The organism is Natrialba chahannaoensis JCM 10990 (assembly GCF_000337135.1).
GTDB lineage: Archaea > Halobacteriota > Halobacteria > Halobacteriales > Natrialbaceae > Natrialba > Natrialba chahannaoensis.
This window is the reverse complement of record NZ_AOIN01000078.1, coordinates 1-86,262: the sequence shown is the minus strand read 5'-3', so window position 1 is coordinate 86,262 and position 86,262 is coordinate 1. Positions and strand designations below refer to the sequence as shown.

78 protein-coding genes and 4 pseudogenes are annotated in these 86,262 nt (G+C 60.5%); 50 read left to right on the top strand and 32 right to left on the bottom strand.

Annotation, left to right across the window (positions count from 1 at the left end; all coding sequences use genetic code 11):
• A pseudogene (locus C482_RS14295) lies at positions 1-1,145 on the bottom strand (hypothetical protein); the annotation flags it as partial.
• A gap of 402 nt (positions 1,146-1,547) precedes the next feature.
• A pseudogene (locus C482_RS14285) lies at positions 1,548-2,043 on the bottom strand (hypothetical protein).
• Between the two features lie 88 nt (positions 2,044-2,131).
• Between C482_RS14285 and C482_RS14280 the strand changes: the two are divergent.
• Complete coding sequence (locus C482_RS14280; protein WP_006168416.1) at positions 2,132-2,317, top strand: hypothetical protein; 186 nt, start codon at positions 2,132-2,134, stop codon at positions 2,315-2,317.
• Between the two features lie 9 nt (positions 2,318-2,326).
• Here C482_RS14280 and C482_RS14275 read toward each other — a convergent pair whose 3' ends face one another.
• From C482_RS14275 to C482_RS14265, 3 genes are all read right to left on the bottom strand, one after another.
• The gene (locus tag C482_RS14275) at positions 2,327-2,929 is read right to left on the bottom strand and encodes a hypothetical protein (protein ID WP_006168415.1); all 603 of its coding nucleotides are present in this window, start codon (positions 2,927-2,929) and stop codon (positions 2,327-2,329) included.
• Positions 2,930-2,931: 2 nt separating this feature from the next.
• On the bottom strand, positions 2,932-3,276 hold the full coding sequence (locus C482_RS14270) for a hypothetical protein (RefSeq protein WP_006168414.1): 345 nt from the start codon (positions 3,274-3,276) through the stop codon (positions 2,932-2,934).
• 70 nt (positions 3,277-3,346) lie between these two features.
• Entirely contained in the window at positions 3,347-3,607 is a 261-nt protein-coding gene (locus tag C482_RS14265) for a phenylalanine--tRNA ligase subunit alpha (protein ID WP_006168413.1), read from the bottom strand.
• Positions 3,608-4,280: 673 nt separating this feature from the next.
• On the opposite strand from C482_RS14265, the gene C482_RS14260 reads away from it, so the two are divergent.
• The 7 genes and pseudogenes from C482_RS14260 (at position 4,281) to C482_RS14235 (ending at position 12,376) form a co-directional block, all read left to right on the top strand.
• The gene (locus C482_RS14260) at positions 4,281-5,324 is read left to right on the top strand and encodes a tyrosine-type recombinase/integrase (protein ID WP_006168412.1); all 1,044 of its coding nucleotides are present in this window, start codon (positions 4,281-4,283) and stop codon (positions 5,322-5,324) included.
• 556 nt (positions 5,325-5,880) lie between these two features.
• A complete protein-coding gene (locus C482_RS14255) occupies positions 5,881-6,228 on the top strand; it encodes an SHOCT domain-containing protein (protein WP_006168411.1) in 348 nt (115 codons plus the stop codon).
• A 98-nt stretch (positions 6,229-6,326) separates the two neighbouring features.
• Positions 6,327-8,444 (top strand): heavy metal translocating P-type ATPase, encoded by a 2,118-nt coding sequence (locus C482_RS14250; RefSeq protein WP_006168410.1) that lies wholly within the window; start codon positions 6,327-6,329, stop codon positions 8,442-8,444.
• A 27-nt stretch (positions 8,445-8,471) separates the two neighbouring features.
• Positions 8,472-8,660 (top strand): annotated as a pseudogene (locus C482_RS20555) (IS1595 family transposase); the annotation flags it as partial.
• 687 nt (positions 8,661-9,347) lie between these two features.
• The gene (locus C482_RS14245; RefSeq protein ID WP_006168409.1) at positions 9,348-10,154 is read left to right on the top strand and encodes an FAD-binding protein; all 807 of its coding nucleotides are present in this window, start codon (positions 9,348-9,350) and stop codon (positions 10,152-10,154) included.
• A gap of 157 nt (positions 10,155-10,311) precedes the next feature.
• Complete coding sequence (locus C482_RS14240; RefSeq protein WP_006168408.1) at positions 10,312-11,046, top strand: P-loop NTPase family protein; 735 nt, start codon at positions 10,312-10,314, stop codon at positions 11,044-11,046.
• Positions 11,047-11,122: 76 nt separating this feature from the next.
• On the top strand, positions 11,123-12,376 hold the full coding sequence (locus tag C482_RS14235; RefSeq protein ID WP_049896765.1) for an FAD/NAD(P)-binding protein: 1,254 nt from the start codon (positions 11,123-11,125) through the stop codon (positions 12,374-12,376).
• Between the two features lie 187 nt (positions 12,377-12,563).
• On the opposite strand, the gene C482_RS14230 is transcribed toward C482_RS14235, so the two are convergent.
• The gene (locus C482_RS14230; RefSeq protein WP_006168405.1) at positions 12,564-13,832 is read right to left on the bottom strand and encodes an FAD/NAD(P)-binding protein; all 1,269 of its coding nucleotides are present in this window, start codon (positions 13,830-13,832) and stop codon (positions 12,564-12,566) included.
• Positions 13,833-13,936: 104 nt separating this feature from the next.
• Here C482_RS14230 and C482_RS14225 point away from each other — a divergent pair, with 104 nt between their 5' ends.
• From C482_RS14225 to C482_RS14195, 8 genes are all read left to right on the top strand, one after another.
• Positions 13,937-15,244 (top strand): GTP-binding protein, encoded by a 1,308-nt coding sequence (locus C482_RS14225; protein ID WP_006168404.1) that lies wholly within the window; start codon positions 13,937-13,939, stop codon positions 15,242-15,244.
• Positions 15,213-15,452, top strand: coding sequence for a DUF7511 domain-containing protein (locus C482_RS14220; RefSeq protein ID WP_049896764.1), 240 nt, complete (start codon positions 15,213-15,215; stop codon positions 15,450-15,452). The genes C482_RS14225 and C482_RS14220 overlap by 32 nt, the downstream gene beginning before the upstream one ends.
• A gap of 32 nt (positions 15,453-15,484) precedes the next feature.
• Positions 15,485-15,742 (top strand): hypothetical protein, encoded by a 258-nt coding sequence (locus C482_RS14215; RefSeq protein ID WP_006168402.1) that lies wholly within the window; start codon positions 15,485-15,487, stop codon positions 15,740-15,742.
• Positions 15,739-15,936 (top strand): 30S ribosomal protein S14, encoded by a 198-nt coding sequence (locus tag C482_RS14210; protein WP_006168401.1) that lies wholly within the window; start codon positions 15,739-15,741, stop codon positions 15,934-15,936. The genes C482_RS14215 and C482_RS14210 overlap by 4 nt, the downstream gene beginning before the upstream one ends.
• Positions 15,937-16,155: 219 nt before the next feature.
• A complete protein-coding gene (locus C482_RS21850) occupies positions 16,156-16,308 on the top strand; it encodes a C2H2-type zinc finger protein (protein ID WP_006168400.1) in 153 nt (50 codons plus the stop codon).
• 633 nt (positions 16,309-16,941) lie between these two features.
• Positions 16,942-17,892: an ABC transporter ATP-binding protein gene (locus C482_RS14205; RefSeq protein WP_049896761.1), complete on the top strand. Its 951-nt coding sequence runs from the start codon at positions 16,942-16,944 to the stop codon at positions 17,890-17,892.
• Positions 17,889-18,797, top strand: coding sequence for an ABC transporter permease (locus C482_RS14200; protein ID WP_006168398.1), 909 nt, complete (start codon positions 17,889-17,891; stop codon positions 18,795-18,797). The genes C482_RS14205 and C482_RS14200 overlap by 4 nt, the downstream gene beginning before the upstream one ends.
• Before the next feature lie 741 nt (positions 18,798-19,538).
• Positions 19,539-19,856 (top strand): hypothetical protein, encoded by a 318-nt coding sequence (locus tag C482_RS14195; protein WP_006168397.1) that lies wholly within the window; start codon positions 19,539-19,541, stop codon positions 19,854-19,856.
• Positions 19,857-20,276: 420 nt separating this feature from the next.
• Here the strand turns inward: C482_RS14195 and C482_RS14190 are convergent, their stop codons facing one another.
• Positions 20,277-20,825: a hypothetical protein gene (locus C482_RS14190; RefSeq protein WP_006168396.1), complete on the bottom strand. Its 549-nt coding sequence runs from the start codon at positions 20,823-20,825 to the stop codon at positions 20,277-20,279.
• A 50-nt stretch (positions 20,826-20,875) separates the two neighbouring features.
• Positions 20,876-21,556: pseudogene (locus C482_RS20550) on the bottom strand (IS6 family transposase).
• Between the two features lie 158 nt (positions 21,557-21,714).
• Here C482_RS20550 and C482_RS14180 point away from each other — a divergent pair.
• Together C482_RS14180 and C482_RS14175 are read left to right on the top strand one after the other, a co-directional pair.
• The gene (locus tag C482_RS14180) at positions 21,715-22,617 is read left to right on the top strand and encodes an HNH endonuclease (protein WP_006168394.1); all 903 of its coding nucleotides are present in this window, start codon (positions 21,715-21,717) and stop codon (positions 22,615-22,617) included.
• A 656-nt stretch (positions 22,618-23,273) separates the two neighbouring features.
• Entirely contained in the window at positions 23,274-23,861 is a 588-nt protein-coding gene (locus C482_RS14175; RefSeq protein ID WP_006168393.1) for a putative glycolipid-binding domain-containing protein, read from the top strand.
• A 43-nt stretch (positions 23,862-23,904) separates the two neighbouring features.
• Here C482_RS14175 and C482_RS14170 read toward each other — a convergent pair whose 3' ends face one another.
• Entirely contained in the window at positions 23,905-25,491 is a 1,587-nt protein-coding gene (locus C482_RS14170; RefSeq protein ID WP_006168392.1) for a uracil-xanthine permease family protein, read from the bottom strand.
• An 88-nt stretch (positions 25,492-25,579) separates the two neighbouring features.
• A complete protein-coding gene (locus tag C482_RS14165) occupies positions 25,580-25,819 on the bottom strand; it encodes a hypothetical protein (protein WP_006168391.1) in 240 nt (79 codons plus the stop codon).
• A 786-nt stretch (positions 25,820-26,605) separates the two neighbouring features.
• Here C482_RS14165 and C482_RS14155 point away from each other — a divergent pair.
• From C482_RS14155 to C482_RS14100, 12 genes are all read left to right on the top strand, one after another.
• Positions 26,606-27,976 (top strand): cobyrinic acid a,c-diamide synthase, encoded by a 1,371-nt coding sequence (locus C482_RS14155; protein ID WP_006168389.1) that lies wholly within the window; start codon positions 26,606-26,608, stop codon positions 27,974-27,976.
• A gap of 149 nt (positions 27,977-28,125) precedes the next feature.
• On the top strand, positions 28,126-29,319 hold the full coding sequence (locus C482_RS14150) for a hypothetical protein (RefSeq protein ID WP_049896758.1): 1,194 nt from the start codon (positions 28,126-28,128) through the stop codon (positions 29,317-29,319).
• On the top strand, positions 29,316-29,918 hold the full coding sequence (locus tag C482_RS14145; protein WP_006168387.1) for a hypothetical protein: 603 nt from the start codon (positions 29,316-29,318) through the stop codon (positions 29,916-29,918). Before C482_RS14150 ends, C482_RS14145 begins: the two co-directional genes overlap by 4 nt.
• Before the next feature lie 53 nt (positions 29,919-29,971).
• Entirely contained in the window at positions 29,972-30,853 is an 882-nt protein-coding gene (locus tag C482_RS14140; RefSeq protein WP_006168386.1) for a hypothetical protein, read from the top strand.
• A gap of 96 nt (positions 30,854-30,949) precedes the next feature.
• Positions 30,950-31,909: a hypothetical protein gene (locus C482_RS14135; protein WP_006168385.1), complete on the top strand. Its 960-nt coding sequence runs from the start codon at positions 30,950-30,952 to the stop codon at positions 31,907-31,909.
• Positions 31,910-32,114: 205 nt separating this feature from the next.
• Complete coding sequence (locus tag C482_RS14130) at positions 32,115-32,570, top strand: universal stress protein (RefSeq protein WP_006168384.1); 456 nt, start codon at positions 32,115-32,117, stop codon at positions 32,568-32,570.
• A 117-nt stretch (positions 32,571-32,687) separates the two neighbouring features.
• Entirely contained in the window at positions 32,688-34,676 is a 1,989-nt protein-coding gene (gene acs, locus C482_RS14125) for an acetate--CoA ligase (RefSeq protein WP_006168383.1), read from the top strand.
• A 125-nt stretch (positions 34,677-34,801) separates the two neighbouring features.
• Complete coding sequence (locus C482_RS14120) at positions 34,802-37,090, top strand: bacterio-opsin activator domain-containing protein (protein ID WP_006168382.1); 2,289 nt, start codon at positions 34,802-34,804, stop codon at positions 37,088-37,090.
• Between the two features lie 277 nt (positions 37,091-37,367).
• Positions 37,368-39,344, top strand: coding sequence for an acetate--CoA ligase (gene acs / locus C482_RS14115; RefSeq protein WP_006168381.1), 1,977 nt, complete (start codon positions 37,368-37,370; stop codon positions 39,342-39,344).
• 98 nt (positions 39,345-39,442) lie between these two features.
• Positions 39,443-39,883 carry a DUF4212 domain-containing protein gene (locus tag C482_RS14110; protein ID WP_049896756.1) on the top strand — a complete coding sequence of 147 codons (441 nt, stop codon included), beginning with the start codon at positions 39,443-39,445 and terminating at the stop codon, positions 39,881-39,883.
• Positions 39,880-41,541 (top strand): sodium:solute symporter family transporter, encoded by a 1,662-nt coding sequence (locus tag C482_RS14105; RefSeq protein WP_006168378.1) that lies wholly within the window; start codon positions 39,880-39,882, stop codon positions 41,539-41,541. The genes C482_RS14110 and C482_RS14105 overlap by 4 nt, the downstream gene beginning before the upstream one ends.
• Before the next feature lie 31 nt (positions 41,542-41,572).
• Positions 41,573-42,055 carry a universal stress protein gene (locus tag C482_RS14100; RefSeq protein ID WP_006168376.1) on the top strand — a complete coding sequence of 161 codons (483 nt, stop codon included), beginning with the start codon at positions 41,573-41,575 and terminating at the stop codon, positions 42,053-42,055.
• A 59-nt stretch (positions 42,056-42,114) separates the two neighbouring features.
• On the opposite strand, the gene C482_RS14095 is transcribed toward C482_RS14100, so the two are convergent.
• Together C482_RS14095 and C482_RS14090 are read right to left on the bottom strand one after the other, a co-directional pair.
• The gene (locus tag C482_RS14095; protein ID WP_006168375.1) at positions 42,115-42,333 is read right to left on the bottom strand and encodes a hypothetical protein; all 219 of its coding nucleotides are present in this window, start codon (positions 42,331-42,333) and stop codon (positions 42,115-42,117) included.
• An 89-nt stretch (positions 42,334-42,422) separates the two neighbouring features.
• Positions 42,423-42,899: a cupin domain-containing protein gene (locus tag C482_RS14090; RefSeq protein WP_006168374.1), complete on the bottom strand. Its 477-nt coding sequence runs from the start codon at positions 42,897-42,899 to the stop codon at positions 42,423-42,425.
• 537 nt (positions 42,900-43,436) lie between these two features.
• Between C482_RS14090 and C482_RS14080 the strand changes: the two genes are divergently transcribed.
• From C482_RS14080 to C482_RS14070, 3 genes are all read left to right on the top strand, one after another.
• Positions 43,437-45,296, top strand: a complete 1,860-nt coding sequence (locus C482_RS14080; protein ID WP_049896778.1) for an alpha,alpha-trehalose-phosphate synthase (UDP-forming) — start codon at positions 43,437-43,439, stop codon at positions 45,294-45,296.
• Positions 45,297-45,410: 114 nt separating this feature from the next.
• On the top strand, positions 45,411-46,394 hold the full coding sequence (otsB, locus tag C482_RS14075; RefSeq protein ID WP_049896777.1) for a trehalose-phosphatase: 984 nt from the start codon (positions 45,411-45,413) through the stop codon (positions 46,392-46,394).
• Between the two features lie 216 nt (positions 46,395-46,610).
• A complete protein-coding gene (locus tag C482_RS14070) occupies positions 46,611-46,988 on the top strand; it encodes a winged helix-turn-helix domain-containing protein (RefSeq protein WP_006168366.1) in 378 nt (125 codons plus the stop codon).
• 111 nt (positions 46,989-47,099) lie between these two features.
• Here the strand turns inward: C482_RS14070 and C482_RS14065 are convergent, their stop codons facing one another.
• From C482_RS14065 to C482_RS14055, 3 genes are all read right to left on the bottom strand, one after another.
• Positions 47,100-47,360 (bottom strand): hypothetical protein, encoded by a 261-nt coding sequence (locus tag C482_RS14065; RefSeq protein WP_006168364.1) that lies wholly within the window; start codon positions 47,358-47,360, stop codon positions 47,100-47,102.
• Between the two features lie 380 nt (positions 47,361-47,740).
• A complete protein-coding gene (locus C482_RS14060) occupies positions 47,741-50,017 on the bottom strand; it encodes a bacterio-opsin activator domain-containing protein (RefSeq protein ID WP_006168362.1) in 2,277 nt (758 codons plus the stop codon).
• A gap of 274 nt (positions 50,018-50,291) precedes the next feature.
• The gene (locus tag C482_RS14055) at positions 50,292-50,543 is read right to left on the bottom strand and encodes an MTH865 family protein (protein ID WP_006168359.1); all 252 of its coding nucleotides are present in this window, start codon (positions 50,541-50,543) and stop codon (positions 50,292-50,294) included.
• Between the two features lie 209 nt (positions 50,544-50,752).
• Here C482_RS14055 and C482_RS14050 point away from each other — a divergent pair, with 209 nt between their 5' ends.
• The gene (locus C482_RS14050) at positions 50,753-51,148 is read left to right on the top strand and encodes a ribbon-helix-helix domain-containing protein (RefSeq protein ID WP_006168358.1); all 396 of its coding nucleotides are present in this window, start codon (positions 50,753-50,755) and stop codon (positions 51,146-51,148) included.
• Positions 51,149-51,191: 43 nt separating this feature from the next.
• On the opposite strand, the gene C482_RS14045 is transcribed toward C482_RS14050, so the two are convergent.
• Positions 51,192-52,850 carry a cobyric acid synthase gene (locus tag C482_RS14045; protein ID WP_006168357.1) on the bottom strand — a complete coding sequence of 553 codons (1,659 nt, stop codon included), beginning with the start codon at positions 52,848-52,850 and terminating at the stop codon, positions 51,192-51,194.
• Positions 52,851-52,909: 59 nt separating this feature from the next.
• Positions 52,910-53,167, bottom strand: a complete 258-nt coding sequence (locus C482_RS14040; RefSeq protein ID WP_049896775.1) for a hypothetical protein — start codon at positions 53,165-53,167, stop codon at positions 52,910-52,912.
• 184 nt (positions 53,168-53,351) lie between these two features.
• On the opposite strand from C482_RS14040, the gene C482_RS14035 reads away from it, so the two are divergent.
• Positions 53,352-55,307 (top strand): CARDB domain-containing protein, encoded by a 1,956-nt coding sequence (locus tag C482_RS14035; RefSeq protein ID WP_152422018.1) that lies wholly within the window; start codon positions 53,352-53,354, stop codon positions 55,305-55,307.
• A gap of 9 nt (positions 55,308-55,316) precedes the next feature.
• Here the strand turns inward: C482_RS14035 and C482_RS14030 are convergent, their stop codons facing one another.
• Positions 55,317-56,879, bottom strand: coding sequence for a hypothetical protein (locus C482_RS14030; RefSeq protein ID WP_006168354.1), 1,563 nt, complete (start codon positions 56,877-56,879; stop codon positions 55,317-55,319).
• On the bottom strand, positions 56,876-57,634 hold the full coding sequence (locus C482_RS14025) for an ABC transporter ATP-binding protein (protein ID WP_006168353.1): 759 nt from the start codon (positions 57,632-57,634) through the stop codon (positions 56,876-56,878). Before C482_RS14025 ends, C482_RS14030 begins: the two co-directional genes overlap by 4 nt.
• Before the next feature lie 167 nt (positions 57,635-57,801).
• Between C482_RS14025 and C482_RS14020 the strand changes: the two genes are divergently transcribed.
• The gene (locus C482_RS14020) at positions 57,802-58,545 is read left to right on the top strand and encodes a hypothetical protein (protein WP_006168352.1); all 744 of its coding nucleotides are present in this window, start codon (positions 57,802-57,804) and stop codon (positions 58,543-58,545) included.
• 20 nt (positions 58,546-58,565) lie between these two features.
• Here the strand turns inward: C482_RS14020 and C482_RS14015 are convergent, their stop codons facing one another.
• The 6 genes from C482_RS14015 to C482_RS13990 all read right to left on the bottom strand — a co-directional run bounded on the left by C482_RS14015 (position 58,566) and on the right by C482_RS13990 (position 63,882).
• Positions 58,566-59,285, bottom strand: a complete 720-nt coding sequence (locus C482_RS14015; protein WP_006168351.1) for a cob(I)yrinic acid a,c-diamide adenosyltransferase — start codon at positions 59,283-59,285, stop codon at positions 58,566-58,568.
• 330 nt (positions 59,286-59,615) lie between these two features.
• Complete coding sequence (locus C482_RS14010) at positions 59,616-60,836, bottom strand: FAD-dependent oxidoreductase (RefSeq protein ID WP_006168350.1); 1,221 nt, start codon at positions 60,834-60,836, stop codon at positions 59,616-59,618.
• Between the two features lie 183 nt (positions 60,837-61,019).
• Positions 61,020-61,553: a peptide-methionine (S)-S-oxide reductase MsrA gene (gene msrA / locus C482_RS14005; protein ID WP_006168349.1), complete on the bottom strand. Its 534-nt coding sequence runs from the start codon at positions 61,551-61,553 to the stop codon at positions 61,020-61,022.
• A 445-nt stretch (positions 61,554-61,998) separates the two neighbouring features.
• Complete coding sequence (locus tag C482_RS14000) at positions 61,999-62,655, bottom strand: 2,5-diamino-6-(ribosylamino)-4(3H)-pyrimidinone 5'-phosphate reductase (protein WP_006168348.1); 657 nt, start codon at positions 62,653-62,655, stop codon at positions 61,999-62,001.
• A 56-nt stretch (positions 62,656-62,711) separates the two neighbouring features.
• Positions 62,712-63,293 (bottom strand): hypothetical protein, encoded by a 582-nt coding sequence (locus C482_RS13995; protein ID WP_241431932.1) that lies wholly within the window; start codon positions 63,291-63,293, stop codon positions 62,712-62,714.
• A gap of 88 nt (positions 63,294-63,381) precedes the next feature.
• A complete protein-coding gene (locus tag C482_RS13990) occupies positions 63,382-63,882 on the bottom strand; it encodes an Lrp/AsnC family transcriptional regulator (protein WP_006168346.1) in 501 nt (166 codons plus the stop codon).
• Positions 63,883-64,147: 265 nt separating this feature from the next.
• On the opposite strand from C482_RS13990, the gene C482_RS13985 reads away from it, so the two are divergent.
• The 9 genes from C482_RS13985 (at position 64,148) to C482_RS13945 (ending at position 74,254) form a co-directional block, all read left to right on the top strand.
• Positions 64,148-65,137 (top strand): alanine dehydrogenase, encoded by a 990-nt coding sequence (locus tag C482_RS13985; RefSeq protein ID WP_006168345.1) that lies wholly within the window; start codon positions 64,148-64,150, stop codon positions 65,135-65,137.
• Positions 65,138-65,293: 156 nt separating this feature from the next.
• Positions 65,294-66,610 carry a Single-stranded DNA binding protein gene (locus C482_RS13980; RefSeq protein ID WP_006168344.1) on the top strand — a complete coding sequence of 439 codons (1,317 nt, stop codon included), beginning with the start codon at positions 65,294-65,296 and terminating at the stop codon, positions 66,608-66,610.
• Positions 66,607-68,385 (top strand): hypothetical protein, encoded by a 1,779-nt coding sequence (locus C482_RS13975; RefSeq protein ID WP_006168343.1) that lies wholly within the window; start codon positions 66,607-66,609, stop codon positions 68,383-68,385. The genes C482_RS13980 and C482_RS13975 overlap by 4 nt, the downstream gene beginning before the upstream one ends.
• A gap of 9 nt (positions 68,386-68,394) precedes the next feature.
• The gene (locus tag C482_RS13970; RefSeq protein ID WP_049896751.1) at positions 68,395-69,354 is read left to right on the top strand and encodes a metallophosphoesterase; all 960 of its coding nucleotides are present in this window, start codon (positions 68,395-68,397) and stop codon (positions 69,352-69,354) included.
• 78 nt (positions 69,355-69,432) lie between these two features.
• Positions 69,433-69,744 (top strand): hypothetical protein, encoded by a 312-nt coding sequence (locus C482_RS13965; RefSeq protein WP_006168337.1) that lies wholly within the window; start codon positions 69,433-69,435, stop codon positions 69,742-69,744.
• A gap of 280 nt (positions 69,745-70,024) precedes the next feature.
• The gene (locus C482_RS13960) at positions 70,025-71,137 is read left to right on the top strand and encodes a branched-chain amino acid ABC transporter permease (protein ID WP_049896750.1); all 1,113 of its coding nucleotides are present in this window, start codon (positions 70,025-70,027) and stop codon (positions 71,135-71,137) included.
• Entirely contained in the window at positions 71,134-72,660 is a 1,527-nt protein-coding gene (locus C482_RS13955; protein WP_006168335.1) for a branched-chain amino acid ABC transporter permease, read from the top strand. Before C482_RS13960 ends, C482_RS13955 begins: the two co-directional genes overlap by 4 nt.
• Complete coding sequence (locus C482_RS13950; RefSeq protein ID WP_006168334.1) at positions 72,657-73,550, top strand: ABC transporter ATP-binding protein; 894 nt, start codon at positions 72,657-72,659, stop codon at positions 73,548-73,550. Before C482_RS13955 ends, C482_RS13950 begins: the two co-directional genes overlap by 4 nt.
• Positions 73,550-74,254 carry an ABC transporter ATP-binding protein gene (locus C482_RS13945; RefSeq protein WP_006168333.1) on the top strand — a complete coding sequence of 235 codons (705 nt, stop codon included), beginning with the start codon at positions 73,550-73,552 and terminating at the stop codon, positions 74,252-74,254. Before C482_RS13950 ends, C482_RS13945 begins: the two co-directional genes overlap by 1 nt.
• 220 nt (positions 74,255-74,474) lie before the next feature.
• Here C482_RS13945 and C482_RS13940 read toward each other — a convergent pair whose 3' ends face one another.
• Positions 74,475-75,752: an ABC transporter substrate-binding protein gene (locus tag C482_RS13940; protein ID WP_006168332.1), complete on the bottom strand. Its 1,278-nt coding sequence runs from the start codon at positions 75,750-75,752 to the stop codon at positions 74,475-74,477.
• Positions 75,753-75,925: 173 nt separating this feature from the next.
• The gene (locus C482_RS13935) at positions 75,926-77,299 is read right to left on the bottom strand and encodes a sodium-dependent transporter (RefSeq protein ID WP_006168330.1); all 1,374 of its coding nucleotides are present in this window, start codon (positions 77,297-77,299) and stop codon (positions 75,926-75,928) included.
• A gap of 157 nt (positions 77,300-77,456) precedes the next feature.
• Between C482_RS13935 and C482_RS13930 the strand changes: the two genes are divergently transcribed.
• From C482_RS13930 to C482_RS13920, 3 genes are all read left to right on the top strand, one after another.
• On the top strand, positions 77,457-79,001 hold the full coding sequence (locus tag C482_RS13930; RefSeq protein WP_006168329.1) for an acyl-CoA carboxylase subunit beta: 1,545 nt from the start codon (positions 77,457-77,459) through the stop codon (positions 78,999-79,001).
• 1 nt (position 79,002) lies between these two features.
• The gene (locus C482_RS13925) at positions 79,003-79,368 is read left to right on the top strand and encodes a hypothetical protein (protein WP_006168328.1); all 366 of its coding nucleotides are present in this window, start codon (positions 79,003-79,005) and stop codon (positions 79,366-79,368) included.
• A gap of 109 nt (positions 79,369-79,477) precedes the next feature.
• Positions 79,478-81,313: an acetyl-CoA carboxylase biotin carboxylase subunit gene (locus C482_RS13920; protein WP_006168327.1), complete on the top strand. Its 1,836-nt coding sequence runs from the start codon at positions 79,478-79,480 to the stop codon at positions 81,311-81,313.
• Between the two features lie 18 nt (positions 81,314-81,331).
• Here the strand turns inward: C482_RS13920 and C482_RS13915 are convergent, their stop codons facing one another.
• From C482_RS13915 to C482_RS13895, 5 genes are all read right to left on the bottom strand, one after another.
• On the bottom strand, positions 81,332-81,793 hold the full coding sequence (locus C482_RS13915) for a hypothetical protein (protein ID WP_006168325.1): 462 nt from the start codon (positions 81,791-81,793) through the stop codon (positions 81,332-81,334).
• A gap of 137 nt (positions 81,794-81,930) precedes the next feature.
• Positions 81,931-82,554 carry a universal stress protein gene (locus C482_RS13910; protein WP_006168324.1) on the bottom strand — a complete coding sequence of 208 codons (624 nt, stop codon included), beginning with the start codon at positions 82,552-82,554 and terminating at the stop codon, positions 81,931-81,933.
• A gap of 56 nt (positions 82,555-82,610) precedes the next feature.
• Positions 82,611-83,348, bottom strand: a complete 738-nt coding sequence (locus C482_RS13905; RefSeq protein WP_006168323.1) for a class I SAM-dependent methyltransferase — start codon at positions 83,346-83,348, stop codon at positions 82,611-82,613.
• 208 nt (positions 83,349-83,556) lie between these two features.
• On the bottom strand, positions 83,557-83,928 hold the full coding sequence (locus C482_RS13900; protein ID WP_006168321.1) for a hypothetical protein: 372 nt from the start codon (positions 83,926-83,928) through the stop codon (positions 83,557-83,559).
• Positions 83,929-84,101: 173 nt separating this feature from the next.
• The gene (locus tag C482_RS13895) at positions 84,102-84,587 is read right to left on the bottom strand and encodes a dCTP deaminase/dUTPase family protein (RefSeq protein WP_006168320.1); all 486 of its coding nucleotides are present in this window, start codon (positions 84,585-84,587) and stop codon (positions 84,102-84,104) included.
• Between the two features lie 437 nt (positions 84,588-85,024).
• Here C482_RS13895 and C482_RS21235 point away from each other — a divergent pair, with 437 nt between their 5' ends.
• Both C482_RS21235 and C482_RS21550 read left to right on the top strand, forming a co-directional pair.
• Positions 85,025-85,252, top strand: coding sequence for a hypothetical protein (locus C482_RS21235; RefSeq protein WP_152422016.1), 228 nt, complete (start codon positions 85,025-85,027; stop codon positions 85,250-85,252).
• Positions 85,253-85,267: 15 nt separating this feature from the next.
• The gene (locus C482_RS21550) at positions 85,268-85,816 is read left to right on the top strand and encodes a hypothetical protein (RefSeq protein ID WP_161605605.1); all 549 of its coding nucleotides are present in this window, start codon (positions 85,268-85,270) and stop codon (positions 85,814-85,816) included.
• Positions 85,817-86,262: the final 446 nt, after the last annotated feature.

The window sequence follows — 86,262 nt, the reverse complement described above, 5'->3', positions numbered from 1 at the left end:
TCGCCAGACTCATAATCGACAATGGCAAGACCGTCGTCGCGATCACTTACCAGAAGTGGGAGGCCGGTTGCGTACGTCTCACCAGCGTTCATGCCGCCTTCAGGCGTCTCGCGGACGAACGGCAGTCCTGCGTAGGTTTCTGCTTCAGCCCACGAGTCGTAATCCGGGTGTGCGTAACCGTCGTCATCCCGGACAGTGTCAGTGTAACCCGTGTATTCGACTTCGAACGACGCAACCTCAGAGAGATCGGGTTGTTCTAAGTCTAACTGGTGTAGCAGCGCCATCCGGTAGCTGTCCGACGCAGCGTCATCAGTGCCGCTCAGGAAGCGTGACATTCCCGCCGCGCCACGGACATCGGACGGGTCCAGTCGACCGTCATCCATCGCCTCGTACATGTCGCTGACGAGGTCGATATCGAAGTTCCCGACGACGTAGTTGCTCTGGCTCTCAACCTCGTTCCAGAGTTCCATGAAGTCCGAGAGTCGGAGCACGGTGCGGGTCGGGAGTCCACCTTCGCCGGAATCGCCGACGTTTGGAATCCCGATGTTGCCGCGGATCGTTACGTCCGAGTCGTCAAACTCGAACACCTCCGCGTCAGCGTCGTAAGCGTCGATGAACTCCTGGTCGAACGGACGGGCGAACGTGCCGCCGTCATGTTCGACCTCGATGATCGGAACCTGCAGCTCGAACTCGTCGCCGTCGAGCTTGTCAAGCAGTTCGTCGCCGCGCTCATCATCTTCTTCGAGGAAGTGTTCAACGTCACCCTCAATCGAGATCGAGGCCGTTTCGCGTTCGGGGCTGATCCAGTTGCTTTGTACGTCGCCGTCGAGTTCCTCGATACCGACAGAGACCCAGTTATCTGCGATGTCTGGGTCCTCTGCAGCAGTGTTGTTGATGTGGGAGAACTGGACGAGCGCCTTCACGAGCGTCGACCACGTCTGCATTTTCTGCAATCCGTAATAGCCACGGACGCGGTTGAGCAGTGTGTTGAACGCTTCCGACTCGTTTTCGGAGTCCTCATACCCCTGAGCGATAGCGTGTCGGCCTTCGAGAGCAGCAATCGAGACGGTGTCGGTCAGGTGGTTCGAGGCAGTGATGTACGCGGCGTCGTAGCTCGCCTTCTCAGACGTTGCCGACTGATGCATGATCGTCTCNAGCAGCAATCGAGACGGTGTCGGTCAGGTGGTTCGAGGCAGTGATGTACGCGGCGTCGTAGCTCGCCTTCTCAGACGTTGCCGACTGATGCATGATCGTCTCATCAGGCGTCACACTGTCGTTTGTGTCTGAATCCGGATCAGCGTGCGCGCAACTGATCGGGAACGCATAGGCGAACAGCGAGTCACACGTTCCTTCGAAACTGAAGTTGTCGGCGGCGACGCTCCCGATCGCGCCACCTCCGAACCCAACTGTTGCCGCTGTTCCTGCTGCCCCTGCCACCTGAAGCATTCGCCGGCGACTCATCGTACACCCGGCCGTGGGCTGTGGGCTGTCTGTACTCCGGGTTTCGTCCGTGGAAATATCGTCAGTCATTGGTCTCTGAACCTCGATTACTTGTAGGCGATCAGGTAGAACGCGGCACCGTTGAGGAACACCGTGAACCAGCCAACGTACCACATCGTCTCCAGCGTGTGCGAGACGGCCGGCACGAGTGCCCCGAGCACGTTCAGAATCACCGCCAGGAGCATCACGACAGTCTCCACGTCGGTGTAGTCCTCTGGCGTGGTCTCGTTGGTCAGCCAGCCGATCACGAGCACACCCACGGAGATGATGAACGCGTACGTGATCTCCGTGCCGTGGGCCGCATACAGTGCGTCCGTCAGCGCGAAGTTCAGCGGCTCGCTGAACTCGAGTGTCCCGACCGCGCCGATCGAGAACGACGCCAGGACGAAGATCGGTGCGAGAATGCTGTCTGTGAGGTCGATACCGTCTNATCGAGAACGACGCCAGGACGAAGATCGGTGCGAGAATGCTGTCTGTGAGGTCGATACCGTCTTCCCGTCGAATTGAGTTAGGAACGTACTTCTGCGGGAGGCTAAGTGCCATACGCAGGACCGGTTGCTCCCTCGTATCTAATAAGTCAGGAAAATATGACTTCCATAGTTATTTAGTATATTGGGTTGCCGCCCGATACATGGCGCTGAACAAACTTCGACAGATTGGACAGTACTCTGCCGGTGTGACGATGCCGAAAGGTGATCTCCGATATGAGGGGCTCCTTGACCAAAACGGGGAATTAGACGGTGATCACTACGTGAAAATCAATCACGAGGGAGACGGGAAGTGGACAATAGAACTCGTCGAGGAGATTCAACCGTAATCGAGGCAATTAGTCAAGGTCGAGTATCGATGCCAGCGTATCCGATCCTTGTAAACTAATTCTCTGAGCTTCGTTGCTACGATCTTCTGCAGTGTACCAGAGATTCTCAGCTCGGTCAAACTCCTCGTCTTGGGCTCTCCTAGCAGACCGCCTCAAAAACCCAGCAGATTGATAATAGAGTCTTGCTCGTTCTTCCGCATCCTCACATACTTCACGAGCGTCTGAATTGTCGATTTCGTATGTGAGGCTGACTGCATTAGAAAAATATTCTTCCGCTTGCTCATAGTCCGCTCGTGCGTCCTCTGCCTCTATTTCTGTATCAATATGATTTCCATTCCCCCCGCTATCAATGGCGTCGTTCAAATTCCTAGTTCCCTCATTTAATTTACCAATCCCGTCCTCATACCAATCCAAAATCTGTTCCTTGTCCTCTGTATTGTCACTCCCTTCCGAATCATCTGAATCTCCTTCTTCACTTGTACTGGATTCCTCTTCAGGCTCTTGTGAACGTGTATTGTCTTGACTCTGATCTTGTTGCAATTCATCGAGGCAACCTGCAATACCGGACACGGAGGCAGTTGCAGCAGCAAGAAGAATATTACGCCGTTGCATTGTTAGGCAGCCTCCGCTTCAGCTCTATACCGTTCTGCCCCGTTGGGGATATTCACCGAGATCGACTCGCGACGGTTTTCCCCCTCGCCCATCGAAATGACGTGGGTTTCGCGCCCAACGACGGTCCCACTACCATCTTCGAAAACGAGTTCTATCTCTACATCACCTGACTGCCCATCATTGACAAGTGCAACCTGAATCTCCCCAGACCCCGTTAGTGCGTCCGAAAACGACTGGCCCGCAGCGCTATCGGTAACCCTGGGATCGGGACCAACTAATCCACCACACCCTGCAAATGGGATAATTGCAACTGCCACACCAGTGAGATACTTTCGTCGCTGCATCATGTCTTCAACGCAACTGGATAATTATCTAATTACCTACTGCTATCAGACCTGATAATGGAGTTAAACAGAGTTATTCAGCGTCTATATCCTCAAGATCATCTGCGTCAAGGTTACCTTCAAGATAGGAACGCCCAAGGTCGGTGATTTGGTAAAAACCAGCATCTTCGTCGTGATATTCAACAAGACCTCTCTCAAGTAGTTCACCCATCCTCTGCCGCACGTACCCTGAATTAAAGTCAATATTCTCGGCAATTACACGCGGTGTGGCGACAATTTCTCGATTCCCCTCGTTTAGAAGAAACTCAAGAATATGATCGTCTGCGTTCGTCATCCACGACACTCGTGGTCGTCGCATCTTGCGACCTGTGCCGCCTGAAACGTCAAAGTTCGACCGATCGCAATCTCCTAACAAACTATTCTGGTTTCTATAGACAACAGTACTGTTAGTTAAATATAAGTGAATAGGGTGTTTGGGTGACCTCAACGGAAGTCAGACGGACCCGCCGGTATCCGGTCGGGTTCTCGTCAGAAACGCGGACCCGATGCTTGGGACATCGGCCCGCCTGGCCTCCGTATCCAATCTACGGAAGCATGCAATCGCTCGACGCAACGGGGGATAAAGCCCCCGATGGACAGTATCGATTAGATTCCAGCCCACAGCCCACGGCCCGGTCAATCCGGGACCGAGCGACTATCGGAAACGGAATCGGAAATTATCGGAAATCGCCAGACGTACGCGAGAGGCTTCAGAAGTGCCGAATTTCACGAAACCTTGATTTATCGGAAGAATCGGAAACGGCCCTGCAACGGCTAAGTATCAGCGGTCCTTTCGATCAGATCTACCGACGGACAGCGACCGCACGCGCCCCCAGGTACCAACCAACGGCGCGCACGGTGAGTCCGCGGTCCCACAGACGTGAGACCATGACAAACCAGACACCCGATCACGGTAAGCGTATCGCATTTTCAGATCACCGCTGCAGCTGCACGCTCGAGGTGCATCGATGAGCGGTGACGGCCTCGAGCCGATCAGTCCCTCCGGTGCCGTTGACTTGCACCTGGACGCGATGAAAGACGGGTCTGCCGAGTGGACCCAGACCAGCCACAAGAGCGATCTCCGAGCGTTCGTCGAGTGGTGTCGCGAAGAGGGCGGCATCGACAACATGAACGAACTGAACGGGCGGCACCTCTACGAATTCCGCGTCTGGCGGCGTGAGGGCGGCTATTCGAACGGGAAAGACGGCGAACTCGCCAAGAAGACACTGCATTCGAACCTCACTACGATACGTGCGTTCCTTCGCTTCTGTGGCGATATAGAGGCCGTTCACGAAGACCTGTATCTGAAAGTTCCGCTGCCAGACCTTTCGATCGGTGACGAGGTCAGTGACAGCAAGATCGTCCCCGAGCGAGTGCCGCCCATCCTCGAGTACCTCTCGCGATACGAGTATGCGAGCAGGGATCACGTCATCTGGACACTGATCTGGGAAACCGGCGCTCGACTCGGTGGTATTCGTGCGATCGACATTCAGGACTGTGAACTCGAGGGACGACAGCCTGGGATCGACTTCGTTCATCGGCCAGAGAGTGAGACGCCGCTGAAGAACGACGAGTCCGGTGAGCGGTACAACCGCATCACCGAACAGACCGCCAGGATGCTGCAGGACTGGATTGATGGGCCGAGATCGAACGTCACCGACGACCACGGTCGAGATCCGCTCATCACCACAGCACAGGGACGAGTCAGTCGGAGCTGTGTCCGCGATGCGTTCTATCGCTGGACACGACCGTGCACGCGCGGGGAGTGCCCGCACGATCGTGACCCAGAGACGTGCGAAGCGATCGATCACTCCTCAATGAGCAAGTGTCCCTCGAGCCGGTCGCCCCACGACGTTCGGAAAGCGAGGGTGACGAAATACCGGAACGACGGGGTGCCGCGGGGAGTCGTCTCCGACCGCCTCGACGCCTCAGAGGAAATTCTCGACAAGCATTACGACCGCGCCAGCCGGCGCGAGCGAGCATCGCGACGCTGGAAAATCATCAACGGATAATGACCATGAAAACTGCACGCAAGAAGGTAGCAACGACCGGGCCGGCCAAGGCCTGTAGCGCCCANGACGCTGGAAAATCATCAACGGATAATGACCATGAAAACTGCACGCAAGAAGGTAGCAACGACCGGGCCGGCCAAGGCCTGTAGCGCCCATGTTTCTTCGGCTTGGTGGGAATCCAACTGACGGCGTAGCGGCGTTTATGCCTCCTCTCAGCTACATGACCATCGAGTTGAACCAAGTTTGTATTCCAAATCGCTCTCGTCTGCTGGTTTGCAGGTGCCAACACGGTCAGTTGGCGTATAACTCTATGCTGTACTGATCTATAAATTGTTGTGTGAGTGACCATTCCAAGAATCGACTTTCGAATAGATCCGCCATCTCTTCGACGAACGTCTGGTAGTGAACGCGATCACCGGGTTGCGGAGCCGGTGGTTCGGTCACTCACTTCGTTTGTTTCTTTCCGAATCTGGTGAACTACCCGCTCACTACACGTACGCATCGTCTCTCAGGATTCTGCACGTCGCTTTATATACACCTCAATCAAACTGACACCATGGCCTCAAATGATGGATTCCTTCGGCTAATCCTGATCATCATTGTTGCGATTTTCATCGTCTCATTTCTCATGATGCTGTTCATGATCCCGCTCATGGGTTTCGGACATATGTGGTCCTGGAATGGCGCGCGTGGGTCCATTTGGCCGTTGCTCGTGTTTGGACTCATCTGTCTCATCGTTATTTTCGGTATCATCTATCTCCTCTCCAGAGCGATCCTCGGACTACAGCGCGATCGGTCGGATGTTGCACTAGAAGAACTCCGCCAGGCATACGCGCGAGGCGACCTTACTGACGAGGAGTTTGAAGAACGACGAGACCGATTGCAACGTGAGGGTGAATCGTGACAAAGCACAATTCGACGGATCAGTCTCACTCGCATGATACTCACGAAGAGCAGGCACAAGAAGAGAAGCCAACCGATCGTGAGTGCCCATGTTGCCGGATGTGTGGGCTGAGCGCGTCGGAATCCGAACGTGATGAAAAATCAGAATCAGTAGATCAGCCATCGGAGCACGAACCCGACGAACACAGCCACGAAGACCACGACCACTCCGGCCACGAAGAACTGTTCAAACAGCGGTTTTTTGCCTGTCTCGTCCTCTCGCTTCCAGTACTCTACTACAGCGAGATGCTTCAGGAGTGGTTCGGTTACGCTGCAATAACCTTCCCTGGGAGCGAGTTTGTCGCGCCGATTCTCGGGGCTGTCGTCTTCATCTACGGTGGTGTCCCGTTCCTGCGGATGGGTGCCGTCGAAGCCCGCAACCGTGAACCCGGAATGATGCTGCTGATCTCGCTCGCTATTACTGTTGCCTTCGTGTACAGCATCGTGGCGGTTGCGTTTGGAATCGGTGAGCCACTGTTCTGGGAACTCGTCACGTTGATCGTCATCTTTCTGCTCGGTCACTGGATCGAAATGCGGAGCGTCCGGCGCGCATCCGGTGCACTGGACGAACTCGCCGAGTTGATGCCGGATACCGCCGAGCGTATTACCGAGTCCGGTGATGTTGAAGAAGTCCGCGTTGACCAACTCACGGAAGACGACCTTGTGCTCGTCCGTCCGGGAGCGAACATCCCAGCGGACGGCGTTGTCGAAGAGGGCGAGTCCAACGTCAACGAGGCGATGATCACCGGTGAGTCACGCCCGGTCAAGAAAGAACCTGGTGACGAGGCCATTGGTGGAACGACTAATAGAGATGGCAGCCTTCGCGTCCGGGTTACAGCAACCGGCGAGGAAACAACGCTCTCGGGGATCATGCGGCTGGTCGAAGAAGCTCAAGAGAGCCGGTCTCGTACCCAGATTCTCGCGGACCGAGCCGCCGGCTGGTTGTTCTATGCGGCGATCGCAGTCGCAGCCGTCACCGCCGTCGCGTGGACCGTCGCCGTCGGTTTCGGGTTGCCGGTCATCGAACGCGTCGTCACCGTACTGGTAATCGCCTGTCCACACGCGCTGGGACTTGCCGTGCCGCTGGTTGTGGCGATCAATACGACGATGGCAGCGCGCAACGGGATGCTCATCCGCGATCGCATCGCCATGGAAGAGGCTCGTGATCTCGATACAATCGTTTTTGACAAAACGGGGACGCTCACGAAAGGCGAGCAGGGCGTTGTCGAGGTTGCTACAACGGAGGACTGGGACGAAGATGAAGCGCTGGCTCTGATGGCCGCCGCCGAAAGCGACTCCGAACACATGATCGCGGAGGCGGTTCGTGCCGAAGCCCGTGAACGCGAGCTGTCCGTTCCCAGCGTTCGTGAGTTCGAAGCCCTCAAAGGACGGGGCGTCCGAGCGACTCTCGAAGTGGAAACTGCAGCGGCTCCCGGTATAGGTGAGTCTGGCATGCAGGATGAAGAAACGATCCACGTCGGCGGACCGAACTTGCTCCGGTATCTCGATGTCGAACCGGACGACCGACTCACATCATTCGCCGACGAGGCCGGCGAACGCGGCCAAGGCGTCGTGTACCTCATACAAGACGAGCAGGCGATCGGCGCAGTGGCGCTGGCCGACGTTATTCGTGAGGAGAGTTACGAGGCGATCGAGGCACTCCACGACATGGATGTCGAGATTGCAATGCTGACTGGGGATTCGAAGGACGTTGCACGTGCAGTCTCCGAAGAACTGGATATCGATACCTACTTCGCGGAAGTACTTCCGGAAGATAAGGACAAGAAGATCATCGAACTGCAGGAACAGAACAAACTCGTGGCGATGGTCGGTGATGGGGTCAACGACGCACCAGCGTTGACGCGTTCGGATGTCGGGATCGCCATCGGATCAGGAACTGACGTGGCTGTAGAATCTGCGGAAGTTGTGCTCGTGGAAAACGACCCGCGAGATGTTGCTCATCTCGTCCGGTTGAGCCGGAAGAGCTACCGAAAGATGCAGGAGAACATCGTGTGGGCTGCTGGATACAACGTGTTTGCGTTGCCACTCGCAGCGGGGATCCTGGCACCGATCGGGATTCTGCTTTCGCCGGCCGTCGGTGCAGTCCTGATGTCGGCGAGTACCGTCATCGTGGCGATTAACGCCCAGCTCCTGCGACGGGCAGAATTTAAAGTCTAACCGTATATTGAGGCTAACCTTCTAAATTTTGACCTCTCCCACGTCGTCCATGGCGACGGCGAATACGCTGACGAAGACGTTCACGTCAACACCTGCGAGAGCCACGGATCGCTGCTGCGACCGTGGCTCTCGCCTCATCGAGGCATCTCAAAAGACAAGCTCACACAGTATCTCCGAGCGTTTCAACTTCGACGCAAACTACTGCGGAAACCTTGAAGAGAAGCGCTCAAACACGCTATCAAAGCCACACTATGAGATCAACAAAGTGCTACACAAGAGCGTCGTGAGCGATAGATAGTAGATCGAGACAGATTTGAAGGAGAGAACACCGAGCGAAGCGAGGTGTTCGCGTGGTTCAGTTCCTGTAGCGCTTATCCTTGCGCATGAGGACTCTATTTGAGAATATGACGACAGAAACTATTCACACACTGGTCGCACAGTTCACCACGACGTAGTTTAGAGATATGTCGTCAGTCACGTTCCGGTACGATGTGGGAACTGGCGCAAGTGATCACCGTGACCAGAGGGGTTCACCCCGATTGAAGGACAGTTGGGTCGTGTGACGGACAGCGTCCGATTACTGTTGAGAACGCTTCTCGAAGTGGGTACGGACCACTCAGGCAGGTGCATCCCATACATCGGTAGGAACGAAGGCCACTGATAGGTATCCTCGATTGAGAGTGTCGAGTCGCCCGAATCGGCACACGAACGGACGAGTCACTGGATGGGATATTCTTAAAACACAATAGTTTATTGGTGTCACGAGGGATGATGTATGAGCCATGATGGAACTCGAACGAAGCCGTACGGTGTCTGGCCGTCGCCAAACGACGGCGACATGGTCGCGAGCGACGCTCGACGTATCACGTACCGATACCCGGACGCACACCACGAATGCCTCCAATGAATCCAACTGAACCGACCAGTACCGACACACGACCGACGGGCGAGACAAACTGTACCGCACCAGAAGCGACGGACGAGCCTGCGATCGATTATCCGGACGACGAGGGGTACCACGTCGTCGTGGTCGGCGGCGGACCTGCAGGGTGTGCGGCGAGCCTATTCTGTGCTCGGGCTGGCCTCCGAACGCTGCAACTCGAGGACGGTCGCTCGACGCTCCAGAAGTGTGCCTTCGTCGAGAACTACCTCGGCTTTCCACTGGGAATCGAACCGCGGGACCTCCTCGAGATCATGCGGGCCCACGTCGCACAAACGGCGTGTACTGTCCGCGAGTCGACCGTGGAGACGATCCAGAGAACCGAGGGTGGGTTCAATGTAGTCACCGACGCGGAGACGATCCGTACGCGCACGGTTCTTGCCGCTTCCTGGTCCAAGAGCGACTACCTCCAGGAGTTGGGCGTCGAAACCGAGCAGGAGGAAGACGGACCAGTTTACGAGATCGACACCGACCAGCAGGGTCGAACGAACGTTGAGGGACTCTATGCGGCCGGTCGGATTACTGGGACTCCCCACCAGGCTCTCGTGAGCGCTGGCGACGGGGCACGAGTTGCTTTGCACCTTGTCTCGGAGCTGATTCCAGAGTTCTACAACGATTGGGTTGCACCAGCGGGGTACTACGAGGGGTACGGAAAGGAAATTCCAGTCGGTGTCGAAGAGGTTTCACACGAGGAACGACGATTGCGCGCCGAGCGCGGTCGAGCGTGGATGCGAGAGTGGTTCGACGAGGAGTCCTCTAGTACTAACTAAAACTGTTTGCACACCGACTGTACTGTCTACGGTTTTCACTCGACGTACCCGATTTGGGTGGTGCTTGACTGGCTAGGTGTCCCGTGGCAGGAAGTATTAAAAGAGTTTTACCCAGTAACAACTTTTATTATTTTGTCTACTTTAGTTAGTAACAACTGTGTTGACGAAACCAACGGGGATCGGAGCAATCAATGACGAGTTCGAGCCCGAGACGTGTCGTATTGCGTTTGTCGGCGAGGCAGGCGTCGGTAAGACGACGATCGCCGCGCTCGTTGCGGCTCGGTTGACCGAACGAACCCGAGTGAACATTGCCGGCGAGGCGGCGAAGTTGGTGGACGACTGCGACGCTGACACCGGCGACGGACTCGATATGGAGTGGGTGGTTGCGGACTGCCCACCAGGCGTGGATGCGATCGACGCCCGACCCGAGCGGCTGGATGCGGTGTTCGTCGTCGCGACGGTCGAGTCACTCGAACGCGTCGAGACATACGAACGTCGCGCTACCCGGTACGATGTCGACTGTTTCCTCGTGCTCAACCGGTTCCGCGAGTCGGCACGGGATCGGCTGCAAACGTTCGACGGCCCGGTGCTTGCGGAGTACGTTTACGACAATGAGGCGATTCCGTCGGCGATCGACGAGGACCGCGTCCCGGACCTTCCGGAGTGGACAGTCGAGGCGATACTCATCGAGGCCCTCCAGCCCGAACGCCAGGACGCCGAGTGCGCACTTGAGACACTCAAACGCGGCCACCGATCGATTGTCAACGTCGAAGTCGAGGAGCGAACTGACGCCGATCCGCTCGTCGACTCGTTCGAATCGGCCGGATTCAGCGCGGCTTATTTCGAGTGCAACTGTCGATGTCACGACGGACACGTGCTCGCACGCCGATAGCTGGAGGAATGGCAGCTACCGCTTACGTTGGCACGAGTCGAGTTCAGCGCTATCATCGCTGGAGTACAGGACGACGATGAGGGAAACCGACACAGATACTGATTCCCTCGTCACGATCGTCGGCGGCGGGGTCCACGGGGTTCATCTGGCGGTTCGGCTGTTGCAAGCGGACCTGGTTGAGCCGTGTGAACTGTGTATCGTCGACCCGTCCGGTCTTCTCGAGTCGTTTCGTCGAACATGCCGTCAGTGTGGAATGGCCGAGTTCAGATCGCCGTTCGTCCATAACGTCGCTCCCGATTCGTTCTCTCTCAGGGATTTCGCACGGGAACACGGGCGACAGGATGAACTTTGTCCGACGACGGTCGGTGCAGAGCGACCCACAGTGTCACTGTTCTTCGACCACGCGGAGTGGATCTGCGACCGATACGACCTCGAATCGATCCGGATGGACGCTCGGGTCACTACCATCACCGATACCGGGCGTAACGTCGAGGTTGACACTACTCGAGACTGTATCACCACCCGATGGTGTCTTCTCGCTGTTGGACACGGCCGCTCTTTTACCTATCCGGAGTGGGCGACTAACCTGCTCTCGTCGAACCCGGTGACGCACGTCTGGGATCCGACGTTCGATCCCGACGCAATCGGTGAGACGGCGTCCGTCGGCATCGTCGGCGGCGGTATCACGGCCACACAGCTCGCGACGACGGTCGCCCAGCTACCGGGCCGGGACGTGGTTCTGTTCGCCCGAAGCCCGTTTCGTGTGGAAACGCTCGAGGCGAACACCGACTGGATGCACTTCTCGGGCGTTACTGAGAAACTCCATGCACACCCGCCGGCCTCACGTGCTCGCGAGGAACTGGTGACCGAGGTTCGGTACGACGGAACGATACCTCCGTACGTGTTTCGCCGACTCCAGCGAGCGCTCGAGCAGGGCCGGATCGAACTCGAACGGTCGGAGATTGCGGTCGCGACCGAGGCTGGCGGAACGGTCGTCACTACTTGTCAGGACGGCAGTGCGTACTGTTTCGACGACCTGATCTGTGCAACAGGGTTTGGATCGCCATACGACGGTGAATTGTTCCGCCACCTGCGCCAGCAGTCAACGCTCCAGACGGGCTACCGCGGCGCACCCGTCCTGGACGACGATACGCTCCGATGGATGCGTCAGAACGGAACTCCCTCGCGTATTGCAGTTTCGGGCGTCGCTGCACAGCAGGTTCTCGGTCCGTTCGCTCGCAACGTGATTGGTGCCAAGCGAGCAGGAACGCTGATCACCGGATTCCTCGAGTCCGAACTCGACGCCGAGAAACAGGAAGTTGAGCTGTGAAGGACCTCCAAGTCACGTCCCGTTACATTCATCGTATCTGCCTGTGGAACACTCACAATTCTACTGGGACATGCGTTCGACCGCGAAACCGGGACGTTTTCCACGGCAAAACTGGTCGTGTCGTAGACTGGTACTATCTCACCTGTAGAACGGGAAGCCTCGCCTGTTTACGTCGCGGCGGAGAGACTCAATCAGACACTTCTGTCTCGTGCATTACTCCGCTCGTGCCGTCCGCCTCGGAACGGCGAAGTCGCCCTGTGATGGCAGCTGTAATCCGATCGGCGGCCCGCCTCGCTCCCGGAATATTGGGCGCGTACGGGCCAACCGTCCCGAGGGCAAGCGCCCCGGAGACGTACAGCGGAACGAACCGTCCGTCCTCGCACTGCCAGACGAGCGTCTCGTCGTCGAGAACCGGCATCCCTCGATAGCCTCGACCCAGGTCGAGCTCGTTCGTGATTCGGTCGACAAACGGGTGATCGAAGACCGATTCAAATCCGGTTGCGAGGACCACGCGGTCGCCGAGTAGCTGCAACCCGTGGTCCAAAGAGAGCCGAACCGACTCGCCTTCGTCCGTTGCCGCGTCGACAGCCCCCTGTGCGAGCGTGAGCGCACCGCCGTCGATTCGGTTCTTGAGTTCGGTGTAGAGAGACGGCGGCACAGTCGCAGTGTGGCGGGCGTCTGAAATCACTTCGAACCGTTCACTCGAGCCCGGCGGATGAACGTGGAGGTTCTGTTCGACGTGCGACCAGTTGATCCACGGCGGATCAGCCTCCGAGACCTCCCACTCGAGTGGGTGCCGTGAGAGGAGAGCGACCGACTGCGTTTCGCTCAATTCACACGCGAGTTGTGCGGCCGTAATTCCGCCGCCGACGACGATGGTTCGATCCACCGACCTGTCGGGATCGAACCCTTCCCAGACGTGTTCGGCGTCGTCGAGAGTGTTCGCCCAGTCGGGCCATCGGTACTGACCGCCGTGGCCGATCGCCAGAACGCAGTGGTCGGTGTCGATGGGTCCGGCCGTCGTCTCGAGTCGAAGTCCCGTTCCGTCGGGGTGTTCGTGAATCCCGTTGACGGTAGTCTGTCGATGCAGCGAATCGAGTTCCTTCTGTTCGATTACGTGCTCCGAATAGTCCAGAAAAAGATCGAGCGACGGGCGCGGGGGGTAGTCAACTGTCGGAACGAGTTCGTTCTCCCGATCGGTCGCTTCGGCGAAGCGCTCGAGACCGAACGGTTCGGTCCCAACGTGGTGAACGAACGTCGATCGGAGGGCCTCCATGCCACAGGCTGTCGCCTTTTCGCGGAACGAGTCCAGTAGCCGGGCGTGGGGTTCGAGGATACAAACAGCTGCCCTGTCGAACGGGGCGTCTTCGAGGAGACGCTGGGCGAGGTAGGTGCCGTGGATTCCTCCACCGACGATGGTACAGCCGAAGTGTTGGGTTGAGTTGCGTGTCGTCATACGGGATACGTGATGTCGGTATCCAGGCACAGTCCCCGCATGTTAATAAGAACTTTGGAGATAGTAATAACATATATTACTGAAGGAGCTCGTGTTGGTAATGTATGGAAGAGCAGACGATCCCCGTGACGGTGCTTTCCGGGACACTCGGTGCCGGCAAGACGACGACGCTCAATCATGTCCTGCGCGAGAGTGGCGACCGCGACCTCGCCGTGCTCGTCAACGACATGGGCGACGTGAACGTCGACGCGGACCTCGTCGCCGAATCCTCCGACATTTCGGCTGACGAAGCGGAGCTGGTCGAGCTCTCGAACGGCTGTATCTGCTGTGAACTGCGTGGCGACCTGCTCGATGCGATCAGCGGACTCACACGCGAACGGGAGTTCGATGCGATCGTGATCGAGTCGACGGGTGTCGCCGAACCGCTCCCTGTCGCGCAGACGCTGACACTCGGGTTCGATCAGTCGGACCTCGACCCCACCGAGTTTTACGAGGAAACCGGTATCGAGCCGCTCGAGAACTGTCATCTCGATACGACGGTGACGGTCGTCGACGCGCACCAGTTCACCGAGGCAATGCGATCGGACGAAATTCTCGACGACGACGGCACGGCGAAACACCTCGGCGACCTGCTCGTCGAACAGGTCGAGTTCTGTGACATCCTCCTGTTGAACAAGTGTGATCTCGTCGATGAGATGAGCCTCGACAAAATCGAAGCGATACTCGAGACGTTACAGCCCCGAGCCGAGATCGTTCGGACAACCCATGGCCGAATTGCTGTCGACGAGGTGATCGACACTGGTCGGTTCGACTTCGAGGAAGCGAGCCGATCGGCAGGCTGGATGCAAGAACTGCAAGAGCCCCACGAATCCGCCGAGGAAGAACACGGCGTGACCTCGTTCGTCTTCGAGGCGCGGCGTCCATTCCACCCCGAGCGATTCACCGATCTCCTTAACGCGTTCCCGGAGGACGTCGTCCGATCGAAGGGCCACTTCTGGCTCGCTGGCCGCGAGGAGATGGCGCTTCTGGTAAACGTCGCCGGACAGTCGATCCGAGTCGCACCCGCTGGGGGCTGGATTGCAACCCTCCCACCCGAAGCACGCGACGAGCAGTTGGACGCGTCCCCCGAACTCGAAGCGGCGTGGGACGACGAGTGGGGGGATCGCGGGACGCGACTTGTCGTCATCGGGACCGAAATGGACCACGAATCGGTCCGGAACCACTTCGAACTCTGTCTACTCACCGACGAGGAGATGGACGCCGACTGGGACACGTTCGATGATCAGTTCCCAACGTTCGAAGAGCCTGAAGCGGTCGAGGACGGTGAATCGGAGCGTCCCAAAGTAGCCGAGGACGATACACCGGAGAGCTCCACCGACGATGTCCAGAAAGAAATCGGAATCGCAGATTGACCCGCAGCACTCGAACGATCACGTGACCGAACACCCATCGCCGCCGTCCGTCGAGCACCCATCACTAGCGTGTTGTGCGATCGTCGAACCGACCGATTCGGGGTCGGACCTGTGTACGATCTACTCGATCGCGTCCGAGGACTCGCTCGTGACGGCGTGGATTTCGGCCCGAGAAGAGTCGTACTGTTCGCTCGAGGACGCACGATAACTACCACTACCACCACCAAACCCTATTGAACAATGTCTACGGCATTCCAAACAGCAGTCACGAAGAACGTATCACGCACGCAACGCTACGAAGCGATCGATTCGCTCGCTCGAGAGAACGAGACGACGAACCTCGGAGTTCTCGTCCAGATGGGCGGCCTCAGCGGAGAGTTTCGCCGGCATGCACTCAACGCACTCGCCGACTGTAACGCGACGACGGTGCTCGAAGAACTCGCAGAAGACACGACGGTTGCCCCCTCGTTGCGACGGAGAGCGGAGGAGTTGGCATGACCGACGGCGAGACACACAACGTGACGAACGACTCAAACGACGATGCTGACACAGCGAATGGACGAACAGGGAATCAACGTGTTTGCAGAGATACCGGTCGAGAACAGGGCCTGATCGGCGCGTACGACATCTGGCTGTGTCGACAGTCGTTTCGAGAGATGGCTCGAGATATCGGCTTCCGAAAGTACGACTGACTGAGAGACGGCGTTTCGACGGAAGTGAAACGAGGTCTGGCCAGAGGTGTTCCGCTGAGCAAATTCTGCAGAGCGTCCGTCACTGACGACGGTCACAAGGCAGTGAAGGAACTCGGCAGGTGTACGATTCTCACCGGTATTCTTATTAAAATGTGTGTTCCAACCGTGTCTCTTTCCTAGTAAGCATTTTATTGGTGGGACGACTCAAGGAGTATCGCAATGGCTTACTCCTGTTCCAGTTGTGACGCTGAGTTCCAGTCCGCCGCCGGTGTCACCCAGCACGTCGCGCTCCACCACAACACCTGTGCGGAGTGTAACGACCAGTTCGATGAAGCAGACGAACTTCGGGACCACATCCACCAACATCATTAACGGACGTCCAGAGAGCTGTCACCGCGACTCGACAGATTTGGGGCCTGAAGCCGGTAGCACGAGCGTTCGACCGGCCGCTGTTGGCCGATTCGAACTGAAGCGAAAACTGGAAGCGACTGGCTGGACGGTCGGTCGTCCTCAAGACAACTGATCTCAGAGCCCTACCGGAGTATTTGTCTCCATGCGAGCGAGCCAGAAATCGCGACTGGCTCGAATCGGTAATCCACGTCACGCCCATGATTTTGCGACGAGCAGACGTGACGCGCAGCTCCTGTCACGTCGCGCCCTTCGATACTCAATGTCGTTGTACTCGAGTACCCACCGACATCCAGCGAGGCAGTCGACTCTGGTGGTGGTACTCAGAGGGTGATGGGATGCGGTCCGGCAAGGTGCTACTGGTCGGTGGATACCCGAAGGATGAGACTGTCTCAAGCGGTAAGTACAGATTCATATTGACCGCTGAGGATGTTGTCAGTCAACCCATACTTTGGTATAGAACGTTCGTACCTTGCACATCCTCCAAATTAGAGTAACTGAATCGTTCCGTTTCATTGAAAACGCTCGATCCTTAATATATCATAAGGATTATTATTCTCCACTTTGAGCAGCATTCAGGGCGTGCTCAGAACTGACATGACTGCTATTACCACAACTGGGATGACGAAAGAATATGGAGAGGTGACCGCGATCGATAATCTGAATCTTGACATTGAAGAGGGTGAGGTATTTGGCTTTCTCGGCCCGAATGGTGCCGGAAAGTCTACGACGATCAATATTCTTCTCGACTTCGTGACCCCAACCTCCGGATCGGCAACTGTCTTAGGTAGTGACCCGCAGAAGGCGACGAGAGAACTCCACCGGAGGATCGGAGTTCTCCCCGAAGGATACGAATTATACGATCGGCTTTCCGGTCGCAAACACCTCGCATTTGCCGCTGAAACCAAGGGGGCTGATGACGATCCCTCGGAGCTGCTCGAACGCGTCGGGCTTGATCCTGATGAGGGTGACCGGAAGGTCGGAGGGTACTCAAAAGGGATGAAACAACGGTTGGCTCTCGCGGCGGCATTAGTAGGGGATCCGGACCTGCTTATTCTTGACGAACCATCTGCTGGGCTCGACCCCACAGGTATCCAGCGAATGCAGGAACTCGTTCGAGCAGAGGCAGAGCGCGGAACAGCCGTATTCTTCTCCTCGCACATTCTCGGTCAAGTCGAAGCAGTCTGTGATCGCGTCGGAGTATTGAACGACGGAGAACTCGTCGCGGTCGATTCGATTGAAGGATTACGCGACGCGTTCGGTAGTGGTACGACACTAACAATCGAACTGGATACGATCCCCGACGACGCGCTCCCGACACTACCCGAGATCGAAGGAGTCGCAGGATACGAGATAAACGGTACCAGCTTGGCCGTCCAGTGTACTACTCCACGTGCGAAGGGAGAGGCGATCAGCCATGTCCAAACTGCTGGAGCAACTGCACTGGACATCCATATTGAAGAAGCCGGTCTCGATGTGCTGTTCAACAAGCTAACAGCGACCGATGAGCAGCGGTCAGACGAGTCAGTCGAGGAGGTGGTCGCATGACCACAGTGCTCTCCGTTGCGAAGAAGGATTTCAGCGATGCTGCTCGGGCGTTTTCGCTGTGGGTTGCAACACTCCTCTTAGTTGGGGCGGTCTGTGCCGTCTACTTCTTTATTTGGGGCGCATCGGACATTCCTGAACCGCGTCTCGACCACGGGATTATGGCGATCATGTATCCCATCCAGTTTTTGATCGGGCTGATTGCACTCTTGATCGGATTCGGTGCGATCGTCGGTGAGCGAACGACCGGTTCGATCAAGTTTCTGCTCGGACTTCCACCAACCAGGGGCGACATGTTCTTTGGGAAATTCATCGGTCGATTTCTCGTACTCGCCGTGGCTATCATAGTGACGTTCATAGCGGTCTCGGGACTCAGTGCGGCTACGTACGGGGAGATCCCACTCTCAGAATTTGGACCGTTACTGCTGTTTTCTCTCCTGTTGGGCGCTGTCTGGACCAGTATCGTTGTTACCCTCTCAGCGCTATCTGCGTCCCGAACCCGGGTTATTGCCGCATGTATCTCGATCTGGCTCCTCTTCGTCGTACTATGGGAGATCCTCCTGTCAATCATACACCTTCTCATTGAAGGTGCCTTTCCTGAAGCGATGGGTCCAGACCTAGTGGCTGAACCGACGTGGATGCTGGTCCTCCAGCGGCTTAATCCAGTGGAAGCGTTCGCAATTGTGAGTTCCGAGTACGTCGGTCCAACAATTCTCCCCGCGTTATTTACGTTTATTACTGGGGCTCAGCGAGGTGAGTACACAATAACGGAACGGTACCACGGGCAGGAAGGCGCGACCGAAGTTCCATTTTTCTTAGAAGGAGAGATTGCTCTAATCATTCTCTTGGCATGGGTCCTGATTCCATTGGCCATCGGCTATCTTCGATTTCGGTCGGTTGATCTTTGAAACACACGAGCAAAAATCATCGACCCTTTCCAAATTCAACGGATATCTCGTAATACGGTCGCACACCTACTGAACAGCTGGTTCAGTCCAGGCCATACGTGATCGCGTTGATTCATCAGCTCTATCTCGCATGCCAATTCTGGTATGAATCTGGCAGATAACTGTTCGCGCCGGTTATGCACACGAAATAGAGCAAGTCGTGTACACAAACTGTATTAAATAGCATGAGAAATTGCACTACCTTCCTGTTGACCGACAGAACTGCCAATTTGAGAAGGTTACAAGCTGTCCAGTAATATCTAAGACTAGCATTTCGGGGTTTGTGTGTGCGAAAATTCGGATTCGACTGCTATTGTCAGAATGCAACTAAAGATGCAACGAGGAGTACCTATTAGAAGCGAGTGGCAGACTTCTCGTACCCAAACCATACGTCTATTCTTGCTCTTCTTCCCACCGTCCAGCGGTAGATATAAGTCACTACCAGTTAATAATTAGAACGGAAGCCGCGACGTTGGGGTATGGAAATGCCCCGGGTGCGCCAACACCCAAGGCGTGGCTTCTAGCGGACTTCACTGAAGCCATGTTTGCGTACATTCTCACGGGATATAAACATCCCGCACGATTGACGCGTCGCCGCGTCCGCCCAGTAGCGTCGCTCTCCTCCGAATTTAGCGATGGAATTACCGAGGGAATCACCAGAGCACTCGTCGGCAACCCCACCGACGTTCCGAGGTGGTCCCAATGGACCTGAGTGATGATGACGAACCTTGTATCCCCGATGGTCAGGATACCGACCAAGGCGGCCAAGACAGCCAAGACGATCAAAACCACAACCACACCACCGAACACACAGACACCGACGACCAGACGAACACCAACCACGAACCCAGACCGTGCCCGCGATGCAACACCCCCATCCGCCGCACGACAATAATCGGACCCACCGACGCCGTCGCCGGCCCCTGTGGCTGTCGTATCGCCCCGCCGATCCCCGACCAGAAAACCCACACCAATCGGACCACGAACGTCACCTCCCCCGATCGAGCTGACGGCTCCTAACTCGAGTCCCCTCTGGCTCCACCCCCGTACCTCGCCCCGTTCTCTCGTTCCCTCGGGGACGAAACAGGGCTACTGCACGCAGTCGGATCACGGCGGGATATCGAGTGTCGGGCGGTGTGCGTGATGGGTGGGATTCACCGGAATCCAAGTCGGAATCACCACCAAAACTACCACAACCACAAAACCACCACCGACCACACCATCACAACCGAGCGCACCGCGTGGCACTCGAGTCGAAACCGCGATTCGTCCTGCGGTCGCAGGGTATTGTAGTGAGTCTCACGGACTCCACGAGGGAATTCGTCCAGAAAGAACACTGCGACCGATTTTCGCGATCCGACTCACATATCAGTCGGTGGGTAAGCGGACAATTGCAGCACTGTTCCGCCCCCGACCGACAGTCGAGCTATCGACGGCCGCTCACCGCCCAACCGTTCGGGTCGCGGGTTCCGACGTGGCGTGTGCCGAACTCACCGTTCGCGAGAGCGTTTCGGCGAACTCGAGATAGTCCTCATCGAGTCGGGCCTGCCAGGCGACCTCGCCGGTATCGGTCTGTAGCTGCACGTGCACCGTATCCTCGGGTGTGTTGAACGCTTCCGCGAACAGGACGAGACTCAGAACCCCGACGCCGAGGCCGACGAGCAGGAGGACTGCCGCAGGTTCCTCCGCGTCGATCGTGCCGAAGAGGGCAAGCGAGATGAGTGCGACGACCAGTGAGACGATGGCGGAGAGCAGCTTGTCCTGGTGGAAGTCAGGAGTCGTGTTGTGTTCGATCGAGATACCGCCAAGCTGGTCGAGGTACGTTGTGTCGACCACCGTCGTGGTGTTCTCTCGGCCACGTACTTCGAGGCTGAGCAGTTGGCGGTCGGTGAGGACACCGATTTCGTGGCTGGTGGAGTAGCCATCGATCGTCGTCTCGCCCTCGTCGATAAACGGCTTGAGTCTGTTGAGAGATTCCTGTGATACCATCAATGGCTAAATACCTCAGTGGAATGAATTTATTCTTTCGCTGGCACTGTCTAGTTTAGCACCTCCTCAGCTGGTGTTCGTCCATCGAGCGATTGATGCGGTCTCTGACGGTTGTAGTAATGCACGAATTGTTCAATCCACTTGCGAGCGCCCCGCCGACTGCCCACCCATGAGTTATGGAAACGGTCGACGCGCATTTTGAAGGTATAAAACCACTTTTCGATGAGGTATCGGTCGGTGTAGTCAACCCGACCGTTCAATCCTAATCGAGCAATGGCAGTCCGATACCCAAACTGATCAACGAGAAACACCACTTCTGAGAGATCGTGTTTCTCGCGGAGTCCATGCAGGAACGCAGCGGCCGGATCGGTGCCGTGGCGACCGAACAGCTGGGCGTCGAGAATCAACTTTGTATCGAGGTCTATTGCAGCGTACAGCCAAGACCATTCGCCGTTAATTTTGACAGCGGTCTCGTCAACCGCGACCCGCGAGGGCTTCGCCCTCGGCGGGTCAGGGACGCTGTCAGCCAGCCGATGTACCCAGTTTCAAACCGCTCCATGAGAGCGTTCAACGCCTAATTCGGCAAGAATCGTTGTTGTCTCCCGAAGCGAACAACCGGTGGCGTGGAGGCGGACGGCAAACGCCCTGACGGGCGTTGCCGTCCGTTCGTTCTCCCAAGTTTCTTCTAAATCCGCGTCGTAGCTCTCGCTGAGCAGGTCTGCGAGCTTCATTCCAAATTAACTCAACGACCTGCTCACTTCTCAAACTAACTCAACTAGACAGTGCCCTTTCGCTAGAATTGATGTCTGAGACCAAGACAAAATCGACGGGGGACAGACTGATGCCAGCAGCTTTAGGGTTCCCCTGACGAAGACAGTCAATTCAGACAATGGGTTGCCCAGGGGAGTTTGAACTCGAGTTGAACCAGACAGTCACACAGGCGGAACTGGAGGACGTATTCAGCACGAACTTCGGCTATCAGATCAAGGGAATCAATCTCCGCCGGGCGGGCGACCAGCGATACATAATCTTGCTGTCGAACGAGGGCGAGATCTACGACGACCGCATCGGGAATGGCGACCGGTTTCGCTACATTGGCGAGGGGGTCCCTGAGAAGGGCGACCAGCCGGAGACGGCCGCCAATCGTGCGTTGAAGGAGGCAACCCGCGACCTCATTCCGATCTACTTTTTCACCAGCGTAGAGGGCGTGGATGCGTACGAGTACGAGGGACTCGTCGATGTCATGAATCACACGTACGTGAACGACGGCGAACGGATGGTCTACCGGTTCGAGATGCAAACGCTTGGGAGTGCGGGCTGGGACGAGTACACTGACGCCCGGGCGACAATCATGACGGCTGCAGACGAGGATCCATCGCTCACAGAAACGACGGCGCGCGAACAAACGACACGACTCGCACGGTCATCGGCGTTCGCCAAGCAGGTCAAACGTGCCTACGGGGACACGTGTGCGGCGTGCGGCGCAGCGCGGCGATCACCGGACGGGAACCCAGAGGTCGAAGCGGCCCATATCTTTCCGAAAGCCGACGGCGGCATAGACAGGGTCCACAACGGACTCGCACTGTGCCGACTCCATCACTGGGCGTTCGACACAGGCTGGTTCACAGTGACCGATGACTTCGAGATCATCCTGAACGACCGAACTGACGAGACGGTCCCCAAAGAAATTCGGGCACTCGAGGGAGCACAGCTTACTGTTCCCGAAAAGCCAACGAAACAGCCGTCCCCGGACGCGTTGCAGGCACATCGAGAACTGCACGGGATGGAGTGAATCAGGTGGAAGATGGGGGCACCACATCACCCTGTCGTCACACCCTCCAAAATGGAACGAGGGTATTTTCTCGATGAGAATACGCTAGTAGCGTTTTACACTCCCAGAGTCGAATGCTAGCGCCAAAGAGGGGACAGGATGGAAGAAGCGACACAAGAAGACGTCAAGGAAGCCATTCGAGAGTGCGAACAGGAAGAGTCTGAAGAGATTATTATTGCGGATGAGTAGTCGGCTTGGCGCTGCAGTATTCGTTCTACGTACACCTCAGACGTAGCGAATCGGCTCTGATACCTCTCGGCCACAGACCAATCGGCCAGTGCCACTCGTGAAACAACATTCCCCTTCGTACTGCGCACCCACTCGGAACTCACGGCCTCCGATTCAGATGGTCCTTACTCGAGTACCGTTTCCGTCACAATCTCCCACATCACCTTTGCACACCTCCACATGCCCACATGAGGCCCCCGATGCAGACTGAAGTTTGACCGAGGATCTGGGCTGGGGTGTACTCGAGTCGAATTGGACTCGAGTACGGTCTGAGCACAGCACCAAGTACGAACACGTCGGGAGGAAGTGGACCGACAGCTGGCAAGCAACACAGTGCAAAGACCGGGCAGGGGCAGTAGCGTTATCTACTATTGAATTGATGTTGTGACATGAATCGAGACGTCTTTTGGATTCCGGCGGACGGGGTTGGTATCGAATCGCTTCATCTCCGTGAAGATTCGACTGCTGTCAATGCAGAGAGCGTTGTCGTTGGGGTGGCCGACGGTGAGTCGTTTCGTGTCCAATATGAGATCGACTGCGACCACCACTATCGCGTTCAGCGGGTGGGGATCACCACCCTCAGCCGAGAATCCGAATCACTCTCGCTCCAAGCCGATGGGGAAGGTACCTGGACAGACGCTCGAGGAGAGGCGGTAGCGAAACTAGATGGCTGCACCGACATCGACATCTCGGTGACGCCGTTTACGAACACGGTACCGATTCGACGACTGGAACTCGGACGGAACGAATCGGCTGAGATCGAGACAGTCTATATTGCCGTGCCTGAACTTCGTGTCGAGACTGCCACGCAACGGTACATGTGTCTCGACCCACTCGATGAGAACGGCGGACGGTATCGCTACGAGAGCCTCTCAAGTGGCTTCACGGCTGAGTTACCGGTTGATTCCGATGGACTCGTTACGACGTATCCGGAGCTCTTCAAGCAAGTTTCGCCGACCGAACGCAGCGGGCCCTGAAGACACGAATAGCGAACGACCTACCGTAAAATAGTGAACCCGACTACTGCCCGCGCTCGCCGTCTGAACTGACCCAGCGGTCCCAGAACGATTCGAACTCTTCGTCGTCCTCGGTGAGCTGATGCAGTTCGGTAAGCCCACGCTCCTCGCGGGTGCCCGGAATCGTGTTGTCGAGCAGCAGTGCGGCGAGTCCGCCGATGGCCATCCCGGTCGAGCCGATGATGAACACCGTGTCGACGACGACGGTGGCGGCAGCTTCGATTCCTGCACCGAGTCCGATCGCGGTGATGACATCTGCAGTGACGAGCGGTGCGATCGTCGCCTCGATGCCGACGGCGTCGCGGAATGCGAGCGTCGTCTCGAAGTTGGCCATGTACTCCGGAATCGCGAGGCCGATGAACAGCGCGAAGCCGATGACGAATACGTTGCGCGAGGAGTCGAGATCAACGTGGCGAAGGTTCCCGATCCCGACGGCGACGATCTGGGCGAACATGGCGATGAACAGGCCGCCGATGATCGGATCGGGAATCGTCGCGATGAGCTGGCCGAAGTAGCCGATGAAGCCGACGACCAGCATGACGAGCGCCCCGATCTGGACGACGTAGCGAGAGGCGACGCCAGTGAGTCCGATCGCACCGACGTTCTCGGAGTAGGACGTCGAGCCGCCGGTGCCCATGATCCCCGAGAAGATGTTCATCAGTCCCTCCATCCCGATACCGTGGTTGATTCGCTTCTCGCTGGGTGCGGCGGCACCGGTCAGGTTTGCGACGGCGTAGTAGTCGCCGATACTCTCGACGATCGAGGCGAGGACGCCGGCGAACATGCCCACCACGAACGCCGTCGTGAATTCTGGCATCCCCCACTGGAACGGTGCAATCGGTAGGATGAGCGAGGTGTCGGTGACGTCCCCGAGTGGAACGTGGCCGGGGTGGTCGATTCCGATCACACCGGCCGCCGACAGTGCTGCGGCGGCAATCCACGAAATTGCGATCGCTAAAATCACCGGGTACAGCCGAAACGCCTTGTGCTTGAGGTCCAGGTACTGCGAAAACAACAGGATGAGTCCCAGCGTGAGCGCGAGCAGCCACCAGCTCTGATCCGGCGACGTGATCTGTCCTGCATCGAACAGCGCCAGTCCGATCAGTGCGATCGTCGGCGCGATGACGACCGGCGAGAGAAACCGCTGCAGTTTCCCGACCAGGCCGAAGTATCCCATCGCGACCTGGACAATCGCCGCGATGATGATCGCCCCCTGTAACTGCAAGAGCGCGGCCTGCCAGTCGGGCTGTCCCGCCACTCCGCCCGCCGTGACGACCGCGATAATCGCGAGCGCCGGCGCGAGCATCGAGAACGGTGCGCCCTGCACGATCGGGTACCGGTTCCCGAACGTCGTCTGGGCCAGGGTCGCGATCCCCGACACCACGAAGAAGGTCCCGATGAACTGCGGCCACAGTTCCGTCGGCATTCCCATCGCCTCGGCCAGAATTAGTGGCACGGCGATGTTCGCTCCAACCATCGTCAGATAGTGCTGGATCCCGAGCACTGCCGACTCACCAAGCGGTGGTCTGTCACCGACCCCATACTCGATATCGTCGGTGCGCGTCTCAGCCCCAGCGTCATCCCCCGTCATCGTAGACTCACCGGATAACGCGTGAGGGGGCTCAAAGACGTGTTGATCCTGAGTCGCAACGCGGCCGAATCGTCACCGCAGAGACACGCTACCCGTCCTGCTCGGGATTCCCGTCTGTCTCGTGTTCCCGAAGCACGGTCGTGATCGTGCGGGCGACCTCCTCGAGTGCGACCGTGTGCGTCTTCCGCAGTTCGCCGGTGTCGCGCGCAGCGTCGAGGTGGCGAAGGGCTTCGCGAAGGTGGGCTTCGGGGCTGCCGTCAGCCGCTGTGGAGTCGTTTGCGGGCGTCTCGTCGGGCGGTGTCTCGTTTGCTGGCTGGTCGTCTGTCATGGATGATCTGGATCCTCTGGTAACCGATTGGTGCCGTTAAGTTCGTCGCCGATCCGACGTGCGCCGTGTGGCGTTCAGTGGGTGGCAAAAAACGCAGACCATGGCGCTGGTTCGAGAATTGTGACTGCATGGGACCCTTCTCTGTGATGGTATTCAGGGCTTCGAGTCGAGAGTGTGGCCCTGGTCTTGATCCTCATCTCGATCGTAGAGTATCCGTCCCAACCAGTCGTTGTACCGCATAAACAGTGGGAGCAACAGGATACAGAGCAGAATGCCAGCCATTCACCCGTGTAGATCACCGGATAGATCAGCCATCGTTTGCGAAATTGACATCATTTCTACGACTTCCCCGACGGGGGCACCCAGAAGGAGAAAGAACATCGACTGAAGCAGAGCGTTGCCGACGACTAGGACGACAGCCACCGTCCCGAAAAGAACGAGAAGTCCGATGGCTGCAAGCGGGATGTGAAGCAACCGAGACCTGACAGCTCTGCGTGTCGCCATTGGTTAGTGTTCGTACTAATGGCGGTTGAAAGTGCTGAAGCGTACCTACGTGGCTCCAACCGCTTGCCTCTACCTGAGTCCGACAGCTCGATTTCTCTTCCAAATCTGCAGCACCAACTCGAGTTGGTCGCTATAAATTTGCTCTCCGCCCACCCGTCCCACCGACGAGTTCAAGTACAGTTGTGCGAAGACAAGTACAATGGCAATCCGCAGGCCGCCGTCGACCGGAACCGGACGAGAAACCCGAGCGCGAAGACCCGACAGTAGGCGGGGGCAAATCCAATGAAGGGGTTCGTCCTCGGTGGCGTCAGCTCCGGCGTCGGCAAGACCGTCGCGACGCTCGCGACGATGCAGGCGCTCTCCGACGCGGGGCAAACTGTCCAGCCCGCGAAGGCCGGCCCGGACTTCATCGACCCAAGCCATCACGAGGCCATCGCCGGTCGACCGTCCAGAACGCTCGACCTGTGGCTCTCCGGCGAGGATGGGCTCCGGCGGAACTGCGCTCGCGCAGCGGACACCGACGCCGACGAGCCCGACATCTGCCTCGTCGAGGGCGTCATGGGCCTCTACGACGGCGACGCCTCGAGTACCGCCATGGTCGCCGCCGCACTCGAACTCCCCGTTGTCCTCGTTGTCGACGCCAAAGCGGGCATGGAGAGCGTCGCTGCGACAGCGTACGGCTTCCGCGAGTACGCCGCCGAAATCGGCCGCGACATCGACGTTGCGGGCATCATCGCCCAGCGCGCACACGGCGGCCGACACGAGCAAGGAATCAGGGACGCACTCCCGGACGAACTCGAGTACTTCGGTCGGATCCCGCCGAACGACGACCTCGAAATCCCCGACCGCCATCTCGGACTCGAGATGGGGGCAGAAGCCGCACTGCCGCGATCGGCGCTCAGAGAGGCCGCGGAGACTATCGACACCGACCGACTCCTCGCGGCCGCCTGCGAACCCGCCGCACCCGAGACGCCGGCCGAACCCGCCGACCGGGTCGACGCGACGGTCGCCGTCGCCAGCGACGCGGCGTTCTGTTTCCGGTATCCCGCGACGATCGAGCGCCTTCGTGAGCGCGCCGACCTCGTCACATTTTCGCCCGTCGCCGGCGATCCCGTTCCGGACTGCGACGGCGTCTACCTCCCCGGTGGCTACCCCGAACTGCACGCGGCCGCACTCGAGTCCGCCGGCACGCTCACGCAACTCGGCGACCGGGCGAGTGAGGGATTACCGGTGTTCGGCGAGTGCGGTGGGTTGATGGCGATGAGTCGATCGTTGACGACCACTGGAGGAGGCGACGCCGGCACCGATACCGATACCGACACCAACACCGACGCCGAACCCACAACCCACGACATGGCCGGCATTCTCCCCGCTGACGTCACCATGCACGACCGCTACCAGGCCCTCGACCACATCGAACTTGAGGCCATCGACGACACCCTCACCGCCAGCGCTGGCGACACGATTCGCGGCCACGAGTTCCACTACTCGAGTGCCGACGTGGACTCGGACGCGCGGTTCGCGTTCGAGACGGTTCGTGGGACGGGGATCGACGGCGAGCACGACGGGCTACTGGCGTACGACTCACTGGGAACGTACGCGCACGTTCACCCTGAGAGCGGCGCGTTCGATCGGTTCCTCGAGTCGCTGTGACGGCGGCGTACTGCGTGTCCGCGAGATTCTTCACGCAGATACTGTCTCGTATGCGGTAGCTTTGCCGGATTGTGTTCAGGGCTGCCGGGAACGGGTGCACACGCAAGGCAAATTACCACAGCACTGTTTGCCGTGCATGTTCTCGGATAATGACAGATGGGTCAGGGAGAGACGGCGATGGGTGGGTCGACTCACCCGGGCTCGAGACGCCGTCACCTCGTGCCCCCGTTGGAGGACGCTGTCGGCAGCGGCTGATGACCGACGGCGGCGAGACCGACAGGGCTGAGGAGAACGGCGAAAGCGAGTCTGAAACAGGTGGTGGCGGTGCAGAAACTGATGAAGGCGAAACCGAAGACGAAGACGAAGATGGAGACGGAGACGAAGGCACAGATGAGACAGAACGCACGGATGGCGACGCTGAGTCGGCGGACGCTGCAGACGACGAAGACCAGGAACCCGAATCTGACGAGGCAGCCGAACCGGACGACCAAGAAAGTGACGACGACACCGTCACGAGCGACCACGTCGAGGACGCCGAAGACGTCTACCAGGACGACGACGCGAGCGGCGTCCTCCACCTCGATCTCGACGGCCTGTTTCTCGACCTCCTGGGACTCGAGGTCAACCTGAACCCGGTCACCCTCGACGTCTCGGCCCGACCGGGGCAGAACAACCTACTCGGGAACTTGCTGTCGACCGTCACCGGCTTACTCGACGGCCCCAGTGCACTGCTGGAGAAAGCTAAATCGCTAGCGGGACGTGCGAAATCGATGCTGACGAAACCCGTGTCGATGCTCCGCTCTGCGATTTCGAAACCAGCCGAGGCGCTGAAATCCGCACTCGGGAAGCCGGTGAGTTGGCTCAAATCACTCCCGAGCAAGCTGGTACAGAAGCCGAAGTCGGTGATTGGACGGCTTCGCAGAGGCGGACAGGATGAAGCGGAAGACGCGGAAGCTGCGGACGAAAGCGAAGGTGACGACGAAACTGACGAGGAGGAAGACACGGAGACGGACGAGGAAGGCGAAGGTGAAGGCGAAGACGTAGACGTAGACGAAGCCGAAACTGAAACCGGAGAGGACGAAACGGCCGACGACACTCCCGGCCCCATCTCCTCGGCCGCCAGCTCAGTCTCAGACTCGCTCTCCTCGGCGGGCGGAACGGTGAAGCAGAAGGCTCGCAGCCTCGTCCCAAGCCTCCCAGTCGAGGAACTCGTCGCGATCGTCGTCCGCGAGGTACTCAAGCAACTCATCGAGCAGGTAGAGTCAAGCGGCGGCAACAGCGGATCGGGTGAACAGAACGGTTCGGATAGTCAGGCAGAATCACAGCCGGAGGCCCAATCATGAGCGACGATTCACGTTCAGATTCAGACTCGAATTCGGAGACAGAGATAGACACGAACTCGAGTACCGATACGACCGACGAGAGCGGATCGGTTGTGGATCGAATCGACTACGAAAAGATCGCTGAGAACATCAATTTACAGGAACTACTGGAGGGGACCCAGTGGGAGGATAAACTCGACGAGGAGAAGCCACTCGGCGAGTCTCTCGGTGGGTTGATCGGAGCGATCGTGGGTCGAAAGATCGGGGCGAGTCTCGGACGGACGATTGGTGAGATGGCTCTGGAGGAGGTGCTCAGTCGGGGTGACGAGGAGTCAGAGGAAGATGAGGAGCCAGAGGCGGATGCGGGGGAAGACGAGGGTGACGAAGCAGAAGCGGAAGACGAAGACCAAGATAGTGAGAACGGTGCGGAGAGCGACGAAGATGACGGCGAGGAAAATGGAGACGATAGTGACGATTCAGCCGGTGAAGACGAGGAGAGTGGCGACGGTGAGAGCGAGGACGACGAAGGTGATGACGAATCTGCGGGAGCGGACGAAGACGGAGACGGAGAGGAAGACGAAGACGAGGACACCGAGAACGACGACTCCGAGGATGACTAACACCCACTGCCACGACCACCTCCGTCGGGCACGACCGCACCGAGGGACTAGCTATGAGTGAGGACTCCAGCCTAAAACAACTCGTCGCCGACGAAGTCTCAGAACAACTCGAGGTCACCGACCTCATCGACGGCGGCTCACTCGAGGATGGGATCGACGCCGGCGAAATCGGTGCTGCAGTCGGTCGGCAGTTCGGCGAGCAAGTCGGCCGGAACGTCGGCGCGTCAGTTGGTGGCGAGATCCACGAGGTCCTCTCGAGTGCAGTCCAGGAGCGAGGGGAAGGGGGTGAGGAGGATACTGAAGCCGAAGCGGAAGCCGATGAAACTGAAACTGAAACTGAAGCGACAGCCGAAGCCGATGAGGACGGTCGCATCCCAACACAACTTCTCTCCGAACTCGCAGCGGCAATTCGACGCGGAGTTGCGACGGCACTCGAGGGCAGCGATGCGCGTGAGTCCGCCGAGTCGGTTGCCCAGAATGTCGCAGACGGGACGAGTCTCGAGGGGGTCGTCGATGAGGCGACGGGTGGGGAAGATGCTGAGGCGGACGAGGCTGATACCGACGACGGTGGGGCTGAAGACGAAGAAGCGGATGAAGCCGAAGACCAACAGGAAACAGACGAATCAGGCCTCGAGCAGTCCGCGGAGGACCTCGAAAACCTACGCCGAGAAACGCTCGTGGACTTCCTCGGCGTGATGTCCTACGAGGACCTCCAGTCGGTTGCCAAGGAGGTCGGCGTCAAGGCGAACCTCAGTCGCGAGGAGATGACGGACGAAATCGTCGACACGGTCACCGATGACGACGGCGGTACTGCAGACGACGGAGCAGATGGAAACGGTGACGAAGCCGATGAGGGCGATGGGGATGGTGCGGACAGTGAAGACGCCGAAGATGACGATGCGACCGAAGACGACACCGGTAACGAGAGCGAGTAACCCTCCCAACGGATCTCCCCAGATTCACCCCCGAACCCGGAACTGGCCCGGCCAACGTTCACGGCACTGGCGACCGTTCGACGAACGAGAGCGCCCATGAGTGACACCGACGACTCCCAGGAACTCCAAGAACAGGTGAACGACCTGCTGGAGACGGCCGATGCCGAGGCCGGCGCACTGGCCACAGACACCGATACGCCGAGCGGGTCGACGATGGCCACCCTCTCGGCAACTGCCAGCGACCTTCTCGAGTCGGCCGAGCCACGCGACCTTCTCGAGGCGGTCGGCCTCGGGACGTTGCCGGACGGCTCCGAACCGGAGACGATTCCGGCGGCAATCGCACAGGGCGACCCGGAACACGTCGAGGATCTCGAGCGCCTCCTGCGGCTGGCGAGGGTGGGCGAGAGCACAGACGAGGAGGCACTCGAAGACGCCGTCGGCGGACTGCAGGCAGCGATTCGTGAACACCAGGTGACAGCGGATGGTGAGTCGGGTGGTGATGACGACGGTACGACGGCGAATAGCGACGAGGGTGAAGCGGGCGAAGGGGAGGGAGAAAGCGAGAGTGAGAGTACGGGTGAGAGTGAGAGTGAAAGTGAAAGTGAAAGTGAGAGCGAGAACGGTGACGATCACGGAGACACCGATGGGAGCAGTGATGATCGTGCCGACGAGAGCGACACCGGCGACGACGTACTCGAGTTCGCCGAGGACGAACTGGTGGACGCGTTGGGCGACCGGGTGTCGTCGTTCAGTGAGGATGTAGATGGGCTTCGAGAGAAGGTGAGTTCGGTAGGTGGCGAGAGCGAAGCGGACGCGAACGATGAGGGAGCGGGAGACGAGACAGATGGCGATGCGGACGATACCGACGATCACGATGATGGACTGCTCGAGGAGGGTCTCGGTGCTGATCTCGAGTCCGACCTCGGGACCGGTTCAGACGGCGAGAACACCTCCCGCGGCGTCGTTCGCTACTCGACACTAGCACCTTCCCCTTCGAAGCGAGCCGACATGCGGTCGCCGGCTCGACTTTCCACGATGCCGAAGAAAGAGGAGTAAGTCGGTTCAGCCAAGGGTACCGGAGAACGGCAGGCGAGCAGACGGACTCGAGTACGAGTCCGCCTTTTACACGAACCCGTCGACCCCAGCCACGAGCCGATTGGCCATCAGGTCGATCCGACAGTGTGTCCGAGCGGAACGAGAATGTCGCTTCCGAGCGGAATGCGGGTTCACATCTTTCACCACGGACTGTGTACGTGCCACCATGTACGACTCTGTGCTCGTTGGGACGGACGGGAGCGACGACGCGACGGCGGCGACGAAACATGCTATTACTCTCGCATCGGATCTGGGGGCCGACTTCTATGGTGTCGCCGTCGTCGAATCCAGAACCGACTACGATAATGCGATTGTCGACCCTGACGAGCGTGAGCGAAAGCTTCGTGCAGCTGCGGCGGAGTCGCTCGCCGATCTCGAAGAACGTGCACAGGAAGCAGATCTCGCGGTAGAGACGACGGTTCTGACCGGCGTTCCATACGAGGAAATTCTCGAAGCGGCCGACCGCTGGGACGTTGCTGCGATCGTCGTCGGGGCGCGTGGGAGTTCGGAATTCAAGCGAGCGTTGCTCGGCAGCACCGTCGATGCAGTGGTTCGGTTCGCAGACCGTCCGGTACTCGTCGTCAATGGGGATGGTGAGGCAGACCGCGGAGATGCTGGCTGAGCCAGGGCTGGTACGGCAGTGACTGCAGTCGTGAGCAGATACAGGCAAATCGCGTCGCCGTCTGCCTTTCCGGCGGAGGAACGTTTATTCCGCTGACCGGCTTCGGTCCGAACGAGCATGGACGATCGGAACGGGTGGGGGCGAAATCGTCCCGAGCCCACCGGGCCGACGCTCGACCCGCCGGAAACATTCGCCGAGCAGGCGAACGTCACGGACGCAGTCGACGACCAGCCGCTCGGCGAGCAGTTCGAGCGCAACTGGCCCGAGTGCTGGGAGCGGGCCGCCGACCTCCTTACCTGGAACGAGTCGTACGACACCGTCCTCGAGGACGAGAACGCGCCGTTCTACGAGTGGTTTACCGGCGGAGAGCTGAACGCCGCCTACAACTGCGTGGATCGTCACCTCGAGGCCGGTCGGAAGAATCACGCAGCGATCCGCTGGGAGGGAAAGCAAGGCGAGCGCGAGACCTACACGTATCAGGACCTCGCGGTCGCGGTCAACGAGTTCGCGGCGGCCCTGCGAGACCTGGGCGTCGAGGAGGACGACGTGGTGACGATCTACCTGCCGATGATCCCGGAGCTCCCCATCGCGATGCTGGCCTGTGCTCGCATCGGCGCGCCCCACAGCGTCGTCTTCGCGGGGCTCTCGGCGGACGCGCTCGCGACGCGGTTGGACGCCGCCGACAGCGAGTATCTGGTCACCTGCGACGGCTACTATCGTCGCGGCGACGCGTTCAATCAGAAGAGCAAGGCGGACAACGCCCGCCTCTCGGTCGAACAGGACGTCGAAACCGTCGTCGTCGACCGACTGGGAGACGAACTGCCACACGTCCTCGGCGACGGCGAATCGGACTATCACGAACTCCGTGAGGCGTTTGCAGGTGCGTCAGTCGAGCCAGTCTCGCGAGACGCGGAAGACATGCTGTTCCTGATGTACACTTCGGGGACGACCGGTGACCCGAAGGGTGTCGTCCACTCGACGGGTGGCTACCTCTCGCAGGTCACCTGGACCGCTCGAAGTGTTCTCGACATCCAGCCCGAGGACACCTACTGGTGTGCCGCTGACATCGGCTGGATTACGGGTCACTCCTACATCGTCTACGGCCCGCTGGCGCTCGGGACGACGACGGTGATGTACGAGGGGACGCCCGACTACCCGGACCGGGATCGACTCTGGGAAATCATCGACCGGAACGCGGTGGACATCTTCTACACCGCGCCGACCGCCATCCGCGCGTTCATGAAGTGGGGCGAGGAGTACCCCCAGCGACACGACCTCTCGTCGTTACGCCTGCTCGGGACCGTCGGCGAACCGATCAGTCCGGGGCCGTGGCGCTGGTACCACGAGCACATCGGGAACGGCGAGTGCCCGGTCGTCGATACCTGGTGGCAAACCGAGACCGGTGCAATCTTGATCTCGACGCTCCCGGGCGTCGACGAGATGAAACCCGGCGCTGCGGGACCGCCGCTGCCCGGCATCGACGTGACGGTCGTGGACGAGGACGGCGATGCGGTCGACCCCGGCCAGACCGGATACCTTACGATTCCGCGGCCGTGGCCTGCCATGGCCCGGACGCTGTACGACAGGGACGACCGCTTTCGCGCCGAGTACTGGGACCGATTCTCCGCTTCCAACGCCGGCGTCTGGCGCTACTTCAGCGGCGACACCGCCGCGGTCGACGAGGACGGCTACATCACCATGCTCGGCCGCGTCGACGACGTGATCAACGTCGCCAGCACGCGGCTGAGCACGATGGAGATCGAGGGCGCGATCGCCGATGTCGACGGCGTCGCCGAGGCCGCCGTCGTCGGCCGCTCAGGTTCGCAGGGGAGTACTCAAATCTGCGCCTACGTCTCGGCCGCAGGCGATCAGAATCCCAACGATGCACTCCGGGAGTCGATCCTCGAGCGCGTCGAGACCACGATCGGTCCGATCGCGACGCCCGAAGCGATCGTCTTCACGCCCGAACTCCCCAAGACTCGCTCCGGGAAGATTCTGCGCCGCCTCCTGGAGGACATCGCGAACGGCGAAGAACTTGGGGATACGAGCGCGCTCCGGAATCCCGAAATCGTCGGTGAGATCCAGAGCGAGCGAGAGCAGCCATAGCGTTTCGGGAGTTCAACTAGAGCGAAATCATACAGTGGGAAGAGAGACGGCCACCTCTCAAAGATAACGAGAAACACAACAGAGCGGCGGTACTATTATGTTCTCTCTGGCTGAAACTGCGAAACATGACTGCGGAGGCGGCGCTCTCGGCCCGCGAGTACGAAATCCTTCTCGACGCCGCCGAAACCTACCGTGAAGTCCTCGTCGTCCGCTGCTGTGGCGAAGTGGGTCTGCGGCCTGCCGAACTCGCTGTCCTCACTGTCGGCAACGTCGAGCAGGTCCGCATCGACCCGCCACGGTACGTCGTGCGCGTTCCTCCTACCGGCGACCATACTGCCCATACTGACAGCACACAGCACCGAACCGCGTATCTCCCAACCGATGTCGAACAAGAAATCCGCCGCTACGCCCGGAGCAACGATCTCAGTGCTGACGACCACCTCCTCGACGTAACGCCTCGCCGACTGCAAATGCTCGTCGCCGAGGTTGCAACCCGCGCTGCGGACCGGTTCGACCGACCCGCGCTCGCAGACGTTTCCTCGAGTGACCTCCGTCAGTACTTCGCCCGTCGGTCGCTGGTCGACCACGACATCAACCCGCGAGCAGTCAAGGCCGCCGGCGGCTGGCAGAGTTTCGAGGCACTCGAGTCCTATCTGCCAGAACCCTCGGATACGGCACTCGTCGATGCCTTTGAAACCGTCGAGCGGCCGTCGACGCCGCGGGTCGCGGGTGCGAGCGGCTCCGGCCGGACCGGGCGACCGATGAGCGACGACAGCGTCGTCCGCCTGCTGCTGGCCGCGAGCGACCGCTACGCGCTCGTCCGGCTCGACGAGGAGGGCTACGTCGAGCGCTGGAATCGCAGCGCCGCCGCGCTGCTCGGCTATCGCGCGGGCGAAATCGTCGGCACGCACGTCTCGGCGTTCTACACTGAGAAGGCGGTCGACGACGGCGTTCCAGAGCAGACGCTCTCGACGGCACTCGAGGAGGCAGGCACCGAACAGGAGGGCTGGCGCGTCCACAGCGACGGCTCGCGTTTTCGAGCGACGGAAGTTATCTCACCGCTGCGAGACGACCGCGGCCGCCACGATGGCTACGCCGTCTTCGTCCGCGATAGCTCGGCACAGCACGAGGTACTCGAGTCCGTCCGCGCAGAGCGCGACGAGTTGCGCCGAGCGGTTGCGGTCGGCGAGCGGTACCGAGCGGTGACGGCGGCGTTGCTCGAAGCGAGCGATCACGAGGCGGCCGAGGCGATGGTCTGTGATTCGCTCGTGGCGGGTGAGGCCTACGCGTTCAGTTGGATTGATCGGACGACCGGCACCGACCGCGAGGGACGACGAACGACGAGCGGGGAGCGAGACGGGAGCGAGGTCGATGCGGCGACGATTGAGCGACTCGTTCCTGCGGAGTGGCGGGCTGGAGAGCAGGAGGGTATGGACGATAGTTCCACGTACGAGTCAGGGTCAGAGTCGGAGACGGAGTCGGGCGTCGCCATCACGACAGTAACGGACAAACAACACGGCAACGAACTCGCCCTCGCCAGCGTCCCGCTCATCTACGGCGATACGACGTACGGCAGGCTCGGCGTTGCAACCACCCGCCCGGACGCGTTCGCGGCAGACGAAAAGCGGTGGCTCGCCACCGCCGGTCGACAGATCGGCTACGCCATCACCGCCGTTCGCCGACGCAACCTCCTCCTCTCGGACCGCGTCGTCGAACTCGACGTTCGCTGCCAAGATGCAAGCTCGTTCTTCGTCGCCGCCTCCCAGCAACTCGGCTGTCGGTTCGAACTCGACTCGCTCGTTCCCATCTCGGAGTCGACGCAGCTGTACTACCTCCGACTCGAGGACGCACCGCCGGCCGAGGTGTTCGACCTCGCGGCGGACGATCCAGGGATCGACGACTGCCGTCTGCTCGAGACGGACCCTGATGGCTGGCGAATCGAGGTCGTCGTCGAAGGTTCGTCGCCGGCACGCACACTGACAGAGTACGGCCTGACAGTCCTCGAGGCAGTCACCGAAGCCGGAGTGACAACGATCACGGCGGAGGCCGCGGCAGAGCTGAATCTGCGGACGGTACTCGAGGGACTCCGATCGACGTTCCCGTCCTCGACGCTGCTCGGCAAGCGGGAGACAGAACGGACCGTCCAGACGGCCAGGGAGTTCCGTGACGGATTGGAAGAGCGGTTGACCGAGCGACAGGTGACGGCGCTACGGGCGGCGTACTTCGGTGGGTACTACGACTGGCCGCGTGAGAGTACGGCCGAGGAGGTGGCCGACGCGATGGGAATCTCTTCGCCGACGCTGCACAACCACTTGCGGAAGGGCCAACACGAGTTACTGCGGACGTTTTTCGACGTGCCATCCGAGGGCCAGTCCCGCGAGAGCGTCTCCGATGAGCGTACGAGTGGAGACTAGCAGTGGGTCGCCGTCGACGTAGCAGCCCCCATCCTGACACGATTCGCTATGAGGAGTCACGAGTGCCTAAACGTCTAGGTTCGGGTGGCAAACACGGAGGAGAACGGCTGTGAGTACGATCTCGTCCGAACATCGTCGCCATCCCTGACAGTCACGGAACAGTACTCGAGTCCACCCCTCAGATACCCAAGAGCTATCTGCTGTTTGCGTCCGGGTGACGGTTTGTACACCTAGAGGTTGGCTTTACTATCCTCGTACGTCATTGGTGTAGTGTATCATGACACAAGAGGGAGCCGACCTCGAGGCACGACTCGAAGAGCAGGAGGCGTTCGAACCGCCCGAATCGTTCGTCGAGCAGGCGAACGTCACGGATTCGGGGATCCACGAGGAGTTCGAGGAGAACTGGCCCGACTGTTGGGAGCGGGCTGCTGACCTCCTCTCGTGGGACGAGGCGTACGATACTGTCCTCGACGACGGAGACGCACCGTTCTACGAGTGGTTCACCGGTGGCGAGTTGAACGCTTCGTACAACTGTCTCGACCGTCACGTCGAGGACGGCGCGGCGGACGAAGCGGCGATCGAGTGGATCGGTGAACTCGGCGAGACCCGCAGCTACACCTACGACGAACTGCTCACGGAGGTAAACGAGTTCGCGGCGACGCTGCGCAGCCTTGGCGTTGGGGAGGACGATGTCGTCACCCTCTACATGCCGATGATTCCGGAGCTCCCGGTCGCGATGCTCGCCTGTGCTCGCATCGGTGCACCACATAGCGTCGTCTTCGCGGGCTTCTCTGCAGACGCACTCGCGACCCGGATGAACTCGGCCGACAGCGAGTACCTGGTCACCTGTGACGGCTACTACCGTCGCGGAGACGCACTCGACCACATCTCGAAGACCAACGAGGGACTCGCAGGCGTCGAGCACGAGGTCTCAGATGTCGTCGTCGTAGACCGACTTGGTGACGACCTCGAGCACTCGCTCGCGGCCAACCAGCACGACTACGACGACCTTGTCGCCGACTACGAGGGCGAGACGGTCGAGCCGGTTTCGCGAGACGCGGAGGACATGCTGTTCCTGATGTACACCTCGGGAACGACGGGCCAGCCGAAGGGCGTGAAACACACGACCGGCGGCTACCTCGCGTACACGGCCTGGACTAGCCGCGCCGTGCTCGACATCGAGGCCGACGACACCTACTGGTGCTCGGCCGACATCGGCTGGATTACGGGCCACTCCTACATCGTTTATGGGCCGCTCGCGCTCGGGACGACCTCCGTAATGTACGAGGGGACGCCGGACTACCCCGAGAAGGATCGTCTCTGGGAGATCGTCGAGAACTACGAGGTCGACATCTTTTACACCGCGCCAACGGCCATTCGCGCGTTCATGAAGTGGGGGAAAGAGTATCCCGAGAAGCACGACCTCTCCTCGCTACGCCTGCTCGGCACCGTCGGCGAGCCGATCAACCCGCGTGCCTGGAAGTGGTACTACAAACACATCGGGAACGAGGCGTGTCCGATCGTCGACACCTGGTGGCAGACCGAAACCGGCGGCATGATGATCACGACGCTGCCGGGCATTAACACGATGAAACCCGGCTCTGCCGGACCACCCCTCCCTGGGATCGACGCACGTGTAGTCACTGCCAGCGGCGAAGAGGTAAGTGCCGGTGAAGCAGGTTACGTCACCGTCGACAAACCGTGGCCGGGCATGCTCCGGACGCTGTACAACAATGACGAGCGTTTCATCAACGAGTACTGGCAGGAGTACTCGGACGAGGAGACTGATGAGTGGGTCTACTTCCCGGAGGACGGGGCGAAGGTCGACGACGACGGCTACATTACCATCCTCGGCCGCGTCGACGACGTGATCAACGTCTCCGGCCACCGACTCGGGACGATGGAGATCGAATCCGCCGTCGTCGGCGTCGACGGCATCGCAGAAGCCGCCGTCGTCGGCGGCGACCACGAGGTCAAAGGCGAGGCCGTCTACGTCTACGCGATCCCCGAGGACGGCTACGACGCTGACGCCGAACTCGAGGAGCGCGCCATCGAGGGCGTCCTCGATTCGATCGGTCCGATCGCCAAGCCTGAGGAGGTACTGTTCACGCCGGAACTGCCAAAAACACGGTCCGGGAAGATCATGCGCCGCCTCCTGGAGGACATCGCAAGCGGAAACGAACTCGGCAATACCTCGACGCTGCGCAATCCGGAGGTTGTTGACGACATCGCAGCGCAGGTTGAAGACGACTAGCGACTACGGTTTTCACACCTTCACGAGCGCACGACACACACCAGTCGTTCAAATACGAGCTTAAAATAACCATCGGGGATGTCCATCGGCTACAACACATGACTGATGATAACACACAATCCAGAAGTGCAACACGAACCGACGGCGGTACGATGACGGAATCGTACCTCGATAAAGAAATAAACATCTTCAGGCCGGCGACGCCGTTTATGCGGGATCACCTGCGGGTGATCTGGCTCTCCTTCGCAGCCTGGGTTATCGTCATCTTCGGTCCCCCAACTGCAACATTGTTCGCACCAGACCTGATGAGTGGGACAACGGTCCTCGGTTTCCCGCTGCATTTCGCTCTTGGGGCACTCATCACCCCACTTGGAGCGCTCTTGCTCTCGGTCGGCTACGCGCTCCAGCGTGACCGGCTCGATACGAAGTACGGCATCTCACACGATGTCGAGAGTGCAGCGCCGGACGAACGCGGCACCGAGGACGAAGACACCGAAACGGACAGCGATACCGTCGCCGCGGACGGGGGTGCAGAATGATCGAGCTACTCGAGCCGTTCGTCATGCAAGAGACGGCGCTCGATGTCGGCGAGTTCAAACTCGTGCCCGCGCTAACTGTCGCCGCGATGCTGGCGCTATTCCTCGGTGTCGGCTACTTCTTCCGAGTCGCTGCGGTCGATGACCTCTGGGTCGCCGGTCGCTCGATCGGCTCGATCGAGAACGGGATGGCGATCGGTGCGAACTGGATGAGCGCCGCCTCCTACCTCGGTGTTGCGTCGCTCATCGCGCTCTCGGGGTATTTCGGGCTGGCCTACGTCGTCGGCTGGACGACGGGCTACTTCATCTTGCTCATCTTCCTGGCTGCGCAGTTCCGCCGGTTCGGGAAGTACACGGCACCGGACTTCGTCGGGGACCGATTCTACTCCGACTGGGCGCGCGGTATCGCGGCGTTCACGACGCTCGCAATCGCGTTCACCTATGCCATCGGCCAGGCGAGCGGTATGGGGCTGATGGCCCAGTACATCTTCGGCATCTCCTACGAGATGGGGGTGATACTCCTGATGGGCGTCACCATCGGCTACGTCGCCCTCTCGGGGATGCTGGGGACGACGAAGAACATGGCGATCCAGTACGTGATCCTCATCATTGCCTTCACGGCCGGCCTCTACGCTGTCGGCTGGAGCCAGGGCTGGTCGACCGTTCTGCCGTACGTCGAGTTTGGCAGTGAGGTTGCGGCAGCGGCAGAGATCGAAGCGCAGTTCGTCGAGCCGTTCGCCGAAGGCTCCTACTACGCCTGGATCGCACTGGCGTTCAGTCTGATCGTCGGCACCTGTGGGCTGCCACACGTCCTCGTTCGCTTCTACACGGTCGAAAACGAGCGCACGGCCCGCTGGTCGACCGTCTGGGGCCTGTTCTTCATTTGCCTGCTGTACTGGGGAACGGCCGCTTACGCCGCATGGGGCGGGTTGCTCTACGACAACACGGTGACCGACGGCGGCGGATTCGCCGACATGCTCAGCGTCGAAGCCGACGCGCTCGTCGTCCTGACTGCACAGCTCGCCGAGCTCCCGACGTGGCTCGTCGGACTGGTCGCTGCTGGTGCCGTCGCCGCAGCGCTTGCGACCACCGCGGGGCTGTTCATCACGGCCTCCTCGGCCGCTGCACACGATCTCTATACGAATCTCTACAAGGAGAACGCAACCCAGCGCGAACAGATGTTCGTTGGCCGAGTGACTATCCTGGGCATCGGTGTCCTGGTGACGCTCATCGGCCTCAACCCGCCGGCACTCATCGGCGAACTCGTCGCGATGTCGTTCGCCATCGCGGGCACCGTCTTCTTCCCCGTGTTCTTCCTCGGACTCTGGTGGGAAAACACCACGAGAGAGGGCGCAATTGCGGGGATGCTCACCGGCATCGTGCTCTCGTTCGGTGCGATCCTCAATGATACGGCGATTCCGATGTACACGGGCGTCGAGGACGCGGTGATCCCTGCCGTCGCAACTTGGTTGCCGGGAACCTCGTCGGCACTAATCGGCGTGCCGGTCGTCTTCGGGGTCATCATCGTCGTTTCGATCGTGACGGACAACCCGCCACAGCACGTCAAGCGACTCGTTCGGCAGTGTCACAGCCCGGAGCCGATGAGTCAAACGGAGTCCGCCGAGGACGCTGCAAACGGTGGCGCACCGGCTGACGACTGATTCACCCAAACCCACGATCACTCATCAATCAATGTACGACACCATACTCGTTCCAACCGACGGAAGCGACGTTGCCGAACGCGCCGTCGAGCACGCGCTCGATCTCGCCAAAACGTACGACGCAGCCGTTCACGCGCTGTACGTCGTCGACACCAGCGCAGTCGATATCGGACTCGGCACCGAACAGGTCGACCGCATCCGACAGGGACAGTTCGGCGACATGCCGGAGCTCGAACAGCGAGCCAGCGACGCGACGGCAGTCGTCGCATCGAAGGCTGCTGGTCGCGGTCTCACCGTCACTGAGGCCGTTATCGGCGGCCAACCACACCGACAGATCGCAGATTACGCGGACGACCACGACGTGGATCTGATCGTCATGGGCTCGGCCGGCCGAAGCGGTGTCCGCCGGGCACTGCTCGGTAGCGTCGCCGAACGAACGCTGCGGACGACCCGCCGACCCGTCCTCGTGGTCGACGCCGAAACGAAGAGTACGGAGAGTACGGAGACGAAATAGTCGGTATCGGTGCCCTACTCGACAGCGACGGTTTTCGATTTGAGACGACTGCGGTTGCGTTACTCGGCCTCTGAGCGCGCGTACTCGAGGCTCGTCACGAAGCCGAAGTACGCGACGATGCCAGCGAGCATGAATCCGTAGTAGGCCCAGTCAGGCCCCTCAAGGACGCGAAAGAGAACGTCGACCATTGTCACCCAGACGATTGCAAAGACCAGGTCGAGCACCAGTCCCCACCGCTCCTCACGAGCGGTCTGGAGCCACTCGGCAAGCCCGCTCATCGAGCCCCCACCTGCGGACACAGGCCGCGACATCCTGTCATCATGAGGGTTGTTCGCAGGGTGGGCGAAAAAGCCTACCGACGAGCAGTTCACTCCGGCCAGTAGTCGGTGTCCTCGTCCAGGTCGTAGTAGCCGTGGAACGCCCGTTCACCACGACCGCCAGGCGGTGAGCCGACGAAGACGCCGAACGTGTTCATCTCGGGATAAATCGTCACGTCCGGCTCGTGCATCGTCGAGACCATCAGATACCGAAGCGGTTCCTCGCTATCGTTGACGACTCTGTGCCCGCCGTGCTCGTTGGCGGGGAGTGTAACGTAGTCGCCTTCGGTCAGGGACTCCTCACCGTCAGCACAGCGGAGGAGCCCTGTCCCTGCGAGCACGTACAGCGCTTCCTCGTTCGCCGTATGGTAGTGATACGGCCACGACTGCTTCCCGGCAGGGAGTTCGTAGAGACTACACCCGATATCGTCCGCGCCGACCGCACTCGAGAGCTGTTTCCGTCGGAAGGTTGCGTCTCCGTGGTCGTACTCGCGCCACTCGAGGGATTGTTCGTTGATTGTTTCCATACCAGCGGTCGCCGGTACGTGTTGGCACGTCAAAAAGATACGATTCGTTCGACAGCCAGGCGAGTTTTAGCGCCGGTGTCGAGTGCTGTCGGCTCGGTTTCTGCGACGGAACACCGGATGTCGGTTCTGGGTATCGAACACCAGACAGTCACTCCTCGACCTCGAGCAGCAGTTGTGGCGCATCGCCGAGCGGCATGACCGGAGCAACGTGTGCCTCGTGGTCCTGAAGCAGGGGCGGGCCGAGGAAGGACGTTACCGCTTCGAAGGTATCAGCTTCCAGGACGAAGTGAACTACCCCACCCTACCGCTCACCTGGCGGCTCGCGCTTGAGGATGGGGTAGTTCACTGAGCTAGCTGCGGTCCGTTCACAGAACTGGGCTGTATGGTGTCGTTTCTTTTCGTATCCGGATTGTCTCAATTCTGACTATCAGGCAGTATGGATGATCTTATCAGCGGAAACAGTACCGGGAGAGTATTATGTCACCTGCGGCTGCAGGCCACGAAGCAACCAGTGGCGACGCTGTTCTGTTTCAGCGAATGCGAGTTCACGACGAGCAGTCGTCGCCGACGCACACGTATAATCTTCGACCTGGTGGATCTGGGCGAGATCACGAGCGAAACCGAGACGTTGACTCCGAATCTGACTCCGAGTCCGACTCAGCAGCAACGGCAACGTCGGGGTCGGGACCGGGGTCAGGTTCAGTGTCAGGATCAGCGTCCAACGCTGACACCGACAGCAATCACCCGACTACCGCACGCACAATGCAGACTTCGAACACCGAGAGTTCCTGCCCCGACTCTCTCATCGTCGTTTCGAATCGACAGCCGTACCGGCATACGTACGATGAAGGAGCGGGCACAGACGAAGAGAATGGCACAGAGACGACAGGTACGTCTGATTCGGGTTCTGGTTCCGATTCCGATTCTGGGTCCCAGTCTAGGCCTCAGAATGGGGCCGACGTCGGACCCAACTCCAACACCAACCCAATCTCCGTTGACGAACCGACCGGCGGATTGACCGCCGGGATCGACCCCGTTCTGCAGGAAGCCAACGGCACCTGGATCGCCTGGGGTGACGGCGACGCCGACTTCGACGTCACGAACCAGCGCGACTGCGTTCGCGTTCCACCAGACGACGAGGCCTACACACTCCGACGCATCGACCTCTCCGAGGAGGCCGTCGACGCCTACTACCGCGGGTTCAGTAACCGCGTTCTCTGGCCGCTCTGTCACGGATTCGCCGAACTCGTCGAAGAGCGCTCCGACGATCTCGAGTGGTACCGTACCGTCAACGAGCGTTTTGCCGCGGCGGTCGCGGATCACGCGAGCGACGATGCGGTCGTCTGGCTGCAAGACTACCACTTCGCGCTCGCACCCCGCATGATCCGTCAGACGATTCCCGATTCGGCCAGCATCGCGCAGTTCTGGCACATTCCCTGGCCATCACCCGCGACGTTCGACTACTGCCCTGCCCATGAGGAGATACTCGAGGGACTCCTCGGAAACGACCTGCTCGGCTTCCACGTCGAGCGCTATGCAAACGCGTTCCTCGACTGTGTGCGCCGGTTCTTGCCGGACGCAACAGTTGATCACGAGCAGGGGACGATCCAGTACAACGGGCAGACGACCCGCGTCGTCGCGACGCCGATGGGTGTCGATGCAGCGTCCTACGACCAGCAGGCTCGCGAGACTGATGCAGAGCAGTTGCTCTCGCTGTTCGACCGCTACGACATTCCGCGCAATTCGGCGATCGGCCTCGGTGTCGATCGACTCGACTACACGAAGGGCATCCCCGAGCGGCTGACCGCACTCGAGGGGTTCTTCGCCGAGAATCCACGCTGGCACGGTGACTTTACGTTCATCCAGAAGGCAACGCCGTCGCGAACGGAGATTCCAGCCTACGCGCGCCACGGTGACATCGTCCGCAGTGAAGTCGACCGGATCAACCGACGGTTCGGGACCGACGACTGGCAGCCGATCGTCTATACCGAGGACTACGTCGAACACGAGGACCTCTGTGCGCTGTATCGCCACGCCGACGTGATGATTGTCAGCCCGCTGATCGATGGCATGAACCTGGTCGCTCAGGAGTACGTCGCTGCAAGCGTCGAGACCGACGGCACGCTCCTGTTGAGCGACCGTGCAGGCGCACACGAGCGTCTGAGTTCGCACGCGTTGACTATCGACCCCACCGACGTAAGCGGCTTCGCGACCGCAATTGGCGATGCGCTTTCGATGACACCACAGGATCGAACAAGGCGGATGGACGCCCTCCGGTCGAGCGTCTTCGGCGGCGATATTGACGACTGGATGGCGACGCAGTTCGCCCTGCTGCGCCGTGTTCACGGTGACGGGGCTGCAGGTATCGAGTCACGAGAACGAACCCAACCGATGTAACGATTCGTGTGCCACATTCAGCTCGCCGAGCCACCGCTTGCCGCACCCGGCACTGGCCGCTTGAGCAACGACCGTACCGAGCGCTATCGATCCGAGATTTCGATTCAGAGAGCCATGTCTGAGCAGTATCCCACGACCGAACCGACCACGGAACACCCCACCAACGAGACGTCGTCCGGTCCGACCGACGACCCGTCGATTCCCGCTCCGCTCACCGGTGAGCACCTGCCCCAGCTTCGCGCGACGCTCGCAGACGCCAGTCACCTGCTCGTCTGTCTCGACTTCGACGGCACGCTTGCGCCGATCGTCAACGATCCCGACGCCGCAGCACCGACGACCGAGAACGTCGCCGCGCTAGCGTCGCTGGCCGCAGCAGACTCCGTTACTACCGCGATCGTCAGCGGCCGCAGCCTCGTAGACGTTCGCACGCGCGTCGACGACCCGCGAATCTACGCAGGTAACCACGGCCTCGAACTCGGCTGGAGCGAGTCACTCGCAATTCATCCCGCGGCCCGCGAGCGCGCGACTCGCGTTGAGGTCGTCTGCGAGACGCTCGAAAACGTCCTCGACCCGATCCCGAACGCACGCGTCGAAAACAAGCGCCTCACCGGCACCGTCCACGTGCGAACCGTTCCCAGCGGCGCGCGCCCCGTTGTTCACCGACTGACTCGCTCTGTCGTCGACCGCCTCGGCGGCGACGACCTCAAACTCTCACCCGGCAAGCGAATCCTCGAGATCGGTCCAGACGTCAATTGGGGAAAAGGTGACGCAGTCAACCTCATCCACACCCAACTCCCTGACGACACCGTCCCCATCTACATCGGTGACGACGTCACTGATGAATCCGCATTCCGTTCCGTCGAACCCACCGGTATTGGGATACGTGTCGGTGGTACCGAACCGTCCGCTGCCAGCTATCGCGTCGACTCCCCCAACGATGTCGCGCGGGTACTCGAGTGGCTCAGTGCGTCCGGTGTGTCACTCGTTGACCCGTATAGAGACGACTCTCACGGCGACCGTCTTGCTGTACAGCGTGACGGCGACCAGTGCTTCGATGGGTGCCCGAAGCAGTGGTCGACGTCGATGGCGAACGAATAGGGTGCAGTGGGGTTCGGCATGGTGGAGTGCCGTACAACGAACCGCCGCCTCCATGAGTGATTATATTTCACACGCGGCGTTCGCTTCCCCATTGTTACGAACGCTCGCCACGATATATACACTTTCCGATCCCAATTACCAATGGAGCTCCATGAGGGGAAGCCGAAAGTATTAGTTACCAGTGGAAATCAACATATAGTACGAGAGTGACTGAGAGTGAAGCTACGCCAACCAACTGACTTCCTGATCCTCGAGGCACTCGAGGACAAGGGTCGAAACGTCGCGACGAACCTGGCTGCGCATACTGGAAAGAGCCGAAAGAACATCAACACGAGACTGCCGGTCCTCGAGGACTACGGACTCGTTGACAAGATCGGACCAGCAGAACGCTCCGGTCTCTACGAGATCACGTCGATGGGCAAGGCGGCACTGGTTTACAAAGATCAGTACGACGAGGTGGACGACTTCGAAGCACTCATCGAAGGGCCAAGCGCTGGCGACATCGATGTCGAAGCAGAGTCGGACGCACAGGCTGCGTTCGTTCGCGGCGAGGACGACGACGGCGAGGGCGACCTCGACACCGACGAAGAATAAGCGCACAGGGGTCTGGGGATCGAGGGAGTCACTCCCCGGACACTGTCACGCTGTGATAATCCCGACAGCAGATGCACTGGTTCTTCCCGGCATTACAGCATAACAGACGTATCAACGACCAGCACAGCCCTCAGATGGTCCGCGCCGACGCGTGTCGACGACGCGCGTTGTGTTCCCGTCGATTCTGATCTCAGCCCACCGTGGCAACGAATCGGGCTCGACAGCCGTCAGCAACAACAGCGTCTCACCTGGTAGTTCCACAAGCCAGCGCGTTGAATGGCGCTCGCGCAAACACAGTCGCCAGGAGCCACACTCGAGTTTCGCCCGGACTTGCTTTTTGGTGTAGTAGCGTCCGTTCGACCCGGCGAGCACCGTTTCGAGCGGCGATGTGCCTACCACGAGTGTCCACGCTCTGAGACTCGCACACGAGCGCCGTCTGCTGTTTGGTCTCGTTTCGGTTCTCGTTGCTGCCCGTTTCGTGCTCGTCGCTGTCTCTCTTCATTGGGGTGCCAGCAAGCCGTCGTTCGACACCGTCTCACTCGAACCGACCGGGCCAGCCATGTCAGCGTCACCATCGTTCGAACGGAGTCGTCCCGCCTCCATCCTCGCTTGGGTTTACATGGGTGACCTTTATGAGATCATGAGTGTCTGTCTCACCTGAATTATCTAGATCGATTTCAGCCGGCAACAGTCGCTACGGAGTCACGCCAGAACGCGCACATGCAGCCCGGACTCGAGTAGCGTCGCCGATCTCAGCTGTCCGTCCGGTTCTGTGTGTTTGTTCCACCGCCACCGTCGATACCACCGGTTTTATCGGCATCTGCCACAGCGTTCCCGTCCGCAAAAAACTCCGACAGAACCGTCTTGAGTGCCTTCCGGAGATGCTGATGCATCGTCGGCGGCGTCACTCCCAGCGCCTCGGCGATATCTTCGCCGGTACTCGAGCGCGGCCACTCGAAGAAGCCGCCGAAGTACGCCAACCGGAGGGTCGTCAACTGACGATCCGTGAGCTCTCCCAGAATTCGATTGCGTCGCTCGACGGCAGTGTGAACCGGGCGGTCAACTTCGCGGCGCGCGGTTAGCTCCGTATTCTCGTAGACGACCGACAGCGCTTCCGCGACGTCTCGGACATCGCCGTGTTGTGGTACCTCGACGACACAGGTACCGACACCGTCTTCGACCCGCACGTCTCTGATCGTCGCGCCATGGTTCGCGAGCGTCCGGACGCCCGATTTTGTCAGGCGTATCTCGATCGTGCAGTGGTCGTGCCCGTCGTGGATGAGCCGACACGATTCCACCGACTCGTGGGCCTCGGCTTCGTCCAGCACCGTGTCGCCGTCGAGACCCTCGATACGGACGTACTGGATCGGCTGGCCGTCCCCGGTCGTTCCCGCCCACTCGAGTATGCAGGTGCAGTCGTAGGTCGATGACAGGTCGAACGAGAAGGTTTCGCCGCCATTGATTCGGAACTCGAGTTCAACGACGGTGTCAGCAAACAGGAGTTGTCGGTTCTTGACGGCCATGATCGAGAAGCCCATGGTCTCGCCGAGGAGTTTGAACTCCTCCTGTTCGGTGTCGGAGAACGCCTCGGCACGGCTGGCGAGGACGGTCAGGACGCCGTAAGTTGTCTGTTCGTGAACGATGGGAACCGTGATCGCGGCGCGGACATCGTCAGCGTGGGCGGCTTCCTGGAGCGGCTCGGGGAGAGGTTCCGTTTTAAGGATATGGTTGGCGGAGGTGATTTCGCCGGTGACGCCTGTATGTTCGGTTGGCCGTAGTGGGCGGTCTACGCTGTCGGCGTCGATGTCGGTATCGGAACCAGTCATCCCTTTCACATCACTATCAGGGTCGACATCGCCACTTGCTCCCTTGTATACCACCGCCGATGACAGCGTCCCCGCATCATCCTCCAGCTGACGAATCTTTTCGAGATATGTCGTCGCTTCTCCAGCCCCTGTCCGATATCTGAACTCACCAGCACCCGTCCGCTCGGCGATCCAGCAGCCACAGTACAGCCCCGAGTCGACGAGTTCCGCACAAACCTCCTGCTCGATGGCGTCGCGCGTCGGTGCGTCGACAAGCGTTTCGATCACCTGTCGGATGACCGCATTGATCCGATTGAGTGTCTCAAGATGGGCCTGTCGTGCCCGGAGCTCGGCTTCGCGCTCGGCACGCTCGGTGATATCACGTGCGAGCCAGACCACGGCTCGCTTCCCATTGATTCGGCCATTGATCGGAACGACCCGCGCCTCAAAGAATCGTTCCCCGTCAGTCGTCTCAGCGCGGTACTCGAGCGTCTGGACATCGCCCGACTCGATGGTGTTGGTCACGCACTCTTGGAGCGACGAGGCAGTCTCCTCGGGGAAAACATCGTCCAGCGAGGAGCCGACGAGGTTTTCGGCCGAAGCGGTATACAGGTCAGCCGATGTCGGCCGTACTTTCGTCTCCAGGTAGACGCCGTCTTCGTCAATGATGAACGCCTCATCGGGGAGTTCGTTGGCGATGATCCTGTGGTACTCGTCGTCGGGTGTCGATGCAGTGGGTTCAGCAACCGTTTCAAGTACACAGTCGAGGACGTCCTCGTCGGATGGGACGTACTGGTCGACATCCTGACGAAGCGCCGTCGCCGCGAGCGCCTCACTGCCGTCTTTAGGAGCAACGACACACGACGAGGGTTCGATTGTCTGGTGGCCGTCGACCCAGTCGAGGGTCGTCTCGAGTGCTGATGGTTCGTCGACATCGATAACGACGGCATGGACATCATCTGGAAGCCCGTTTCCTGTGCCGCCGTCGGTGCGCTCGAGGTCTGCGAGCGTCCGTTCGATGATCGTCAGGTGGTCAGATTCGATGTGTGATGTCGCGGTAGTCTTTGTGGTGGCATCGATATCGGAGACTGGTGTGGCATCAGTACTGTCAGTATCCGAAGCACCGTCGACACCACGCTCCGAAAGGGCAACCGAAAGACGGTGCCGTCGGTCCGCTGTTCCCGTCACACAGATAAGTGCGTAGTGCTGCTCCAATTGTTCCATATACGTCTCGTGTTCAGGATCGACGCGAGTCCAGCTCCGTGTTCGGTACCACCGACGTCACGTTGTTCTTTCTATCTACTCTCGGACATACAATAAAACTCGGGGTCGGTGTCGGTACTGACACGTCACACGCCAGTCGAGAGAACGAACGTGTAGTTTGCAGTGGTAATATCCTTCGATCACGCAGGTCGGCTACCAGCCGAGCGGCCGCGGCCGACAGCGACGTGCGTCCCGCTATCTCCAGTGGCGTTGTGCCGCTCTACGGTCGCTCCTGTTACAGTTCGCCCTGGTCTTTGAGGTCGTCGATGATGTCATCGACGAATGCCTCTGGTTCGTCGTACGGGAAGTCCCCACCCGACGTCTTCGTGTTCAGTTCCATCGCGGTCATCGAGAAGTCTCCCGACTCGAACTTCGTTCCCGGGCCGTTCGGGAGCGCGGGGACGAGGTCCATCGGACTCGAGATGGGGTAGTCAGCATCTTCGAACGCGTCGATCATCTGCTCACGGATTTCGTCTTCGTCTGCCATTGCGTCTCCCTGTTGCGTCCGATAAATAATAAATTTGTAGGTAGTTGCGTTCTATCGCGCTGTAGCCGATACTGCCGCTCGCTGCCGACTCTTGGACTCTCTCTGGGGCGATAGACACTCTCTTTCACTCTGAACGTGGGGTCGTCATCTTCCGATCGAGAAACACGTTCCCGAAACAGTAATTATGCCACAGCGTGCACGTTGCGGACATGGCTAAAGATACCGTCAGGTACCCAGACGAGGTCGTCGACGAAATCGACGAACTCGTCGACGACGGTATGTTCGAGAGCAAATCCGAGTTCTATCGGTTCTCCGCGGAGTACGTCCTCACGCTGGTCGACCCCGACCACGACGTCAAGACGTTCAACTTCGATGAGATCAAATCCGAACTCGACATCAGCGATGCGGACCACGCGAAGGCGCTCGGCACGGACGGCGGCACGTTCTTTTTGGACGCCGTGATTACCGTCCGGAAACAGGGCCTGCGCGGCAACTACGAGGCCGCAGAGCGCTTCATCGATACACACTACGATCCAACCGATCAGGAGTGTATTATCCTGGAGGAACTGCTCGGAACGTACCGCGACGGGGCGAATAGCGCGTAACCGACCACCTCAACTCTCGGCTCCGACCCGCTGGGTCGTCGCACTAGCCGTTTACCAGTCGTTCGACTACCGTCTCGTCGACGTTCTCCCGTAACAACGACGCCGCGCGATCGAACGGTGTCTGTCCACACCGGTTGTCAGGCTGCTCTGTCTGTGCCCCACCTGCTGGCGGCCACTCGAGTCCCGCCTCTCTCGCAACGCTCTCGAGAAATGCCGTCCGAACCCCCTCGTTGTCGAACAAGCCGTGGAGATAGGTCCCGAGCACTAGCCCGCGCGCCGCGCTCGGCTCGCCAAGCGGTCTGGCGACGGACTCGTGTTCGAGTACGCGCGTCCGCCCGGCGTGAATCTCGTAGCCCGATGCGGTGCCGTCTGCGCCGGCAAGCAAGGGGCTTGCCGCGCCGTCGACGGAGACCGTCGTCTGTTCGAGGTGTTTCGTCTCATCGAAGCGGGTTTCGACCGGGAGGAGACCCAGTCCCGGAACGGTGTCACGCTGGCCGGTGCTCTCGAGTGCGGCGTTCGTGAGCCGCTTGCCGAGCAGTTGGTAGCCGCCACAGATGCCAACGATGGGGCAATCGAACGAGCGGAGCGCGTCAGTGAAGCCAGCAGCGTGAAGGGCACGGCAGTCGTCGACGGTGTTCTTGGTGCCGGGGATGACGACGGCGTCGGCATCGATGTCGGGAGCCGGGTTGGTTTCGGCGTTCGCGTCTGCATCGTCGACCGGGAGATAGACAACCGAAACGCCCGGTTCCGCGGCGAGCGCCTCGAGATCGGTCGCGTTCGAAATTCGCGGGAGCCGCGGCACCGCAATTCGGAGGCGTTGCTCGGCGGGCACGCCATCGTCATCACCGCGCACACCCTGCGAGTCGGTCTCTGGAAGACCAACGCTGTCCTCCTCTGGCAATCCTGGGTCGTCGTACGGCAGCACACCAAGGATCGGAACGCCGGTCCGAGATTCGATTTCGTCGATACCGGACTCGAGTAGCGACGGGTCACCACGGAATTTGGTGATGAGTGCGCCGGTGACGCGCTCGCGGATATCGTCGGGGAGGAGTTCGATCGTGCCGTAGAGGCTGGCGAACGCGCCGCCACGTTCGATATCGACGAGCAGGATGATCTCTGCGTCGGCGAAGCGGGCCGTTTCGACGTTGGCGAGGTCCCGGTCGTGAAGGTTGATTTCGGCGATGCTGCCCGCGCCTTCGGCGACGAGTACGTCGTGGTCGGCGGCCAGTCGCTGGTAGGACTGCTCGGCGGCGTCGCGGGCGTCGTCCCAGTAGTCTTCGTAGTAGCTGCCTGCGGGGACGTGCTCACGGGCCTGCCCTTGGACGACGAGTTGGCTCTCGCCGTCGCCACGCGGTTTCAGCAGGACGGGGTTGACGTCCGTCGTCGGCATGAGCCGGGCCGCGCGGGCCTGGGTAAACTGGGAGACGCCGATTTCGCCCCACTGGTTAGCGGTTTCCATTGTTGCACAGTCACCAGCCGGACGCGATTTCTGGTCCTGGCTCTGCCCCTGACCCTGACCTTGCCCGTCTTTTCCACCCGCGCTATCCGCGCGTACGACGACCCGTGCGTTATTACTCATGTTCTGAGCCTTGAACGGCGCGACGGCGACGCCACGGTCGGCAAGCAGACGACAGAGGCCCGCGACGACCGTCGATTTGCCGACGTGGCTGGCAGTTCCGGCGACAAGAAGCGTCCGCGTCATTCACACCCACGTGTTCTGGCGTGGGCTATCGTCCTGTCGGTTCCGGTTGGCCGAAGGCGTTAGTCGTCCTCGTCGTTGCTGTCGCTCTCCGCTTCGGTTTCGTCCCCGTCCTCGCTTCCTCGTACCGCAAGAGTCTCCTCGCTTCCGAATACAATCTTCTCCTCCGGGTGGGGTTCGATGTGGCTCAGGATTTCGTGGGGTACGTATCCGATGTTGTATCCCTCCTCGTTGTGCAGGACGATTCCCTGCTCGTACTCACGGAAATCGTAGCAGTTGATCTCCTCGTACGCATTGCCGGGTTTGTAGACGACTTTCATAGTCGCGTGTTCGGCGGTCACGCCGTTGCTTTCATACCTTGCACACGACTGCTGTTTTCACTGATTTAGACTACCAGTCCTTGTGACGGCTTGTTCAAACTCACACACAGTTGTCACCTGAGAGCACCTGCATTGGGGGTAGCCACACAGTATTTGACTGTGTAGCCAACAGTCACTGCAACGAATGAGTCGTGGACTACAGCTGGTGGCACTCTGTTGTCTCTGTGTGGTTGCACTGGGTCTCGTCGCAACGGGGAGTGCAGCGGCGACATCCGAACTCGTCGTGGAAACAACCGGAAGCTACGACGCTGAGACGAAAACGTTCACGGGTACGTACGAGTACGATCTCCCGTCGAACGTTCGGGAATTGACGGTCCAGTTCGACGAGCTTGGAACCGACGGCATCGCTGTCAGCGACACGGCGAACCTCAAGCAGGTCGACGACACCACGTTCGAGTGGACCGGCGGTTCGGATCCGGTGATCGAACTCGATGTCGATCCGAGCCGCTCACAGATTGGGGCTGGAAACTACGCTGACGGCGAAACTGGCTTCATTATGACGCCCTCACCGCGCCTCTCCTGGACATACACGGGCTCGAACCCGACAGTGGTCAACCGTGCCAGCTTCGATGGCACCGGCCACGCCACGACCAGAGCGATGTACGCTGGCGAACACGCCCACCACACCGACGCCGCGGGCACGATGGTGGCTTCCGTCATCGTTCCGGCCGAACTCGAGTCGGAGATCGATGCCGAGGCGCAACTCTCACAGGCAACGGCCGCCGCGGAGTTCGCGGAATGGCGACTCCAGCATGACCGGCTGACGCTGTACGTCCTTCCCGGCGAGCACACGCCACAGCGTCAGGGTGGGCAGGCTATCGGCAACGTCGCCTGGGTCGCAAGCGACAGTGCGGCAGTCGACACGGTCGACAATGTGCCGGCTCACGAGCTAGCACACATCTTTCTCGGGAGCTTCGGCGATGACGAGATGCTGTGGCTCACCGAGGCGACCGGCGAGTACTACGGTTACCTGATCGCGTTGAACAGTGGGCAGGGGACGTTCGACGAGTTCTACGATACTGTTACCGACGAGCGCTACGAGGACGCAATTCTAACGGACCCAGCAGTGGTTTCCCAGTCCACTGCAGACTACCAGAAGGGAGCCCACGTCCTCGCCGGACTGGACGCAGCAATCCGGACGGAGACCGACGGCGAATCGACGTTGCTCGACGTACTAACCCAGGAGACGTACGATCTCGAGGACTACGACGAGTTCAAAGCCGCCGTCGTCGACGTGAGCGGCGAGCCAGCGCTGGCAGCGTGGATCGACCAGTATGTTGACGGTGAAGAGACTCCGGCAATCCCCGACGACGAGTCACTGTTTACGCTGCCCGGGTCGACGACAGACGAGTTTACGAAGGTCGGGTTCGCGACCGAACTCGGGCCGTCACCACAGTTCTCCGTCTCGGGACTCCACCGCGACCTGCCACTGCGCGACTCGGAGCCAACAGTCTGGGTCGGCGAACGCGTGTCGACAACTGCGACCATCGAAAATGTCGGCTCGGAAGACGGCGCACACACGATTCCGATGCTGGTCGACGGCCACATCGCAGCGACTGAAACGGTCCACCTCGAAGCCGGTGAGACGGCCACAGTCACGATCGGCCACAACCTCACCTCGTCGGGCACCTACGAGCTAGCGGTTGCAGACGAATCGATCACCGTGACTGCCCGCGATCCCGCCTCGCCGCAGGTCGACTCGATCACCGCCGACATTGACCCGGTCCGCGGCGTCGAGACCCCACTCGAGATACCTGTCTCGAACCCAGCCAACCGCACCGCGATCGGGACAGTCCCGATCGAGGCAGACGGCGAGCAGGTGGGTGAGGTACGAGTCGCACTCGAGTCGGGTGAGCAACGAACGGTTCGAACGGAGATCGTTCCACCGACTGCCGGGGAGGTAACGATCACTGCAGGGGCTGTGAGCGCAGAGCTGACAGTTCGGGAGCCCGATACTGGCAGTGACACTCCAGAACAGGTGCTCGACTCGATGCCGGGGTTTGGTGGAGTTACAGCTAGCAGTGTGATCGTTCTCGTCGTGCTCGCGTTTGCAGGGGTGCACGCTGTGCAGCGGCGGTGACGGGGCCGCCTACTGGTGACGATACTGCCTGTCCCACTTTGGCCCTGCGCGACTCGAGAGCACCGCGCCAATCGCACCGAATCCGATCCCGACACCGGCAAGCGTGAGTGCAACTTCCGGTGTCGGCGGCACGACGACGAAGCCCGCGACCAGCGCCGGAACGAGCGCGACCGCGACGCCGACGGTGAACTGCCCAAACCGGACCGAATCAAAGAGGAACTCGTTCGGGTCGAAGCCGGCGATGTAGACCGTGAGCCCGTAGTAGTAGAGCCCGAAGCCAGCGAGCAACACTGCGCCGACGAGCGCATCGATGAGCGCTGCCCCGAACCAGAGCACTGCGGCGAGGTAGGGCACGGCCACCGCGGGCGTGCCGACGAGGACGAACGCCGTCCGCTTGGCCCGGAACACGTCGGCGATCGTCACCGGATACGCGAGGTAGGACTCGAGTGCATCGAACTGGGTGAGCCAGTTGTAGGTGGTAAACGCCGAGAGACCGAGCACGCCGCCGAAGAAGATGCCGGGTGCAGGTTCGATCCCGGTAATCTCGTGGACGACGCCGACGAGCGCGGCGACGAGCGCGAGCAGGATGCCGGCAGAGACGAACGGTTTCCAGACGCCGCCGGCGGAGCGCGAGAGGTCGAGCAGCGTCTTGACGACCAGCGGATCGTTCACACCGGTTGCACCAGGGACGGTGTCGCCGAGTCTGCGAAGGCGCGCGAACTGGTCGACTGCCGTTCGGGTCGGCTTGCCGTACGTCGGATCGTACACGGCAAGCGACGCAGCGGCGACGAGCGCGGTTGCGCCCGCAAGTCCGACTCCTGCCGGAAGCGACGCGGACTGTGGAACGACCAGCGTCTGAGCCACCGCGAGCGTTGCCGACGCGGAGCCGAGAACGCCACTCGCGAGGGCGGCGACGAGAGTCAGGAGGGTCCATGTCGGCACGCCACGCGTTCGCAACGCGATCAGCGCGACCGTTGCGGTCATCCCGGCGGCAAAGACGAGCGAGAGCGAGAGCCACAGCGTCGCGATGTCGACCGGTGTCGTCGCTGACACACCCTCGAGGGGAATCGCCGCAGTCGCCATCGGCAGGACAAAGACGACGGCGTAGAACAGCGCATCCTTCACGAGAAAGATGCCGAGCAGTCGCCGTCGTGAGAGCGGGAGCGTCGCAGCTGTCCCGAGAACGAGCGAGAGGCCACCGAAGACGTTCTCGAGCATACTCGAGCCCGCAAAGCCGGCGGTGCCGCTGTAGAGTCCGAAGCCGAGTGCGAGGACGTGTAGGCCAAACACGACCGTCGAGGCAGCGGTTCCCGTCTCTACGAGTGCCACTGTCGCGCCGGCGGTGAGTACGGCGATCAGCAGCGGGAAGGTGAGAAAGCGCCCGCCGCCGAACAGTTGGGTGTGCAGCCGCCACTCCTCGCGCAGGAGTGCGGCGAACAGCAGCCGGTTTGTCCCGTCACCGACGAAGCTCGAGCCGACCCGTTGGCGGCCAGGTCTGCCTCGCTGGCCCGGTGCACTTGAGGACTTCGAGGGCTGCGTGGACCGTGACGCGTCAGTACCGGCTCCACTCATGTCTGGATCGCGTCCCGCTCGAGTGACGGGAGGTCACGTGCGTTCGCATCGTCGACGTGATCAAGGAACGTCTCGAGAAGGTCGTCGCTCGTCTCGTCTGCAACCGAGCGTTCGGCGACGATTTTGCCGTCGGCGACGATGCCGACGCGGGTGCAGATATCCGCCGCGACATCGATATTGTGCGTCGAGACGAAGACGGCGTTGTCCGCTGCGGCGTAGCTCGTGAGGAACTGCTTGACCTGCTCCTGCACGAGCGGGTCCAGATTCGCCAGCGGCTCGTCGATGAGCACCAGCTCCGGCTCGTGGAGGAACGCCTGGGAGATCATCACCTTCTGTTGCTGGCCCCGTGAGAGGTCAGTGTGCAGCGTCTCGAGTTTGCTCTCGAAGCCGAGCCGTTCGGCCCAGCGGTCGATGCCGTCCGCGACGGCCCCCTCGTCGAGGTCGCGCACGTCGCCGACGAACTCGAGATACTCCTCCGGCGTGAGAAAGCTCGGCGGCGTCGCCTGTTCGGGGAGGATGCCGACGCGCGTTCGCGTTTCGATCGGTGCTGTCGTCGGATCGGTTCCGAGTACGTCGATCGTGCCCTCGTCGGGGACGATCTGGCCGGTCAGCGAGCGGATCGTGGTCGTCTTCCCAGCACCGTTGGGGCCGAGAAAGCCGAACAGTTCTCCGTGCTCGACGTCGAATGACATGCCGTCGACAGCCCGAACGTCGCCGTACGACTTGCGTAACTCGTCGACTCGAAGGACTCCCATCAGTATCAGCTGACCGATCGTTCACAGTGACTGGTAATAACTGTGCTGGCACCAGTTTTTGTCATACCGGTTTGGTTTTGTACGATCCCTCCCAGGCGGAGATATCCGAGTTTTGTACGCTGTAGAAAGTTCCGAAAATACTTGGTAATGCATACGATTCATCATGTATGGCTGTCCGGTGGTCCATCATCCCCCTCCTCCTTCTCGGAATCAGCCTCGCGTTCGTCGGCGTCGGACTGTCTGACAGCGCCTATGCCTCACCGTACGCGGATCAGAGCGAGTACCCACACTACATCGCACCCGAATCGACGGCGACGTTCGAAACGCACGTCGACCGGGACGAACCGATTCCCGTCGACGAGTTCTCCCCACTGGCCCAGGAGTTTATCGAACGGACACTCGAGGAGGGGACCAACAGCGGGGCAACACAGGGAGAGGTCCCCTATTGGGAACCGAACGTCTGTACGGCTGTCGTGATCTACTGCGCCGACGGCTACGAAGCGCCCCCATCGTCGTTCGAGTATCACGACGCCGAAAACGGGTCGGTTCTGGTCGAAGACGGCAACGAGGTGTTCCTCTTGCTGACGTACGACGCGTCACAGGACTCCGAGACACCGTGGCACTTCGATGACTGGTTCGAAGGCGTCGTTCCAGCGCTGACGCTGTTTCTTCCGGCGCTCGGTCTCGGCGCGTTCGCTGTGAAGACACACCCCTCGACACGAACGACCGTCCGTGTCTCCGGGTTCGGAATCGGCCTCTTGCTGTTGGCTCTCGGGACGCCGTATTTCGTGATGGCCGGTGTGAGCCGGACAGCCCTCATTCTCGTTGGAATCCTCGGATCGGTCGTCTTCCTCGCATTCCTCGGGCGGCTTGCCCGTCGCTCTGCTGGCTCGAGTCCGACTAGCGCGTGAGGTGCACACCGACGATTCAGCTAGAACTCCGTCCCGCGACGAGCCCGCTGGCCGTCCTCGATCGGATGCTTCTGCTTGCGAACGTTCGTAATCAGATCCACTCGCTCGGCCAGATACGCCGGCTCCTCGTGACCGCCAGAGAGGACCACCTCAAGTCCATCCGGTTTCGCATCCAGTAGTCCGAGCACGTCTGATTCACTGATCAGGCCGCGCTCGACGGCGTAGAGCACCTCGTCCAGAATCAGCATGTGCACGCCGTCGGTCGGATCGCCCCCGAGTGCGAGCGGCGCGTTGAGGTCGGCCTCGGCCGCCGCGTCGATGACCTCGCGGGCGCGCTCGAGTCCGGCCTGTGCTTCGGCCTCGTGCTGGGCCTCGTCGCTGCCGTCAGCCATCCCGTGCCAGCCGTAGTGACCCAGATTCTCGTAGCTGATCCCCGGTAGAGCGTCGATGGCGTTGTACTCGCCGCGGACAGCGTCGACGCTCGACGCGCCGCCCTTCATGAACTGGAGGACGTGCACGCGGTAACCGTGGCCCGCAGCGCGCATTCCCATTCCGAGTGTCGCCGTCGTCTTCCCCTTGCCGTCGCCCCACCAGACCTGTATCAAGCCAAACTCCTCGGGTGCCGCGGGGTCGATTCGCTCGGCTTCGGGCGTCCGTCCCTGACCAGGGGTGTTCTCGAGTACCGATTCGTTGGGCGGCTGCTCCTCGCTCATATGCCAGTCGTCGGCGCGGGTACACATGTAGTTACTCCTCGGTGTTTTGGTCGTCCAAGGGTCCGCTGCGTTTCGGTCGCTCGGTAGCGATATCGGTGGTTATAGTAGCCACTGCAAGTCACTGCGCACCTGATCGCCCGACGGCAGCGCGGTTCGGAGCGAGTGAACTGAACGAGAACCGCGAACGTGCGATCAGTGTGTAACTAGTTGCAGTTGTTACTATAGACAGGGGAGAGCAGTCGGAACTCAGACTATTGGACAGAACTCTTCGAAGGTCGATCGCAGAACTGTGGCGTTCCCTCTCAGTGACCGCCACGAATTCGCGACCGGCAGCTCACTAACTTTTGTCCGACAGTATCACTCACCGACAAGATCCGCATCCGTCGGTCCCTGGCCGTCGAACTCGTCGACGAACGCATCGATCTCACTCGCCGACGACGCACCGACCAGTTCTCGCTCAGCCGTCGTACTCGAGTCCCCAACCCCAAGCTGGTCCGCGACCAGATCAGCGACGGATTCGGCCATCCGTCGGTACGTGGTGAGTTTGCCGCCGACGATACTGACAACATTGGCGACACCATCCGCGCTGTGATCGAGCTGGACGAACCCGCGTGAGATGCCGCGACCGCCGCGAGCCGCTTCGTCGGGCTCGTAGAGCGGACGGATGCCCCACCACGTCCGAACCTGCGGGGCGTCGGCCACGGCGGGGAGCATCATCGCGCACTCGCGGATCGTCCGCTCGATTTCTTGCTCGTCACGTTCGAACTCATCGGGATCGTCGACCGGCACGCTCGTCGTCCCGAGCACGACCTCGTCGTCATGGGGGACGATGATATCGCCGTCCGCCGGATCGCGACAGCGATTGAGCACCGGCCCGAGGCCGTCGTGGTCGACCGAGACCATCACACCTCGCGTTGGGCGCATTTCGACGCTTACACCCGCCATCTCTGCGACCACGCCAGCGTGTGGCCCCGCCGCGTTGACGACGTACTCGGGTTCGACAGCAGTGTCCACCGCGCCGCCGAGTGAAACCGAGTCGATGCGGTCGCCATTGAGTGCCATCGACTCGACCGGTGCGTTCGTCAGAATACGAGCGCCGTGTTCGCGAGCGTCGGCGGCGGTGGCCGCGACCAGCCGTGAGGGGAGGACGACCGCGTCCGGCACCCACATCGCGCGTTCGACATCCGCAGCGAGTCCGGGCACTGCCTCCCGCGCGTCGTCGCCGTCGACGACCTTGACCGGAATGCCAAGCTCCTCGCAGGCCGCACGTTTCTCGTCGAAGTACGCCGGGTCGTCGCCGGCCACCTGCACGAAGAGACCGCGCGTCTCCCGGATACACTCGCCCGCGATTTCTCGCAGGATTCGGTTCTCCTCGAGGCACTCGAGTGCGCCCTCGGCGTCGGCTTCGGCGTAGCGTGCGCCGCTGTGGAGCAGGCCGTGTGAACGCCCGGAGGTACCGGCCGAGAGGCCGCCGCGTTCGGCGAGTGTGACATCGATACCGCGGAGGGCGAGGTCGCGAGCGATTCCGGTGCCGGTTGCGCCGCCGCCGATGACGAGGACGTCAGTTGTGATAGTCATTGGATGTAACAGAGTGTCTCAGCAGGGTTCAGGGATGCTGTGCCGTGGCCGTGACAGTATGCGAATCGGTTAGTGCCGTCCGGGCTGCCGAAGCCGACGGCACTGTCGGAGTCGTCAAAACCGCCGAAACTGTCGGAGCTGTCGACGCTATCACGGCACCTAGCCCCTCGTTCCGTGGTTGTGCTACTGCGTCGCCGTCGCATCTGCCCCGAACTGCTCGCGGACCTTCTCGACCTTCGGTGCCGCATGCATCGAACAGTAGGCGTCGTTCGGATTCTTCTCGAAGTAATCCTGGTGGTACTCCTCAGCCTCGTAGAACGTCTCGAGCGGCTCGATTTCGGTGACAATCCCCTCGTACAGTCCTTCGTCCTCGAGTGCAGCCGCAAACGCTTCGGCCGTTTCGAGTTGGTCCTCGTCGTGAGCGTAGATCGCAGAGCGGTACTGCGAGCCGATATCCGGCCCCTCCCGATCCTTCGTCGTCGGGTTGTGAATCGTAAAGAAGACTTCGAGCAGGTCCTCGTAGGCGATCTGGTCTGGGTCGTACTCGAGTTGGACGACTTCTGCGTGACCAGTCTCGCCGGAGCAGACTCCCTCGTAGGTGGGGTTCTCGGTGTGGCCGCCGGCGTAGCCGGAGGTGACGGACTCGATGCCGTCGAGGGCCTTGAACGCGGCTTCGACACACCAGAAGCAACCGCCGCCGAAGGTGGCTCGTTCCATGCGCTGGGGTACGTGATGCGTGAGGAAAGGTGTGACGGGACTGGGACTGCGATGCGAGCAATTCCCTACTCCACTATAGTAACAACTGCAACTAGTTACACACTGATCGCACAGCCCACTCACGGGTCACGTTGTTCCCCGTTCGCTGTGTCGCGGTTCTCACTCACTTCGTTCGCTCGCGGGTCACGCTGTTCCCCGTTCGTCGTCCGCGGTTCTCACTCACTTCGTTTGCTCGCGGGTCACGCTGTTCCCCGCTCGTCGTCCGCGGTTCTCACTCACTTCGTTCGCNGTCGTCCGCGGTTCTCACTCACTTCGTTTGCTCGCGGGTCACGCTGTTCCCCGCTCGTCGTCCGCGGTTCTCACTCACTTCGTTCGCTCCGAACCGCGCTCGCTCCGAACCGCGCGCTCGTCGTGCGATCAGGTGTGCAGTGACTTGCAGTGGCTACTATACATGCCACGTCAGCAACACGCCACCGTCGAGGCGCTCGACCTCGCCCAACTCGAGTTCGGGAAAGTTCTCGACGAAGCCGTCGCCGTCGGCCAGCGTCGGCGCGTCCCGCCCGCCGATCACTTTGGGGCCGACGAACACCGAAAGGTCGTCGACCAGGCCCGCCTCGAACAGCGAGAAGATGAGTTCGCCGCCGCCCTCGACCATCACCCGTTCTATGCCCTGTTCCTGCAGCGCGGCGAACGCCCGCAGGAGGTCGACTCGCTCCTCGCCCGCAGTGATGAGGTCGGCGTGCTCGGCGAGCGCCGCTCGCTGCTCGACGGGCGCTGCGTCACTCACGCAGACGTAGGTCGTCGCGTCGTCGTCGAGGACTTCGGCAGAGGATGGCGTGCGTGCACTCGAGTCCACGACGACGCGAGCGGGGTTCGCTGGCTTGCCGTTGGTTCGGCGCTCATCACGAAGGTTCTCGTCCTTGACGGTGAGGTGGGGGTCGTCGGCGAGGACAGTGCCGACGCCGACGACGACGGCGTCGCTGTCGGCGCGGAGGCGGTCGACGCGGTCGAAGTCTGCGTCACCGCTGATGGCGATCTGTTCGCGCCGGCGCGAGGAGAGTTTCCCGTCCGCGCTCATGGCGGCGTTGACGACGACGTGCATACGTCCGCTGTGGCGGGAGTCCCCAAGAAGATGGTGTGTTTCGGCCGACAGGGAGCTCAGTCGTTGTACGCTTCTTCGAACACTTCCTCGTTGTCTCGTCCATCGACGACGGTTATCTCGACCGCAGTCAGGTGAGCGTCGTCGACAGAGACTCGAACGAGCCCTGCCGGGAACATCGGTGCCTGGTCGCCTTCTTCTGCGTTGTTCCCGATTGCTCTCACCGTCCCAACGAGTGTATCCCCAGACAGCGTTAGATTCTCCACCTCGATTTCAGACTGGTTGGTCAGTGGCCATTCCGTTACGACGTAGATCAGAAGTTCGGACTCGAAGTCAGTCGCGTCGATGAACGCTTCGTTCGTCGAACGGCGATCAGCGATCGGACCCAGATCCAGTGGTACGCTACGATACGCCTCCTTCGATGACTCGTACAGTTCTACTGCCCCAACCGAGGACTCGGTATCGAAGCGAAGAGCGGGGGAATGCGTAGCGAGCACTGCCCCCAGCTGGTGGGTATCATAGCCGACATCGCTTCCAGCCGTGGGTGAGCCTTCATTGTTGGAAGAGCCACCCTGTAGACAGCCGACTGTCGCGAACGGCAGAGACGCACCGATTGTCGTTAGAATCTGGCGACGCTTCACAGGCGTTTTTTACACAGTAGTATACATGAACGTTGGCACCACTCAAAACAGTATTTCAGCTTGGAGTGATTCAGTGAGTGGAAACAGCCTACCGCTCCTGATCGAGTAGCTCGTCTACCAGCGTTTCCATCGAATACTGCTGCAGCGGCTCGTGACCGTCCCGAAGGGTGCTGATCGTAAACGTCGATTTCGTGCGCACAACGCCATCCATCGACTCGAACTCGCTCACCAGCGACTCGACCATCGACCGATCCGAGAGCTGGGAGATGGCGATGAAATCCGTATCCCCGGCCGCGAAGTAGACCTGCGTCACGCCGTCGATCTCGAGGAGGCGGTCGCCCACGTCCTCGCGGTAGCCCTCGCCGTGTTCGGCGATGACCTCGACAATGAAGGTGATCGGAAAACCTAGGGCAGCCATGTCGATGTCGTAGTGGTCGTTGCGGATGATGCCTCGTTCCTGAAGGGAGTCGATCCGGTAGTGTACCGTCGAGAGCGGAACGTTCGTCAACTCGGCGATTCGCTCGGGGCTGCGCGTCTCCTCGTCCGCGATAGCCTTGAGAATGCGAAGATCCTTCTTGTCGATGTCCATAGGTGGCCCTCGCCGTCCAGCCCCACAAGCACTCCGGTTGTGTTAGAGTATTCTCTAACTACTCTCTGTCGGTTATTTTTTCGTATTGTCTGCATTCCGTATGTTCAACACAGCTCGCGAACGTTCAGTAGAGTTACGCGATTTTCGGTTGTTACAGTATCCTTCAATAGTTGGTCGGTGTGAGATCATATAGTTGCAGTATAGAGCAACTATTTCAGATATCGTAGGAAGAAAGACTAAGTGATGGCCGTGTCTTCGGTACTGCATGGCAGACGCACCCACGGGAACTCGAATTATTGACAGCGACGCAGTCACCGAACTCGTCAACCACGAGGAAGCGATCGACGCCGTCGAAGCGGCGTTTCAGGCCCACGCGACGGGAGACGCACAGATGCCAGCGAAGTCTTACATCGACATCCCCGAAGAGAACGGCGACTTCCGGTCAATGCCGGCCGCCGTCGGCGAGGGTGCCGGCGTGAAGTGGGTTAACGTCCACCCGGACAACCCCGAGCGCTTCGGACTCCCGACCGTCATGGGACTCGTGGTCTACAGTGACCCAGCTTCCGGCTACCCGCTCGCCGTCATCGACGGTACAAGTCTTACCCGCATCCGTACCGGTGCCGCAGCCGGCGTCGCGACGGACCACCTCGCCCGCGAGGACGCGGAGACGCTCGGCCTGCTCGGTGCCGGCCAGCAGTCCCACACCCAGCTTGCGGCGATTGCGGCCGTGCGTGACCTCTCGGAAGTCGTCGTCGCCGACCTCGACGACGAGGCCATCGAGCGGTTCATCGAGGCGGAGTCCGACCGAGACCTCACCGTTCGCGGCGGCTCCCCCGAAGAGGTCGCCGGCTGTGACGTTATCTCGACGACAACACCATCCCGCGAGCCGATCCTCCGCGAGGAGTGGGTCGAGCCAGGAACGCACATCAACGCGATGGGCGCTGACGCCGAGGGCAAGCAGGAGCTGGCGACCGACCTGCTTCTCTCGGCCGACGTCGTCATCGACGACTGGGAGCAGTGTTCGCACTCTGGCGAGATCAACGTCCCAACCGCTGCAGGCGACTTCGAGCGCGGCGATGTCTACGGCCTCCTCGGCGACCTTGTCGACAGCGAGCAGGGCCGTCCCGACGATGAGGCAGTCACCATTTTCGACTCCACCGGTCTCGCGATTCAGGACACCGCAGTCGGTTCCGTCGTCTACGAGGCCGCGGTCGAAGCGGACGTCGGGACGGTTACCCAGATCGTCGACCAGTAACGTTCATCGATCCGGCGACACCACCCTGTCTCTCAGTACCGCTAGACGTTTCCTCAGCAGCTACTGCCCCACTTCGACACCCTCTCTCGGGTACCACTACACCACTTTCACCCCGCTGCGGGAACGCTTTTGAAGCCCCCACACGAAAGACAAGTGATGGAACTCGACGATCATGCCGAGGATCTCGCCTCCGACCTCGGTGTTGACAAAGAGGAGGTCAAATCCGACCTGCAGAACCTCGTGGAGTACAGCGTTCCGATCGACGAAGCCACCCAGAGCCTTCGCCGCAAGCACGGTGACGGCTCGGGTGGTGGGGGCGGCGCGCCCTCGAGTAAGAACATCGGTGAGATCACGCCCGACGACGGCAACGTCACCGTCACCGGTGTCGTCCTGACCGCTGGCAAGCGCTCGATCCGCTACCAGGGCTCCGACCACGTCATCGTAGAGGGCGAACTGGCCGACGATACCGGGACAATCGACTACACCGCCTGGGAGGACTTCGGCCTCTCGGCGGGCGACACGATCACTGCCGGCAACGCCGGCGTCCGCGAGTGGGACGGCGAACCCGAACTCAACCTCGGCGAGAGCACCTCGCTCTCGTTCGTCGACGACCCACTCGAGATCGACGCAACAATCGGCGGTAACGCAACCCTTGCCGACCTGCAGACCGGCGACCGCGCCGTCTCTGTCGAGGTCGCCGTGGTCGAATGTGAGCGCCGAACGATCGACGGCCGCGACGGCGAGACGGAGATCCTGAGTGGCGTTGTCGGCGACGAGAGCGGTCGACTGCCGTTCACGAACTGGGACCCCGCCCCCGAAATTGAGGAGGGAGGCCCAGTCCGCATCGAGAACGCCTACGTCCAGGAGTTCCGTGGGGTTCCCGAGGTCAACGTCTCGGAGTTCTCGACGGTTACCGCGATCGACCGCGAAATCGACGTCGGCGCTGACACCACCTCGATGGATGTCGGTGAGGCCGTCCGCACGGGCGGCATCTACGACGTCGAGGTCGCTGGCAACGTGATTGAAGTGCGCGACGGTTCCGGCCTAATCCAGCGCTGTCCGGAGTGCTACCGCGTTATCCAGAAGGGACAGTGTCGGACCCACGGTGACGTCGACGGCATCGACGACCTTCGCGTGAAGGCGATCCTCGACGACGGCACGGGCTCCGTAACGGTCGTCCTCGACGACGAAATCACCGAGGACATCTACGGCGGCACGCTGGACGATGCACTCGAGCAGGCCCGCGAGGCGATGGACCAGTCCGTCGTCGCCGACACGATTCGTGACAACATCGTCGGCCACGAGTACACCGTCCGCGGCCACCTCTCGGTCGACGAGTACGGTGCGAATCTGGACGCAGAGCAGTTCGGCGAGAGTGACGACGATCCGCAGGCGCGTGCCAGCACGTTCCTCTCGGCTATCGAGAGCGGGACAGACGATGGTATCGTCGCAGACGAGGAGGTGGACGCATGAGCGCGAACGGGTCCGATGACGACGAGATTCCGGGGCGAGAGATTGCCTACCGGCTCTTCGCAGCGGAGTACGACGATGCCGAGTTCTCCTACGCTGAAAGCGACGAAGAGCGCGCACCGAACTACGTCGTGTCTCCCACTGGCGCACGGCTCAACCGCATGTTCGCCGTCGGGACGCTCACCGAGATCACGTCGGTCAACGACGAAATGCTTCGCGCTCGGATCGTCGACCCGACCGGCGCGTTCGTCGTCTACGCCGGCCAGTACCAGCCCGAAGCGCTGGCAGTTCTCGAACAACTCGCCCCACCCGCGTTCATCGCGGTCTCGGGCAAGGCCCGAACGTTCGAACCCGAGGACGGCGACCGTGTCTACACCTCGATCCGACCGGAGAGCATCGCCGAAGTCGACGCCGCGACCCGCGACCGATGGGTCGTCAGCACGGCCGAGCAGACGCTCGACCGGATCGGCACCTACGCCGAGGCAGCCACGGTCGACGCCCACGGCGACGCGCTGACGGACGCACTTCAGGAGGCCGGCGTCGAGTCCGGGCTCGCAGCCGGCATCCCGCTCGCACAGGACCACTACGGCACGACGCCGGGCTACCTCGCGGCACTGCGTGACTGTGCCACTGAAGCGGTCGAGGTCGTCGCAGACGAGCGTGACGAGGTCAGCGGCTTTGCAGCCCGGCCCGGCGAGATGGGCAGTGACGACACGACGTTCGACGCGCTCGCCTCGTTCGCGGCTGTCGGCGATCAGGACCTCGACCTCGAGGCTCACGCACCCACGGCTGCAGCCGAGACGGGAGCACCGGACGAGGCTGGCGAGCAGGACGCCGAACCAGAACCGATCGCAGCAACGGCCGACGCGAGCGACGAAACCGCAGCCGCAGCAGGCACCGCGACGACGAGCGAGCCGGAGACGGCTGCCGTCGAGTTCGACGAGTCCGAGGGTGACTCGAGTACAACTCTTGCTGACTCCGACGATGAGTCTGGCACTGAAACCGAATCAGAGGACACATCTGAACCTGAGTCCGCGTCTGTACCGGAGTCGGAGTCGGAATCCGGGCCTGAGTCTGAGTCTGAGTCTGAGTCTGGGTCCGAGCCAGTAACCGAGACGGAGCCCGAGCCCGAACCGGAACCCGAACCAGAGCCCGAGCTGGAGGCCGAAACTGCGGCTGACTCGGACGACGCCCTCGGTGACTTCGACGGCGGCGACCCTGGCATGTACGAGATGGACGAGAAGGAACGCGAGCAGATCGAAGACGAGTTCGGTACCGAGTTCACGACGGGTGCCGAGGTTGACGACCCTGGCGAGGGAGATATCGACGTGCCGTCGGAGTCGGATGCGGACGACGCGAACGACGAGTCGGAATCAGCGTCGGATGAGTCGCCAACTGGCGAGGCATCGACCGATGCAGACGATGACATCGGTGAGCCGCCAGCGTCGACGGTCGACAGTGACGCGGACGAGGACGCTGGTGCAGACGAGAAGGACGCGGATACTGCCGAAGACGCAGCAGATCCCGATGCGGATGACGAGCCAGACGACGCAGCCGACGAGCAGGCGGCCGAACCCGACGACGTCGACCTGCAGGAGTACGTCGTGGACACCATGCAGGACCTCGACGACGGCGACGGCGCTGACCGCACGGAACTCGTCGACACCGTCGCTACCGATACCGGGGCGTCCGAGGACGACGTCGAAGACGCCATTCAGGACGCCCTCATGGGCGGCCAGTGTTACGAACCGGATGACGAGACGCTGAAAGCGATCTAGCTGACTTCGATGCCTGCTCCCCGCTCCGATTCCAGTTCCGCCACTGGCCCACGTGTCGAACCAGTGCCCGGCGAACCGGCTGCGGTTGCGACTCTCGATTTCGGGGCGGGGAACGAGGATGGACCGAAATCTGAATCGAACTCAGAGTCTGAGTCTTTGCAGACACTCGAACGCGCCCTCCTCATCGCCGACTATCACGCCGGCTACGAGGCCGGCCTCCGCTACGAACGCGGCGTCGACGTCCCCAGCAACGCCGCCGAGCGCCGCGAGCGTCTCTTCTCCCTCATCGAACGCACCAGCCCCGACCGGCTCGTCGTCCTCGGCGACCTCATGCACTCCATCGGCGACCCCGGCGGTGCAGAACGCGGTGAACTCGAGTACCTCTTCGAATCCGAGCCACTCCAGTCACTGGCTGTGACGGTGGTCAAGGGGAATCACGATGGAGCGATCGAGACGTGGCTGGGTGCAGATGCGGATGCGTCGGCGGCAGCGGCACTGTCATCGTCATCGTCATCGCCATCGTCCCCGACCTCACTCACAATCACCCCCGGCGACGGAATTGCCCTCGGTGACGGCTCGGTCGGCGTTTGCCACGGCCACACCTGGCCATCACGGGAGGTACTCGAGTCCGACGTGCTCTGTCTCGGACACGAGCATCCGTGCGTGCGTGTCGAGGACGAGGTTGGCGGGGGCCGTGTCGAGCAGGTCTGGCTGCGCGGCCGGGCAGACCCGGCGGCGTTTCGAGAGCATCCGGGGCTTGACCATGACGCGCTGCCGGCGTGGATGACGAACGACAATGTCCCGTCCCCTCAGGTGGTTGTAGTGCCGGCGTTCAACGAACTGGTCGGAGGGACCTGGGTGAACGTTGCGGGACAGTCGTTTCTGTCGCCGTTCTTGCCCGACGGTGTGGCCGACGGCGAGGCGTATCTGCTCGATGGGACGCGGCTTGGGCCCTACGAGGCTGTTTGACGGTTGACGCACGACAGACGACGCTGCGCATGCGTGCGCAGGCCCCAGTCCCATCATACGATTTGGCGAAGGCTGACTATGCCACGCCAGACATATCGGCTCACAGTTACCGAGAGTTCCGAGGCGGATGACAGCGTGCATGGACTCGACGCGACGGTTTACGACGAGAACGAAACGATCGTCGCGTCCACGCGTGTCGCCGCCGAGGAGTACGATTTCGAACCATCGTCACAGGATGTTTCTGATGCGGAGACATCGTTCACGGCGGATGTGACGACGATCGACCTGCAGTTCGGTCACGACGGCGCGAGTATCGTGTTTCGCGTACTCGGCGACCGAGACGAGATTGCGGCGGTTCGGCTCAATGATGAAGCGGAAGAGGCCGCGTAGGTAACTGGCTCAACGTGGGTGCCTTGCGATCGATATTTTGACACGAGTAGCGCTGTCTCGCAGTGAGCTCGGACTCGTCTACTGGCATTCTGCCACGAGCCACACGCTGTGAGGACCCCGTCTGGTCGTGGTGTAGCGCTCATTCCTGTTCATTGCTGTCCTATGGCGAACATACAAAATTTAAATACACCAACAACATCGAGTGGTAGCACATATTGAATGGTGCACCATAACATATATCATGGCATCATGGGAAACAATGGCACGACGGAGGATATGAATGTCGACTGTAGATGATGTCGTTACACGGGGAAGGAGCCTATCAACGGAGCAGTTCTTGTTGATCGCCGTTGGCATCGGTGTCGTGCTCCTGGTGGGAGATCTCGTTCTCGGCGTCCTTGACGGATCGTACAGTATCTCACGTATTGGCAGGTACGTGACGGAAGGAGTCCTCTACGGACTGATTATGGGGCTTGCAGGCATCGGCCTCTCGATGACTTATAGCATCCTCAACTTCGCAAACTTCGCCCACGGCGACACCATCACCGCGGGCGCGTTCATCGGTTGGGGAGGGACGTACCTCATTGCAGGCTGGGGTGCGGCAAGCCTCGGTCATCTGGCCCTCGTCGGCCCACAGCGAGGAGTTGGTGGTCCGCAACTGGGAATCTCGATCACCTCGACGCCGGTCGCGATCTTCGCCGGGCTCTTGCTCGCCGGGGTCGGCACCGCACTGTTCGCGGTGTTGATCGACCGCCTCGCGTACAAACCGATGCGCGGGGCCGGTGGCATCCCGCTGTTGATCACCAGTATCGGTGTCGCGTTCGCACTCCGCTACCTCATCACGTTCGTCTACTCGAGTCAGTCTCGTGGGACGACGGCGAGTGTGCCCTCGGCTGACTTGTTGCTCGTCGACGGCTACGTGTCGCTCGACGCCCACGACGGGACGTTGATCGCAGCGGCTGTGGTGTTGATGCTCGGTGTGCACCTGATGCTCCAGCGGACGAAGCTTGGGAAGGCGATGCGAGCGATGTCCGACAACAAGGATCTGGCGCTCGTGACGGGGATTCCGACCGAGCGGGTGATTCGCTGGACCTGGATGATCGGCGGCGGACTCGCCGGGAGTGCCGGTTACCTGATGGTGCTGTGGACGGGAACGATCGACTGGCAGTTCGGCTGGCTGCTCCTGTTGTTGATCTTCGCCGCGGTGATCCTCGGCGGGATCGGCTCGATCTACGGCGCGATCGTCGGCGGGCTCGTCATCGGCATCAGCATGCATATGTCGATGATTTGGCTCCCCGGCGGTGACTTTACGACCATCACGGCCTTCCTGATGATGATCCTGGTCCTGCTGATCAGGCCATCCGGGCTCTTTGGAGGGAAGACGACAGCATGAGTTCGACAGTAAACGCAGACAGACGCACACAACTGGAATCGCTGTGGGAACACGACGCGATCAAGATCATCGCCGTCATCAGTGCGATCTATATCGTCTACGCCCTGATCGGGCTGATCCTCGGCTACTCGCTCGATGGAATCGTCAACACGCTTCGGCGGATGACGTACCTGATCGCAGTCTACGGGATGGTCACGCTCGCGTTGAACCTCCACTGGGGATACACCGGGCTGTTCAACATCGGCGTTGCCGGATTCATGGCGATCGGGCTGTACGTCACGATGATTCTGGCGAAACCAGCTGATCCGGGAGGGGCAGCACAGTACGCCGGTCTTGGGCTTCCGATGCCGATCGCGATCATCGGCGGCGTCGTCGCGGCCGGACTGGCCGGCCTCGTCGTCGCGCTTCCCGCGTTGCGGTTGCGGGCTGACTATTTCGCAATCACGACGATCGCGTTCGCAGAAATCGTCCGGCTTGGCGTCACGTCGGACGCACTCCAGCAGTTCACGATCCTCGGTGCCGAGCTCGGTACCGGTGGGGGTCGCGGGCTAATTCGGAACTACGACGACCCAATGAACGTCATCTTCCAGCTGGAGATCTTCTCCTCGTTCGTCGACCTGACGAACAGCCTGTTTGGCTTCGGGCCAACGCAGGCGCGGGCGCTCGCGTACTCCATCGTGCTCGTGATCGTGCTCGCCGGCATCTACTGGCTCATCCAGCGGACGAGCCGGTCGCCGTTTGGCCGCGTGCTGAAGGCGATCCGTGAGGACGAGGAGGCAGCCCAGTCGCTCGGGAAGGACACGAACATGTTCAAGATCAAGGTATTCGTGCTCGGCTGTGCGCTGATGGGGCTTGCCGGCATTCTCTGGCGGTTCCGCCGAACTGGAGTGACGCCCGAGGCGTTCCGCCCGCATGTCACCTTCTACATCTGGATTGCGCTGATCATCGGTGGTGCAGGCTCGAACACCGGGAGTATCCTCGGATCGGGCCTGTTCGTGGCCGTCCTCTTCGAGGGACCACAGTACCTCCGCCGAGTGATCGACCAGCTGGTGGCAATCGGCGACGCACCAAACACGTTTGCGGGTGCTGTCGCCCCATTACTCTCTGCGAACCCGGTTCCGCTGGTCCGATACACCTTCGCTGAGTTCCTGACGCTGCAGTTCGTCATCATGGGCGTTGCGCTGATTCTCCTGATGCAACGTCGGCCGGACGGGTTACTTGGCCATCGTGAGGAAACAGCGGCCGCTATCCCGCTCGGGGTACGCCCGAGCGCGGCTGGCGGCGGGAGCGGTGGCGGCGGTGGCAGCGGCTCCGGCGGCGGATTCACACACGGCCAAACCCGCGACCAGCACGACGACTCCGACCAGCGGACTGACGGCGGTATCGATGCCGACGCGGCCGATGCACAGACCGACAGTCTACAGTCCGACATCAGTGATAGCAGTGACACCAATGGCACTAGTAAAACCAGTGATACCACTGCTCAATCCGATGACTCAGCGACCGACGGTGAGACTCTATGAGTGATACCTCGACCGACATCCAGTCGACCGAAACGGGCACAGCAGCCGACACGGCGGGCACGTCATCCGATGCACCAACCGACGCAGACGCTGTCGCGCCATCCACAGCCGACCGAACCGGGGAGATCGAACTCGCCGTCGACGGCCTCGTCAAGCGATTCGGCGGCATCACGGCCGTCGACGGCGCGTCCTTCGAGGTCGAAGCCGGCTCGATCACTGGGCTCATCGGCCCCAACGGTGCCGGCAAGTCAACCACGTTCCACTGTATCACTGGCATCCATCAACCGGACGCAGGCACCGTTGCGTTCCAGGGACAGGACATCACCGGCATTGCTCCATACCAGTGTGCCGACTACGGCCTCGTCCGCACCTTCCAGATTGCTCGCGAAATGGCCAACATGACCGTCCTCGAGAACCTCATGCTCCCGGCGAAACACCAGCAGGGCGAGGCGCTCTGGCGCTCTGTTATGCCACTCGCCAGACGCGAGGTCGAAGAACAGGAACGCGAACTCCTCGAGCGCGTCTGGGACACACTCGAGTTCTTCGAGATCGAGCACATCGCAGAGGAAAAGGCGGGCACCCTCTCGGGTGGGCAGCGAAAGCTTCTCGAGATGGCGCGGGCGCTGATGACCGAACCGGAGATGTTGCTGCTCGACGAACCGTTCGCGGGAGTTAACCCGACGCTCGAACAGAAGCTACTCGAGCACATCCACGAGTTGCGAGCGGACGGCTACACGTTCTTGATCGTCGAACACGATATGGATCTAATCATGGAACACTGCGAGCACGTGATCGTCATGCACCAGGGATCGGTGCTGGCGGAGGGCGTGCCCGGACAGGTCACGTCGAACGAACAGGTGATCGAGGCCTACCTCGGAGGTGAGGTCTAATGGCGATGCTCGACGTAGCAGGACTCGATGCGGGATACGGCGATTTACAGATCTTGAGCGACGTGGATCTCGAGGTCGAACAGGATGAGTACGTCGTTATCGTCGGCCCGAACGGGGCTGGCAAATCGACGGCGATGAAGTCAGTCTTCGGGCTGACGACGTACATGGGCGGTGCCGTAGAGTTCAACGGCGAGGACATCACGGGCCTCTCGCCGGACGAGATCATCCACAAGGGGATCGGCTACGTCCCCCAGACGGAGAACGTCTTCCCGTCGTTGACCGTTCAGGAGAATCTCGAGATGGGGGCGTACATCCTCGATGAGGTCCCCGAAGCGGCGTTGCAGGACGTCTTCGATCAATTCCCGATTCTGCGCGACCGTCGCGACCAGAAGGCGGGGTCGATGAGCGGCGGCCAACAGCAGATGGTTGCGATGGGACGGGCGCTGATGCTCGATCCAGATCTGCTGTTGCTCGACGAGCCGAGTGCGGGGCTGGCACCAGACCTGGTCGACGAGATGTTCGACCACGTCGACGCGATCAACGACGCCGGAACGGCGGTGCTCGTCGTCGAACAGAACGCGAAGGAAGCACTCAGACGTTGTGACCGAGGCTACGTACTCGTGCAGGGAGGGAACCGGTACGTCGACACCGGTGACGCGCTGTTACACGACGAGGAGGTTCGCCAGCAGTTCCTCGGTGGCTGAGCCGCCAACCTCGCCTCGATCTCGATTTTTGCTGTGATGTGATTTGCGTGAGTGTTTGCTGTGGCGTGACTTGCATGAGGGCTTGCTGTGACGTGATGTACGTGAGTGAGGTGATGGACAGTATCGCGTAGACGACTGTCTTCTCACCTGCTTTCTTGTTTCCTACTGCAGAAATGATCGGCGTAATGAACCGCTGTGTCGACGCTACCCAACTGATCGGCTACTCGGCGAGCGCGGACTCGAGTTCACCCGTGTACGATCCTTGCTCGGCTTCGAACGAGACCGTGTTGAGCTCTTCTCCGCCCTGATCGCCGACAAACGAGTCGATGAACTGCTCAGAGAGTTGCTGGCCGTAATCGTTGTTGACGTACAGTGTGCCGGCGGTTTCGCCACCGAGTCGGTCGGCGGCCACTTCGGCCATGACCTGTCCCTGCAGGAGGTCACTTGGTGCGGTCCGGAAGAAGTAGCCGTCGTCTCGAACCTCGGAGAGCGAGAGTGCCGTGCTCGCTGGCGAACACTGGACGACGTTCGCGCTGCTGGTCTCGCCAACGAGCGGGACGGAGTTCCCGGACGATGCGGCACCGATGATGGCCGGGTAACCCGCGTCGATGAGCGCCCCGCCGTTCGAGAGTGTCGTGTCTTCGTCGGTTTCGGTGTCTTCGATCGCGAGGTCGATTTCGAAGCTGGTTCCTTCGAACTGGTCGGCTGCGAGTTCGCCGGCCTGAATCATCGGGCTACCGAGTTCGCCCAGGTCCCCCGTTTCGGGGAGCAACATCGAGACCATGACCTCGCGGTCCGTACCGCCAGGCGAGTCGTCTGCCATGTCGCCGTCCGGGTCGTCGCCCTCAAAGGCAATCGTGTCGATCGTCTCAGTCCCATCGTCTCCGAACTCCCAGACGTCGTAGCCAGCGTCTGCGGGATCACCGACCTCGTCGAAGTTGACGCCACTCGAGGCACCCTGGTATGAAATTTCGTCGCCATCAGCAGCGGCCTCGGCGGCTTCTTCTAGTTCGCCGGGTCCGTACTCGTCCCCACCGGGATTTGCGACGCGGCGCATCTGGTCGCGGATCGCCTCACCGTCATTGTCACCAGCGGCGATGTTCGCGAGGATGCAGACCGCGACCGCGTCGAACGTGTGGGAGTTGAAGACGCCTGGTGAGGAGTCGAACTCGTCTTCGTACAGTTCCTCGAAGGCGGCTTCGTTTGGTCCCTCTGAGGCAGGTGCAGTTCCGAGGACGTTGTCCATGTCATTGCCGACCTCCCCCGGCAGATCGGCGTCCTGGAGCCCGTCGGGGACGATGATATCTGTTCCATCGTCGAAGTTCGAGTAGTAATCGCGGAAGATCTGAATGCCACTCTCGGGATAGCCGATGATGTTCAGGACATCTGGCCCTCCCTCGTCGACCTCCTCTTCGTCACCAATACAGCCTGCAAGGCTTGCAATTCCTGCTGCACCAACGCCACTGAGCACCCGTCTACGATTGAGTTCCCAAACCATGGTGTATGGTCACAGTCATCATATAAAAGAGTTTAGGTACCCGACACGATGATGTGGTGCTGTCTGCGGGTGGTTTCGCGCGGTCGTGACTCAGCCGACGCTGCCCATCGGTTGAGAGTGTCACCATCTCGGGTCGGTGGCAAAAAAGTCGTCAGCGAACGGTTACTTCGCTATTACAGGTTTTCGTCGAGCCAGCCGGCGAAGTCACCGGTAAGGAAGTCGACGTACTCGACGATACCCAGGTACAGCGAGACGATCAGCACGAGGACGATCGGGATTCGAAGTGCCCAGATCCAGATCTGGCCGAGCGTTCCGAGATTGCCAATTCCCTTCTCAAGTTCGTCGACAGCAATCTGCGGGGCGATCCAGCCGACGAGGATCGTCAGCACGAGCGCACCGAACACGAGCAGGATTGCGTCAGCGAAGTAGTCGAGGAGGTTGAGGAAGATCAGGTCGAAGGTGACCGGAACTCCCAGGAGGTAGATGAGGCCACCCATTCCGACTGCAGCCTTCCAGCGTTCGATGCCAATCTCATCGATCGCGTAGGAGGTGACGACCTCGAGCAGCGAGATTGCACTCGAGATGGCTGCGATTGCGACGGTTGTGAAAAACAGCAGGCCGAGGAACTGGCCACCATCGATATCGGCGAACGCCTGGGTCATCGCGACGAAGATTTCGCCGGGGCCACCAGAGCCTGGTTCGGTCATCTCACCTGCCCACATGATGGGGAAGACGACGAGGCCAGTGAGGAACGCGATACCGGTGTCGAAGCCAATGATGGCAGTGCCGTCCTTGGCGAGGTTTCGATCCTCGCCCAGGTAGGATGCGTAGGTAATCATCACACCCATCCCGAGCGAGAGTGTGAAGAACGCCTGTCCGGCGGCGGCCGGCAGGAGTTCGGTCCAGTTTGCGGCGATGACGCCGAAGTCGGGCGAGAGATAGTACTCGTAGCCACCGGTTGCTTCAGGGAGGGTGAACGCCCAGATGGCGAGACCAACTAGCAGGAGGATGATCGCGGGAACCATCACCTTCACGGCGAGTTCGATACCCTGGCGGATACCGAGCGCGACGATGCCGACCGTGATCGCCATGAAGACGGTGTGCAGGATGAAGGCGTCGAGTCCGGTCGACAGCGCACCGAACATAATCTCCGGATCGCCCTCGTAGGCTGCGATGCGGCTGGCGTAGTCACCGCGGAAGCCCTCGATTGCGTACCGGATGAACCAGCCACCGATGACGCTGTAGTACGAGAGGATGATGAAACCGGTTGCGATGAAGATACCACCGACGTACTTCCAAGCGCCGCCGCCGTATGCTCTGAGTGCGCCGACTGGATTCCGATCAGTGTGACGGCCGACGACGAACTCAGCCAGGATTGCGGGGAATCCGACCAGTGCAACGAACAGCAGGTACACCAGTAGGAACGCTGCACCGCCGCCTTCGCCTGTAACGAACGGGAATCGCCAGATGTTACCAAGGCCAACTGCGCTACCGACGGCAGCGAGAATAAACCCTGTTCTCGTTGCCCATGTCTCACGTTGTGCCATGACTACGCTGTTTAAATAGGACTTATATATAACTTTCCGTGGCTTCCCCTACTTGTCACCGACATGTCTATTAATCGTGATGGTGTTACGGAATCCTTTTCCTATTGGTCCTCGCACAACGGCGTATGAATCTGAGCGGGGTGTTTCCTGCATGACGATGGACGAGCGGATCGACGAACTCGAGGAGTTGCGCGAGGAGGCACGCCTCGGCGGTGGCGAAGCACGGATCGAAAAGCAACACGACAAGGGGAAGATGACTGCCCGTGAGCGGATCGACTACTTCCTTGATGAGGGCACGTTTACCGAGTTCGATCAGCTTCGGACCCACCAGACTCGCCAGTTCGGCATGGACGAAAAGAAAATCCGGGGCGACGGCGTCGTCACCGGTTACGGTGAGGTGAACGGCCGAACCGTCTTCGTCTTCGCACACGACTTCACCGTCTTCGGCGGCTCGCTTGGCGAGGTCTTCGCCGAGAAGGTCTGCAAGGTCATGGACATGGCGATGGAAGTCGGTGCGCCCGTTGTCGGCCTCAACGACTCCGCTGGTGCCCGAATCCAAGAAGGTGTCAAGAGTCTGGCCGGCTTCACCGAGATCTTCCGACGGAATCAGGAAGCGAGCGGCGTTGTTCCCCAGATTTCGTCGATCATGGGTCCCTGTGCCGGCGGTGCCGTCTACTCCCCGTCGATCACGGACTTCATCTTCATGGTGAAAGACACGAGCCACATGTACATCACTGGGCCCGGCGTCACCAAGACAGTCACCGGTGAGGATGTTACCCACGAGGAACTCGGTGGGGCAATGACTCACGCAGACAAGACCGGCGTCGCCCAGTTCGCCTGCGAGTCCGAGGAGCAGGCACTGGACGACATCAAACGGCTCCTGTCTTACCTCCCACAGAACAACGTCGAGGACCCACCCCGGGTCGACCCGTGGGACGACCCGGACCGACGCGACGACGCGCTGACCTCGATCGTGCCGGACAACCCACAGAAGCCCTACGATATGACGAACGTGATCGACTCGGTCGTCGACGAGGGCTCGTTCTTTGAAGTCGCCGAAAATTTCGCACAGAACATCGTCGTCGGTTTCGGTCGTCTCGACGGCCGCTCCGTCGGTCTCGTGGCGAACCAGCCACGAGTCAACGCCGGCACGCTCACCGTCGACGCCTCGATGAAAGGCTCGCGGTTCGTGCGCTTCTGTGACTCCTTTAACATCCCAATCGTCACGTTCGTCGACGTGCCCGGTTACATGCCCGGAACGGAACAGGAACACCGTGGGATCATCCGCCACGGCGCGAAACTTCTCTACGCGTACGCTGAAGCCACTGTCCCGCTCCTGACGGTGATTACCCGGAAGGCCTACGGCGGTGCCTACTGTGTTATGGCCTCGAAGAACCTCGGCGCGGACGTCAACTACGCCTGGCCGACCGCCGAAATCGCCGTCATGGGTCCAAAAGGTGCGGTCAACATCCTCTACCGCGAGGAACTCGCCGAAGCCGAGAACCCCGACGAACTCCGCGAAGAACTCATCGACGAGTATCGTGAGGAGTTCGCGAACCCCTACACCGCGACCGACAAGGGCTTCCTCGACGACGTGATCGTCCCGACCGAAACGCGTCCGCGACTGATCGACGACCTCGAGATGCTGGAAACCAAGCGCGGACAGAACCCGGACAAGAAACACGGCAACATCCCACTCTAGCATGACCGCACAGCACTCCGACACGGAAACCGGCGACGCCGTCACACAGGCACCGCCCGAAGACGGTTCGTCCGAAATCCCGTCGCCCTCGGCGAGCGACGTCCCCCTTCCGGCCGACGTCGAACTCGAGTTGCCTGCCGATGCGGACGACGAAGAGGCGGCGGCCATCGTCGCTGCGATCGGTGCACACCTTCACGATCAGGCGCGGGCGACCGCTGCAGCGGCCGCCCAGACCGAGGAAACGTGGGAGGGCAAACGCTGGTCGTTCGCGGGCCGTGTACGGGCCCAGCAAGGTGAAGACGTCCGCGTTCCGAAGACGGCACCGACGAACGCGTGGACGGCAGCGGGCCGGACGGATCGATTCTGAATCCGGCTGACTGCGACACACATCTTCACGCGCATTTCGGCGACGGCGAACTGATACTCGCCCCGTTGCGAAAAAGTAAGGTAGTGGCCCCGCAACCGTTCCCACAGGAATGTTTAGGAAGGTTCTCGTGGCGAACCGCGGCGAGATTGCGGTCCGCGTGATGCGGGCGTGCGAGGAGTTGAATGTTGGGACTGTCGCGATCTATTCTGAGGCTGACAAGGACTCGGGACACGTCCGGTACGCGGATGAGGCGTACAACGTCGGTCCTGCTCGCGCGGCGGATTCGTATCTCGATCACGAGGCCGTTATCGAGGCCGCACAAAAAGCAGACGCCGACGCGATTCATCCCGGCTACGGCTTTCTCGCGGAGAACGCGGAATTCGCGAGCAAGGTCGAGGCGGCCGATGGGATCACCTGGATCGGCCCATCCAGCGACGCCATGGAATCGCTCGGCGAGAAAACGAAGGCCCGCCAGATCATGGACGAGGCGGCGGTGCCAATCGTCCCCGGAACCACGGACCCCGTCACCGAACCCGACGAGGTCGCAGCTTTCGGCGAGGAACACGGCTACCCGATCGCTATCAAGGCCGAAGGTGGCGGCGGTGGCCGCGGCATGAAGGTCGTCTGGGCCGAAAGCGAGATCGAAGACCAACTCGAGAGCGCAAAGCGCGAGGGTGAGGCGTACTTCGACAACGATTCGGTCTATCTGGAGCGCTACCTCGAACAGCCCCGCCATATCGAGATCCAGATTCTTGCGGACGAACACGACAACGTCCGCCACCTCGGTGAGCGTGACTGTTCGCTCCAGCGCCGTCATCAGAAGGTCATCGAAGAAGGCCCATCCGCAGCCCTTTCCGACGAACTGCGCGAGGAGATCGGCGAGGCCGCCCGCCGGGGGGTTGCCGCCGCAGACTACACCAACGCCGGTACTGTCGAGTTCCTCGTCGAGGAAGACCCCGGACGTGGCCCCGACGAACCCCTCGGGCCGGACGCGAACTTCTACTTCCTCGAGGTCAACACGCGAATCCAGGTCGAGCACACAGTTACTGAAGAGATCACGGGCATCGACATCGTCAAGCGCCAGATTCAGATCGCAGCGGGCGAAGAAGTCGACTTTACACAGGAGGAGGTGGACATCGACGGCCACGCGATGGAGTTCCGAATCAACGCCGAGAACGCGGCCGAGGACTTCGCCCCCGCGACCGGTGGTACACTCGAGACGTACGACCCGCCGGGCGGGGTCGGCGTCCGCATGGACGATGCACTCCGGCAGGGTGACGAACTCGTCACCGATTACGACTCGATGATCGCGAAGTTGATCGTCTGGGGCGAGGACCGCGAGGAGTGTCTCGACCGTTCGTTGCGCGCCCTGGGCGAGTACGAAATCGAGGGGATCCCGACGATCATCCCGTTCCACCGCCTGATGCTCACCGACGAGGAGTTCGTCGCAAGCACGCACACGACGAAGTATCTCGACGACGAACTCGACGAGAGTCGGATCGAGGAGGCCCAGAAGCAGTGGGGCGGCGACACCGGCAACGGTGCCAGCGACGACGAGGAGACCGTCGAACGCGAGTTCACTGTCGAGGTCAACGGCAAGCGCTTCGAGGTCGAACTCGAGGAGCACGGCGCGCCGGCGGTTCCGGTCGGTGATGTCGAAGCAAGCGGCGCGTCCGGTCCGCCACAGCCGGCCGGCGGCGACAGCGGCGGTGACGACGATATCGCCGGCGACGGTGAGACAGTCGACGCCGAAATGCAGGGAACGATTCTGGACGTCGCCGTCGAGGAAGGCGACGAGGTCGCAGCGGGCGACGTGCTGGTCGTCCTTGAGGCGATGAAGATGGAGAACGATATCGTGGCCTCCCGCGGCGGCACCGTCACCGAAATTGCCGTCGAAGAGGAACAGAGCGTCGATATGGGCGACGTGCTGGTCGTGCTGGAGTAACGCCGAGCGCCAGCGCGCTCAACAGCAGAACATGAACGGATAGACCAGCGCGATCCGGTCGTCGTTTTCGAGTTCCGTATCGAACCCCGCATAGTGTTCGTTGAACCGACCGTTGATGCAGACCCGCGCGTAGGGTCGCGTCTGCTCACCTTCAGGATTCTTCCGCCAGGTGCCCGGCAATTCGTCGGGAACCGGTGCCCAGCCGTGTGCAGTGGCGTCGGATTCTGTTTCGGCGATCAGTATCTCTTCTAGGCCGTGTGCTTCGAACTCGTCAAAGAACGACTCGAGAAACTCACGGAGCTGCGTTCCCTGGAAGGTGTACTCGAGTTCGTGCGTGTCGAGGGCGGTTCTGACGTGGCCGGTACAGCGGACAGTGACGGTGGTAGTACCTGTGTCAGCGCCTGTTTCCAACTCTGGGTCACCGTGGACTGGCGGTGAACTGGAACCAGGACTGTCGTCAGTGGGCGCGTCGGCAGTCATACTCCAGGACAGGCCGTCACGAACAAAGCAATTGTGTCCGAACGTGTTCGCCTCTGTTCGAATTCGCTTCGGGAGGAGAACCAGTCTGTGCGGTATTCGCCGGGTGCGGTGGCAGTGGCAGTCCCTCGAACACGCAACTACGGCGCTGGCTCCGTGACAGTTCGGACGTCTCCCGAAACGGCATCGACACTGAGTTGGACGGGGTCGTCCGTCTCTGACGTTTCGAACTGGAAGTACCAGGTCGCACTGGTTCGACGGGGCTCGGAGACGAGTTCGTCGACGACGTAGCCTTCCTCGGTCGCCCGTTCGCGTGCGCGTGCTTCGGCGTCCTCGGCGTCCGTTAGCTGGAGGTCGTCGGTCGCGCGAACCGTCACAATCGGCATCTCCGCCATGCGGACGACTCGCTCCGTGACGCTGCCGACCAGCACCCGATCGAGCCCGGTCCGTCCCTGTGTACCCATGACGATCATGTCAATGTCGTGCTCATCGGCGTACTCGAGTATCACCTCGTGTGGGACGCCGTTTTCGACGGTGGTTGTCGCCTCGATGCCGGCGTGTGCGGCTTCGGCTGCAACGTGGTCGACCGCGTGGTGCGCGGTCGGTGTGGCTTCCTCGCTTTCGAGCGTCCCGAGCGGCCCCTCGGGGACGACCGAAAGTGCGTGGATCTGTGCGTCGAACTGTTCGGCGATGGTGAGTCCGTGTGCGATCGAGCGGCGAGTTCCGTCGCTCCCGTCCGTTGGAATGAGAACGTCCTGATACATTGCCCTAGATAGGTGTTGTTAGGTGTGCTGACGTAAAAACGATCGTTCCGCCGGTGTCAGTCCTGGCTGTGACGCTGGCGTCGACATCGTGACTCGCAGGCTCGCCCGACAGCGAGCATGTGACTCGAGTTCGGCGCGTCGGAAGAAATGCGTCGCAGTGAACTCGTTCTCGTAGCCGTGGCGCTCGAGGAGCGCCGAATCGTAGTCGCCGTGTTCGAGGAGTCCGGCAGCGCCGCGACGTTGTGTCCCGACAGGAGATAGAGTTGGACGGCTCCGAGGAGTCCCATGACGGAGACGACGACCGGCGCGTCTGGCTTTGCCACGCGGCGCAGTTCCCGAACGGCCTGCGCCCGGTCAGCCTCGTCCAGCAGGTGCGACAGCGGGCCGCCGAGACAGCACACAGCGTCGAATACGTTCGCTGGCAACCCGAGGTCAGTGATCGATCCCTGGACGAGCGAGACGGTGCCTGCAGCGTCAGCATCGACATCGCTGTCGCTGTCGCCGTCGGTGTCAGCGTCGTCGATCCGGTCAGCCGCGACCGATAGCTGGCCGCGACTGAGGTCGAGCAGCGTCACATCGTGCCCCCGCGCTGCGAGCCACTGGCTGTACCTTCCCGCACCGCCACCGGCGTCAAGCACTTGCCCTGACGACGGCAGGTTCGACGCGAGCGTGTCGACGGTCTCACCGAACTCGAGTTCACCGTCCATCCCCGTCGCAAGTCGATCCCACTCGTTGGTCCCGTACTCGTCGTAGAACGCCTGCGTCTCTTCGAGTGTATCCGTCAAATCCGACATTACGGCTCGACATTTTTGCCGACTGAAATAAGAGAGACTGTGTACTGTTGGCAACACTCAGTGGGTTGCCGTTGATTCCAGCACTGCCACCGATTACTTTGTCACGAGTGTCACAGCGGCCGTCGAAGGCATGGATCAAGCGCGGTGATCGGCTTTCAGAGGGCCGACACCAGCTACGAGGAGTCGAGGGGAACTTGTGACTACGATCTCAGAGGGCGTAGTACGCCGCACAGATCGCGGTGAACACGGCCAGCACAGCGTGCCCGGTTTCGGAACCAATCGCATAGCTGGCCGTCATAAGGAGCGACCAACCGGCGAAGAGCACGGTGAGAAACCGCGGTGATCGGAGGTGGTTCGTCACGTATCCGACGAAAATCAGGGCCGTTACGTACACCGCTGTCGACGACGTAATGATGTCGATCGCTTCGCCGAAGAGCGCCCAGTAGAAGAGCACCAACTGTAGTCCCACCATGGCCATGATGGCGATCGCTCGTCCATCGGTGTGCGGCGTACTCCAGGTGTCTTCGGTTGCGGTCATTGGAAGCGATTCATCCGGTTCCATAATACACGTTCCGGTCATATTTGATCAAGCCACCGTGCGGAACGTATTTATAGCACACACGATGATCACCGAGACTGCGCCGGGAGTAACGGTTTGCCTAAGGAACTCATGCGTCTACGAGCGTCAACACCGACGATAATCGGCTCGAAACCCTACACAAACGCGTCGGCTCGAGACGAACGGCTTCGTCCCTATCTCCCGCTCCCCGAAACGTTCGAGAGCGAAACGAGCGTCGAGACCCGCGCGTTCTCCTTTATCTGCAGCCCACCATCGGCAACCGACAGCGGCACTAGCGGCAGGTGCGAGCGGACCTGCACCGTCGGGTGTGACCCGCCGCGAGCCAGCAACTCGTTTCGCGGCTGCAGTTGGAGTGGGTCCTCAAGGTCACCCAGGAACTCGTTGTGCTGGACGACGTACTGACCGCCGTCGAGGTCCCACCAGCCGAACTCATCGTCCGGGTTCCGTAGTTCCGTCGGCACCGGCTCGAAATCGGCATCTTCGAGTTCGTCACCGCCGAAATCGAGCCGGCCAGGGCCGGCGACCTCGTAGATCGCGCTCACCGTCAGATCGACACCGCCGTCGTGGATCTGTGTCGGCTCGTGGACCAGGTTTTCGACGGCCGCAGCGAGCGATTCGTCTGCAGTCGAATCGGCGTCTGGGTCGGAGTCGATTGACATCTCGGGGAAGACTGACCGCAGAGACAAGCAAAAAGATGGCGCTCGAGTACCTCGAGGAAACGCAAACTGCGCCGGCGGCTGAAGTTGTATTAGCCTGGATTCGAACGACGTTTTATGGACGTGAGTCAGGGGCGGCTGTGGGCCGACATCGAGGCGAACGCATCCTTAGAACTATTGATAGGATCTTGAATATAATGCCGGTTGATGTTCCTTCACTCATGGAATGAGTTGTCCACGCAAGTTAATTTAATAAAGATATATTAAACACAAAACATACAGTCATTGTAATGACTGTGAGTGAAATAATATGAGACAGCCCTACCAAACACGTCGAAAAGCCCTCAAGCAGATGGGGTATTGGTATTGATAGTATAGTTGCTACAAGCAGTGTTACCGCGAATGATCTAACTCCACCACCAAATGAAGGTGCAGATCCAGTGTCCATCCAGGACTCGGATTCGTATACAGGAAGTGACATGTATGGTGGAGGCGATTTCCGCATCGGGCTGGGTACAGACGTTACAGCTTCCGCTCCTGAGTGGCGTGAAAGCTTCCAAGGTAGAGGCCAGTGGGAATACGACTTCACTGTTGAAGGGTGTACTGCTTGCCGTTTTGTTGGTGATAGTGGCGAACCGATCGAACATGATAAAAATGAGGCGATGTGATGGCAGGAAACCACTGTGAATGGTGGGACGGATATATACAGTCGTGATGATGAAGATTGGATCGGTTCTTCTCCAACTGATCAGTCTGGCGATTTCGATTATTCGTCCTACGCACTGGCTCGGGATGGAGTTACTCTGGCATTGACTTCCCTCAATCCGGCAATGGGTGGTTTGGGACTCGGCGCATCGTATTTCTTGTCTGATATGGTTAATTGGGTCTCCAGCCAATCCGGTGGTAGTGGAGGTGAGAGTCTCAAAAGGAAATGGGATTACACTATTGTCAACTCGCCTAATTGGGCAGACTCTTCAACGTTCTGGGATGAATTAAATATCGGTACGTCTGAATCGTTCTCGATTAAAAACCTTGCAATAGCCGTCCCTGCATATCCTGTACTAACGGAATATGAGGTATCATTCCTCACACCCCCGGATCCAAATTCGCTGAGCGCTAAGGAACGGAAAGAGTATGGGATCCGGGAGATCGAGCCAGAGGATGCTATAGTAGCCACTGCAAGTCAATGCACACCTGATCGCACGGCAACTGTGCGATCAGTGTGTAAATAGTTGCAGTTGTTACTATAGAGTAAGTCCACAAAGTGAGGATGAGTCTACCGAAGCGGTTTATGTTGCTGATCCAAAGGCCAGACTGGAGGTTTCAACTGTAGCCGATCCTGAGATCTCCGACGACGTTTACGACGAAATGGACAAGAAGAAGGAAGAACTCGATATTGACATTTAGTCAACGTCAAAATTAGACCTCGATTCAGCCTGTCGTTAGTTGAGTGGTACAGAAACCCACTCCGAATCGGCAGCGTTGTGGCGTACTATTTTTATTTCTGATCGGATTACGTTGTCAGGGTCTATTTCGGTTGGTGAGTTCAGTCTAACGCTGACAGATTGGCCAGCAGTATCGCTTTCGATAATCGCTCTTCTGTAGGAGATTGTTGATACTGGTCAGTTGTCGCTGTGGAATCGAAGAGAGCAAGGACACCGCGTCAGCGGTGTCCGTT

Bases quoted from the DNA above. Each gene is read 5' to 3' on its own strand.
- C482_RS14280 (WP_006168416.1), top strand. From the start codon at position 2,132: ATGGCGCTGAACAAACTTCGACAGATTGGACAGTACTCTGCCGGTGTG.
- C482_RS14275 (WP_006168415.1), bottom strand. From the start codon at position 2,929: ATGCAACGGCGTAATATTCTTCTTGCTGCTGCAACTGCCTCCGTGTCC.
- C482_RS14270 (WP_006168414.1), bottom strand. From the start codon at position 3,276: ATGATGCAGCGACGAAAGTATCTCACTGGTGTGGCAGTTGCAATTATC.
- C482_RS14265 (WP_006168413.1), bottom strand. From the start codon at position 3,607: ATGACGAACGCAGACGATCATATTCTTGAGTTTCTTCTAAACGAGGGG.
- C482_RS14260 (WP_006168412.1), top strand. From the start codon at position 4,281: ATGAGCGGTGACGGCCTCGAGCCGATCAGTCCCTCCGGTGCCGTTGAC.
- C482_RS14255 (WP_006168411.1), top strand. From the start codon at position 5,881: ATGGCCTCAAATGATGGATTCCTTCGGCTAATCCTGATCATCATTGTT.
- C482_RS14250 (WP_006168410.1), top strand. From the start codon at position 6,327: ATGTGTGGGCTGAGCGCGTCGGAATCCGAACGTGATGAAAAATCAGAA.
- C482_RS14245 (WP_006168409.1), top strand. From the start codon at position 9,348: ATGAATCCAACTGAACCGACCAGTACCGACACACGACCGACGGGCGAG.
- C482_RS14235 (WP_049896765.1), top strand. From the start codon at position 11,123: ATGAGGGAAACCGACACAGATACTGATTCCCTCGTCACGATCGTCGGC.
- C482_RS14230 (WP_006168405.1), bottom strand. From the start codon at position 13,832: ATGACGACACGCAACTCAACCCAACACTTCGGCTGTACCATCGTCGGT.
- C482_RS14225 (WP_006168404.1), top strand. From the start codon at position 13,937: ATGGAAGAGCAGACGATCCCCGTGACGGTGCTTTCCGGGACACTCGGT.
- C482_RS14220 (WP_049896764.1), top strand. From the start codon at position 15,213: ATGTCCAGAAAGAAATCGGAATCGCAGATTGACCCGCAGCACTCGAAC.
- C482_RS14215 (WP_006168402.1), top strand. From the start codon at position 15,485: ATGTCTACGGCATTCCAAACAGCAGTCACGAAGAACGTATCACGCACG.
- C482_RS14210 (WP_006168401.1), top strand. From the start codon at position 15,739: ATGACCGACGGCGAGACACACAACGTGACGAACGACTCAAACGACGAT.
- C482_RS21850 (WP_006168400.1), top strand. From the start codon at position 16,156: ATGGCTTACTCCTGTTCCAGTTGTGACGCTGAGTTCCAGTCCGCCGCC.
- C482_RS14205 (WP_049896761.1), top strand. From the start codon at position 16,942: ATGACTGCTATTACCACAACTGGGATGACGAAAGAATATGGAGAGGTG.
- C482_RS14200 (WP_006168398.1), top strand. From the start codon at position 17,889: ATGACCACAGTGCTCTCCGTTGCGAAGAAGGATTTCAGCGATGCTGCT.
- C482_RS14195 (WP_006168397.1), top strand. From the start codon at position 19,539: ATGGACCTGAGTGATGATGACGAACCTTGTATCCCCGATGGTCAGGAT.
- C482_RS14190 (WP_006168396.1), bottom strand. From the start codon at position 20,825: ATGGTATCACAGGAATCTCTCAACAGACTCAAGCCGTTTATCGACGAG.
- C482_RS14180 (WP_006168394.1), top strand. From the start codon at position 21,715: ATGGGTTGCCCAGGGGAGTTTGAACTCGAGTTGAACCAGACAGTCACA.
- C482_RS14175 (WP_006168393.1), top strand. From the start codon at position 23,274: ATGAATCGAGACGTCTTTTGGATTCCGGCGGACGGGGTTGGTATCGAA.
- C482_RS14170 (WP_006168392.1), bottom strand. From the start codon at position 25,491: ATGACGGGGGATGACGCTGGGGCTGAGACGCGCACCGACGATATCGAG.
- C482_RS14165 (WP_006168391.1), bottom strand. From the start codon at position 25,819: ATGACAGACGACCAGCCAGCAAACGAGACACCGCCCGACGAGACGCCC.
- C482_RS14155 (WP_006168389.1), top strand. From the start codon at position 26,606: ATGAAGGGGTTCGTCCTCGGTGGCGTCAGCTCCGGCGTCGGCAAGACC.
- C482_RS14150 (WP_049896758.1), top strand. From the start codon at position 28,126: ATGACAGATGGGTCAGGGAGAGACGGCGATGGGTGGGTCGACTCACCC.
- C482_RS14145 (WP_006168387.1), top strand. From the start codon at position 29,316: ATGAGCGACGATTCACGTTCAGATTCAGACTCGAATTCGGAGACAGAG.
- C482_RS14140 (WP_006168386.1), top strand. From the start codon at position 29,972: ATGAGTGAGGACTCCAGCCTAAAACAACTCGTCGCCGACGAAGTCTCA.
- C482_RS14135 (WP_006168385.1), top strand. From the start codon at position 30,950: ATGAGTGACACCGACGACTCCCAGGAACTCCAAGAACAGGTGAACGAC.
- C482_RS14130 (WP_006168384.1), top strand. From the start codon at position 32,115: ATGTACGACTCTGTGCTCGTTGGGACGGACGGGAGCGACGACGCGACG.
- acs (WP_006168383.1), top strand. From the start codon at position 32,688: ATGGACGATCGGAACGGGTGGGGGCGAAATCGTCCCGAGCCCACCGGG.
- C482_RS14120 (WP_006168382.1), top strand. From the start codon at position 34,802: ATGACTGCGGAGGCGGCGCTCTCGGCCCGCGAGTACGAAATCCTTCTC.
- acs (WP_006168381.1), top strand. From the start codon at position 37,368: ATGACACAAGAGGGAGCCGACCTCGAGGCACGACTCGAAGAGCAGGAG.
- C482_RS14110 (WP_049896756.1), top strand. From the start codon at position 39,443: ATGACTGATGATAACACACAATCCAGAAGTGCAACACGAACCGACGGC.
- C482_RS14105 (WP_006168378.1), top strand. From the start codon at position 39,880: ATGATCGAGCTACTCGAGCCGTTCGTCATGCAAGAGACGGCGCTCGAT.
- C482_RS14100 (WP_006168376.1), top strand. From the start codon at position 41,573: ATGTACGACACCATACTCGTTCCAACCGACGGAAGCGACGTTGCCGAA.
- C482_RS14095 (WP_006168375.1), bottom strand. From the start codon at position 42,333: ATGAGCGGGCTTGCCGAGTGGCTCCAGACCGCTCGTGAGGAGCGGTGG.
- C482_RS14090 (WP_006168374.1), bottom strand. From the start codon at position 42,899: ATGGAAACAATCAACGAACAATCCCTCGAGTGGCGCGAGTACGACCAC.
- C482_RS14080 (WP_049896778.1), top strand. From the start codon at position 43,437: ATGCGAGTTCACGACGAGCAGTCGTCGCCGACGCACACGTATAATCTT.
- otsB (WP_049896777.1), top strand. From the start codon at position 45,411: ATGTCTGAGCAGTATCCCACGACCGAACCGACCACGGAACACCCCACC.
- C482_RS14060 (WP_006168362.1), bottom strand. From the start codon at position 50,017: ATGGAACAATTGGAGCAGCACTACGCACTTATCTGTGTGACGGGAACA.
- C482_RS14055 (WP_006168359.1), bottom strand. From the start codon at position 50,543: ATGGCAGACGAAGACGAAATCCGTGAGCAGATGATCGACGCGTTCGAA.
- C482_RS14050 (WP_006168358.1), top strand. From the start codon at position 50,753: ATGGCTAAAGATACCGTCAGGTACCCAGACGAGGTCGTCGACGAAATC.
- C482_RS14045 (WP_006168357.1), bottom strand. From the start codon at position 52,850: ATGACGCGGACGCTTCTTGTCGCCGGAACTGCCAGCCACGTCGGCAAA.
- C482_RS14040 (WP_049896775.1), bottom strand. From the start codon at position 53,167: ATGAAAGTCGTCTACAAACCCGGCAATGCGTACGAGGAGATCAACTGC.
- C482_RS14035 (WP_152422018.1), top strand. From the start codon at position 53,352: ATGAGTCGTGGACTACAGCTGGTGGCACTCTGTTGTCTCTGTGTGGTT.
- C482_RS14030 (WP_006168354.1), bottom strand. From the start codon at position 56,879: ATGAGTGGAGCCGGTACTGACGCGTCACGGTCCACGCAGCCCTCGAAG.
- C482_RS14025 (WP_006168353.1), bottom strand. From the start codon at position 57,634: ATGGGAGTCCTTCGAGTCGACGAGTTACGCAAGTCGTACGGCGACGTT.
- C482_RS14020 (WP_006168352.1), top strand. From the start codon at position 57,802: ATGGCTGTCCGGTGGTCCATCATCCCCCTCCTCCTTCTCGGAATCAGC.
- C482_RS14015 (WP_006168351.1), bottom strand. From the start codon at position 59,285: ATGTGTACCCGCGCCGACGACTGGCATATGAGCGAGGAGCAGCCGCCC.
- C482_RS14010 (WP_006168350.1), bottom strand. From the start codon at position 60,836: ATGACTATCACAACTGACGTCCTCGTCATCGGCGGCGGCGCAACCGGC.
- msrA (WP_006168349.1), bottom strand. From the start codon at position 61,553: ATGGAACGAGCCACCTTCGGCGGCGGTTGCTTCTGGTGTGTCGAAGCC.
- C482_RS14000 (WP_006168348.1), bottom strand. From the start codon at position 62,655: ATGCACGTCGTCGTCAACGCCGCCATGAGCGCGGACGGGAAACTCTCC.
- C482_RS13990 (WP_006168346.1), bottom strand. From the start codon at position 63,882: ATGGACATCGACAAGAAGGATCTTCGCATTCTCAAGGCTATCGCGGAC.
- C482_RS13985 (WP_006168345.1), top strand. From the start codon at position 64,148: ATGGCAGACGCACCCACGGGAACTCGAATTATTGACAGCGACGCAGTC.
- C482_RS13980 (WP_006168344.1), top strand. From the start codon at position 65,294: ATGGAACTCGACGATCATGCCGAGGATCTCGCCTCCGACCTCGGTGTT.
- C482_RS13975 (WP_006168343.1), top strand. From the start codon at position 66,607: ATGAGCGCGAACGGGTCCGATGACGACGAGATTCCGGGGCGAGAGATT.
- C482_RS13970 (WP_049896751.1), top strand. From the start codon at position 68,395: ATGCCTGCTCCCCGCTCCGATTCCAGTTCCGCCACTGGCCCACGTGTC.
- C482_RS13965 (WP_006168337.1), top strand. From the start codon at position 69,433: ATGCCACGCCAGACATATCGGCTCACAGTTACCGAGAGTTCCGAGGCG.
- C482_RS13960 (WP_049896750.1), top strand. From the start codon at position 70,025: ATGTCGACTGTAGATGATGTCGTTACACGGGGAAGGAGCCTATCAACG.
- C482_RS13955 (WP_006168335.1), top strand. From the start codon at position 71,134: ATGAGTTCGACAGTAAACGCAGACAGACGCACACAACTGGAATCGCTG.
- C482_RS13950 (WP_006168334.1), top strand. From the start codon at position 72,657: ATGAGTGATACCTCGACCGACATCCAGTCGACCGAAACGGGCACAGCA.
- C482_RS13945 (WP_006168333.1), top strand. From the start codon at position 73,550: ATGGCGATGCTCGACGTAGCAGGACTCGATGCGGGATACGGCGATTTA.
- C482_RS13940 (WP_006168332.1), bottom strand. From the start codon at position 75,752: ATGGTTTGGGAACTCAATCGTAGACGGGTGCTCAGTGGCGTTGGTGCA.
- C482_RS13935 (WP_006168330.1), bottom strand. From the start codon at position 77,299: ATGGCACAACGTGAGACATGGGCAACGAGAACAGGGTTTATTCTCGCT.
- C482_RS13930 (WP_006168329.1), top strand. From the start codon at position 77,457: ATGGACGAGCGGATCGACGAACTCGAGGAGTTGCGCGAGGAGGCACGC.
- C482_RS13925 (WP_006168328.1), top strand. From the start codon at position 79,003: ATGACCGCACAGCACTCCGACACGGAAACCGGCGACGCCGTCACACAG.
- C482_RS13920 (WP_006168327.1), top strand. From the start codon at position 79,478: ATGTTTAGGAAGGTTCTCGTGGCGAACCGCGGCGAGATTGCGGTCCGC.
- C482_RS13915 (WP_006168325.1), bottom strand. From the start codon at position 81,793: ATGACTGCCGACGCGCCCACTGACGACAGTCCTGGTTCCAGTTCACCG.
- C482_RS13910 (WP_006168324.1), bottom strand. From the start codon at position 82,554: ATGTATCAGGACGTTCTCATTCCAACGGACGGGAGCGACGGAACTCGC.
- C482_RS13905 (WP_006168323.1), bottom strand. From the start codon at position 83,348: ATGTCGGATTTGACGGATACACTCGAAGAGACGCAGGCGTTCTACGAC.
- C482_RS13900 (WP_006168321.1), bottom strand. From the start codon at position 83,928: ATGACCGGAACGTGTATTATGGAACCGGATGAATCGCTTCCAATGACC.
- C482_RS13895 (WP_006168320.1), bottom strand. From the start codon at position 84,587: ATGTCAATCGACTCCGACCCAGACGCCGATTCGACTGCAGACGAATCG.